This window comes from Campylobacter sp. LH-2024, from assembly GCF_048270605.1.
GTDB lineage: Bacteria > Campylobacterota > Campylobacteria > Campylobacterales > Campylobacteraceae > Campylobacter_D > Campylobacter_D molothri.
The window spans coordinates 1,209,614-1,324,956 of the sequence record NZ_CP168139.1; the positions used below are offsets into that span (position 1 = coordinate 1,209,614).

At 28.1% G+C, this 115,343-nt stretch carries 110 protein-coding genes and 5 tRNA genes (2 of these 115 running past the window's edge); 49 read left to right on the plus strand and 66 right to left on the minus strand.

Annotated features, from left to right (window positions below; translation table 11 throughout):
• Both ACD570_RS06170 and ACD570_RS06175 read left to right on the plus strand, forming a co-directional pair.
• On the plus strand, positions 1-487 hold the final stretch of the coding sequence (locus ACD570_RS06170) for a DUF459 domain-containing protein (protein WP_417904233.1). 518 nt of this gene lie to the left of the window's left edge; 487 of the gene's 1,005 nt are visible here — the last part of the coding sequence; its start codon lies off the left edge, out of view; the stop codon is at positions 485-487.
• Entirely contained in the window at positions 474-1,640 is a 1,167-nt protein-coding gene (locus ACD570_RS06175) for a GDSL-type esterase/lipase family protein (protein WP_417904234.1), read from the plus strand. Before ACD570_RS06170 ends, ACD570_RS06175 begins: the two co-directional genes overlap by 14 nt.
• Before the next feature lie 183 nt (positions 1,641-1,823).
• Here the strand turns inward: ACD570_RS06175 and ACD570_RS06180 are convergent, their stop codons facing one another.
• Genes ACD570_RS06180 through ACD570_RS06190 form a run of 3 tightly spaced genes read right to left on the minus strand, consistent with a single transcriptional unit; the run spans position 1,824 to position 6,266 of the window.
• Complete coding sequence (locus ACD570_RS06180; protein ID WP_374262211.1) at positions 1,824-3,173, minus strand: TolC family protein; 1,350 nt, start codon at positions 3,171-3,173, stop codon at positions 1,824-1,826.
• A 1-nt stretch (position 3,174) separates the two neighbouring features.
• Positions 3,175-5,106 carry an ABC transporter permease gene (locus ACD570_RS06185; RefSeq protein ID WP_374262208.1) on the minus strand — a complete coding sequence of 644 codons (1,932 nt, stop codon included), beginning with the start codon at positions 5,104-5,106 and terminating at the stop codon, positions 3,175-3,177.
• On the minus strand, positions 5,106-6,266 hold the full coding sequence (locus ACD570_RS06190) for an efflux RND transporter periplasmic adaptor subunit (protein ID WP_239820498.1): 1,161 nt from the start codon (positions 6,264-6,266) through the stop codon (positions 5,106-5,108). Before ACD570_RS06190 ends, ACD570_RS06185 begins: the two co-directional genes overlap by 1 nt.
• A gap of 198 nt (positions 6,267-6,464) precedes the next feature.
• Between ACD570_RS06190 and ACD570_RS06195 the strand changes: the two genes are divergently transcribed.
• On the plus strand, positions 6,465-8,165 hold the full coding sequence (locus ACD570_RS06195; RefSeq protein WP_417904235.1) for a protein-disulfide reductase DsbD family protein: 1,701 nt from the start codon (positions 6,465-6,467) through the stop codon (positions 8,163-8,165).
• 259 nt (positions 8,166-8,424) lie between these two features.
• Positions 8,425-9,672, plus strand: coding sequence for a major outer membrane protein (locus ACD570_RS06200; RefSeq protein ID WP_417904236.1), 1,248 nt, complete (start codon positions 8,425-8,427; stop codon positions 9,670-9,672).
• 130 nt (positions 9,673-9,802) lie between these two features.
• On the opposite strand, the gene dnaJ is transcribed toward ACD570_RS06200, so the two are convergent.
• Positions 9,803-10,915, minus strand: a complete 1,113-nt coding sequence (gene dnaJ / locus ACD570_RS06205) for a molecular chaperone DnaJ (RefSeq protein WP_337214062.1) — start codon at positions 10,913-10,915, stop codon at positions 9,803-9,805.
• Between the two features lie 143 nt (positions 10,916-11,058).
• Here dnaJ and ACD570_RS06210 point away from each other — a divergent pair, with 143 nt between their 5' ends.
• Genes ACD570_RS06210 through recR form a run of 3 tightly spaced genes read left to right on the plus strand, consistent with a single transcriptional unit; the run spans position 11,059 to position 13,545 of the window.
• The gene (locus ACD570_RS06210; RefSeq protein WP_374262196.1) at positions 11,059-11,730 is read left to right on the plus strand and encodes a response regulator transcription factor; all 672 of its coding nucleotides are present in this window, start codon (positions 11,059-11,061) and stop codon (positions 11,728-11,730) included.
• Positions 11,730-12,971 carry an ArsS family sensor histidine kinase gene (locus ACD570_RS06215; RefSeq protein ID WP_374262249.1) on the plus strand — a complete coding sequence of 414 codons (1,242 nt, stop codon included), beginning with the start codon at positions 11,730-11,732 and terminating at the stop codon, positions 12,969-12,971. The genes ACD570_RS06210 and ACD570_RS06215 overlap by 1 nt, the downstream gene beginning before the upstream one ends.
• Complete coding sequence (gene recR, locus ACD570_RS06220; RefSeq protein ID WP_337197111.1) at positions 12,961-13,545, plus strand: recombination mediator RecR; 585 nt, start codon at positions 12,961-12,963, stop codon at positions 13,543-13,545. Before ACD570_RS06215 ends, recR begins: the two co-directional genes overlap by 11 nt.
• On the opposite strand, the gene ACD570_RS06225 is transcribed toward recR, so the two are convergent.
• The 17 genes from ACD570_RS06225 to ACD570_RS06305 form a co-directional block, all read right to left on the minus strand.
• Complete coding sequence (locus ACD570_RS06225; protein ID WP_374262193.1) at positions 13,542-14,075, minus strand: HyaD/HybD family hydrogenase maturation endopeptidase; 534 nt, start codon at positions 14,073-14,075, stop codon at positions 13,542-13,544. The genes recR and ACD570_RS06225 overlap by 4 nt on opposite strands.
• Positions 14,072-14,764 (minus strand): Ni/Fe-hydrogenase, b-type cytochrome subunit, encoded by a 693-nt coding sequence (gene cybH / locus ACD570_RS06230; protein WP_374262190.1) that lies wholly within the window; start codon positions 14,762-14,764, stop codon positions 14,072-14,074. Before cybH ends, ACD570_RS06225 begins: the two co-directional genes overlap by 4 nt.
• Positions 14,765-14,774: 10 nt before the next feature.
• Complete coding sequence (locus ACD570_RS06235; RefSeq protein WP_374262187.1) at positions 14,775-16,502, minus strand: nickel-dependent hydrogenase large subunit; 1,728 nt, start codon at positions 16,500-16,502, stop codon at positions 14,775-14,777.
• 2 nt (positions 16,503-16,504) lie between these two features.
• On the minus strand, positions 16,505-17,644 hold the full coding sequence (locus ACD570_RS06240; protein WP_200282721.1) for a hydrogenase small subunit: 1,140 nt from the start codon (positions 17,642-17,644) through the stop codon (positions 16,505-16,507).
• Positions 17,645-17,747: 103 nt separating this feature from the next.
• The gene (mnmC, locus tag ACD570_RS06245) at positions 17,748-19,586 is read right to left on the minus strand and encodes a bifunctional tRNA (5-methylaminomethyl-2-thiouridine)(34)-methyltransferase MnmD/FAD-dependent 5-carboxymethylaminomethyl-2-thiouridine(34) oxidoreductase MnmC (RefSeq protein ID WP_417904237.1); all 1,839 of its coding nucleotides are present in this window, start codon (positions 19,584-19,586) and stop codon (positions 17,748-17,750) included.
• Positions 19,587-21,560 (minus strand): N-acetylmuramoyl-L-alanine amidase family protein, encoded by a 1,974-nt coding sequence (locus ACD570_RS06250; protein ID WP_417904238.1) that lies wholly within the window; start codon positions 21,558-21,560, stop codon positions 19,587-19,589. It abuts the gene before it with no gap.
• Positions 21,557-22,651: a nitronate monooxygenase gene (locus ACD570_RS06255; protein ID WP_200282730.1), complete on the minus strand. Its 1,095-nt coding sequence runs from the start codon at positions 22,649-22,651 to the stop codon at positions 21,557-21,559. Before ACD570_RS06255 ends, ACD570_RS06250 begins: the two co-directional genes overlap by 4 nt.
• Entirely contained in the window at positions 22,648-23,856 is a 1,209-nt protein-coding gene (tyrS, locus tag ACD570_RS06260; RefSeq protein ID WP_337198788.1) for a tyrosine--tRNA ligase, read from the minus strand. Before tyrS ends, ACD570_RS06255 begins: the two co-directional genes overlap by 4 nt.
• A gap of 11 nt (positions 23,857-23,867) precedes the next feature.
• Positions 23,868-26,063: a RelA/SpoT family protein gene (locus tag ACD570_RS06265; protein WP_337207483.1), complete on the minus strand. Its 2,196-nt coding sequence runs from the start codon at positions 26,061-26,063 to the stop codon at positions 23,868-23,870.
• Positions 26,047-26,271: a DNA-directed RNA polymerase subunit omega gene (locus ACD570_RS06270; RefSeq protein ID WP_200282738.1), complete on the minus strand. Its 225-nt coding sequence runs from the start codon at positions 26,269-26,271 to the stop codon at positions 26,047-26,049. The genes ACD570_RS06265 and ACD570_RS06270 overlap by 17 nt, the downstream gene beginning before the upstream one ends.
• A 13-nt stretch (positions 26,272-26,284) precedes the next feature.
• Positions 26,285-27,004: a UMP kinase gene (pyrH, locus tag ACD570_RS06275; protein WP_200282740.1), complete on the minus strand. Its 720-nt coding sequence runs from the start codon at positions 27,002-27,004 to the stop codon at positions 26,285-26,287.
• A 49-nt stretch (positions 27,005-27,053) separates the two neighbouring features.
• A complete protein-coding gene (locus ACD570_RS06280; RefSeq protein ID WP_200282742.1) occupies positions 27,054-28,262 on the minus strand; it encodes a murein hydrolase activator EnvC family protein in 1,209 nt (402 codons plus the stop codon).
• Complete coding sequence (locus ACD570_RS06285) at positions 28,259-29,065, minus strand: FtsX-like permease family protein (RefSeq protein WP_337202122.1); 807 nt, start codon at positions 29,063-29,065, stop codon at positions 28,259-28,261. Before ACD570_RS06285 ends, ACD570_RS06280 begins: the two co-directional genes overlap by 4 nt.
• Positions 29,052-29,717: a cell division ATP-binding protein FtsE gene (locus ACD570_RS06290; protein WP_137624383.1), complete on the minus strand. Its 666-nt coding sequence runs from the start codon at positions 29,715-29,717 to the stop codon at positions 29,052-29,054. The genes ACD570_RS06285 and ACD570_RS06290 overlap by 14 nt, the downstream gene beginning before the upstream one ends.
• 65 nt (positions 29,718-29,782) lie before the next feature.
• Positions 29,783-30,970 (minus strand): tRNA (guanosine(46)-N7)-methyltransferase TrmB, encoded by a 1,188-nt coding sequence (gene trmB / locus ACD570_RS06295; RefSeq protein ID WP_337207487.1) that lies wholly within the window; start codon positions 30,968-30,970, stop codon positions 29,783-29,785.
• Positions 30,970-32,205, minus strand: coding sequence for a ferrous iron transporter A (locus ACD570_RS06300; protein ID WP_417904239.1), 1,236 nt, complete (start codon positions 32,203-32,205; stop codon positions 30,970-30,972). Before ACD570_RS06300 ends, trmB begins: the two co-directional genes overlap by 1 nt.
• A complete protein-coding gene (locus ACD570_RS06305) occupies positions 32,150-33,118 on the minus strand; it encodes an RluA family pseudouridine synthase (RefSeq protein WP_417904240.1) in 969 nt (322 codons plus the stop codon). Before ACD570_RS06305 ends, ACD570_RS06300 begins: the two co-directional genes overlap by 56 nt.
• Before the next feature lie 80 nt (positions 33,119-33,198).
• On the opposite strand from ACD570_RS06305, the gene ACD570_RS06310 reads away from it, so the two are divergent.
• Together ACD570_RS06310 and ACD570_RS06315 are read left to right on the plus strand one after the other, a co-directional pair.
• On the plus strand, positions 33,199-34,290 hold the full coding sequence (locus ACD570_RS06310; protein ID WP_337199430.1) for an FtsW/RodA/SpoVE family cell cycle protein: 1,092 nt from the start codon (positions 33,199-33,201) through the stop codon (positions 34,288-34,290).
• Between the two features lie 44 nt (positions 34,291-34,334).
• Positions 34,335-34,411: transfer RNA gene (locus tag ACD570_RS06315), tRNA-Ile, on the plus strand.
• 615 nt (positions 34,412-35,026) lie between these two features.
• Here ACD570_RS06315 and radA read toward each other — a convergent pair.
• From radA to ACD570_RS06330, 3 genes are read right to left on the minus strand one after another with little or no spacing between them, the layout of a single operon-like run.
• On the minus strand, positions 35,027-36,367 hold the full coding sequence (gene radA / locus ACD570_RS06320; protein WP_417904241.1) for a DNA repair protein RadA: 1,341 nt from the start codon (positions 36,365-36,367) through the stop codon (positions 35,027-35,029).
• Complete coding sequence (gene ftsY / locus ACD570_RS06325; protein ID WP_200282760.1) at positions 36,368-37,234, minus strand: signal recognition particle-docking protein FtsY; 867 nt, start codon at positions 37,232-37,234, stop codon at positions 36,368-36,370.
• Entirely contained in the window at positions 37,234-37,785 is a 552-nt protein-coding gene (locus ACD570_RS06330) for a TlpA family protein disulfide reductase (protein ID WP_200282763.1), read from the minus strand. Before ACD570_RS06330 ends, ftsY begins: the two co-directional genes overlap by 1 nt.
• A gap of 82 nt (positions 37,786-37,867) precedes the next feature.
• Here ACD570_RS06330 and ACD570_RS06335 point away from each other — a divergent pair, with 82 nt between their 5' ends.
• Genes ACD570_RS06335 through ACD570_RS06350 form a run of 4 tightly spaced genes read left to right on the plus strand, consistent with a single transcriptional unit; the run spans position 37,868 to position 41,794 of the window.
• The gene (locus tag ACD570_RS06335; protein WP_200282766.1) at positions 37,868-38,482 is read left to right on the plus strand and encodes a 5-formyltetrahydrofolate cyclo-ligase; all 615 of its coding nucleotides are present in this window, start codon (positions 37,868-37,870) and stop codon (positions 38,480-38,482) included.
• A complete protein-coding gene (gene rny, locus ACD570_RS06340; RefSeq protein WP_239820481.1) occupies positions 38,415-39,968 on the plus strand; it encodes a ribonuclease Y in 1,554 nt (517 codons plus the stop codon). The genes ACD570_RS06335 and rny overlap by 68 nt, the downstream gene beginning before the upstream one ends.
• A 9-nt stretch (positions 39,969-39,977) precedes the next feature.
• Positions 39,978-40,535 carry a DedA family protein gene (locus ACD570_RS06345; protein ID WP_200282772.1) on the plus strand — a complete coding sequence of 186 codons (558 nt, stop codon included), beginning with the start codon at positions 39,978-39,980 and terminating at the stop codon, positions 40,533-40,535.
• Entirely contained in the window at positions 40,535-41,794 is a 1,260-nt protein-coding gene (locus tag ACD570_RS06350; RefSeq protein ID WP_337207492.1) for a ComEC/Rec2 family competence protein, read from the plus strand. Before ACD570_RS06345 ends, ACD570_RS06350 begins: the two co-directional genes overlap by 1 nt.
• Here ACD570_RS06350 and ACD570_RS06355 read toward each other — a convergent pair.
• From ACD570_RS06355 to ACD570_RS06365, 3 genes are read right to left on the minus strand one after another with little or no spacing between them, the layout of a single operon-like run.
• A complete protein-coding gene (locus ACD570_RS06355) occupies positions 41,738-42,544 on the minus strand; it encodes a YihY/virulence factor BrkB family protein (protein WP_200280289.1) in 807 nt (268 codons plus the stop codon). The genes ACD570_RS06350 and ACD570_RS06355 overlap by 57 nt on opposite strands.
• 12 nt (positions 42,545-42,556) lie before the next feature.
• Positions 42,557-43,939 carry an FAD-linked oxidase C-terminal domain-containing protein gene (locus ACD570_RS06360; protein WP_337207494.1) on the minus strand — a complete coding sequence of 461 codons (1,383 nt, stop codon included), beginning with the start codon at positions 43,937-43,939 and terminating at the stop codon, positions 42,557-42,559.
• Entirely contained in the window at positions 43,939-44,670 is a 732-nt protein-coding gene (locus ACD570_RS06365) for a plasminogen-binding N-terminal domain-containing protein (RefSeq protein ID WP_337207496.1), read from the minus strand. The genes ACD570_RS06360 and ACD570_RS06365 overlap by 1 nt, the downstream gene beginning before the upstream one ends.
• Positions 44,671-44,793: 123 nt before the next feature.
• On the opposite strand from ACD570_RS06365, the gene ACD570_RS06370 reads away from it, so the two are divergent.
• Positions 44,794-45,954, plus strand: coding sequence for a M23 family metallopeptidase (locus ACD570_RS06370; protein ID WP_200280280.1), 1,161 nt, complete (start codon positions 44,794-44,796; stop codon positions 45,952-45,954).
• Here the strand turns inward: ACD570_RS06370 and ACD570_RS06375 are convergent.
• From ACD570_RS06375 to ACD570_RS06390, 4 genes are read right to left on the minus strand one after another with little or no spacing between them, the layout of a single operon-like run.
• Positions 45,951-46,154, minus strand: coding sequence for a hypothetical protein (locus ACD570_RS06375; protein ID WP_337209442.1), 204 nt, complete (start codon positions 46,152-46,154; stop codon positions 45,951-45,953). The two genes, ACD570_RS06370 and ACD570_RS06375, sit on opposite strands and share 4 nt — an antisense overlap.
• A gap of 2 nt (positions 46,155-46,156) precedes the next feature.
• A complete protein-coding gene (locus ACD570_RS06380) occupies positions 46,157-46,837 on the minus strand; it encodes a polyphenol oxidase family protein (protein WP_200280274.1) in 681 nt (226 codons plus the stop codon).
• Positions 46,801-47,409 (minus strand): riboflavin synthase, encoded by a 609-nt coding sequence (gene ribE / locus ACD570_RS06385; RefSeq protein WP_200280271.1) that lies wholly within the window; start codon positions 47,407-47,409, stop codon positions 46,801-46,803. Before ribE ends, ACD570_RS06380 begins: the two co-directional genes overlap by 37 nt.
• A gap of 9 nt (positions 47,410-47,418) precedes the next feature.
• Positions 47,419-49,962, minus strand: a complete 2,544-nt coding sequence (locus ACD570_RS06390; protein ID WP_337207499.1) for a hypothetical protein — start codon at positions 49,960-49,962, stop codon at positions 47,419-47,421.
• A gap of 166 nt (positions 49,963-50,128) precedes the next feature.
• Here ACD570_RS06390 and groES point away from each other — a divergent pair, with 166 nt between their 5' ends.
• Together groES and groL are read left to right on the plus strand one after the other, a co-directional pair.
• Complete coding sequence (groES, locus tag ACD570_RS06395; RefSeq protein ID WP_200280266.1) at positions 50,129-50,389, plus strand: co-chaperone GroES; 261 nt, start codon at positions 50,129-50,131, stop codon at positions 50,387-50,389.
• Positions 50,390-50,410: 21 nt separating this feature from the next.
• The gene (groL, locus tag ACD570_RS06400) at positions 50,411-52,048 is read left to right on the plus strand and encodes a chaperonin GroEL (RefSeq protein ID WP_239820472.1); all 1,638 of its coding nucleotides are present in this window, start codon (positions 50,411-50,413) and stop codon (positions 52,046-52,048) included.
• A 47-nt stretch (positions 52,049-52,095) separates the two neighbouring features.
• On the opposite strand, the gene ACD570_RS06405 is transcribed toward groL, so the two are convergent.
• Both ACD570_RS06405 and ACD570_RS06410 read right to left on the minus strand, forming a co-directional pair.
• Entirely contained in the window at positions 52,096-53,286 is a 1,191-nt protein-coding gene (locus ACD570_RS06405) for a HAMP domain-containing sensor histidine kinase (protein ID WP_337209440.1), read from the minus strand.
• On the minus strand, positions 53,279-53,944 hold the full coding sequence (locus ACD570_RS06410) for a response regulator transcription factor (RefSeq protein WP_337198554.1): 666 nt from the start codon (positions 53,942-53,944) through the stop codon (positions 53,279-53,281). The genes ACD570_RS06405 and ACD570_RS06410 overlap by 8 nt, the downstream gene beginning before the upstream one ends.
• A 143-nt stretch (positions 53,945-54,087) precedes the next feature.
• Here ACD570_RS06410 and ACD570_RS06415 point away from each other — a divergent pair, with 143 nt between their 5' ends.
• A complete protein-coding gene (locus ACD570_RS06415; RefSeq protein WP_337209439.1) occupies positions 54,088-54,684 on the plus strand; it encodes a bacteriohemerythrin in 597 nt (198 codons plus the stop codon).
• A 162-nt stretch (positions 54,685-54,846) separates the two neighbouring features.
• On the opposite strand, the gene ACD570_RS06420 is transcribed toward ACD570_RS06415, so the two are convergent.
• The 4 genes from ACD570_RS06420 to ACD570_RS06435 form a co-directional block, all read right to left on the minus strand.
• Positions 54,847-54,921 (minus strand) — tRNA-Asn (locus tag ACD570_RS06420).
• Positions 54,922-55,004: 83 nt separating this feature from the next.
• Positions 55,005-56,252, minus strand: coding sequence for an ArsS family sensor histidine kinase (locus ACD570_RS06425; RefSeq protein ID WP_200280252.1), 1,248 nt, complete (start codon positions 56,250-56,252; stop codon positions 55,005-55,007).
• Positions 56,249-56,923 (minus strand): response regulator transcription factor, encoded by a 675-nt coding sequence (locus ACD570_RS06430; RefSeq protein WP_200280249.1) that lies wholly within the window; start codon positions 56,921-56,923, stop codon positions 56,249-56,251. Before ACD570_RS06430 ends, ACD570_RS06425 begins: the two co-directional genes overlap by 4 nt.
• Before the next feature lie 79 nt (positions 56,924-57,002).
• A complete protein-coding gene (locus ACD570_RS06435) occupies positions 57,003-58,412 on the minus strand; it encodes a DegQ family serine endoprotease (protein WP_337199463.1) in 1,410 nt (469 codons plus the stop codon).
• Between the two features lie 238 nt (positions 58,413-58,650).
• Between ACD570_RS06435 and ACD570_RS06440 the strand changes: the two genes are divergently transcribed.
• The 8 genes from ACD570_RS06440 to ACD570_RS06475 all read left to right on the plus strand — a co-directional run bounded on the left by ACD570_RS06440 (position 58,651) and on the right by ACD570_RS06475 (position 66,329).
• Positions 58,651-59,538, plus strand: a complete 888-nt coding sequence (locus tag ACD570_RS06440) for a DnaJ C-terminal domain-containing protein (protein WP_200280243.1) — start codon at positions 58,651-58,653, stop codon at positions 59,536-59,538.
• 9 nt (positions 59,539-59,547) lie between these two features.
• Positions 59,548-59,922 (plus strand): heat shock protein transcriptional repressor HspR, encoded by a 375-nt coding sequence (locus tag ACD570_RS06445; protein WP_137623978.1) that lies wholly within the window; start codon positions 59,548-59,550, stop codon positions 59,920-59,922.
• A 6-nt stretch (positions 59,923-59,928) separates the two neighbouring features.
• On the plus strand, positions 59,929-61,551 hold the full coding sequence (locus tag ACD570_RS06450) for a cation:proton antiporter (RefSeq protein ID WP_337209438.1): 1,623 nt from the start codon (positions 59,929-59,931) through the stop codon (positions 61,549-61,551).
• 8 nt (positions 61,552-61,559) lie between these two features.
• Complete coding sequence (locus ACD570_RS06455; RefSeq protein WP_417904242.1) at positions 61,560-61,886, plus strand: hypothetical protein; 327 nt, start codon at positions 61,560-61,562, stop codon at positions 61,884-61,886.
• Positions 61,886-62,506 carry an HAD family hydrolase gene (locus ACD570_RS06460; RefSeq protein WP_417904243.1) on the plus strand — a complete coding sequence of 207 codons (621 nt, stop codon included), beginning with the start codon at positions 61,886-61,888 and terminating at the stop codon, positions 62,504-62,506. Before ACD570_RS06455 ends, ACD570_RS06460 begins: the two co-directional genes overlap by 1 nt.
• A 61-nt stretch (positions 62,507-62,567) precedes the next feature.
• Entirely contained in the window at positions 62,568-64,562 is a 1,995-nt protein-coding gene (gene glyS / locus ACD570_RS06465; RefSeq protein ID WP_417904244.1) for a glycine--tRNA ligase subunit beta, read from the plus strand.
• Entirely contained in the window at positions 64,559-65,389 is an 831-nt protein-coding gene (locus ACD570_RS06470) for a M23 family metallopeptidase (RefSeq protein ID WP_417904245.1), read from the plus strand. Before glyS ends, ACD570_RS06470 begins: the two co-directional genes overlap by 4 nt.
• Positions 65,379-66,329: an SAM-dependent methyltransferase gene (locus ACD570_RS06475; protein ID WP_417904246.1), complete on the plus strand. Its 951-nt coding sequence runs from the start codon at positions 65,379-65,381 to the stop codon at positions 66,327-66,329. Before ACD570_RS06470 ends, ACD570_RS06475 begins: the two co-directional genes overlap by 11 nt.
• Here the strand turns inward: ACD570_RS06475 and ACD570_RS06480 are convergent.
• Positions 66,324-67,283, minus strand: a complete 960-nt coding sequence (locus ACD570_RS06480) for a Ppx/GppA family phosphatase (protein ID WP_417904247.1) — start codon at positions 67,281-67,283, stop codon at positions 66,324-66,326. The two genes, ACD570_RS06475 and ACD570_RS06480, sit on opposite strands and share 6 nt — an antisense overlap.
• Before the next feature lie 56 nt (positions 67,284-67,339).
• Here ACD570_RS06480 and ACD570_RS06485 point away from each other — a divergent pair, with 56 nt between their 5' ends.
• The 6 genes from ACD570_RS06485 (at position 67,340) to ACD570_RS06510 (ending at position 72,885) form a co-directional block, all read left to right on the plus strand.
• On the plus strand, positions 67,340-68,128 hold the full coding sequence (locus ACD570_RS06485; protein ID WP_417904248.1) for a pyridoxine 5'-phosphate synthase: 789 nt from the start codon (positions 67,340-67,342) through the stop codon (positions 68,126-68,128).
• The gene (gene pdxA, locus ACD570_RS06490) at positions 68,106-69,233 is read left to right on the plus strand and encodes a 4-hydroxythreonine-4-phosphate dehydrogenase (protein WP_337205356.1); all 1,128 of its coding nucleotides are present in this window, start codon (positions 68,106-68,108) and stop codon (positions 69,231-69,233) included. The genes ACD570_RS06485 and pdxA overlap by 23 nt, the downstream gene beginning before the upstream one ends.
• Entirely contained in the window at positions 69,220-70,410 is a 1,191-nt protein-coding gene (locus tag ACD570_RS06495; protein WP_417904249.1) for an MFS transporter, read from the plus strand. The genes pdxA and ACD570_RS06495 overlap by 14 nt, the downstream gene beginning before the upstream one ends.
• A 36-nt stretch (positions 70,411-70,446) precedes the next feature.
• The gene (locus ACD570_RS06500) at positions 70,447-70,755 is read left to right on the plus strand and encodes a hypothetical protein (protein ID WP_374259536.1); all 309 of its coding nucleotides are present in this window, start codon (positions 70,447-70,449) and stop codon (positions 70,753-70,755) included.
• A gap of 208 nt (positions 70,756-70,963) precedes the next feature.
• Positions 70,964-71,986: a uroporphyrinogen decarboxylase gene (gene hemE / locus ACD570_RS06505; protein ID WP_417904250.1), complete on the plus strand. Its 1,023-nt coding sequence runs from the start codon at positions 70,964-70,966 to the stop codon at positions 71,984-71,986.
• Positions 71,983-72,885, plus strand: a complete 903-nt coding sequence (locus ACD570_RS06510) for a radical SAM protein (RefSeq protein ID WP_337202109.1) — start codon at positions 71,983-71,985, stop codon at positions 72,883-72,885. The genes hemE and ACD570_RS06510 overlap by 4 nt, the downstream gene beginning before the upstream one ends.
• 5 nt (positions 72,886-72,890) lie before the next feature.
• On the opposite strand, the gene uvrC is transcribed toward ACD570_RS06510, so the two are convergent.
• Positions 72,891-74,708 (minus strand): excinuclease ABC subunit UvrC, encoded by a 1,818-nt coding sequence (gene uvrC / locus ACD570_RS06515; RefSeq protein WP_417904251.1) that lies wholly within the window; start codon positions 74,706-74,708, stop codon positions 72,891-72,893.
• Entirely contained in the window at positions 74,701-75,174 is a 474-nt protein-coding gene (locus ACD570_RS06520; protein ID WP_239820454.1) for a hypothetical protein, read from the minus strand. The genes uvrC and ACD570_RS06520 overlap by 8 nt, the downstream gene beginning before the upstream one ends.
• Positions 75,175-75,313: 139 nt before the next feature.
• On the opposite strand from ACD570_RS06520, the gene guaA reads away from it, so the two are divergent.
• Entirely contained in the window at positions 75,314-76,849 is a 1,536-nt protein-coding gene (guaA, locus tag ACD570_RS06525; RefSeq protein WP_337196586.1) for a glutamine-hydrolyzing GMP synthase, read from the plus strand.
• Here the strand turns inward: guaA and ACD570_RS06530 are convergent, their stop codons facing one another.
• Entirely contained in the window at positions 76,850-77,407 is a 558-nt protein-coding gene (locus tag ACD570_RS06530; RefSeq protein ID WP_337196587.1) for a class I SAM-dependent methyltransferase, read from the minus strand.
• A 160-nt stretch (positions 77,408-77,567) separates the two neighbouring features.
• Between ACD570_RS06530 and ACD570_RS06535 the strand changes: the two genes are divergently transcribed.
• The 6 genes from ACD570_RS06535 (at position 77,568) to ACD570_RS06560 (ending at position 85,675) form a co-directional block, all read left to right on the plus strand.
• A complete protein-coding gene (locus ACD570_RS06535; RefSeq protein ID WP_417904252.1) occupies positions 77,568-79,028 on the plus strand; it encodes a coiled-coil domain-containing protein in 1,461 nt (486 codons plus the stop codon).
• A gap of 237 nt (positions 79,029-79,265) precedes the next feature.
• Positions 79,266-80,516 (plus strand): phosphoribosylamine--glycine ligase, encoded by a 1,251-nt coding sequence (purD, locus tag ACD570_RS06540; protein ID WP_337196588.1) that lies wholly within the window; start codon positions 79,266-79,268, stop codon positions 80,514-80,516.
• Positions 80,513-80,965 (plus strand): RDD family protein, encoded by a 453-nt coding sequence (locus ACD570_RS06545; RefSeq protein WP_200280164.1) that lies wholly within the window; start codon positions 80,513-80,515, stop codon positions 80,963-80,965. The genes purD and ACD570_RS06545 overlap by 4 nt, the downstream gene beginning before the upstream one ends.
• Positions 80,955-83,006, plus strand: coding sequence for an LPS-assembly protein LptD (locus tag ACD570_RS06550; protein ID WP_337196589.1), 2,052 nt, complete (start codon positions 80,955-80,957; stop codon positions 83,004-83,006). The genes ACD570_RS06545 and ACD570_RS06550 overlap by 11 nt, the downstream gene beginning before the upstream one ends.
• A gap of 69 nt (positions 83,007-83,075) precedes the next feature.
• The gene (locus ACD570_RS06555) at positions 83,076-85,193 is read left to right on the plus strand and encodes a polyribonucleotide nucleotidyltransferase (protein WP_239820450.1); all 2,118 of its coding nucleotides are present in this window, start codon (positions 83,076-83,078) and stop codon (positions 85,191-85,193) included.
• A complete protein-coding gene (locus ACD570_RS06560) occupies positions 85,190-85,675 on the plus strand; it encodes a DNA-deoxyinosine glycosylase (protein ID WP_200280154.1) in 486 nt (161 codons plus the stop codon). Before ACD570_RS06555 ends, ACD570_RS06560 begins: the two co-directional genes overlap by 4 nt.
• On the opposite strand, the gene ACD570_RS06565 is transcribed toward ACD570_RS06560, so the two are convergent.
• Entirely contained in the window at positions 85,672-86,835 is a 1,164-nt protein-coding gene (locus ACD570_RS06565) for an MFS transporter (RefSeq protein ID WP_337196590.1), read from the minus strand. The two genes, ACD570_RS06560 and ACD570_RS06565, sit on opposite strands and share 4 nt — an antisense overlap.
• A gap of 54 nt (positions 86,836-86,889) precedes the next feature.
• Between ACD570_RS06565 and ACD570_RS06570 the strand changes: the two genes are divergently transcribed.
• Positions 86,890-87,345 (plus strand): low molecular weight protein-tyrosine-phosphatase, encoded by a 456-nt coding sequence (locus ACD570_RS06570; RefSeq protein WP_337207412.1) that lies wholly within the window; start codon positions 86,890-86,892, stop codon positions 87,343-87,345.
• A gap of 1 nt (position 87,346) precedes the next feature.
• Here the strand turns inward: ACD570_RS06570 and ACD570_RS06575 are convergent, their stop codons facing one another.
• From ACD570_RS06575 to ACD570_RS06595, 5 genes are all read right to left on the minus strand, one after another.
• Positions 87,347-88,204: a 1-aminocyclopropane-1-carboxylate deaminase/D-cysteine desulfhydrase gene (locus ACD570_RS06575; RefSeq protein WP_337207414.1), complete on the minus strand. Its 858-nt coding sequence runs from the start codon at positions 88,202-88,204 to the stop codon at positions 87,347-87,349.
• Between the two features lie 11 nt (positions 88,205-88,215).
• On the minus strand, positions 88,216-89,169 hold the full coding sequence (locus ACD570_RS06580; RefSeq protein ID WP_337196592.1) for an OmpA family protein: 954 nt from the start codon (positions 89,167-89,169) through the stop codon (positions 88,216-88,218).
• The gene (locus ACD570_RS06585) at positions 89,166-90,581 is read right to left on the minus strand and encodes a MotA/TolQ/ExbB proton channel family protein (protein ID WP_337199881.1); all 1,416 of its coding nucleotides are present in this window, start codon (positions 90,579-90,581) and stop codon (positions 89,166-89,168) included. The genes ACD570_RS06580 and ACD570_RS06585 overlap by 4 nt, the downstream gene beginning before the upstream one ends.
• Positions 90,582-90,670: 89 nt before the next feature.
• The gene (gene fbaA, locus ACD570_RS06590) at positions 90,671-91,735 is read right to left on the minus strand and encodes a class II fructose-bisphosphate aldolase (RefSeq protein ID WP_200280301.1); all 1,065 of its coding nucleotides are present in this window, start codon (positions 91,733-91,735) and stop codon (positions 90,671-90,673) included.
• A gap of 1 nt (position 91,736) precedes the next feature.
• Positions 91,737-92,558: a peptidylprolyl isomerase gene (locus tag ACD570_RS06595; RefSeq protein WP_200280136.1), complete on the minus strand. Its 822-nt coding sequence runs from the start codon at positions 92,556-92,558 to the stop codon at positions 91,737-91,739.
• 81 nt (positions 92,559-92,639) lie between these two features.
• On the opposite strand from ACD570_RS06595, the gene nth reads away from it, so the two are divergent.
• The 4 genes from nth to ACD570_RS06615 all read left to right on the plus strand — a co-directional run bounded on the left by nth (position 92,640) and on the right by ACD570_RS06615 (position 94,837).
• Positions 92,640-93,263: an endonuclease III gene (gene nth / locus ACD570_RS06600; RefSeq protein ID WP_200280133.1), complete on the plus strand. Its 624-nt coding sequence runs from the start codon at positions 92,640-92,642 to the stop codon at positions 93,261-93,263.
• Positions 93,263-93,913, plus strand: coding sequence for a DNA/RNA non-specific endonuclease (locus tag ACD570_RS06605; RefSeq protein WP_417904253.1), 651 nt, complete (start codon positions 93,263-93,265; stop codon positions 93,911-93,913). The genes nth and ACD570_RS06605 overlap by 1 nt, the downstream gene beginning before the upstream one ends.
• Before the next feature lie 9 nt (positions 93,914-93,922).
• Positions 93,923-94,564: a trimeric intracellular cation channel family protein gene (locus ACD570_RS06610; RefSeq protein WP_200280127.1), complete on the plus strand. Its 642-nt coding sequence runs from the start codon at positions 93,923-93,925 to the stop codon at positions 94,562-94,564.
• A 66-nt stretch (positions 94,565-94,630) separates the two neighbouring features.
• Positions 94,631-94,837, plus strand: coding sequence for an EexN family lipoprotein (locus ACD570_RS06615; RefSeq protein WP_337198564.1), 207 nt, complete (start codon positions 94,631-94,633; stop codon positions 94,835-94,837).
• A gap of 2 nt (positions 94,838-94,839) precedes the next feature.
• Here the strand turns inward: ACD570_RS06615 and cmoA are convergent, their stop codons facing one another.
• The 10 genes from cmoA to ACD570_RS06665 are packed head-to-tail and all read right to left on the minus strand — an operon-like array spanning position 94,840 to position 103,969.
• Positions 94,840-95,544: a carboxy-S-adenosyl-L-methionine synthase CmoA gene (cmoA, locus tag ACD570_RS06620; RefSeq protein ID WP_200280124.1), complete on the minus strand. Its 705-nt coding sequence runs from the start codon at positions 95,542-95,544 to the stop codon at positions 94,840-94,842.
• Complete coding sequence (locus tag ACD570_RS06625) at positions 95,541-96,386, minus strand: bifunctional riboflavin kinase/FAD synthetase (protein WP_337207418.1); 846 nt, start codon at positions 96,384-96,386, stop codon at positions 95,541-95,543. The genes cmoA and ACD570_RS06625 overlap by 4 nt, the downstream gene beginning before the upstream one ends.
• The gene (locus ACD570_RS06630) at positions 96,355-97,101 is read right to left on the minus strand and encodes a TlyA family RNA methyltransferase (RefSeq protein ID WP_200280118.1); all 747 of its coding nucleotides are present in this window, start codon (positions 97,099-97,101) and stop codon (positions 96,355-96,357) included. The genes ACD570_RS06625 and ACD570_RS06630 overlap by 32 nt, the downstream gene beginning before the upstream one ends.
• Positions 97,098-98,072: a hypothetical protein gene (locus tag ACD570_RS06635; protein WP_337207420.1), complete on the minus strand. Its 975-nt coding sequence runs from the start codon at positions 98,070-98,072 to the stop codon at positions 97,098-97,100. The genes ACD570_RS06630 and ACD570_RS06635 overlap by 4 nt, the downstream gene beginning before the upstream one ends.
• A complete protein-coding gene (gene ligA / locus ACD570_RS06640) occupies positions 98,069-100,009 on the minus strand; it encodes an NAD-dependent DNA ligase LigA (RefSeq protein WP_337207421.1) in 1,941 nt (646 codons plus the stop codon). Before ligA ends, ACD570_RS06635 begins: the two co-directional genes overlap by 4 nt.
• Position 100,010: 1 nt before the next feature.
• Positions 100,011-101,153: a dihydropteroate synthase gene (folP, locus tag ACD570_RS06645; RefSeq protein ID WP_337207423.1), complete on the minus strand. Its 1,143-nt coding sequence runs from the start codon at positions 101,151-101,153 to the stop codon at positions 100,011-100,013.
• A 1-nt stretch (position 101,154) separates the two neighbouring features.
• The gene (locus tag ACD570_RS06650; RefSeq protein WP_337198532.1) at positions 101,155-101,760 is read right to left on the minus strand and encodes a DNA polymerase III subunit delta'; all 606 of its coding nucleotides are present in this window, start codon (positions 101,758-101,760) and stop codon (positions 101,155-101,157) included.
• Positions 101,761-101,763: 3 nt separating this feature from the next.
• Positions 101,764-102,300, minus strand: a complete 537-nt coding sequence (locus tag ACD570_RS06655; RefSeq protein WP_200280102.1) for a HobA family DNA replication regulator — start codon at positions 102,298-102,300, stop codon at positions 101,764-101,766.
• Positions 102,297-103,499 carry an aspartate kinase gene (locus tag ACD570_RS06660; protein WP_200280099.1) on the minus strand — a complete coding sequence of 401 codons (1,203 nt, stop codon included), beginning with the start codon at positions 103,497-103,499 and terminating at the stop codon, positions 102,297-102,299. Before ACD570_RS06660 ends, ACD570_RS06655 begins: the two co-directional genes overlap by 4 nt.
• Positions 103,499-103,969, minus strand: a complete 471-nt coding sequence (locus ACD570_RS06665; RefSeq protein ID WP_200280096.1) for an RNA pyrophosphohydrolase — start codon at positions 103,967-103,969, stop codon at positions 103,499-103,501. Before ACD570_RS06665 ends, ACD570_RS06660 begins: the two co-directional genes overlap by 1 nt.
• Positions 103,970-104,072: 103 nt before the next feature.
• Between ACD570_RS06665 and hemW the strand changes: the two genes are divergently transcribed.
• The 4 genes from hemW (at position 104,073) to queA (ending at position 107,508) form a co-directional block, all read left to right on the plus strand.
• Positions 104,073-105,134, plus strand: coding sequence for a radical SAM family heme chaperone HemW (hemW, locus tag ACD570_RS06670; RefSeq protein ID WP_337202747.1), 1,062 nt, complete (start codon positions 104,073-104,075; stop codon positions 105,132-105,134).
• A gap of 211 nt (positions 105,135-105,345) precedes the next feature.
• Positions 105,346-105,747: a Sec-independent protein translocase protein TatB gene (gene tatB / locus ACD570_RS06675; protein WP_200280091.1), complete on the plus strand. Its 402-nt coding sequence runs from the start codon at positions 105,346-105,348 to the stop codon at positions 105,745-105,747.
• 1 nt (position 105,748) lies between these two features.
• Positions 105,749-106,480: a twin-arginine translocase subunit TatC gene (gene tatC / locus ACD570_RS06680; protein ID WP_417904254.1), complete on the plus strand. Its 732-nt coding sequence runs from the start codon at positions 105,749-105,751 to the stop codon at positions 106,478-106,480.
• Positions 106,480-107,508 (plus strand): tRNA preQ1(34) S-adenosylmethionine ribosyltransferase-isomerase QueA, encoded by a 1,029-nt coding sequence (gene queA / locus ACD570_RS06685; protein WP_200280295.1) that lies wholly within the window; start codon positions 106,480-106,482, stop codon positions 107,506-107,508. Before tatC ends, queA begins: the two co-directional genes overlap by 1 nt.
• On the opposite strand, the gene lpxD is transcribed toward queA, so the two are convergent.
• The 3 genes from lpxD to ACD570_RS06700 all read right to left on the minus strand — a co-directional run bounded on the left by lpxD (position 107,509) and on the right by ACD570_RS06700 (position 110,149).
• Positions 107,509-108,462 (minus strand): UDP-3-O-(3-hydroxymyristoyl)glucosamine N-acyltransferase, encoded by a 954-nt coding sequence (lpxD, locus tag ACD570_RS06690; RefSeq protein WP_200280085.1) that lies wholly within the window; start codon positions 108,460-108,462, stop codon positions 107,509-107,511. It lies immediately after the preceding gene.
• A 213-nt stretch (positions 108,463-108,675) separates the two neighbouring features.
• The gene (locus ACD570_RS06695) at positions 108,676-109,119 is read right to left on the minus strand and encodes a GatB/YqeY domain-containing protein (protein ID WP_200280082.1); all 444 of its coding nucleotides are present in this window, start codon (positions 109,117-109,119) and stop codon (positions 108,676-108,678) included.
• A 10-nt stretch (positions 109,120-109,129) separates the two neighbouring features.
• On the minus strand, positions 109,130-110,149 hold the full coding sequence (locus ACD570_RS06700; protein WP_200280079.1) for a bifunctional 3,4-dihydroxy-2-butanone 4-phosphate synthase/GTP cyclohydrolase II: 1,020 nt from the start codon (positions 110,147-110,149) through the stop codon (positions 109,130-109,132).
• Between the two features lie 121 nt (positions 110,150-110,270).
• Here ACD570_RS06700 and ACD570_RS06705 point away from each other — a divergent pair.
• Together ACD570_RS06705 and ACD570_RS06710 are read left to right on the plus strand one after the other, a co-directional pair.
• Positions 110,271-110,345, plus strand: a tRNA-Gln gene (locus tag ACD570_RS06705).
• A gap of 12 nt (positions 110,346-110,357) precedes the next feature.
• Positions 110,358-110,433 (plus strand) — tRNA-Met (locus ACD570_RS06710).
• Positions 110,434-110,503: 70 nt separating this feature from the next.
• Here the strand turns inward: ACD570_RS06710 and ACD570_RS06715 are convergent.
• From ACD570_RS06715 to ACD570_RS06740, 6 genes are all read right to left on the minus strand, one after another.
• A tRNA-Arg gene (locus tag ACD570_RS06715) sits at positions 110,504-110,580 on the minus strand.
• Positions 110,581-110,611: 31 nt separating this feature from the next.
• Positions 110,612-112,687 carry an elongation factor G gene (gene fusA / locus ACD570_RS06720; protein WP_417904255.1) on the minus strand — a complete coding sequence of 692 codons (2,076 nt, stop codon included), beginning with the start codon at positions 112,685-112,687 and terminating at the stop codon, positions 110,612-110,614.
• A 15-nt stretch (positions 112,688-112,702) separates the two neighbouring features.
• Positions 112,703-113,173 (minus strand): 30S ribosomal protein S7, encoded by a 471-nt coding sequence (rpsG, locus tag ACD570_RS06725; protein WP_137623925.1) that lies wholly within the window; start codon positions 113,171-113,173, stop codon positions 112,703-112,705.
• A gap of 69 nt (positions 113,174-113,242) precedes the next feature.
• On the minus strand, positions 113,243-113,629 hold the full coding sequence (rpsL, locus tag ACD570_RS06730; RefSeq protein WP_002782934.1) for a 30S ribosomal protein S12: 387 nt from the start codon (positions 113,627-113,629) through the stop codon (positions 113,243-113,245).
• A gap of 208 nt (positions 113,630-113,837) precedes the next feature.
• On the minus strand, positions 113,838-115,277 hold the full coding sequence (gene aldA, locus ACD570_RS06735; protein ID WP_337207428.1) for an aldehyde dehydrogenase: 1,440 nt from the start codon (positions 115,275-115,277) through the stop codon (positions 113,838-113,840).
• A gap of 12 nt (positions 115,278-115,289) precedes the next feature.
• Positions 115,290-115,343 carry the 3' portion of an L-rhamnose mutarotase gene (locus ACD570_RS06740; protein WP_337196604.1) on the minus strand. It continues 264 nt past the right edge of the window, so the window shows 54 of its 318 coding nt (coding positions 265-318); its start codon lies beyond the right edge, outside the window; the stop codon is at positions 115,290-115,292.

The window sequence follows — 115,343 nt, forward strand, 5'->3', positions numbered from 1 at the left end:
TTGGGCAAAAACCATAGAAGATGCATTTTTATCAAATTCAAATATCAAATATCTTGTCATTTTATTAGGCCCAAATGATCCTTGGGACATTAAAAAAGGTAAAAATTATCTTCGTTTTGGCTCTTCGGCTTGGAAAGAATTTTATAAGACTAGAGTAGATGAGATTATACAAATAGCTCAAAAATATCAAGTTAAAATTTTATGGTTTGAAGTTCCACCGATGAAAAAAGATAGTCTTAATGATAAAATTCAAATTTTAAATGAAATTTATCGTCAAGAAGTTCTTAAAAATAAAGAAATTTTTATTGATACAAAATCATCTTTTACTCTCAATAATCAATATTCTACTTATATTAAAAATGAAAACAATAAAACCATAAAAGTAAGAACTGATGATGGTATTCATTTTACAATGAATGGTGCCAAGATCATGTCTAAACTTTTGCTAAATCATTTAATTATTAAGGATCAAAATGTTAGCGAATAAAATAAAATTATTTTTATTTTTATTTTTATTCACTAATTTATTTGCTTCTACCAATGATCCTATAGATAAAATTCTTATACAAAGTAAAAATCACTCTGCTCTAACAAGTTATGTTCTAAAAAAAGATTTAAAAAGATTTGAAAAAAAACTAAAAAGTCAAAACAATCTAGGCATTAGAATTTTTGGAGATTCTCATATCGCAGCCGATTTTTTTCCAAGAGTGCTTAGGGGATATCTTATAAAATCAAACTCTATAGGATTTGCCCATGCTCTTCAGCCCAAATATCAACAAAATTTAAATCTTAAATATTCTTATAAAAATTTTGAAATTTTAAATTCTAAAAATCCAAAAAATACAAAACTAAATTTCCCATTAGGCGGTATCATAGCAAAAGCTAAAGACAAAAATGCAAAAATTAATATCGATACGACTTTAAACAAAAAAAAATTTAAAATAGGTTTTTTATTTAAAGCCAAAGATGATAATAATGCCTTTAATATCAAAGACGCACAAGGTAAAAATTTCAAATTACGTTCTTTTCAAAGCAATAAATGGTCATATAAAAAACTTGAAGCAACTTTCCCTTTAGAAATAACAGCTTTACAAAAAAATGCTGAACTTGGAGGATATTTTATAACTAATAAAAATGATAACAATTTCTTAGATACTGTCGCTATAAATGGTGCAAAAAGTGATATTTGGCTTTCTTGGAATCCTTTAGTAGTTAAAAATGAATTAAAACTTTTACATAATGATCTAATCATACTTTCCTACGGATCAAATGATGCACTTTTTCAAGGTTTTGAAAAACAAAAATTTAAAAACAATCTCAAACATTGGATAGAAATACTTAAAAACTATAATAAAAATACTATTATTATGCTAATATCTCCCCCTATTGTAACCTATAAAAAAAATCGAACTTATGAATTAGCACCTAATTTTTTTGCCGTAAGAGAAGCACTCTATGAGGTTGCAAAAGAAGAAAAAACCCTCATTTTCGACATGTATAAATTTATGCAAGATACAGGAGGTAAAGATAAATGGATTAAGCAAAAACTCTCTTTAAAAGATGTTCATTTAACTATAAAAGGTTATGACTTAATGGCTAAAAAAATGCTGGAAGATCTAAAACAATATATCCGTTATTAAATTGTTTCTTTAAAAAAATAATAAAAAATTTATTTATTGAAGAATGCATCTAAACAATCCCAACCTATATTTTTCTAAAATTCTCATCTTCTTTAACAATAGTTTTGTTAGTTTTATTTTCATCTTGCTTAATTCCATTTCTTTATTAATTATTTAGCTATAGATTTTTATTATCAAGATAAATTAAAAAGGAATTTCCTCTATAGCAGTAATTTGATAATATAAATTAATGATTTTATAAAGATTAAATTTTGCTCTTAAAAGTTCTTCTTCACTGGAATTTAAAGCATTAGAGGCATCTAAATAATCTTTTAATTCACTTTTTCCTAAATTATACTTTTCATAATAAGCATTTTTGATTAATTTTTGCTTTGCATTAATAATTTCTAAATTTTTTAAAAGTGAAATATTGCTTTGGTAATCCTTATAATTGAGTTCATATTCATTGATTGCACTTTGCAAAATTTGCTCGTATTCTACTAAAAGCTTATCGTATTCAAATTCTGAAATTTTAATATTTTGACGCACTCTACCATAATCAAGAAAAGGAAGAGAAATTTTAATATTTCCGCTTAATATTTCAAATTTAAAACTATCGTTAAAATTTTCATCACTACCATTTAAAATTCCACCCAAGGAAATATTTGGCAATATAGATTTTTGCATAGAAGCATAATCTTTAAAAGCAGATTTTAAATTATTGATTTTAGCTTGTATATCTGGACGATAATAAAGTACTTTTAAAGGAATGTTAAATTTGGGTTTTAATTCTTTAAAATCAGATAAAGACAAGGTTTTAAAATATTCTATATAAGAAAATCCCTCTTTTTTGCCCAATAAATCTTGCAAATTTTTAATTAATAAATTTCTATTTTGTTCATTACTTAAAAGATTTTGCCTAGCCTTTAAAGTATTTTGCTCCAAATTAAGTAAATCAAGTTCTTCTATCTTTCCAAGCTTATATTTATAAGTATAAAGTTCTTTCATTTGAGTTAGATTTTGAAAATATTGCTCAAGTAAATTTTGCATATCATTAAAATAAGCAAGTTCAAAAACATCATTTAAAGCTGTATTAACCATACTGATTTTTAAATTTTGCAAATCATATTCACTTGCTTTTGCACTAAATTCACTTGCTTTTGCACTATCTCTTATCTTTCCATAAATATCTAGTTCATAACTTAAATTTAAGGCATTATTAAAATTTTTATTCTCTAATCCTGAATTTAAATTTTTGTTCTTTGTAAAACCTAAATTACCGCTTAAACTTGGATATAAATCATAATCAATCAAATCAGCCCTAGCTAAAGCACTTAATAAATTTAAGCTCGCTACCTTAACATCGCTATTGTTTTTCAAAACATAATTTATAAATTCATTTAAATGCTTATTGTCGTAAGCTTTATACCATTCATAGCTTATATTTAAATCTTTTAAATCGTTCTGTTTTATTAAAGGTTCTTTAGGTAAAACCAATTTTGTTCCACAAGCTGTTATGAAAAAACCAATTAAAAAACTGATGAAGATTTTCATTTTATTCCTTTGATAAAGCATGAATAGGATTTAAATTTGCTGCATTTTTTGCAGGAAAAAATCCAAAAATCACTCCGATTAAAATTGAACTTAAAAGTCCTAAAAATATAGAATATGCATTTAAAATCATTGGAAAATCGGTACTTAAATGATTAAAAGCAAAGATGATAAATACAGATAAAACAACCCCTAAAATCGCTCCTATAGTGCATATCATAATTGCTTCAATTAAAAATTGCATCATAATATCTTCTCTTCTAGCGCCTATTGCCATACGAATTCCAATTTCTCTTGTTCTTTCACTTACTGAAACAAGCATGATATTCATCACGCCAATTCCTCCAACTACAAGAGCAATAACTGCTACACAAATTGTAAGTATGGTCGTTGTTCTTTTATTGGCTGTAAAGGTTTTTCTAAAAGTATCAGAATTAAAAGTAAAAAAATCTTTTTGTCCTCTTTTAAGGGTTAAAACACGTATAATCGCATTTTCAGCTAAAGTAGAGTCCATATCATCTTTAACCTTTACTATGATTTCACGTAATTTTTTATCGCCAGTGATTTTATTCATAAGCGTTGTATAAGGAATATAAAGACGCACAACATTATCATCAAATATTTTATTTTGATCTTTTTTTAAAATTCCTATAATCTTAAAAGGTTGAGAATCAAAGATTACCACGCGCCCTAAAACATCTTCATTATTTAATTCTGGAAATAAATTCTTTTTAGCATTAAAATCAAGAACAACGACATTTGAACTATGTTGCACCTCATCTTCGCTTAAAATTCTTCCTGTATCAATCTTTAAGCCATCAATAGCAAAATTATTAACTCCAACTCCTTCAGCCTTAGCATTTAAAGAAATATTACTATAAGTTGCCACGCCTGAAGAGCTAGTATAAGCATCTACTGCTTCTAAAAAATTTAAGCTTTTTAAAGTTTTTAAATCGCTAAAATTAAGTCTTGTTTTACCCGAACGCAAATCTCCAAATCCTTTACCAGGAAAGATTTCTATACTACTAGTACCAAGATCAGAAATGGATTGCAAAACCTTAGCTTGAGAACCAAGCCCTAAAGCCACTACACAAACTACAGAAGCAATTCCTATAATAATACCAAGCATAGTTAAAATTGAACGTAGCTTATGTGCGATTATAGAAGAATAAGCAATTTTAAAACATTCAAAAGCTTGATTTTTAAGTAAAGATAAGGTTTTTTTTTCTTTTGTCATCATCTTGGAAATAATTTCTTGACTATTGACAATATTTTTTTCTTTAGTATCACTTAAAATTTCACCATCTTTTATTTCAATCACTCTTTTAGCTTGTTGTGCGATTTTTGGATCATGGGTAACTAAAACAATGGTATGGCCCTGCTTGTTTAATTTTTGTAAAATTTCAAGCACCATAATTCCACTTTTACTATCCAAAGCCCCAGTTGGCTCATCAGCCAAAATCAATTCTCCACCATTCATCAAAGCCCTTGCTATGGAAACACGTTGTTGCTGGCCACCACTTAATTCATTAGGCTTAGAATAAAGCTTATGTTCAAGACCAAGATCGCTTAACAATTCCTTAGATCTTTGCCTTCTCTCTTGTACATTTTTGCCCGCATAAATAGCAGGTAAAGAAACATTTTCACTAGAATTGAATAAATTCAAAAGATTATAACGTTGAAAAATGAAACCTATTTTTTCACGTCTTAATCTTGCTTTTTCATCATTATTAAGCTTTGTAACCTCATATCCATCCAATAAATAATTTCCACTGCTTGGACTATCTAAAGTACCTATAATATTAAGCAAAGAAGTTTTACCACTCCCGCTTTGACCGATAATAGCTACAAATTCACCTTTTTCTATATCAAGGTTGATATTTTTTAAAATAGTGTTTTCACCTATATTTTTACAGATATTTCTCAAATAAATCATTAAAATCTCAACTTAATTTTTGATGCAAGTCCATCAGCACTAGAACTAAGTATTAAATTCTCACCTTCATTTACACCTTTTAAAATTTCAGTATTAATAGCATCTTTAATCCCAAGTTTTACGTATTTTTTAATGACTTCATCATTTTCTAAAACCTCAACATAATAACCCTTATCATCGTTTTTAATCGCATAATTTGGAACAACAATCGCATTTTTAGCACTTGCAACGATAATTTCATTTTCAACACTCATACCTATACGCAAAAAATTATCTTTATTAGGAACGTAAAATTTAGCATAATAATATATGGCATTAGAACTTGAGCTAGAAGAACTTGAATTTGAATTTGAACTAGAATCACTTACCTCAGTATCAGCTGGATCAATGCTTTCTATTTTAGCATGGTAAGTCTTTTGAGGATCGCTCAATAAAGAAAAATTAAGCTCTGTACCTATTTTTATTTTACTCACATCCGCTTCTGCAATTTCCATTCTTACTTCCATCTCATCTAAATTAGCTATACGAACTATAGTTGGTGTATTTTGATTTGCATTAACAGTTTGCCCTTCATCTACTGCCACATTGATAATCACTCCATTAATGGGAGCTGTTATTGTAGTATAGTCTAAATCTTTTTGAGCATTTTTAAGTGTGATTTCAAGTTGAACAACCTGTGCATTAAGATCAGCAACATTAGCCCTAAGCGTATAATAATTATTTTTTTGACTCTCTAAATTCTCTAAAGAAGTTGCCTTCACAGCATAAAGCTTCTTTTCTCTTTCATACTGCCTTAAAGCAATGTCTAGAGCAATTTTTTTACTTTCTAAATTTGCTTTAGCACTTTGAAGTTGTGCTTTTGTAATATCCAAATCATTTTGCTGCTTATCTTTATCAATTTGAGCAATCAAATCTCCTTGTTTTACTCGTGATCCCACATCTACATAGCGCTTCACAATTTGCCCACTAACCTGAGCTCCAACATCAACTTGATCTTTAGCGTAAACTTTTCCAATAGCTTCTATGGATTGGGATATATTTTCTCTTTGTATTTTTTGAGTAAGATAGGTCACTTTTTCTGTATTATAAAAAAACCAATAATAAACTCCACTAATAATAACAATTAAAAATATTATGATAAAAATAATCTTTTTTTTCATTAAAAACCTTAAATTAATCATTTTAAATCAATTTTATAGCTTGAAAGTGAATTTTTTGTGAATTATTGTAAATTTTTAATATTTAAACATAAGTTAAAATACTATAATTTTTTATTTTTTAATAAAAAAGCTTTTTTAATTTACTACAAAAAAATATAATTTTTAATCAAAAAAATACTTTCTAAAAAGGAAAAATAATTGCGTTTTATCACAATACTTTTATTTAATTTTTGCATTTCATTTGCTTCTATTTTATCTTTAAATGATGCTTTTCACGTTGATTCAAAAAAATATGATAGCTCTATTATTATCAATGTTAAATTAGGACAAGATATTTATCTATATGCAAATAAAATCAAACTTTACATTAATGACAAAGATATAACATCTTTTTTAAATTTACCTTCAAGTGTTGAAGAAAATAATGAAAAAGTGTATTTTAAAGAATTAAATTTAGCCTTACCAAATTTGCTTTTAGAACATTATGCTAAAAAAAATCTCAATCAAATAAAATTTGAATTTCAAGGTTGCTCTAAACAAGGTTTATGCTACAATCCTCAAATTTGGTATCTAGATCTTACACATAAAAACAATCAATTTTCAATTTCAAAACCTTATAAACAAAATAAAAAATCTAAAGAAAATTTCAATTCTCAATCCGAAGAAGGAATAATTGCTAATTTTCTAGCTACAAATAATCTTTTTTGGATTTTACTTAGTTTTTTTGGCTATGGAATTTTACTTTCTCTCACTCCTTGTATTTTACCTATGATTCCTATTTTATCTTCTTTATTAATTGCAAAAAGTGGAAATAAAAATTCTAAAAAACATAGCTTTTTTCTTTCATTTGTTTATGTGTTTTTTATGTCTTTAGCATACGCTATTGCTGGAATTATTGCTAGTTTTTTGGGCGCAAGTGTTCAAGGAATTTTGCAAAAACCTAGTGTTTTAATTATTTTTGCACTGATTTTTATTCTTTTTGCACTTGCAATGTTTGATATTTTACGTTTTGAAGTACCTTTGAAATTTCAAAATTTCATTCACAAAAAAAGTGGTAACAAAAAAGGTATTATAGGGATAGCCATTATGGGCTTTTTATCTGCTTTAATTGTAGGACCTTGCGTTGCAGCTCCTTTAGCTGGAGCCTTGATATATATAGCAAATACAAAAGATGCCTTGCTTGGCGGAAGTGCGCTTTTTATAATGAGTTTTGGCATGGGAATTCCTTTGCTTTTTATTGGCTTAGGATTAGGATTCTTAAAACCAGGTGTTTGGATGGAAAAAGTAAAAGTATTTTTTGGCTTTATTATGTTTGCAATGGCCATTTGGATACTCTCTCGCATTATAGCAACACATTATGTTTTAATGGCTTTTGGAATTTTAGGTATATTTTTTAGTGTTTTTATGGGAATTTTTGAAAAAGCTTTCAATGCTTTTGCCAAGATAAAAAAAAGCATTTTAATTTTAGTTTTAAGCTATTCTATTTGCTTATTTTTAGGTGGACTTTTTGGATCAAAAGATTTTTTAAATCCTTTAAATTTTAGCGCAAAAGAAAAAAATCAAGCTTTAAATTATCATTTTATAAACAATCTAGATCAAATCAATCAAGAAATAAAAAACAATCAAGCTTTAATGCTTGATTTTACAGCATCTTGGTGTGAAAATTGTAAGCTCTTAGATGAACTTACTTTCAATGATAAAAGAGTTATTGATCAAGTTAAAAAATACAAATTAATTAAGGTTGATGTCAGTCAGAATAGCAATGAAGATATAAAAATCATGAAACAATTTAATGTTTTTGGACCACCGATTTTGATTTTTTTTCAAAACGGTAAAGAACAATTAAAAATTACAGGCTTTATAAACGCTGATGATTTATTGAAAAAGTTAAAATCATAAAAAATAAATTTTTGTAAAAATTTTTACAATTACTTATCATTTACTTTTAATTTTTATACTTACAAATGAATACAAATATTCATAAGAAAACTCCTTAAAATTATACTCTAGCTAGGCTTTAGGCTTAGCTAGAATTTGCTTTATTTTAAAACTTCAAAATTAAACCTAAAATAAACTTTAAGTATTTTTTAAGATAAACTCTTATTTTTTATGCTACAATTACATCGTTTTAATTTTAATTTTAAGAAGGAGAATTCTCATGAAACTAGTTAAACTTAGTTTAGTTGCAGCTCTTACTGCAAGTGCTTTTTCTGTAGCTAGTGCTACTCCAGTAGAAGAAGCTATCAAAAATATCGATGTATCTGGAGTATTAAGATATAGATATGAAGGTGGCAATTTTGGCAGTAATTTCCCTGGACACAAAAGCAATTTAATTACTAGTAAACAAAATCACTTATACAGAGCTCAAATTAACTTTAAAGCTGCTATAGCTGATAACTTTAAAGCTTTTGTTCAATTTGATTATAATTCAAAAGATGGTGGATACGGAAAAGATAATATTAGCAATACAAGTGATGGATTACAAGTTCGCCAATTATACTTAACTTATACAAATGAAGATGTAGCTACAAGCGTAATTGCTGGTAAACAACAACTTAACACTATCTGGACTGACAATGAAATCGATGGTTTAGTTGGAACAGGTGTTAAAGTAGTAAATAATAGCATCGATGGTTTAACTCTAGCTGCTTTTGCTGTAGATAGTTTTAATGAAAAAGTTGTTAGCAGTGATCAAAAATATGGTGATAGTGATGCTAGCCCTGTTTTAAACTGGGATAAAAATCTTTATGGTGCTGCAGCTATAGGATCTTATGAAACCTTCGGTGGTCAATTAAATTCACAATTATGGTTAGCTTATATGGATGAAAATGCTTTCATGTATGCTTTAGATGCAGCTTATAGCACAACTATTTTTGATGGTATCAACTGGACACTTGAAGGTGCTTATTTAGGAAACTCTGTTGATAGCAAGCTTAAAGACAGTATAGGTGCTGGCAATGGTAACTTCTTTGCTTTAAAAGGTACTGTTGAATTTGGTGGCTGGGATGCTAGTCTTGGTGGTTTATACTATGGTGATAAAAATAAACCAACTCTAACTGTAATTGAAGATCAAGGAAACCTTGGATCTGTATTAGCTGGTCAAGAAATTTTCTATACTGATGGTTCTCAGTTAAATGGTAGCTATGGTAGAAATATGTTTGGTTACGTAACTGCTGGTTATACTTTCAATGAAACAGTTCGCGTAGGTGGTGATTTCGTATACGGTGGAACTAAAACAGATATTCATGCAGGTGGTAAAAAATTAGAAGCAGTTGCAAGAGTAGATTATAAATATTCTCCAAAACTTGACTTCTCAGCATTCTATTCTTATGTAAATGTAGATAGAGATCATGGTGCTAAAGGCGATCATAACGCTGTAAGACTTCAAGCTCTTTACAAATTCTAAGAATCGCTTAGAATTAAATTCTTTAAAGCTAGGTTTTAAAAACCTAGCTTTTTTTATACCCAAAAAAATTTTTGAATTTTTATAAAAAACACTTTTAATTTTATTTATAAAATGTTTTTTGTGATTGGCTTTAAGATTTAAACCAATCAGCTATTTTTTCAAAAAATCCTTTTTGCTCTTGATGCATACCATCTTTAATTCCAAAACTTTCACTAAGTTTTTCTAAAAGTTCTTTTTGCTCATCATTTAAAGAGTGAGGAAATTTAATAGAAATTTGGACAATTTGATTACCTATGTAAGAGCTATGCACATCTTTTACTCCTTCTTTCTCAAGAACAAATCTTTGACCATCTTTAGCGCCTTTAGGTAAATTTAAAACCGCTTCTCCTCGTATAGTAGGAACTTTGACACTCTGGCCTAAAATGGCTTGAGTAAAAAATACTGGATATTCTATATATATATCATTCTCATCCCTTATAAAGGTTCTATCCTCATCAACAATAATTTTAACATATAAATCTCCTCTGGATCCATTCTTGATCATATTTCCTTTAGAATTAACTCTTAAATTCATTCCACTATCTATGCCTTCTGGAATATTAATTTCAACCTGATCTTTAATTTCTTCATAACCTTTACCCTTGCAATCATTACATTTTTCACGGATGCTTTCTCCACTACCTTGACACTCTGGACAAGTTTGCGCAAAAGTTATAAATCCTTGAGAAATTCCTACCTGTCCACTTCCCTTACATTTAGGACAAGTTTGAAGTTTTCCGTCTTTAGATCCTGTTCCTTGACAAGTTTTGCAAGAATTTTTATAAGCAAAATCTATATTTTTTTTACATCCAAATACAGCTTCTTTAAAATTTAATCTTAAATTAACAATTAAATCGCTTGCAAATTTTTCATCACTTGTTTTTTTTCGACGTTTTGAAAAACCATCTCCAAAAAAGCTAGAAAAAATATCTCCTAAGTCATCAAAACCCCCAAAACCAGAAGTGCTTCCAAAGCTTCCCCCTTTTAACCCATCCTTACCATACCTATCATAGATAGCACGTTTTTCATCATCACTTAAAACTTCATAAGCTTCATTAACTAATTTAAATTTATTTTCAGCTTCTTTATCTCCTTGATTTCTATCTGGATGATATTTCAAAGCCATTTTTCTATAAGCCTTTTTTATTCCGTCTTTGTCAGCATTTCGTGTAATTTCTAAAATCTCATAATAATCTAATTCCATAACCAAATCCTTAATTTTTGTAATAAAAAATATCAAAAAAAGCTAATTTTAGCAAAAATAAGCTCAATAATTTATCAAAATTTAAATAAAATTATGTAAATATTATTAAAACAGTAAAATAATAATGTAAGGAAAATATTATAATGATTAATGTATTAATGATAGAAGATGATCCTGATTTTGCACAACTTTTATCCGAATATCTAGCTCAATTTAACATAAAAATTACAAATTTTCAAACACCTAAAGAAGCTTTAAATATGGGGATGCAAGGCTATGATTGTTTGATTTTAGACTTAACTTTACCTGGAATAGATGGACTTGAAATCTGTAGAGAAATCAGACAAAAAAACAATATCCCTATTATCATTTCTTCAGCAAGAGGAGATCTTAGCGATAAGGTTGTGGGGCTTCAAATCGGTGCAGATGATTATCTTCCTAAGCCTTATGATCCTAAAGAAATGTATGCAAGAATCACAAGTCTTATTCGTCGCACAAAGAGAGTTGAAACTTCTAGTAATGAAAACATCAATTCTGCCTTTAAAATAGATGAAAGAAGACATGAAATCAGCTATAATGATAAAGTTTTAACTCTAACTCCAGCTGAATATGAAATTTTAGAATATCTTATTCAACAACACAGCTATAGTGTATCTAGAGAGCAACTTGTTAATCGTTGTAAAAATCTTAAAGATAAAGATTCTAAAAGTTTAGATGTAATTATTGGTCGATTAAGAACTAAAATAAATGATAGTTCTAAATCTCCAAAGCATATTTTTTCTGTTAGGGGAATAGGATATAAACTTATAGGATGATTCAAAAAAAATATTCTATTTATACTAAATTAGTTGTTTTATTTGTTGTAACCTTTCTTTTGGTTTGTATTCTTTTTATTGTTTTATTAAAAATTGAAGAAAATGCTTACGCCGAAGAAGGGGTTTTAAGACAAAAAAATCTTGTTAAGAATATGATAAATTCTTACAATTCAAATTTTAATATAGATGCTTACTTTAATAATAATAATTTTTCTATTGTAAAAAATTCAGATTTAATAAATGCCATTAAAGAAAATGGTGAAATTCTTTTTTATGATAACAATAATGAAATATGTCATTTTTTATCTTTAAAATATCATAATAATCTTTATGTTGATATTCAATGTGGCAATTTTAAAAAACTTTATAAAGAAAATATTAATGACAGAATTTATAATCTTTTATTGATAGGATTTTTCTTTTTTTCTTTTTTAGTTGTTTTTATGTATTTTTCGGTTTTAAAATCCTTAGAACCTCTTAAAAAACTTAGAAAACAAGTTGCAGAAGCAGCAAATGGAAAAAAACCTGATTTTATTGATTATCAAGAAGATGAAATAGGAAAAATTGCCTTTGAATTTAAAAAGGCTTTTATAAGAAATCAAGAATTAATACAATCAAGACAACTTTTTTTACGCACGATTATGCATGAATTAAAAACTCCTATAGGTAAAGGGAGGATCATTGCAGAAATGGTTAGAGAAGTCAAGCAAAAAGAAAGACTTATTGATATATTCTCACGCATGGATTCTTTAATTAATGAATTTGCAAAGATAGAAAATCTTTTTTCAAAAAACTATAATTTGCATTTCAAACCTGTCTATTTTAGCACTATACTAGAAGAAGCTAAAAATTATTTAATGAGAGATGATTTTAATAAAATTGTCAAAATTTATTTAAAAAGCGATGCTTTGATTAATGTTGATATGGAAATTTTTCCTTTAATATTAAAAAATTTAATCGACAATGCTTTAAAATATTCAAGTAATGGAACTTGTGAAATATACTCTCATCATCAATATTTTATTATACAAAATCCAGGACGAAAATTAAGCGAACCTATAGAATACTATTTTGAAGCTTTCACTCGAGAAAAAGATGAAAAAGTAAAGGGAATGGGATTGGGTCTTTATATCGTCTTTGAAGTATGCAAATTACATAATTTTGATATTATTTATTATTATGAAAATAACAAGCATTGTTTTAAAGTTTTTTTTGGAGAAAAAAAACATAATGAAACATAAAAATGATTTAGAAAAATTTAATAATTTAATTGAAAGTTTTTCAAATTTGCCTACTATAGGCAAAAAAACTGCTATTCGCCTTGCTTATTATATATGCATAAATAATCAACTTGAAGGTATGAAACTTGCACACAATATTGAAAATGCTTTACGCTTTATCAAACCCTGCCAGCAATGCGGATCTTTAAGTGAAAACGAACTATGCGGAATTTGTACTGATGAAGAAAGAAATAAAGACACTTTATGTATCGTTGAAACCCCTAAAGATATTCTTATTATAGAAGAAAGCAAAAGCTATCAAGGTTTATATTTTGTACTAGATGGGCTAGATAATGAAAAAATATCAAAGCTAGAAGAAATGATACTAAAGCAAAATAGCAAAGAATTAATTTTTGCTCTACCTCATAGTATTAACTCAGATGCAACTATTTTTTTTATTGAAGATAAATTTAAAAATTTAAATCTAAAATTTAGCAAAATTGCCCAAGGTATTCCAAGCGGAGTTAACCTTGAAAATGTCGATACTATTTCTTTAAATAAAGCTATTCAATACCGTACTAAAATTGAAATTTAACCTTTATAAGCATTATCTGCTAATTCTTGTAAAGAATAATTCCCAATTTTTTTATATTCAAAGCCTTCTTTTTTCAAATAATCAAGTAAAGTTTTTTTCATAATTTTACTTGATTTTACAATTTCACTAGAAAGTTGAAAGCTCATTGGCTTGATACGTTTAGGGATACAAGCTAAAATTTGAATTTGGGGCAAATCACCTGCCAATTCCATATATTGAAGAGTTTGAAGCATTTCAACTTCATGGGCGCTTCCGCTCCAATTAAGATTTTTTGGCATTGCTTCATAGGGAAAGAAAAATACATCTCCTATGTTTGCATTATCAGCATCAATACAGTCTATTAAAATTACTCTATCATAACTTGCAATGATATAACTTAACTGCAAAGCTAAAGTTCCACCATCTATAAATTTTATAGAATGAATAGGATGAGTGAATTTGTAATTTTTTTTCATAAAATTACAAACATGAACCCCTATGCCCTCATCTGCAAACATAATATTCCCTATGCCAAGCACAAGGAAATTCAATTTCTCTCCTCTTTAATATATTTATAACCACTAAAAATCGCATCCATGGCACCATTTTTACCTTTAACAGCGTTAAAAATTGCCATATAAACATGAATAGGAATAAAAATCATCACTACCCACATTAAAATTCTATGATAAATTCTAACTTCTGCCAATCCCCCTAATTTCGCTTCAATTGGCTTTAAAAGATCATATAATATCCCACCTAAACCTTCATGATAAGTATGAGTATAAAGAATAAGTCCTGTTAAAATAATACCCAACATTACAAGATAAAATAAAAAATAAGTCACAAATTGTAAAGGATTATAAATACCTCTTAAATGCGGGTGCTTACCTAAAAAAATATAAAATTTAATTTGACGAATCCAAAGTTTAACACTAAAAAGATCTAAAATAGAAACACGTTCTTTATGGCTGATTTTATCACAGAAAAAAAGATAAAATTTAAAAATAATACAAGCAATTAAAACAAATCCTATAGCTTGATGAACTAAACGATATTTAGCCTGTATAAAATTTACAGGCTCAAAACTGCTCATAGGACTTTGAAATACATAAGAAATATAGTATCCAGTTCCTATTAAAATTACTATAGCAATTGCTCGAATCCAATGTGTTAAACGTAAACCGATGCTAAATTCATATTCAGCTTTTCTTTGTAATTTTTCCTCTTTATTGCTCATAAAAAACCTCCTATAAATTTATATTGACTTTATATTCGCTTAAATTATTTCCTTTAGTATCCATAACATGCACAGCACAAGCTATGCAAGGATCGTAAGAATGAATTTTGCGTATAATCTCAAGTGGTTGTTTAACATCAGCTATTTTAAGACCTATTAAACATTGTTCATAACTTCCACCTATCCCATTAGCATCCTTTGGACTCGCATTCCAAGTTGAAGGGACTACAGCTTGCCAATTTTCAATTACTCCATTTTTTATTCTACACCAATGACTTAAAGTTCCCCTTGGCACATGACCCATATATCGCCCTCTATATTCACCATTAACCATTTTGCTTGTATCTGGGGTATAAGGCGCACAAGTAGTTTGATCTACTTTTAAATTCTCAACTAAATTATCAAAAGCTCTTAAAGCATTATTGGCTACAATTTTAGCTTCTAAACAACGCATAGCAGTCCTTCCAAGAGTGCTAAAAACAGCGTCTAAAGGAAGTCCCGTTTCTTTTAAAAACTCATCAACAACCCCAACAACATTTTTATTTCCTTTAGCATAATTAACCACTATATTTGCAAGAGGTCCAACTTGCATTGGATTTCCTTCATACCGTGGAGCTTTAATCCAACTATATTTTCCCTTAGTATCAAAAACTTTAGAATTAACTTTATTTCCATGATGATCTATGCTATCACCATCAATAAGTCCCGTATAATTTGGATTTGTTTTACCATCATAAGGATGTAAAGGTTCATTATCCACATACCAAGAATGAGTTGCCTCTTCAGTAATTTTATTTTCATCTACTTCATAAACTTTACTTAAATCTCCATTTTTAATTATGCCGCTTTCAAATAACCATTCATTTTTTCCAAGTTGAAATTCTTGAAAAGTAAATAGATTATTTACTCCAATATCATTTAATACACTGGCTTCATTTGCATAAGCTTTTCCTGCCATTACAAGATCTGGATAATAAGCGCGATTTACAAAATCTTGCACCTCTTGGAATTTACTCATATATTCTCCCATTCTTGAAGGATTTAAAAGATCCATAACACAAGTTACACCCCCAACAGTTAAACTTTGCGGATGTGGATTTTTTGCTCCAAAAATAGCCATACATTGAGCAATAATTCTTTGAATTCTTAAGCATTCTAAATAATGAGAAAGAACAATTAAATTTTCCTCTGGAGTCAAACGATAAGTTGGATGTCCATAATAAGCATTTGCAAAAGGTCCCAAATTGCCTTTATCTACAAAAATTTTAAGTCTTTGTTGCACTTCAAGAAGCTTATCAGCTCCTGTTGCATAAGGAATTGAAGTATATTTAAAAGCCTCATCACTCGCTTTTTTAGGATCAGCACTTAAAGCACTTACTACATCAGCCCAATCAAGTCCATGAAGTTGATAAAAATGCACTATATGGTCATGTAAAAAAAGAGCTGCATTCATCAAAGTCCTTGTAAGTAATGCATTTAAAGGAGGGATAATTCCTAAGGCATTTTCAACAGCTACAATACCTGCTTTATAATGAGAAAATGTACATACTCCGCAAATTCTTTGAGTCATAAAACCCGCATCTCTTGGATCTCTTCCTTTAACAATAGTTTCAATACCTCGCCATAAGGTAGAACCTGCATAAGCTTCTTTCACAATATTATCATCATCAACAACAACTTCAACTCTTAAATGCCCTTCAATTCTTGTAATTGGATCAACTATTATTTTTTGACTCATTCTTACTCCTCATTTTTTTTCATAGAAGCGATCACTGCATGAGCAGCAATTGCAACTCCTGTGAGTGTTAACACACCTATGCCTATTTTATCTGAAACACTATCAGCGCCCAAACCAAAAACTGTATCAAATTTATGACTTGCTAAAGGTTCTTCAAAAGGCCCCATATTATCCCAGAAATTTGGTTCAGAACATCCTATGCAACCATGTCCTGCTTGAATAGGCCAAGAAGTATGTTGATTAAATCTTTCTCTTGAGCAATTATTAAAAGTATAAGGTCCTTTACAACCTACCTTATAAAGACAATAACCATTTTTTGCACCCTCATCGCCAAAACTTTGCACAAATTCTCCCGCATCAAAATGTCCGCGTCTTTCACAAAGATCATGAATTCTTAAACCATAAGCCCATTTTGGTCTATTATAAACATCAAGTGCTGGAAGTTCTTTAAAAAGCAAAAGCTGCAAAACATTACCTACTATATTTTTTTCACTTGGAGGACAACCTGGAACATTAATCACTGTTTTATCAGTAACTTTACTTAAAGGTTGCGCGTTACTTGGATTCGGTCTTGCTGCTTGTATTCCCCCAAAAGAAGAACAGGTTCCAATAGCTAAAATCGCATAAGCATTTTCACTAGCTTTTTTACTAAGCTCATATCCAGTTTTTGCATGAGGTCCTATTGTAAGATAGTGCTCTTTATCTCCACATGGAATACCACCCTCTACCATTAAAACATATTGACCTTTATATTTTTCAATTGCATTTTCTAAATTTTCTTCTGCTTGCCAACCTGCAGCAGCCATTACAGTTTCATGATACTCTAAAGATATATAATCAAATATTAAACTATCTATTGTTGGTGTATCACTTCTTAATAAACTTTCACTACAACCTGTACATTCTGCCATATGTAGCCAAATAACGGGTAATCTATCGGCCAATTCAGCAGCTTTTGCTACCATAGGTGTAAAACTTGCCGGAAGTGCTAAAAAAGCTGTCATAGCTCCTGCCCATTTCATAAAATCCCTTCTGCTAAATCCAGCTTTTTCCAAAGCTTTAGGAATAGAAGAATTAGAATTTAAAGAAGGAAGCTTCTCAAGCGCCGCCAAACGAGACTCTATTTGATTATAATCGACCATGAAATTTTCCTTAAAAATAAAATTGTTATACTAATAATAAAACAATACGATTTAAAATTAAATAAAATTAAAATAATAAAAAAATATTTTTATATTTATTATTTTAAACCTTTTTTAATTTTCTAATTAAAAATCTAGCTGGATGAATACAAGAAATAAAATCTTTATCTATACACAAAGGCTCATCTCCAATTAGAGCACAAAGATAGCGTGCGGCTAATATAGATGTAGAAAAAGCTCGAGATCCATGAGCAAAATTTAAATAAAGATTGGGAATATTTTGAGGCAATTTCTGCTTTTTATTTTTTGTCCATAATAAATCTTTATAGCACTCTTTATAAAAATTTTCATCATAAGCAGCACCAATAATAGCAAATCGATCACTAGAATAAGATCTAAATCCTACTTTAGATCCCTTAAAAATTAATTTTTCATCACCTTTTAAAAATTCTTTAATATTTCTAATATTTTCTCTATCGTCTTCACTGTTAGGACTAAAACTGGAATTTAAACGATCATAACTCGCACCTATAACTTGTATTCCTTGATTTTTTGGACAAATATAAGCTTTAGATGAAAGTGGATATTGAATATCGCAAAAAGGCTCTAAATGAGTAACTTGACCACGAACTTTGCTCAAATTCATAAAATCATAAGATATAAAATCTTTAGTATCTGCACCCATAGCATAAATTAAAATTTCTGACTGATAATAATCCTTCATTCCATTAAAAAAAAGCTTAAAGGTGCCATTTTTATATTGATAATTCTCAAATTGATGATTAAAATAAATCTTAGCTTTACTTTTTTCAAATAAAGCTTGAACAAGTTTTTTTGGTTGGATGTGTCCACCATCTTGTAAAAATGCTTGATTTTTTTTAATATTAAATAAAATATTATTTTTTTGAGATAAAAAACGCTCCTGCATTAAATCATTATGTGCAATTTCTATAACTCCTTCTAATTTTAAATCCAAAATTTGGCGATAAAAACGATTGGCTTCAACTAAAGCAAGTTGAGAAAATTCACCTAAAGCAACACCTGGTTTTAAAATCAAAGAACTTAAAATTCCGCTTTCATTACCACTAGCACCCTCACCTAAACAAGCATTTTTTTCAAAAATACTAATTTTAAAACCTCTTAAAAAAAGCTCGTACGCTAAAACTGCTGCACAAATACCTGCACCTATAATCGCTACTTCTTTATTTTTTATTTTTTGAGAAACTCTTTTAAAATATGCTTCTTGAAACATTTCTTGTTCAGTTTTATTATTTTCAAAAAAAGCCTGAATCATTTCTCTTTTTCTAAATCCTTTGATTTTCCGAATGCAAAAACCATTTTTTTGAAGATTTTTTTGCAGTAAACTAGCTGCAGAAAATGTACAAAGCTGAGTTCCTTTTTTTGATAATCTTGCCACCTCAAATAATACATTATCATCAAAAATAGCTGAGTTTTTACTAGGAGAAAAACCATCTAAAAACCATACATTGGCTTTAAAATCAAGCTTTTTTAAAATTGAAATATCATCAAATATAAGATCTAAAAAACAATTTTTAAAATAAAATCGATAGTATCCCTCTTTACAAGGGGGATAAAATTTTAAAAAAGGCTCAAGCACTTCTTTAAAATCCTCATAAAACCCAAGTTTTTGATAAATTTCTCTTAATTTTTCTTTATCAATATAAAATTTTTCTATACTGATATAAAACAATCTTTTTTCATCATTTTGTTCCTTAAGAAACCTTTTTAAAGTTAGAAAAAAATTAAGCCCTATTCCAAAACCTGTTTCAGCGATAACAAATTGCTCTTTATTATCCCAATTAAAAGCTTCTGTATAAATATATTTACTCTCTTGTATTCCATCTTGTGAATTAAAATAAAAATCATCAAAATCAAGAGAAAAAGGTGTATTATCTTTAAAAATTATATTTGCTTTTTTCATTTAACGATTGTGATAAAAGTAGTTATCAACTCCATCAGCAATCCCTTTGGCTAAAATATCTTGAAAAGTTTTACTTGCGATTCTTTGACCTTCATTTGGGTGAGTAATATATCCTATTTCAATTAAAATTGCTGGCATTTGAGCTCCCACAAGAACCCAAAAAGGAGCTTCTCTCACTCCGCCATCAACAATTTTATATTTTTTTCTTGTTTGAGTTAATATATTTTTTTGTACATCAATAGCAAGTTTATTTGATGCTACAATTTTTTCACGATTTAAAAAATTCAAAATACTCTGTTTAGAAAAATAATTAATTTCTTCAAAATCCCCTTGATTTTCTTTTTCAGCTGCTTTTTTACTTCTTTCACTTCTAGCAGGGCTTAGAAAGAAAGTTTCTACACCTTCAGCACTTTTAGCTTTTTTTGCATTAGGTGCTGCATTAGCATGAACAGAAATAAACAAATCTGCTCTTTTATCATTAGCAAATTTAGTCCTATCTCTTAAATTGATAAATTGATCAGTACTTCTGGTATAAAGGACTCTATAGCCTCTTTTTTTAAGTTCATTTCCAAGTTTTAAGGCTGTGCTTAAAACAACATTTTTCTCTTTGAGAGTCCCTTGCTTGTTGCCTAAGGCTCCACTATCTTTTCCACCGTGTCCTGCATCAATAACAATAATTTTTTGTGATTTAAAATTATGAGTTAAGATATTTTTATTGTTATTATTTTTATTTTTTTTATCATCGCTATTGGATGTTTTTTTAACATCCTTTTGAAAACCTAAAGTTAAAGTTTTATCCTCTAAATTTTTAAAAATATTAAAATCTTTTGGAGAACTAAGAACAACTCTAACCGTTTTTGGATTATATTGCGTTACTGTAATATTATTTTTACCAAAAGTAAAATTTTTGCGATTTCCCTCTAAAACTCCCTTAAAACTTACAATTTGTCTAAAAAATTTTTGATCCTTAGAACTAAAAATTGAAATTTCATCATCGCTTAAATTATCACTTAAATTAAGTATAACAGAATTTGAAATTTTATCAACATCTAAAACATATAAAGGATCTTTTTTATCTTGTCTTGGCTTTTTTTCTTGAGAAACTTGTGCCTTAATTGGTTTGATTTCCTGCTTTTTTGGTAAATCTTTTTGGGTTACTTGAATTTCTTTTTTTGTATTTTTTATAGCAATATTAGACTGTTTTGAAATTTTTATTTTTTTATCATTAAAATCAAAAACAATAGGAATTCTTTCTTTAGCATAGATAACAATACGAATCGTCTTTGGATTAAATTGCGAGATGACTACTCGGTAATCATCCATCTTATATTCTTTTTTTCCTCCCTCTAAAATACCGCTAAAATCACTGATATAACGGAAATTTCCTTTTTCATCTAAAACAAAACTTTTAACATCTTTTTCACTTAAATTTGCATTAAGTCTTAGTTCAATGCTTTGATTGATTTTATTTGAATTTAAAATATAAATTTTATCATTTTCTTTTTTTACTTCTGAAAGATTATTTTGTATTTGTGGCTTTTTTTCTATCTTTTTATTAGTATCATGTTTTTTTTCATTCTTTGAAGTATTTTCTTGATTTTGAGTTTGTGAAAAAGTAGAAATTTCAGCATTATCTAAAGAATTATTTCTTTTTTTATCTTTAATAACAGCTTTTCTTAAAGCATTAATACTTGATTGACTAACTCCACTTTCTTTTAACTCTTCTGCATAAGATCGATCGTCTAAATTTAAAACATTTGAACTTATAATCAATCTTTTTAAAATTTCTATCTTGGTTTTTTCATCCTCATTAATAACGCTTTGAATATAAAGACTTTTTAATTGCTGATGAAATTTTATTTGTATATCAGTTTTAGATGTAATAAAATTATTATCAAAATTATCAAGTTCTTTTTCATATGCTCCAAAACAAATATTAACAAAAATAAAAAAGAAAAATAAAAATTTAATCATTCTTCACCATTAACAAGCTTATGTATTAATTCTTTAACACTGATTAATTTATCCAAACGATATCCATTTGCCCCTGTAAAAAATAATCCTGTCTCTTTTTTCCCAGACCATGCATCAAAAAGCCTATCAGCTATACAATATCCGACCTTTGTAGCCTCTTTTCCTCGACCACAAGGAGCTACACAATTGCTAATACAATTTATTTTAGGCCCCATTCTTTTATCTACTAAATCAAGCAAATTGGTTCTTACACCTCTAGCAGGATATCCTACTGGGGATTTAATAAGCTCTATATCTTCTTCTTTACAAGAAAGTAAAACATTTTTAAAATCATCACTGGCATCACACTCGAAAGTACCTATAAAACGCGTTCCCATCTGTACTCCACTTGCACCCAATGCGATCGCATTTTCAATATCTTTTTTATCCCAAATTCCTCCCGCTGCAATTACTGGAAATGAACCCCAATTTTTTGCTTCTTCAACTACTGGAGTGATTAATTTTTCTAATTGATAATTTGGATCAAGACACTGTTCATAAGTAAAACCTTGATGCCCACCACTTTTTGGCCCTTCAAGCACTATAGCATCTGGTAAACGATTATAACGATTTTGCCATCTTTTGCAAATAATTTTTAAAGCCTTAGCCGATGAAACAATAGGAACTAAAGCGACGTCTGGAAAATCCATAGTAAATTCTGGTAAATTTGTTGGAAGACCTGCACCCGAAACGATCACATTAAACCCGACTTCACAAGCATCTTTAGCAATTCTTGCATAATCATTGCTTGCACAAAGTATATTGCACCCCAAAGGTGCATCTCCACAAACTTTTCTAGCATTATCAATTAAAGCTTGTAAACCTTTTCTTGAATAAAAATTCTCACTACCATAAGGTTTAGCATTAAGCTCTTTGTTTACATAGGAGCGATTTTCATAATACCCTGTTCCAACAGATGAAATAATACCAAGACCACCATTTAAAGATACAGCTGAAGCTAGCTTATCCCAACTAATGCCTAAACCCATTCCTCCTTGAAAAATTGGATATTTAATTAAATGTTTTCCTATTTGAAGAGATTTAAAACTCATTCTTTAACCTTTAATTTTGCAAATTTTCTTTTACCCATTTGTAAAATATATTCTCCAGTATTTAATTGCATTTGTTCATCATTAATTTTTTGAGAATTCACACTCACTGCATTAGCACTTATACTTCTTCTTGCAGCAGAAGTTGAACTTTCTAATTCACACAATACCAATGCTTTGGCCAGCCAAATACCTTCACCTTTAAATTCAAATTCTTTAATTTCACTTGGCAAAGCATTAGCACTATGGATTCTATCAAATTCTTCTTTTGCAAATATTGCATCTTCTTTTGTATAAAAACGCTCAACAATTTCTAAAGCTAAATTTTCTTTAGCTTTTTTAGGATGCAATTTAGCATTTTTTATATCATTTTTTATAACTTCAAGTTCTTGTAAAGTTTTTTGACTCAAAAGTTCATAATATCTAAACATTAACTCATCACTAATGCTTAGAATTTTAGCATACATATCATTAGGTTTTTCTGTAACACCTATGTAATTATTTAAACTTTTGCTCATTTTATTAACACCATCTAATCCTTCTAAAAGAGGCATCATCATCACTGCTTGTTCTTTACCTACATTATAAATTCTTTGAAGATGTCTACCCATTAAAAGATTAAATTTTTGATCAGTCCCTCCCATTTCTATATCGCTTTTTAAAAAAACACTATCATAACCCTGAAGCAAGGGATATAAAAATTCACAAATACTAATAGAACTTTGTTCTTTAAAACGCTTTGTAAAATCATCTCGTTCAAGCATTCTAGCTACACTAAAAGTTGAAGTAAGTTCCACTAAACCACTAGCTCCAAGTTCATTAAGCCATACAGAATTAAATTTGATCTGAGTTTTTTCCTTATCTAAAATTTTAAAAACCTGTTTTTCATAAGTTTTTGCATTAATTAAAACCTGCTCTTTATCTAGTTTTTTTCTTGTAGCATTCTTACCGCTTGGATCGCCAATTTGACCTGTAAAATCGCCAATTAAAAATTGTACTATCGCTCCATGTTTTTGCAAAAAAGCCATCTTGTTTAAAACCACACTATGCCCTAAATGCAAATCAGGAGCTGTAGGATCAAAACCTGCTTTAACGAAAAAATTTTCACCCTTTTCATAATAATTTTTTATTAATGATTCTATTTTTTCTTCATCAATAATCTCTGCGCATCCTCTTTTAATTTCGGCTAAAATATCTTTTATATTCATTATCTATCCCTTTAACTTTCTTTATAGGCATCATTTAAAGATACAAAATCTAAGATTTTACAATGAATTTTTAATCTCTCGCGAACACTATCAGGATTTATATTTTCTGGTATTTCCATTGTTATTTCAAAATAATCCACAGTTGAATTTATATCTTTTGCTAAATTGATTGTTAATAAATTAATTTGCATTTTAGCTAAAACTGCCAAAAACTCTGCTAAAACCCCTTTTTTATTTTCCAAAGAAAAAATAAGTTTATAAGATTTCGGTATATTAGAATCCCATTTTATAAAAACCATATCTCTTTTTTTTTCTATCATTTTTTCCGCTCTATCACAAAGCTTATGATGCACTATAGCGTTTCCACCCTCTACAAAAGCAACTACTGCATCGCCTCTTTTAGGATGGCAACAATAGTCAAAATCTACATTTGCTATCTTATGATTGGAGTAAATTAAAAAATTTCCTATATTATATTCTTGAATTTCATATTTATCAAACCAATAAGATTTTTTTGCATATTTTTTAAGCCCATTAACAATATCTTTAAAATAGATATTATCATTAGCTACTTCTCGTATGCGTCTTCCTAAATTTTCTTTTTCTATCCAAGCTTCTATTTTATTTTTATCTACACTAAAAACAAAACTAAGCATATTAATAGCGCTTGCAAGATTAATTTCTCTTATTTTTTGCTTACAAAATTCTCTAATACTAGCTTTTGCTTTTCCTGTTTTAACACTATCAATCCAAGAACAACGATAAAATTTATCTTCGCTGGTAACAACGCGAACAATATCTCCGTTTTTTAATTCTGTAAGTAAAGGAACTCTAATGCGATTAACATAAGCACTTTTTGCATGAAGTCCAATTTTAGTATGCACTTCGTAGGCAAAATCAAGAACTGTAGCGCCTCTAGGTAAAGTAAAAATCTCTCCTTTTGGAGAATATACAGCTATATCTTCTACATAAAGGCTATCTTTAGCATATTCATAAAGCTCAATAGCATTATAATCTTCAGCATTTTGAGGATTATTGGCACTTTGTATTGAAATATCGGTCAACCAATCTAAATTTGGTGCAACAACGCTGCCATCTTCTTTATATTTCCAATGAGCAGCGATTCCAAATTCTGCGATTTTATGCATATCAAAAGTTCTAATTTGCGCTTCAATAATATTTTTTGTATCAAAAAGTGTTGTATGTATCGTTTGATATCCATTCTGTTTTGGTAAAGCTATATAATCTTTAAAACGGGAAATTAAAGGATTAAAATTTGTATGCAAAATTCCCAAAGCTAAATAACAATCGCTTACCCTTTCAACTAAAATTCTTACACCTAATAAATCAAGCACTTCTTCTATACCTATGCCTTTTCTTTGCATTTTAAGATAAATAGAATAGCTATGCTTAATACGCTTTTGAATTTTAAAACTTCCTTGCCTAAAACCATTGCTTAAAAATAAAATTTCTATTTTTGAAATGAATTCATTAAGCCCTAATTGCATTTGCTGATCATTAGAATTTATATAATTATCTATTATATTATATTCATCAGGCATTAAATATTTAAAACTTAGATCCTCTAAATAATTTTTAATACTAGAAATACCCAGTCTATGAGCTATAGGAGCATAAACAACCAAAGTTTCTTCACTAATTCTTTTTTGTTTATCTTCTCTTAAGGCATCTAAGGTTAACATATTATGCAATCTATCACAAAGCTTAACAATTAAAACACCCACATCTTGAGTACTGGCCAAAAGCATATTTCTAAATGTTAAAGCAGATTTAGTTAAATTTTTTTTTGACTTAGAAGAAATGAGGTTATCTTCTCTAATTTCTATTATTTTAGTTAATCCTAAAACTAATTTTAAAACATCATGTCCAAAGGCTTTATTTAGTTCTTCTTCTGTGCATTCTGTATCTTCAATAACATCATGCAAAAGAGCAGCCAAAATAGCAGCTTTATTATCACTTAAAAACCCTACTAAGGTAGCTACTAAAATAGGATGTATAGCATAAGGTTCGCCGCTTTTTCTCGTCTGTCCTTCATGATAAAATATACAATATTCTACTGCTTTCTCTAAAGTAGAATCGCTTTCACAAATGCAAAAAAGAAGCTCTTTTGCTCTTGTTAAATCCTTGCAATTTTTAACATCATCAATGAGTTTTTCTAATAATAAATCCTCATCGATCGGTCTCACCTAAACCCTCTAAAGTAATTTTATCTTCTGCTATTTCAAATAAAGCAATATCAGCAAATTTTAATTTATTTTTATCAATATCAACTAAAGGTGTGGCTCCATCAGCTAATTGCTCTGCTCTTTTTGCTACCACTAAAGATAAACGATAACGATCATCTCCCATTTTTCTTAAAGCTTTTGCTGCTATCTCTTCTATTCTACAATCCATTTATTTTCTCCTTTTATTGATTTTTAACTATGGAACAAAGACTTGTATCACCCTGTATAATTTTTAACAAATTGCCTTCTTCAAACATATTGCAAACTACTATTGGTAAAGAATTATCTTTAGCTAGAGCAATAGCTGTATCATCCATAACTTTAATATTATCCTGCATAGCTTCATCATAAGTTAAAGTTTGCAAAAATACTGCATCATTAAATTTATTTGGATCTTTATCATAAACACCATTAACTTTTGTTGCTTTTATAACCATATGTGCATTAATTTCCACAGCTCTTAAAATAGCCGTAGTATCTGTTGTAAAATAAGGATTTCCAGTTCCAGCAGCAAAAATAACTACTCGACCTTTTTCTAAATGTCTATGAGCTCTTCTCATAATATAAGTTTCACAAAATGCTTCCATTTGTATTGCACTTTGAACCCTAACATCAAGTCCAGAACTCTCAAGAGCTTCTTGAATTGCAATAGCATTGATCACAGTAGCAAGCATACCCATATGATCTCCACTAGTACGCTTAATGAGTCCTCCTTTAGCTACAGAAACACCTCTAATAATATTTCCACCACCTATTACTATACCTACTTCTATATCATTTTTTACTAATTCTTTAATCTCATTGGCGATAAATTTTAAGATAGAATTTTCAATTCCAAAGCCATTCTCTCCAGCTAAAGCTTCGCCTGAAAATTTTACTAAAACTCTTTTTTTATCCTGCATAATCTCTCCTTAATCCGTGAAATTATAGTTTAAAGTGAATTAAAATTAGCTAATTTAGGCTGATTAATTCTAAAGGATTGATATGAAAATTTTTTTGAGTAACCTCAAAAGTTAAATCATTTTTAATTCTACCCACTATGGCGCCTTTTTTAATATTTTTTCCTACTTTAATATTTGGAGCTATTTTATCAAGATGTGCATAAATCGTATGAATTCCATCATCATGCTCTACAATAACAACACGTGCCAACATACTTGTATCTTTTGCAAAAACCACTTTACCGTTTAAAACATTTTTAACCACAGCATCAGATTTTTTGCTTTTTAAAACAACGCTTTCGTTAAAAATTTTAATATTATAGATTGGATCGATATAATTTCCAAATTTTTGCTTAACAGTAAAAGAATCCAAAGGCGCTATCGTTTTTTTTCCTGTGTAGCGTTTGATTGCACCACCTTGATAACTTGAACCAAGTTGACGAATTTTTTGATCATTATTTGCAATTTTTGAATTGTCAATCGATGATTTTTCTTGTTCTTTTTCTGCTTGCTTTCTTTGTATTATTCTTAATTGATCGAGAGTTTTTCTTAATTCATCTTGTTGAGCTTGTAAATCTTCAAGTTTTTTAACATAAATCGCACGATCTGTTTTTTGTCTATTAATTTCATCAACTTGCTTTTTTCTTAAATCTTGAAGTTTGACAATTTGTGCATTATAAACTTTTAAATTATCATTAATTTTTTGAATTTGTGCTTGTTTATCATCAATTAATTTGCTAACATCTTCATAATCTTTAGAAAGTTTAAAAATCTCATTACTTAAAACTTTATCTAATTTTCCTAAAATTTCAAAAGCTATAAAACTTTCTTTACCTTCAACATAACCTTGAGGTATGGGTAAATCATAAGCAAAATCTTTTGCCATTAAAGCAATTAATTTTCCCTCCATACTCGCTCTACTTTTTAAAAGATCACCATTTTGAGTTGTCAGCAAATTAAGCTCTTTATATTGGGCTTTTGCGCTTTCTTCGAGTTTTGCAGTTTGAGAATTAAGCGTTTGAATTTGAAAACTTAAATCTTTTAGGGTTTTTTCTCCATTTAATATATCGCTTGCTAAATCTTCAAGTTTTTTATTTAATTGCTGTTGTATGCGTTTATTTTCTTCTAAATTTTTTGCTTTCTCATTTAAAGCATTTGCATAAATTTGCGCATAAGCTAAAAAAAGAAACAAAATGATAAAAAAAATCTTTTTTATCATTTTTTAACCCTAAACATCACAGAATTTACAAATAATAAACATACAAATAAAGTAGCTAAGAAAATCAGACTAAGCTGTAAAACAAAATTAATTGGAGGCAATATAATATCCACAGCTTTTAAATGATTTTGAATAATTTCAAGATCATAAATTTGAGTAAAAAATATTAATAAAATAACAAAAGCGATCAAACAATCCATAAATACAATCTTATAAAGCATAAAAGATCTAAACCAAAATGGTGCTCCAAAAAGACACATAATTTCTACGCGTTCTGTATGTTCAAAAAGCCAAATTCTCATCTGTTTTAAAAATAAAACAAAAGAAAGAACAATAATAATAATTAAAAATAACCAAAATACAAATTTCATTAAAACGAGTAAGGAATAAACCTTATCATGCGTTTTGGCAAAAGTTTCAATCTTAGTAATACCTGAAATACTTAAAAGTTGATTTTTAATCACATCAAGTTCATTTTGAGTAGGTAAATGATTTAGTTTTATGCTATAAAATTTAGGCAAAGAATTTTTTAATGCTTTTAAATTTTTATCTGAAATATCATTTTTTAAACGTTCAATTAAATTTTTTGGATCTAAAATTTCCAAACTAGAAAAAGAGGAAATTTTGGTTTTAATAATATTTTTATCAAGCTCATTAGAGCTTACAACTATAATGTTATAATCTTTATTTGCTAATTCTTCATAGTATTTTAGAGTTGAATTGGTAAGCAAAATAAATTCAAATGCAAACATCATAAAAAGCAAAGGTAAAATTAAAGATAAATGCGTTCTAAAAAATTTCATTCATTGTTCCATTCTCTATGTTAAACCGACGATAATTTAATCTCAAATTAACTGGTATTCTATGAGTAACTACAACTACACAAGTTCCTAAAAGTTCTCTAGCTGATTTTAAAAGTGTCCAAATAATATCCGAAGAATATTCATCCAAATTTCCCGTAGGCTCATCGCACAATAAAAGTTTAGGATTGTGTGCTAAAGCTCTAGCCATAGCTACGCGTTGTTGTTCACCCCCACTTAATTGATTGGGCAATTTGTCAGCTTTAAAAGTTAAATTAACATGTTTTAAAAGTTTATTTGCTTGATCTTGACAAACTTTTTTACTATATCCTTTAATCATTAAAGGAAGCATAACATTTTTTTCAACTGTATATTCTTGTATAAGTCTATAATCTTGAAAAATAATACCTATTCTCTGGCGTAATTTTAAAAGATCCAAATTTCCAATTTTTTTCATCGAAGAACCACAAACTTGAAGTTGTCCTGAAAGAAGTTCTAAATCTCCATAAAAAGATTTTAAAAGTGTACTTTTTCCACTTCCACTTTTTCCTGTAATAAAAACAAAATCATCATCCTTAAAAGTAAAACTCGCTTCTTTAATAACCAATTCATCATAGCCTAAAGAAAGTTTATTTGCTTGAATTAAATTGGGCATTTTTATTCCTCTTCAATTTTCAAATTTTTTAATTATGCTTTGTTTTTGCTTAAATTTCAAGAAAATCAAGCAATATCAAAATGAAATTTAAGCACCTTTTTTAATTTTTCCATTGCCTTTAAATTCTCTTTAATCTTAAAAGGCTTTTTAAATAAAAATTCTATTTTATTATTTACACAAATATAACAATGTTCAGGTTTGTTAAAAGCACCAAAAGCTATTTTAAAAATCAAGCCTCGCTTTGCTTGATACAAATTTTCAAAATGTAAAAAATAATCATCTCCTTTTAGGGTGAAATTTTTAAAATTTTTCTCCAAAAAAATTAAATCGTTTGTATCAAATGTAATATCAGAAAAATTAAAATCATCTAAGTTTGATTCACTACAAACTCTATCTAAATTCCATACCCAAAGATCAAAAATATCTTTATTTTGTCTTTTCCATCTATCCTCATATTTACTAGAAATTTCAAGTTTTTCATTTTTTTTAAGGCTAAATTTTGGAGTGTTGAAATTTAAAAATTGTTTGAGCGTAAAATCAAAATATTCATAGCTATCCGTTCTAAGTTCAAATCTCCCATTTTTTCCTAAAACTCTAGCGCATTCTAAACAAAAATTTTTTGCAATAACTCGTCTATGTGGTTTTTTATCCCAAGGGACTGGAAAATGTAAAAAAATTTTTTCCACAGAATTTGACTCAAGTACGCTAAGCAAAAGCCTAGCATCACTTTGTATTAATATAATATTACTTAAATTTTGACTCTTAGCTAATTTAGCCACTTGAGTAATAGCTGGATTATAAATTTCAACCCCTATTATTAAAACATCTGGATTATTTTGAGCTTGATAAAGTAAATGTCTACCTGATCCAAAACCTATCTCAATATAAATTCTTCCTTTAATCTTTGATAATAGCTGATCAAAGTCAAACGCAATTAAAGAAGTTTTTTCAATTAACGCATTATGTTTAAATGCAAAAGCCTCACTAACAATATCTTCACTATTGCAAAAATAGTCCTTAAAAACTTGTAAAGATTTTTGCAAATAAGCTATTTTAGAAGGTTTAGTATGCTTATCACCCTTAATAATAAAATAATTTTCTTCTTTTTTAATTTGCAAAAAGAAACTTTCTTCATTTACTTTAGTATATATTAAAATAACATTATTATTTTCAGCCATCCACTCTAATTCTACCTCATCTTTTTTAAAAGGTAAAATCAATTCTTTAATTTTTTTAACTTTAAAATTTGGCACTACTGCGCCGCCTTAACTCTTTTTGAAGGTTCTGAGCGCAATCCAGCAGAATCAATTGCAATAACTTCATAGCTATATTCTACCCCTGGCAAGGCCTTGATATCTTTTAATTTTTTCTCTTTAATACCTTTAAAAATAGCATTTTGCTCTCCACCATAACGCCTAACTTCATATTCTACAGCCCTAGAATCCCCATCAACCCATTCAAGATTAATTCCTTCTGGTGTACTTTGAGCTAAAATAATACTTGGCGAAGAAGGAATGCCTAAAGTTTTTCCTTCAACTCCATTTTTTGGCATAGGACCTTCTAATCCATCTACATCAACCATAGTTACTTTATAATATTTAGTCTTATCTGAACCCTCAACCAAATCTTCATAAGAATTTTTATCTGTTTTAGCAATAAGAGTATAAGGAAGAAAACTTGAACTTGTAGAATAAACTTTATAATAAGAAAAATCTTTATAATTAGGCGCATCCCATGTTAAAATTATTTTATTAGAAGCATCTGAACTAGCATTTAAATTCTGCACCTCTGGTGGCAAAGCTTTACTTGTGGAATTCAATACTTGACTTGGTTCGCTTTTAATTCTATCAAAACTTACAGCAATAATTTGATAATTAAAATTTTCATTTGGTTTTAGATCTTTATCTATGTACTCTGCACTTAAACGATTTTGAACCTCGGCTATTTTTTTAAAATTGTCTTCATTGCTTTTTGATCTTTCAATAATATAAGAATTTACCCTCAAATCAGGATGAGGACGCCAAATTAATTTAATACGATTTGGTAAATTAGTTATAGCTTGAACATAAGGAATAGCCTCAAGTCTTGGCATAGTGCTTACTTCAAAAATTTTTCCATCTTCTGAAGGATGTCCTTGATTATCAAAACTTCTCATTTTATAATAATATTTTGTATTAGGCTTAAGATTGGTATCTACATAATGAGTTTGAAATTTGTCTTTGATAGTTGCTATGAGCTTAAATTGAGGATCTTCATCACTACAACGATATAAATAAAAACCTTGTATATTATCATCATACAAAGGTTCCCATTCAAAAGCTATATTACTCATATCGCTAAGAGTTTTAATATTATCCATCTTAGGTAAACTTTCATTAATCAATACTTCTTTACTAGATTCAGTATTTGAAACCTGTGAAACACTACAAGCGTTAAATAAAAGAATTAAAATGCTTAAGCAAAGACTCAAGTGAAATTTTTTCATCAATCTCTCCTAAAATAAATTTATTCTTTAAAATTTCTTTAAAATCTCCCATTAAAGGAGCTTTAATAAAAATAGTTTTCTTTTTTTTAGGATGAGTAAAATATAAAAAATAAGCATGAAGCATCACCCTACCTTCATATTTTCCTCTATAACCATACAGTTTATCACCTAAAATATGACGATTTATGCTTGCTAAATGTGCTCTTATTTGATGTGTTCTACCTGTAAAAAGTTTAGCTGCTATTAAATTAATATCCCCATTGCTCATCAAATTAATAAAAGCACTTTTAGCATATTTACTCCCTTTGGTCTTATCACTTACTGCTATTTTTTTGATAGCATTTGTTTGAGATCTAGCCAAAGATTTTTCGATTATAATTTTATCTTCTTTTAGTGACAAATCAATTAATGCTAAATAAATTCTTCCCATTGTTTTATCGCTTAATTGTTCGCTGAGTTTTTGATGTGTAAAATTGTTTTTAGCTATAAGTATAGCGCCACTTGTATCTTTATCTAGCCTATGAACAAGTCCTGCTCGAATTTCTCCACCCAAATTAGATAAAGTATAATTTTTTGCAAGCAACCAGTCTACTAAAGTCAAACTTTTAACGCTATTTGCTCCATGCACTACTAAATTTGGAGGTTTATTTAAGATAAGTAAATCATCATCTTCATACAAAATTTCTATATCAAAATTAATATCAAAAGACGATTTTTCTTTACATTCTAAAGGAGGAAATTCTACAGAAATTTCATCACCAATTTTTAATTTAAATGAATTTTTATTTTGAATTTTATCATTAACTTTAACGCATTTTTTTTCTATAAGCAATGCCACTTGTTTACGACTTTGTTTTAATATTTTTGCTAAAAAAATATCCAATCTTAAATTTTCATCCACTAAAAAAGTTTGCATTTTTCCTAAAATTATCTCATTAAATTTAAAATCTTATCTTATAATTCTCATTTTAATATTATAATTTAAAAAGGCAAATTTTGTTTATACTGGATAGAAGAATATTAACACATTTTGATTATATGCAGCCTATATTATTCACACCTATTATACTTCTTTCCTTTTTTTTAATTTTTGAGGCCCATGCTTTACTAGCAGAAAAACAATTCGTTTATACTTGTGTTGGCACACTTGCTTTTTTTATTTTTTTCTTTATTCCTATTCGAAAGCTAATTTGGCTTATTCCTATAGCCTATTTTATAAATATTTTTTTACTTTTAAGTGTTGATATTTTTGGAGTTGAAAAATTAGGGGCAAAAAGATGGCTAGAGATTCCTTTTACACAATTTACAATACAACCTTCAGAAATTTTTAAACCAAGTTTTATTCTAATGCTTGCCTATTTAATTTATCAAAATCCACCACCACATAATGGCTACAGACTCAAAGAATTTTTAAAAATTAGTTTTTTTATTATTTTACCTTTTTTATTGATAGCAAAAGAACCAGATTTAGGAAGCGCAACTGTACTATTAATTGTTGGCTTTGGAGTGCTTTTTATTATAGGAGTTCATTACAAAATTTGGTTAAGTATTATTATAATTATAGGTATTAGCTCACCTATAATCTATACACATTTTTTAAAACCTTACCAAAAACAAAGAATTCATGATTTTATAGCAGAAAAACCAAGTTATCAAGTTGCCCAATCAATGATAGCCATAGGTAATGGGGGGCTTACTGGCAAATCAGAAGATGAAGCTACTCAAACACATTTTAATTTTTTACCTATATCTACAAGTGATTTTATTTTTGCCTATTTAGTAGAAAGATTTGGATTTTTAGGTGGATTAGTTTTGATCTTATTATATGTTTTACTTATTTTTCATCTTTTAAGTCTTAACAATAAGCTTAAAAATGATTATTTTACCCGAGTAGTGGTTAATTGCGTCGCCTTGTTTATTTTTATTTATGTTGCAGTAAATATTTCCATGACTATAGGTTTTGCCCCGGTTGTTGGAATTCCCTTACCTTTTTTTAGTTATGGCGGAAGCTCTTTTACTATTTTTATGATTTTTTTTGGAATACTGCAACATCTTATTACATTCAGATATTTTTGGATAGATAAATAAAATATTTTTAAGCAAAAATAAGTTATAATTCTCGCTTTTAAAATGGATTTATAGCTCAGTTGGTTAGAGCAACCGGCTCATAACCGGTTGGTCGCAGGTTCGAGTCCTGCTAAATCCACCACTTCAAATTAAAATTTTAAATTCTTTTTTTAAATATTACGAAAGCTTAAAATAAATGATTCAGATTTTTATTTTTTAAGATTTTTTTAAGATAAAAAAATAAATTAAACCAAATTCTATATCATTTTCCTTTCATCGCTAAGAATTAAAAACTATTAATTTTACTATAAATCATGTGCTTTAGAACTATTATTAGATTATCTAATTCTATATTTCATGTGTCTTAAAATCTCCATTCTTTCTTAATTTCATTTAAAACTTTTAAATATACTGTATAATCTGCTTTATCATTAAGTACAAATCTTATATTATAAATATCATATCTCATAATTAGCTCTATATTTTTATTTAGATCTAAAATATTACTTAATAAATGAGATTATTTTACTTTACTTATATTTTAAAATTTGTTAACCTAAATTTAAAAACTAAACAAAAAGATGCTTTTATAAAATGTCCCGAAGCTCTTTCACTAAAAAATCATTCTACCTCTTCATTTATATTGACTTTTCTTTAATACTATTATGATTTTTATCTACAAAAACTTCTTTATATTAGTAGTAGCTATATTTTTAAGCTTTTGCAAAAATCTATTCTTTTATATCAATGAAATATCTCACATCCATTCTAAAACTTGACTAAGTTCTTTAGCCACAAAACATTTTAAACCCACATCTTCAATAGGCTTTGAAGGAATAATAGCATTTTTAAATTTTTGCATTTTGGCTTCTTTTAAACGAATATCAAGACTAAAAACCTCTCTAATTTCACCATTTAAACTAAGCTCTCCAATAAAAACACTATCTTTACTTAAAGGACGGTTTTTAAAACTTGAAATTATAGCCGCTACTACAGCCAAATCAGCTGCAGTTTCATTCACTTTAACTCCACCGCTAATATTCACAAATACATCATAATGCCCTAATGGAATTTCAAGTTTTCTTTCAAGTAATGCTAAAAGCATATCAAGACGGTTTTTTTCATAACCTGTAGCACTACGTTTTGGATAAGCGCTTTCGCAAACCAAAGCTTGCACCTCTAAAACCAAAGCACGAGAACCCTCCATCACTACACCTAAGGCACTTCCTGAAATAGCCTTTCCTCGAGTAAAAAAACGATTAGCTAAATTTTTAGTACTTATTAAACCTTTAGGAGTCATTTCAAAAATTCCTACTTCGCTTGTCCCACCAAAACGATTTTTAAAACCTCTTAAAAGTCTAATTTCTTTTGTTGCATCTCCTTCAAAATAAAGAACCACATCTACCATATGCTCTAACACCCTAGGACCTGCTATAGCTCCTTCTTTGGTAATATGTCCTATAATAAAAGTGCTTATATTAAAAGCTTTGCTTACCCTCATAAGCTCGAAAGTAATCTCGCGTACTTGAGTAATACTTCCGGCTGCGGAAGAAATTTTATTAGAATATAAAGTTTGTATGGAATCAATAATTAAAATTTCATAATCTTTTTTATGTAATTCCTCTAAAATATTTTCAAGGCATAATTCAGTTAATAAAAATAAATCAGATGTATTTGCTTCAAGTCTATCTGCTCTTAATTTAATTTGCGCCTTACTTTCTTCTCCGCTAACATAAAGAACTTTTTTACCTCTTTTGGCTAAATTTGAAGCAATTTTTAATAAAAGAGTTGATTTACCTACACCAGGACTTCCACCAATAAGAATTAAAGAACCCTCAACCAATCCTCCACCCAAAACCAAATCGAGCTCGTCATCTCCTGTGCTTGATCTTGAAAAATATTCAAGCTCCACATCTTCAATACACACAGCTTCACTAGATTTTGAACTTGTTTTAGCAATTTCTCTTAAAACTTGAATTTGTTCTGATTTTAATTCTACAAAACTATCCCAAGATCCACATTCTGGACATTTCCCTAACCATTTACTTTGTTGATTTCCGCAAGCTTGACATTCAAAAAGCGCTTTATTTTTGGCCATTTACTCAAAAACGCCCTCTAATAAAATATCTAAAAAATTATCCGGATTAAATTCAATCAAATCTTCCATTTTTTCGCCCACTCCTATATATAAAATAGGAAGTTCAAGCTCTCTTGCTATACCTAAAAGTGATCCACCCTTAGCTGTACCATCCAATTTAGTAATAATCACTCCATCAAGTTTAATAATTTCATTAAAAGCCTTAGCTTGTAAAATTCCTGCATTGCCTTGAGTACCATCAAGAACTAAAATTTTTCTATGTGGAGCTCCCTCTAAAGCTTTATTTGAAATTCTCACAATCTTTTCAAGTTCATTAGCTAAATTTTTTTGATTTTGCAAACGACCAGCAGTATCTATAATAACCTGATCAAAATTTTTAGCCTTTGCTTTACTAATTGTATCAAATGCAACTGCTGAAGGATCGTGTCCTTGACTTGTAAGTACAATATCTACCCCAATTTTTTCAGACCAAAGACGCAATTGTTCAATGGCGCCTGCCCTAAAAGTATCACAAGCGCCTAATATTATTTTTTTTTGTCTATTTTTATAAAGATAGGCAAGTTTAGCAATAGTTGTTGTTTTTCCTGCTCCATTAACCCCTAAAATCAATTCTACAAAAGGTTTAGAATCTAAAATTTCAGGCTTATCGTAAAGAAAATAAGAACTCATAACACGTTTTAAATCTTCTTTTTTAACGTCATTACTAGGCGGCAAGTAATAAATAATTTCCTCGACAATTTCATAGCTTACATCAGATTCTAATAAAATTTCCTCAAGTAATTCTTTAGTTATCTTCTTATTATTACCCTTAACACCAATAATCCCTTCAAGAGTTTTTGTAAGTCCTTTCTTTATAAAATCAAACATTAGAATATAGCCTTTTGAATATCAATTTCTAGCATCTCTTGAGGAATAAGACCTAAATACTCATTAACTAATTTAGAATATTTATCATATAAAAACATAGTAGGAATTCCATTAACACCGCCTAATGATTTTGCCAAGAGATAATTATTTTCTCCATTAGCTATTTCATATATAATCTTATGTTTATCTTTAAAGGCTTTAATATCTTCATCACCTTTATCTTCTAATAAAACACCTATAATATTAACTTCATCTTTATATTTATTTTGAAGATTATTTAAAGAAGGAATTTCTGCAAGACAAGGAGTGCACCAAGTGGTAAAAAAAACAAATAAAGTCGCTTTATCAGTATCAAAAGTAATTTTTTTATTATTTTTTTCAACTAAAATCGAAGTCCCATTGATAAGATGAATATCAAAATTTAAATCTTCTCCTTGTTCTAAACTTGCCTCTATATTTGAACTTGTATTTTCATCTTTATTTCCTTGTTTATCATTGCTACAAGCTATAAAAAAACAAATTATCAAAGTTAATAAAAATATTTTTTTCATAGTCTATTATTTCCTTATTCTCATTTAAAAAATGGTAAAATTATAACACAACTAAGATAATAAGTTTTTAAAAAGGCATGTGATGCAAAAAATCCATTTTAGAGCTTTACAAAAAACTAAATTAAAAAAATATCCAAATTTACATTTTAAACAAGATTTTCAAATATTTAAAGAATGCTTTTATATTATTAAAAAATTAAAAGCAAAGAAAATTCTTATTTTTATTCCTTTAGCCTATGAGCCTAATTTGGTTAAATTTCGTCATTTACTCAGTAAAAAATGTATACTTTTTGTTCCGTTTATGCAAGATAAAAGTTTAAAAATTGTAAAATTAAGGCTACCTTTTATTAAAAAAAGGTTTGGAATATTAGAGCCTATGAATTCCTTTTTAGAGACTAAAATTGATCTAGCTATTGTCCCAGTTATTGGAATAGATAAGAATTTAAAAAGAATAGGACATGGGCAAGGTTTTTATGATAGATTTTTTGCAAATTTACATTATAAACCTAATATAATTTTTACTCAAAGTATTCATGCTTTGAGTGAGAAAAAAATCACTCAAAATCATGATATTATGGGTGAATTTTATATCAATCCTTATAGAAAATATTATAGGAAAGAAAACAAAAATGATAGAGTTAATAATCGCATTTGTATCCGCTATAATAGGCATCGCAATAGGATACCTAATTGTTAAAAAAATCAACGATGCTAAATATGAAATTTTTGTTGAGCAAGCTAAAGCAAGGGCAAGAGCTATAGAACACGAAGCTGAGCTTACTCTTAAAGATGCTAAAAATTCTATACTTAATGCAGAACTTGAGGCAAAGAAAAAATATGAAGATAAAATTCACAAAATTCAAAGAGATTATAATCATAAATTTGATGAGTTATCCAAAAAAGAACAAAAACTTCAAATTCAAGAAGAAAAAAACAAAGAAAATGAAGAAAAACTCACTCATACTAAAAGACAAATTCAAGATTTGTATTTAGATGCTGAAAAAGTAAAAGCTCAATATGAATCAAAACTTCATAATCTACTTAATATTTTAGAATGCTCTGCTGGATTAACTCAAGATGAAGCACGTGAAATTATTTTAAAAAAAGTTGAAGAAACCTCAAGGAGTCAAATCGCACATATAGTGAGAAAATACGAAGAAGAAGCTAAAAATGAGGCTAAGCGAAGAGCTAATTATATCCTAGCTCAGGCAACTTCTCGTTTTGCAGGAGAATTCGCCGCTGAAAGACTTATTAATGTGATTAATATTAAAAGTGATGAGTTAAAAGGGCGTATTATAGGCAAAGAAGGACGCAATGTAAAAACTTTAGAAATGGTTTTAGGGGTTGATATTATTATCGATGATACACCAGGAGCCATTATAGTAAGTTGTTTTAATCTTTATCGTCGTGCAATTGCAACAAAGGTAATAGAATTGCTTGTCCAAGATGGAAGAATTCAACCTGCGCGCATAGAAGAGGTTTATGATAAGGTATGTCAAGAATTTGATAACGCTATTTTAGAAGAAGGTCAAACTATAGTTATGGATTTGGGTCTAAGTAAGGTTCATCCAGAAATTGTTAAATTAATTGGCAAACTCAAATATCGTGCAAGTTATGGACAAAATGCCTTGGCACATTCTTTAGAAGTAGCTCATCTAGCAGGAATCATTGCAGCTGAATGCGGGGGTGATGAAAATTTAGCTAGAAGAGCTGGAATTTTACATGATATTGGAAAGGCTTTAACACATGATTATGAAGGCTCACATGTTGATTTAGGTGGTGAACTTTGCAAACGTTATCAAGAACACCCTGCTGTAATTAATGCTATTTATGCTCATCATGGACATGAAGAAGCAACAAGTATTGAAGCTGCTGCTGTATGCGCTGCTGATACTTTAAGCGCAGCAAGACCAGGTGCAAGACGAGAAGTTTTAGAAGCTTTCTTAAAAAGAGTAACAGAATTAGAAGATATTGCTAAAAGCAAAGAAGGAATTAAAAATGCTTATGCTATTAATGCAGGTAGAGAAATTCGCGTCATTGCTAATGCGAGATTAATTAATGATGATGAAAGTGTTCTATTAGCCAAAGAAATTGCTAATGAAATTCAAGAAAAAATGCAATATCCTGGAGAAATTAAAGTTAATGTTATACGGGAATTAAGATCTATAGAATATGCTAGATAAGGACTTATAATGCAAGATATGGTTAATACCTTAATTCAATATGGTTATATAGTCCTATTTTTTTATTCTTTAGGCGGTGGTATGGTTGGAATTTTAGCCGCTGGAATACTTTGTTCTCAAGGAAAAATGGAAATTAGCTTATGTATTTTTTTAGCTTTTTTTGGAAATACCTTAGGATCTACTTTATTATTTATACTTGGAAAATATTATAAAAAAGATATAATGCCCTATTTTAAAAATCATCGACGAAAACTCGCATTAGCAACAATGAAAATTAAACAATATGGTATTATTTTACTTATCGTACAAAAATTTATTTACGGATTAAAAACTTTCATACCTATAGCAGCTGGGATAGCAAAATACAATTTTGTAAAATTTTCACTCATTAACGCTTTTGCGAGTTTAATCTGGTCGATTATCTTAGGTTTAGCAGCTTATATTTTTGGCCATATTATTGAAAAAATCTTTACCCAATTAGGGGAATATCCTTATATTGCTCCTCTTTTTTTACTGATATTAGTTGGAATTATTTGGTTTTATTTGACTAAATTTTCTAAAAAATAATGCTTTGTCGAAATTCTTTTTTTAATAATTTTAAAGAATTTCGCTATATATTTTTATTTGGAATCATCATTTTTATTTTTAATATAATTTTACAATACTATAATTTTTCATTGTTTAAAAAAAATAAACACTATTTTATAGAAAATGCTATTCTCTTGCAAAATTATATAAAATATAATAAAAAGAATAAAAAATATTGGATTTTAAAAATACAAACAAAAGATTTTATTTTTTATACAACAAGCTTTAAAGATTTAAATTTAAGCAATAACCAACTTTTAAATTTAAAAATCATTACCAAAAATATCAATTTTAAAGATTATCTTAGCCAAATTTTTTATGCACCTAGTTACGATCTTGAAAAATTAGGAATAAAAGAGAATAATGCTGTTATTTCTTATTTTTTAAATCAACATAAAAATGAAAAAATTCGTGAATTTTATGGTGCGTTATTTTTTGCATTGCCTATATCTAAAGATCTAAGAAATGATGTCAATCATTATGGAATTGCTCATTTAATAGCCATTAGTGGATATCATATTGGTCTTATTTTTAGTTTAATATTTTTTATTATAGCTCCAATTTATAGCTTTTTTCAAAAAAAATATTTTCCCTATAGAAATTTGCGCTTTGATTTAAGTATTTTAATTTTTATTTTACTTTTTTTATACACTTGTCTTATTGGCCTTGTTCCTTCTTATATACGTTCTCTAGTTATGGCCATTTTTGGATTTTATCTTATTTGTAAAAATATTAAAGTTCTTAATTTTATTACACTTTTTACAAGCGTTTTTATTTGCATTTGTTGCTTTCCTAAACTTTTATTTAGCATAGGATTCTTATTTTCTATTATGGGAGTTTTTTATATTTTTTTATATTTACACCATTTTTCAAAATCTTTTAATACTTTTTTCAATGTGCTTTTCTTAAATATATGGACTTTCCTTGCTATGACTTTACCTGTTATTTATTTTTTTCCATTAATTAGCTTTCAACAATTTCTATCTATATTTTTAAGTGCTATTTTTGTAATATTTTATCCTTTGACTCTAGTTTTACATTTTATTAACTTTGGTAATATATTTGATGCTGTATTAAAAGAATTTTTTGATTTTAAATTGTATGCAAGCAATGTTCAAATTCCACTTTGGATCTTTATAAGCTATATTATAGCTTCGCTTTTATCGATTCGTTTTAAATTATTAGCTCTTTTTTGTATTTTTTCTAATCTTCTTCCCTTCATTATCATTATGATTTAAAAAGAAATAAATCTTAAGTCCAAAAAGATAAATAATCCAAGAAATATAAATCCAAATAAAGAAAAAAAGTATAGTAGAAAATGATCCATAAACACTTGCATAAGTTTTATTATAAACCACATAATAAACAAATAAATTCTTTCCAATATACCAAATAGCACTCGCACTAAAAGATACAATAAATAAACTTTTCAAAGAACTTTTATGAACAGAACTTGAATAAGATATAAAAAATAAACCCCAAACAATTACAAAAGGTAAAATTTCAAAAAAATTAAATCCTATTTTATAATTGTCCAAAGTTTGCTGAATAAAACCAGAAATATAAAAACTAAGTCCAAGCCCTAAAGGAATGAGAGTTAATAAAGTCCAATAAGAACTAATACTTTGCCAAATTCCTTTTGGTTCGCTTTTAGTTATACGATTAATAACAAAATCATAACCGGAAAAGAAGGCTAAAGAAGTAAAAGTCATTGCTATAAGACCTACTATACCTAAATTAACACTATTTTTTAAAAAAGTATCCAAATAAGTAGCTACTATATCTTGCTGAGCAGGGATTAAAAAAGCAAAAATAACACGTTTAGCTTTTTCATAATATATTTTAAAACTTGAAATTTGAGTAAAAACAGAAAAACATATAAATAAAATTGGTATTAAAGAAAGTATGGTATAAAAACTAAGAGCAGCAGCATAATTTAAAATTTCTTTATCACGAATACTAAGTAAAATATTAAAAAATCTTTTCAAAATTTAACTCCTCTAAAGTCCCATTTTAAAAGGATTGAGTATATTATTTGGATCAAAAGCCTTTTTTATATTTCTCATCAAATTCATTTCAGCATTAGAAAATGCCAAATTCATAAATGATGCCTTTGAAATTCCTATACCATGCTCCCCACTTAAAGTCCCACCTAATTTAATCGTAAGTTTAAAAATCTCTTCTACGGCTAAATGTCCTTTTTTAACCTGATCTTGATCATTTTTATCTTTAATCATAACATTAGTATGGACATTACCATCACCTGCATGACCAAAACAAGGGATTTTAAAACCATATTTTTTTGAAATTTCATTAATTCCTTCTAACAAATCAGGAAGTTTTGACCTTGGAACAGTGATATCTTCATTTAATTTTAAATTTCCATACATAGCAATGCTTTGAGAGCAATTTTTCCTAGCAAACCATATATCTTTAGCCTCTTTTTCACTCTTAGCAATCTTAAATTCACTTGCATTTTCTTCTAAAAAATAATGTTTTATAATTTTTAAATCTTCATCAATAGATTCTTGAATATTTCCATCCACCTCAACAATTAAAATCGCTCCAGCATTTATAGGTAAACCTGTATTAAATTTATGTTCTACCGCTAAAATACTAAGATTATCTAAAAATTCCATTGAAGTAGGAGTAACACCACTTGCTAAAGTTTTAAAAACAGCATTCATAGCACTTTTTACACTTGAAAAAATTCCCATAGCTGTCTTTTTAAACTTAGGCAAGGCGATCAATTTTAATGTTAACTCACTAAAAACCGCCAAAGAACCTTCGCTAGCAATTAAAATTCCAGCTAAGTTATAACCTGCAACATCTTTTACAGTCCGTTTACCTGCAGAAATTATTTCTCCATTAGGTAAAACTGCTCTTAGGGCTAAAACATAATCTTTTGTAATTCCATATTTTATTGCACGCATTCCACCAGCATTCTCACTTACATTACCTCCCAAACTTGAATGCTCCATGCTAGCAGGATCTGGTGGATAAAAAAGTCCGTATTTGGCAACTTCTTTTTGTAAGTGCATATTAATAACACCTGGTTGAACAATAGCAACTAAATTATCTAGATCAATTTCTAAAATTTTATTCATATGCTTTTCAAAAGCCAAAATTAAACCGCCATTAACAGCCAAAGAACCTCCACTCATACCTGTTCCAGCACCACGTGGGACAATGATAATACCCTTATCATTACAAAATTTTAGAATATTAGAAATATCTTCTTCATTCCTTGGAAAAAGCACACCATCGGGTAAATAATGGTTTTTAGTTGCATCATAACTATAAGCAATTTTATGCATTTGATCAAAATAAGCATTTTCACTACCTAAAAGTTTGATAAAATATTGCTTAAATTCTTCTCTCATTAATCTGCTAAAACCTTAGAAAAATCAATTAAAGCATTATAATACTGGTAATAATCATTTATTTTTTGTGCATTAAAATCAAAAAAATTAGTTCTATAACCATCTACACGAGAATAAAAAGGAATTTGTACACTAGATCCTTTTTTAATAGGAATTTCATAAAGTTCATTGAAATTTTGACAATCAATAATTTTAGCTTTATCTTCTAAAGCAAAAATTAAAATACCTACTGCATTATCTGCACAAAATTTTCTAAAATCACTACGTTTTGGAGCAACGGTAGAGCTTCTAATTAATTGTGCTCCAAAAATATCTATATGAGTAAAATAAATTTGAGGAAAATCTGATGCTAAATCATTATAAGTTTTTTCATCTGGAGCGATAATCATCCCTCTATCATAAAGAAAATTTAAAATTACCTCATCGCCAATTTGAGGTAAAACATTTGGTAAAGGTAAAGCTTTTTGCTTTAAATCTGAAAAAACACTAAATTCTAATTTTGCAAGGCCATTTTCTTTAGCAATCACATTTACTCTAGCGATAATACTTTTAGAATTTTTAAATTGCTGCAGCACAACCCCACTAGAATTGATTTGAATTTCTGGACTATCTTTGATATAACCATAAATATCATCTACTTTTAAAAGCTCAGTTTTAATAGGCTTTAAATTGAAATTTGCAGCAAATAAAGTAAAATTTAATGTTAAAAAAATTGCTATAAATCTAAGCAAACTTTGCTCCTTTAAAAAATAATTTTATGTAATTATATTCCTTTTTTGTTAAGCAATTGTAAGAAAAATAAAGTAAAATATAGATTTTAAATTTTTAAAATTCTACGAAAATCAAGGTTTTTTATGAGAAAAATTCTACTTTTATTTGTATTTGTTATCCAAAGTTTTGCTGCATTAAGTGTTGAAGAATTAACTTGGGATAATGGAGATACTTTGCTAAAATTTTTACAACGAAATTCCATTCCAATATCACTTTATTATGGACTTGATAAAGAAGATCAAGAGCTTGCTTCTGATATACTTTACAAAACAAGATATCAAATTTTAAAAGATGATAATAACAATATAGAACAAGTTTTAATCCCAATAAGCGATGATTTACAAATTCATATTTACAAAAATGAAAATAATCAATATGTATTAACTTTTACCCCAATTATCTATCAAATTGATAATAGAATATTACATTTAACAATTAAAAATTCAGCCTATCAAGATGTTTATGAAGAAAGCGGAAGTAGTACTTTAGCTCGCGCTATGGTTCGAGCTTTTAAAGGAATTAATTTCAGAAATATCCAAAAAGGGGATGAAATAACGCTTTATTATGAGCAAAAAAGACGTATGGGAAAGCTATGGGGCGATATTACAATTAAAATGGCTACAGTAGAAATTAACAAAAATATTCAAGAAGTTTTCTTTTATAATGATACTTTTTACGATCGTAAAGGCAGAGAATTGGATAATTTCTTGCTTACAAAACCTGTTAATTATATAAGAATTTCCTCTCCTTTTAGTACTGCAAGATATCATCCTATACTTAAACGCTACCGTGCTCATCTTGGTATAGATTATGCTGCACCTACTGGAACACCTGTTAAAAGTGCTGGAAAAGGAACAATCATTTTTGTTGGAACAAAAGGTGGATATGGAAATGTTGTGCAAGTAAAACATGAAGGAGGATACACGACTTTATATGCACATTTAAGTCGTTTTGCCAAAATAAAAACAGGTCAAAGGGTTAATCAAGGTCAAATTATTGCTTATGTAGGATCAACAGGAATGAGCACAGGCCCTCATTTACATTTTGGAGTATATCTTAACAATAAAGCTATCAATCCAGCATCAGTTGTAAAAATCGCAAAGTCTGAGTTAAAAGGAAAGCAAAAAGAAGAATTTGAAAATACAATAGCTCAATATGAAAGAACGGTTAAAGCGGCCTTAAAAAACCATGAACCAAATCCTCCAAAAGAAGAAGATTTTGAAAATTATATAGAATTAAATTAATTACTAAGTAAAGCTTTATCTTTAGCTTCTATTAAAGAATTTAAAAGAGCGATTAGCTCTTCCTTCTCCTTAGGTTCTATTTCGTTAAAAGCTGTATTAACAAGCTGATTAATTAAAATTTCATTACATAAATCCAAATCACCAAATTCTCTAGCCTTTTGTATTATCTTTAAAACTCTTAAATCTTTTTTTTCATACATTATCAATCCTTTAAATAAATCACACTTACAAAACGTTTTTGTGTTTTATTTCTACGATAAGAAAAAAAATCTTTATTTTCAAAACTACAGATTTCAGAGTCTAAAATATGATTTATATTTAACTCTTTAGCTTGAAATTTTATTAAAGATTTTAAATCCAGTCGATTATCTAATAAAAAATCTCTAAAATTTTCTTTTGCAAAATTTAAAATATCTCCATTAATTTCATAATCTTTCCAACAAATACTTGGCATTATAAAAAGATGAAATTTGGTTTTATCTAAATTTGGATTTTCTAAAATAATCTTTTCTATACATTTTTTTAAAATATTGTCAAAGCTTCCTTTTCTACCAGAATGCAAGGCTGCTATAATGCCATCTTCATGGTATAGCAACAAAGGTAAGCAATCAGCACTTAAAACACAAAGTGCTGTATTTTTTTTCTTAGTAATCAAACCATCGCAAGTAAGATTTTTTAAATTTATATCATAATTTTGCACCAAATTAGAATGAATTTGATCCATAAACACACATTCTAAAATACCTTTAAAACCTAAATGAGAAAATAAATTTTCCTTAAAAGAATTGGCTTTAAAAATATTATAATCTTGATCATAAGCACAAAAAACACTTATTTTTTCATTATCTAATAAAGATATGAAATTTTGTCTATCTCTTTCCATGATATTTCCTTAGTATCTTTTAATTGTGCATGTATATATCTAGCAAGCAAATCAGTTTCAATATTGATTTTTCTACCTATTTTATAATTTTTAAAAAGAGTTTCTTTAAAAGTAATAGGGATAATAGTCAATCTGATTTGATTCTCAAAAATTTCATTAATTGTTAAACTAACCCCATCAATACCTATACTACCCTTAGAAGCAACAAATTTCATCGCATCTTTAGGCAAAGAAATAAAAAAATCCACTCCATTTTCATCTTTGTCAATTTTTTCAAGTGTCCCAATAAAGTCAATATGTCCTTGCATTAAATGCCCATCAATTCTATCTCCAAACCTTAAAGCTGGCTCTATATGAACACTTTCTTTTAAATTTTGTACCGCTATGTGTAAACGACTTTCATGAGAAAGTTCAACATCAAAACCATCATGGTAAATTTTTGTTACACTTAAACAAGCCCCATTAACAGCTATACTATCTCCTAAACTGGGCTTATATTGTGCTTTTAATCTTAAAGTATTATTCTGATAAGATACAACTTGTGCGATTTCTCTTATAAGACCATTAAACATTAAATTTCCTTAAAATATCTTATTTAATATCTTATTAATTGCTTTATCAACTTTTTTATTTTTATCTGTATCTTTAGCATCATTATTCTTTACATCAAATATATTTTTTACAGAATCAACAACACTACTTGCATCTAATTTTATTTTAGGATTATCTGTTGTTCCTGCAATATTTCCTTTAAAATCAACCTTATCAATTTTAGCATTAAAAGGAAGATTTAAAACACCACTTTTTGAATTTAATTCTCCTGAATTTATAAGAATACTGGCATTATCAGCTTGCATATTTAAATTTAATTTTATATTTTCCTTGTTAATTGATGCTTTTGCATTTGCTGTATGGAAAATTTCTTGAGTAAAATCTTTAAAAGTTAAAACTTTTAATGCTGTAGTAATAGCATTTGGCTTAAGTTTTCCTTCTTTGATATCTAAATTTACCTCGCCTTGCTCATTTGATATATTATAATTTGCTTTTACATTGGCCTTACCCTGATAAACATCTATAACACCTATTCCTTGAGCCAAAGTATCTAAATCTACATTATTTAAATCAGCATTAATGATATTATTTTTTAAAATTGCATTTAAAGTTCCATTAAATAAATTTTTACTCATAATATCAAAATTTAAAGTTTTATCATAACCAATATTCCCATTAAAACTTGCAGAACCTTTAAGTTTTCTATCTAACAAAAACCCTAATTTAGAAAAATCATTAACATCTAAAATAAAATTAGACTGTAAATTCATTTTATTAATATCAAAGCTACCTTTTAAATGCGTAAGATTAGCTAAAGTAGAATTTAAAATATTTTCAAATTGAGCAACATTATTTTTTAAAACTATATTTGAACTCAAATCATAATTTACATTGTTTGGAAATTTTTTATTTAAAATTTTACTTAAAACAACAGAATTTAAAATACCTTTAGCTTTTAAATTTAGGTTACCATTTAAATCTTTAAAATCGACATTATCCAAATGTGCTTTTGCATTGATATCTCCACTTGCATAATTTGGCATACCTGTAATTACCAAAAGCTTTGAAAGATCAAGTTTGTTAATATCTAAATCTAATTTTTTACCATCAGAATTCGCCCTTATGATCCCATTGGCAATATTTGCATCTGCACTTAAATTTTTTATCTGAGATCCTATAATATGAGCTTTTGCATTTAATTCTGCATTACCTTGCAATTTTTGTCCTGCAATAGCACTAAACTGAGATAAATCATCAATAAAAGAATTTAAATCTGTGTTTAATTCTTTATTTTTTAAATTATAAGTTCCAGATAATTTTTTAATATTCAATAAATTTGAAGCCAAAATAGCATTATAGGTGATATTATTATTCTTAGCAAGAGCTTTTGCATTTAGACTAAAAGTTGTATTAGGAAGTTCTATATGTGCAATTTTTTTAAGTTCTTGAGTATTTATTTTTGCATTATTAATTTTTGCTTCAGCATTAAAATTTGCAAAATCAAGCCCCATGCTATTTAAATTAGCATTTAAACTACCATTAATCAAGCTACCGTATCCAGCAATAGCTAAAATTTTTCCTAAATCTGCATTATCAATTTGAGCAAGCAATTGATTATTTTTTAAACTAGCTTTAATCTCACCACCTAACCCTATAATATTAGCATTTAAAGTTTTTAAAACATTATTAGCCAAACTTAAATCGCCTATAGTTTGCAAATCTCCATTTAGTTTTGTCTTGGTTAGTTTTTCAAGTTTAGCTAGACTAGGAATTTTTAAATCAAAATCTGTAAAAAGAGTATTATTAGTTAAATCATATAAAGTTTTTTGAGTTTGCAAATTTATATAATCATTGTAAATTTTACTTATAGCATAAATTTTATCTTCTTTTATATTTGCTAAAATTTGAGCTTTTAAATTTGAATTATCAGGCAAATCTATTCCGAATTCTTTTTTAATCATTGCATAGTTTATATAATTATTATCAAGTTTTATTATAATATTTCCATCAGGCTTTAAATCTTTAGCGTTAATTTTACTTGCTATATCTAAAGTTCCTTTTGCTAAATTTGCTTGACCAAAAAGCTCTAGCAATTCTGAAATTTGTATACCCTGAGCGCTTAAATTTAAGACTATAGGAGAATAATCATAAATACGAGTATTTAATAAAATGTCAGATCCAAATAAATAACCCTTACCGTTAGCAATAAAATCACTTGCCTTACCTTGAATTTTTCCTCCAAAAGTTAAATTTTCCTTTAAATTTAAACCTGAATTTTGAACATAATTTTTATTCAATTTAATGATATAATCAAGATCAAATCCTAATTTAAAAAGATTTAATTTTCCATACAAATCAAAATCAATCATATTGGCTAATTTAAGCTGGAAATCAACACTAGAAAAACGAAGTTTAAAGCGCGTAATATTTGCATCAAATCCAGTGCTTTCTTTGATTTTATTTTGAGCTATATTAGCAATAATATTATTGCCAAAACCTGTAAATAATATCATATAAAAAGCTATCACAAGCACCGCAATCAAAATAAATATCGTATAGAAAATTTTTTTCATTTTTTATCCTTGCAAGTTAATTTATAAAAAAACTTTAGTCAATTTAACTAAAGATATATAAATATTTTTACTAAAAGTATTGACAAAATTCATTTTTTATAGTATGATTTTATCACTCTAAATTAAAGAGTGCTAGAAATCAATATTATATTTAAGGATGGACAAAATGAATTTTCAACCTTTAGGAAAACGTGTTTTAATCAAACGCGTAGAAGAAACCAAAACAACATCTTCAGGTATAATTATACCAGATAATGCTAAAGAAAAACCACTAATGGGAGAGGTAATTGCAGTAAGCAAAGAAATAAACGATGTATCAAGTGGTGATAAAATTATGTTTTCCAAATATGGTGGAACTGAAATTAAACTTGACAATGATGAATATCTAGTACTAAATATAGATGATATTTTAGGAATTTTAAAATAATTTTATAAAAAAGGATCAATAATGGCAAAAGAAATTATTTTTTCAGACGAAGCAAGAAATAAACTTTATGAGGGTGTTAAAAAATTAAATGACGCCGTAAAAGTAACTATGGGACCAAGAGGTCGTAATGTTTTAATCCAAAAAAGCTTTGGTGCTCCAACAATCACAAAAGATGGTGTTAGTGTTGCTAAAGAAGTTGAATTAAAAGATTCTTTAGAAAATATGGGTGCTTCTTTAGTAAGAGAAGTAGCAAGTAAAACAGCTGATCAAGCAGGAGATGGAACAACCACCGCAACTGTTTTAGCTCATGCTATTTTCAAAGAAGGCTTAAGAAATATTACTGCAGGAGCCAATCCTATCGAAGTTAAACGCGGTATGGATAAAGCTTGTGAAGCTATCATAGCTGAACTTAAAAAACTTTCTCGCGAAGTTAAAGATAAAAAAGAAATAGCTCAAGTTGCTACTATTTCGGCAAATTCTGATGAAAAAATTGGAAATTTAATTGCTGATGCTATGGAAAAAGTAGGCAAAGATGGTGTTATAACTGTTGAAGAAGCTAAGTCAATTAATGATGAGTTAAATGTTGTTGAAGGTATGCAATTTGATAGAGGATATTTAAGCCCTTATTTTATTACAAATGCCGATAAAATGTTAGTTGAGCTTTCAAATCCTTATATTTTACTTTATGATAAAAAAATATCAAGCTTAAAAGATTTGTTACCAATTTTAGAACAAATCCAAAAAACAGGTAAACCGCTTTTAATTGTTGCTGAAGATATTGAAGGTGAAGCACTTGCAACTTTGGTTGTTAATAAATTAAGAGGTGTTTTAAATATTTCAGCAGTAAAAGCACCTGGTTTTGGTGATAGAAGAAAAGCTATGCTTGAAGATATTGCTATTTTAACCGGTGGGGAAGTAATTTCTGAAGAACTTGGAAGAACTTTAGAAAGTGCAACTTTGGAAGATTTAGGACAAGCTTCAAGCATAATTATTGATAAAGATAATACAACTATTGTAAATGGTGTCGGTGAAAAAGCAAGTATTGATGCAAGAATTAATCAAATCAAAGCTCAAATTGCTGAAACAACAAGTGATTATGATAAAGAAAAATTACAAGAAAGACTTGCAAAATTAAGTGGTGGTGTAGCTTTGATCAAAGTTGGAGCAGCAACTGAAACTGAAATGAAAGAGAAAAAAGATCGTGTTGATGATGCTTTAAGTGCAACAAAAGCTGCTGTTGAAGAAGGTATAGTAATAGGTGGCGGTGCTGCACTCATTAAAGCAAAATCAAAAATCAAGTTAGATCTTAAAGGTGATGAAGCTATTGGTGCTGCAATAGTAGAAAGGGCTTTAAGAGCACCTTTAAAACAAATTGCTGAAAATGCTGGTTTTGATGCGGGCGTCGTTGTTAATACTGTAGAAAATACAAAAGATGAAAACACAGGTTTTGATGCTGCTAAAGGCGAATACGTAGATATGTTTGCTTCTGGTATTATTGATCCTGTTAAAGTAGAAAGAGTTGCTTTGCTTAATGCGGTATCTGTAGCAAGCATGCTTTTAACAACTGAAGCTACTATCAGTGAAATTAAAGAAGATAAACCTGCTATGCCTGATATGAGTGGTATGGGTGGAATGGGAGGTATGGGTGGAATGATGTAATTTTTCACCTAAGCTAAAATCAAGTCAGTATTCTGACTTGATTTTTCTTACCAAATTAATTTAAAAGTACTACCCTCATTTTCTGTAGATTCACATATAATTTTTATATTATTATCATAACAAATCTTTTTTACTAAAGATAATCCTATGCCAAACCCTCCTTGATCTTTATTAAATCTTACATAACGATCAAAAATAAATTTTAAATTTTCTTTTGAAATACCACAACCTGTATCAGCAATACTTAAAAAATTTTCTTTCAACTTTATAAAAATAGTTCCATTTTTCTTATTATATTTAATGGCATTACTTAAAAGATTATCTAAAAGTTTTGAAATTTGATTTTTAGCGGCAAAAATTATAATATCATTATCTAATTTAAGATCTAAATTTATTTTCTTTTGTTCAAAAAATAGTTTAAAATATTCTATCCTTTCTTCAAGTAAATTTTTTAAATTAAATTCTTCTTTTTCGCTTTCTAAGGTATTAGGGAAATTATAAAAAACTAAATCAGAATATATCTGAGATAAACTTTTTGCTGCAATTTTTATACGCTTAAATTTATTATTATCCAAATTTTGTCGTTCAAGTTGCTCTATACTCATCAAAATAACACTTAAAGGTGTATTTAATTCATGCGTAGAATCTTTAATAAATCTATTTAAAACAGTAATTTTATCTTCTAATGGCCTTAAAGCAATTTTAACCAATACATAAGCAATAAGCCCTAAAGCAAAAAAAGCTAAAAAAGAAAAACTAAAAACTTTAACTCTGATCCAAAAAAGTTCTTTGCTAACATCTTCTCCTTGGATTAAAATCTTTAAACCATCCTCTTGAGCCAAATCTTCATTTCTTGAATATTTTAAATAATATAAATCTGTACTCATGGGAAAAATAAAAAATACCTTTCCATTGTAAATTCCTCTACCCTTAAATTCAATTTTTACCTTTCTAAAATCAAAATTTAAATTATTAAAAATGGCATGATTACTGTCAAAAATTGCAAAATTTAATCCTGAACTTTCTGCTATATTTTTGGCACTTGTAGCAATTGGGGTAAAACGAGAATTGATAATATTAATCACAATATTTCTATGAATATCTCTTAAAGAACCACTCCTTAAAATTACCAATTCTTCATATAATTTTTGATACCAAATAATAAAAAAGAAAGCTAGAAAAAAACCCGTAGTTGTAAGATAAATGAGTAAAATTTGTCTAATAACTTTCTTACTCATAACGATAGCCTCTACCTCTTTGATTAATAATCTTTTCTTTACCTAATAATTTTCTTAAATTCTTAATATAAGCTCTTAAGCTAAGCTCACTTGGCTCCTCATTATAATCCCAAAGTTCTTCAAAAATCTTTTCTGTACTTAAAAAAATATTTTTATTTTTAAGTAATAAAGATAAAAGCTTAACTTCTTTGCTTGGCAAAGATAAAGGTTTTTCAAAAGAATAAAGAATTTGAGATGCAAAATTAAACTTAAAACCATTGCCTAAATCTTCAAAATCTTCATTTTTATGAGAAAAAGATCTTTTAAGTAAAGCTTTTATACGTATAGAAAGTTCAGCCAATTCAAAAGGCTTTTTTATATAATCATCACAACCTGAGCTAAAACCCTCTTTTAGATCATTGACTGTATTTAATGAAGTCATAAAAATAGCAGGTGTTTCTTTTCCACAATGACGCAAATCTTTAAGCAACGAAAAGCCATCACCCATTGGAACCTTAACATCTAAAATCCATAAATCAAAATACTTTTCATAGGCCAAATTTAAAGCTTCTTGAGCATCAACACAAACACAAACTTCATACCCTTCATCGCTTAAGAATTCTTCTATAATTTCACTTAAGCTTAAATCGTCTTCTAAAAGCAAAATTTTTGTTGCCATAATTTTAAATCTTTCCTAATAATTCTAAGCTCTTTTATATATTAATTATAACAAAATGCTTATTAATCCTTTAAATAAATTTTTATTTAAATTTTTTTATAATGCTTATTACAAAAAAATAATTTTTATTACATAGGATTAAAATGCTTCCAAAATGGATTAAGAAATATAGCGTCAATAATGCTAAAATTGATGATCAGCATAAAAAACTTTTTCAACTTGCGGCAAAAGTTGAGGCTATATCAGAAAAATCTGTAAGCAGAAATGATATAAAAGATCTTTTAAGTGAATTTTTTAATTATATGAAAGATCATTTTAGCGATGAAGAAAAATATATGCAACTAATTGATTATCCAGATTTGGAACAACATCGTAAAATACACAAAATGATTATTCAAGATATGATAAAAGCAATTAAAAATATTAAATCAACTAACGATCTTAAAGAAAAACTTTACACAATCACTAAACAATGGCTTTTAGAGCATATATTATGCGAAGATATGAAAGTTAAACAATGGAGGAATTCTTTATTAGCTACGGATAACAATAAAGATGTTGATTTTAAAGTAGAAGACAAAGAAAACAAGCTTCCGCAATTTTATCTTTATACTTGTGGCTGCTTAGGTAAATTTCATGATGTTCCTTGCAATATTCATCAAGAAATAATATCACAAGGGCATAATTTTACTTGTAAAATTTGCAAACAATCCATAAAATTTTACAAAGAATATTCTTAAATTTATAAATTTAAAAACTAACTTTAAAATAAAAATTTTTTAAAATAATCTAAAATAATTGTTTTATTTCTAATAATCAATAAAAGCTAAAAACACATAAAATAGAATATTAATTAAAAAATTGATTTCAATAAAATGAATATTTATTAAGTTAAATAAGAATGGCTCCGGATGTAGGATTCGAACCTACGACCAATCGGTTAACAGCCGACTACTCTACCGCTGAGCTAATCCGGATCAATTACCAAAGTTTTAAAAAATGTAATTATATTTAAAATTAATATCTTTGTCAAGATTTTTTATAAAAATATTTAAAAAATTTATTCTTTTACCATAATATTATTTAAATCTATAAAATAAAAATGATTTACCCCATCTTTATAATCATAATCAAGTTTCATATCATGAGCTCCTAAAATCGTATTAACAATATAAAGCCCCAATCCAAAACTTGATTTTTGTTTCGTTCCTTGAGTAAAAGCTTGAGTGTAGTATTCTAAAGTATTATTAAGCTCGGGTCCACAATTTTTAAAACATATATAATTATCCTTAATGCAAATTTCCACAAAACCATCCTGAGAATGTTTAATGCCATTATCAATCATATTTTTAATTGCAGTTGTAAAAAGTTTAAAATCTACATTAACAAAAAAACTCTCACCCATAAAAATACGTATATTGCTATCATCACGCATCGCTATTTCTTTAGCTTCATCTAAAACATCTAAAATATTATATTTTTTTCTATTGATAAAAGCAGCTCCAGAAGTTACTTGTTCTATTGCAGCAAATTCATTAATTAAAATTTCAAGTCTATTAAATATATTATCCAATCTTTCTTTATATTTATTATCTTCTAGCATCTCAAGAGTAATAAGTCCTTTTGTAATTGGAGTTTTTAACTCATGCATAATATTTCTTAGAAAAAATTGACGTGATTGATTAAGTTTTCGAATTTGTAAAATAGCTTGATAAAAAGCTTTACTTACTTGAGAAATTTCATCCGCTCCAGTGCTAACATCTTCAATATCGCTAAGCCTTCCTTCTGCAAATTTATCAATTTGTTTTTTTAATGCTTTCAAAGGCTTTAGTTTTTTAAAAATAAAAATATAAAGTAAAATCAATATACAAATAACAGCTACTGCAATTGCTTTTATAATAAAATATCTATAAGTTTGATAGTCTTGATCCTTGTAAAGATTTATTTTTCCATCATAAATAATATTTAAATAAACTTGATTATCATAAGATATTATTTCTATTAGGCCATTATTAACTTCAACTCGAGCAAGAATATCCCCGCTAAAAAGAATTTTACGAATTTCCTTTGGCCATACAACCTGTTGCATTTTATTATAATTTTTTGTCTGCTCCTCAAACTCTTTTTCATTAATAACTCCAGCAAAATACAAAAGTCTAGCATTTGCAATCAAAGAATATTTCGTATTTAACTCTCTTGTATAATTTTGCTGATCATATTCAATGAGCCATAAAAATCCTAAGATAACGCTAACTCCAGCAAAAATAAAAATAAAAGTGATGGTGTAAAAAATTGAAGATTTGTTCATTGAGTCAATTTATAACCTATTCCCCTAATAGAATGTATATATTTTGGTGTTTTAGGATCATCTCCCATTTTTTGACGAATTCGACTAATAATAACATCTATACTTTTATTACTAGAATCTTCACTGATAGAAGAACAATTATACACAAGCTCTTCCCTACTAACAACTCCACCTTCTTTTTTTATCAAATAACTTAAAATATCAAATTCAGCATTAGTTAAAATGAGCTCTTGACCTTTCATTGAAATTGTATGCTTATATTGATCATAAACAAGATCTTTAACACTTTTAGCAAGAGTGTTTTTTGTATTTGAAATTCTTCTTAAATGGCTTTTTATACGTGCTTGAAGCTCTTTAGGATTATAAGGTTTTGGCAAATAATCATCTGCACCAAGCTCCAAAGCATTAACCTTATCTGTTATATCATGTCTAGCACTTGAAATAATAATAGGGGTATCATATTTTTTACGAATTTCCTCACAAACTTCAAGCCCATCAAGTCCTGGCAAAGAAAGATCTAAAATAATTAATTGATATTCTTTTAAAGCAAGTTTTGAAAGTCCTATATAAGGCTCATGAGCTATATCAACTTTCATATCAAATTTTTCCAAGTATTCAGCAGTAATTTCAGCTAGTTCTAAATCATCTTCTATCATAAGAATATTTGTCATTATATTCCTTTTTACATTGATTTTAAAATATAATTTTAAACTAAAATTTATAACGAAAGGAAAATCCTTTCGTAAAAAATTATCTTAGCACTAATAAAGTAGTAAAGCCATTTCTATACACCCAAATTTTGATAAATTCTTTTTTATTAGCTTGTTTTAAAGCCTGATCTAAATCCTTTAAATTTTTAATCTCACCTTGACCTATACCTACAATCACATCCCCTTCTTTAAATCCAGCCTCATCTGCTTTACTTTTACTCTTAACCTTTTCTACTAAAACTCCATTTATATCTCTTGGGAGCTGCAAACGATCCTTTAATCTAGGATCTAAATTTCTTAAACTCAATCCTTCAATTAGGTTATTTTGTACTCCTTTATTTTCTTTTTCTCCTTTAAGAATAAAGCTTACTTGTTTATTATTTCCATCTCTTTCAAAATCAATTGTAACTTTTTCCCCAATATCAAGAGTTCCTATATAATTTTTTAAATCAATTGGATTCTTAATCACTTTGCCATTAACCTTAGTCACTAAATCACCTCGTTTTAATCCAGCCTCATCAGCACTAGATCCTTTTTGGACATCTGTAATTAACGCTCCTTCTTGATTTTTGTAAGCTTTTTTAGTCTCTCCTTGTAAAGCTGAAATAGTTACACCTAAAAAACCTCTTTCAATTTTACCTTTTTCAATGAGCTTTTTAGCTATATCCTTAACCATGTTAGATGGAATAGCAAATCCTATACCATTATTACCACCTCCACGAGAAAGTATAGCTGAATTAATACCGACTAAAAATCCACGACTATCCACTAAAGCACCGCCTGAATTTCCTGGATTAATAGAAGCATCTGTTTGTATAAAATTTTCATATTGATTAAGACCGATATTATCTTTATTTAATGCTGAAATAATTCCACTTGTAACACTAAAACCCACCCCAAAAGGATTCCCTAAGGCAAATACAACATCACCTTCCATTAAATTATCTGAATTAGCAAAAGTAATGGCTGAAAGATTTTTAGCATCTATTTTAATCACAGCTAAATCTGTTTTTGGATCTTTTCCTATTAATTTGGCTTTATATTCCGTATCACTTCCTGGTAAATTTACAGTTATTGTATCAGCATCTTCTACAACATGATTATTGGTTACTATATAACCATCTTTTGAAATAATCACACCAGAACCCAAAGAACTAATTACCTCTTTATCATTTTTATTTTTTCTTTGAGGAATATCAAAAAATTGTTTAAAATAAGGATCATCAAAAAAATCATCCAAAGGGCTAAAATTATTTGCTCGTGTTATAGTTTTTGAGGTTGAAATATTAACAACTGATTTTTTGGCATCCTTAATAGAATCATGATAACTTAAAATAACTCCACCGTCTGCTGGATTAACACGATTAGCAGATGAAGTTGATTCGTTAAAATTAATATTTGCTGCAAATAATACGCTTGCTAAACCTATTGATAAAAAAATCTTTTTCATAGTTTTTTCCTTTCTAAAATTAGAAAAATTTATATATTCTAACTTTATGGTTTTATTTGTAAAAATATTTTTTACATAAGCTATAGTATAAAATCAAAAATTTACAAAATTGTAAATAAAAAACTTGAGTGATAAAAATTGATAAAACTTGATTGACTTAGACTAAAGTTTTTGATATAATTTTATTTATATTAAAATAAATTATTCTATGTAATTAAACAACTGTAAGGAAAATAAAATGAATAGTCTATATGAAACTCTTGGAGTACCTAAAAATGCAAGTTCTGATGAAATTAAAAAAGCTTATCGTCGCTTAGCAAGACAATATCACCCAGATATCAATAAAGAAAAAGGTGCTGAAGAAAAATTTAAAGAAATTAATGCTGCTTATGAAATTTTAAGCGATGAAAAAAAACGTGCTCAATATGATCAGTATGGAGATAATATTTTTGGCGGACAAAGTTTTCATGATTTTTCAAGAAATACTGGAGGCATTAATTTAGATGATATTTTAAAAGATTTATTTGGCGGAGGATTTGGAGGATCTCCTCGTGGAAATCGTTTTAGTGGTTTTTCTTCCAAAGGATTTGGAGGATTTGGTAATTTTGAAGAAGAGGATTTGGATATAACCATAGAGCTAACCATTCCTTTTGAAAAAGCTATTACCGGAGGTGAACATAATTTTACTTTTCAAGGAGAAAATATCAAATTTAAAATTCCTCATGGTATCAAAGAAGGAGAAAAACTTAGAATTCGCGGCAAAGGAAAAAATGCCTATAATAAAACCCGTGGAGATCTTATTATTATAGTTAAGCTTGAAGAAAGTAAGATATATCAAAGAGATGATGATGATTTATATCAAAAGGTAGATATTTCACTTAAAACTGCTTTGTTTGGTGGAAAAATTACAATTAAAACATTTAAAGAGGATAAAAAAGAAGCAAAAATTTCCATAGCCCCAAATTCAAAAAATGGACAAAAAATACGTTTAAAAGGATATGGAGTGCAAAATAGAAAAAATAATATTTATGGTGATTTGTATTTAATTTTAAATGTTATTTTACCCAATACAGAAACATTGGATGAAAAATTAATTGAACTTTTAAAAGAAAAACTTCCAGAATAAGGAGAGAAAATGGATCATCATTATGACGAACCCGTATATTTAATAAGCGTTGTTGCTAAAGTTTTAAGTATACATCCACAAACTTTACGACAATATGAAAGAGAAGGATTAGTAGAGCCGAGTCGAACTGATGGAAAAATAAGACTTTATTCTCAAAGAGATATTGATCGTATTAAATTAATTTTACGTTTAACTCGTGATATGGGAGTTAATTTAGCAGGAGTTGATGTTATATTAAAATTAAAAAATCAAATTCATGAATTTGAAAATTTAATTGATGAATTACGTTTGGAACTTAGCAAACAAAAAAATCCAGGTGCAGCCTCAAAGGCCGTTGTTAAACATAAAAATAGTTTTGATTTAATTTTTTATGAAAAAAAATAAAAAAAGATGGATAATTTTTTAGAAATTTTTCTTATTGCAGCAGCATTAGCGATCATTTTAAATGTCATTTTAAAAAAATTTGAAATTCCTACTATTATTGGTTATATAGCAGCAGGAGAGATTATTTCTGAAATTTATCATTTAAGTGGAAAGGGTGAAATAACCCATATTGCCGAATTTGGTATTGTTTTTTTAATGTTTACTATTGGACTTGAATTTTCTTTTAAATATTTAATGGCCATGAAGCAAGAAGTTTTTTTAAATGGATCTTTACAAATGCTTACTTGCGGATTTATATTTACTTTAATTACTATGGGAATTTTTTCCCTTGAAGATAAAAATGCAACAATAGTAGGTTTTGCTTTAGCGCTTTCTTCTACGGCTGTAGTATTAAAAATCTTAAACGATAATGGAGATATCAATGAACAATATGGTAGAAAAGCTCTAGGAATTTTACTTTTTCAAGATATAGCTGTCATTCCTTTACTCTTACTTGTTGATATACTCTCATCTAATAATCAAAATATAGAACAAATTTTATTCACCTCCCTTATTTCAGCAATCCTTTTAATCGCTTTGCTTTTTTTTATAGGAAAATATTTAGTTGATAGAATTTTTAGACTTATTATACGAACTTCTTCTCAAGAAATTTTTATTGGTACAATTTTATTTATGGTTATTGGGGCGAGTTTTTTAGCAAATTATTTTGGATTTTCTTATTCTTTGGGCGCTTTTATAGCTGGAGCATTGATTGCAGAAACAAAATATAAACATAAAATTGAAGCTGATTTAATTCCTTTTAGGGATTTACTTTTAGGGCTTTTTTTTATGACTGTGGGTATGCAAATTCAACTCAATGTAATAGCTGAAAATTGGTTTTTAATCTGTGTTTTAACCTTGATAATAATGCTATTAAAATTTGGTATAGTATTTGGATTTTTGTTTCTTTATACTAAAAAAAGAGTTGCTTTAAAAACTGCTTTTTCAATTGCACAAGTTGGAGAATTCGCTTTAGCAATTTTTTCTCTTTTGCAAGCTAAAAATATGCTCGATATTAAAATCTCACAAATTTTGATTGTAGTTTCGATTATAACAATGATTATTACACCTTTTATATTAAACAATATAAGAAAAATTACTAATGTAGTTGAAGATATCACACTAAATACAAATACTATTCAAAATACTCCTCAAAGTAATTTAAAAAATCATCTTGTTATTTTCGGATATGGTCGCTTAGGACAAGAAATGGTGCAAAGAATTAAAAATACTGGGGTACCTTATTTGGTCTTAGAAAGTGATTTAAATTTAGTTGAGTTAGGGACTAGTCGCGGAGAAAATGTAATTTTTGCAAATGCGGCTCAAGAAGAAACCCTTAAAATTGCAAATATTGAAGAATGCGCAGTAGTGGTAATTACTATTACCAATGAAGCAAAACTTGAGATGCTCTGCCAGCTTTTATCATCTTATCCAAAACCTATAGACACTATTATCCATGTTAATGGGAATCTTAAAAAAATGCTTTTTTCAAGTATTGATGATAATATTCGTATTGTAAGATCGGAAAAAATTCTAGCTCGAAATTTAGTTCAAGAAGCGTTAGAATGTAGAATTCATAAAAATACCTAAGGATTATTTTGACAAGAATCAATGAAAAATCATTAAGAGTAAAATATCTAAGATCATTAGAAAAATTTGCCAACACAGCAAAATCTTGCTTAAAAAGAGAAGATTTTAACTTAGAAAAATTTCAAGAAAGAATGCAAAAAAATAAAAAAAACCTAGAAAAATGCCAAGCAGTGGTTTTAAATTCAACCTATAGCAAAGCTTTAGAAAATTTTGTTAATGCTTGTCTTGATTTTTCTCTCAAAAAAGAAGAACTCTTATATCTTGCAAATGCCCTAAGTAGACTAAAAAATCAAAATTACAAAGAAAAACATAAAAACTATTTAAAGGATTATTAATGATTAATGTATTTTTTGATATGGATGGAACCTTAATTGATAGTGCAAACGCTATTTCTTGTGCCGTTAATGAAATTCGCGCTGAACTTAATCTAAGCACTTTAACAAAAGAAGAGATAATTAATATTATCAATACTCCAAATGTAGATTGGGGTAAAAAACTTTATAATATAGATAATTTTCATCATTCAAGCTTTAAGGATGGCTTTGAAAAATATTTCATCAAGCATTATGAGCAAAGTGTAATACTTTTTGAAGGAGTTATAGATCTTTTAAAATTTTTAAAAAGTAAAAATTGCTTTTTAGCTATTGCAACAAATGCTCCTCAAAGCTCACTTACAAATATTCTCAAAAAACATGGAATAATCCCATATTTTGATAAAATTTTAGGAGTAAGTATAGGAATAGAACCTAAACCAAATCCTCAAATGCTTCATCTTCTTATGGATGAAGCCCCTTATCAAACAAGTATTTTTATAGGCGATAGTCAAAAAGATAAAGAATGCGCTAAAAATGCAAAAATTCCATACTATCACGCTAAATGGTATCAAAAAAATTTAAAAGAAAATGAATTTGGCGATGCGCAAACTTTAAAAGAATACTTATTAAAATATTTATGAGTTTTTTAAAAAAATATAGTTAAAATAACGCAAATTCAATAATATTCAAAGAAAGTAAAATATGAGCGAATTATTAATCGAAATTGGCACAGAAGAATTACCTGCTATACCTTTATTAAAAGAACTTCCAAATATAGAAAAAAAATGGCAAAATATTTTAAATGAATATCGCTTAATGAGCGAATTTATATTTTATTATACTCCACGTCGTTTAGTATTTTTTCATAAAAATTTTCATGATAAACAAGAAGATACTACAGTTGAATTGATAGGAGCACCTAAAAATATAGCTCTAAAAGAAGGTAAATTAACTTCTGCAGGGCAAGCTTTTTTAGAAAAAGCAGATATTAAAGAGAGTGAACTTGAATTTAAAGAGATTAAAGGAAAAGAAGTTTTATATCATCAAAAAACTTTAGTAGGAAAAAATAGTATTGAAATTTTAGGAGAAATGATTAATAAATTCCTCAAAAGCTTAAATTTTGGAAAAAGTATGCGTTGGGGAGATCATTCTTTTGAATTCATACGCGCTATTAGAAATATTGCATGTGTCTTAGGTGATCAACTGGTTGAATTTGAAATTTTTGGAGTTAAAAGCTCTAAAAAAACTTTTGTTCATAGAAGTATAAGTTATGATTTCTTTCCTTTTCAAAACATTAAAGAGTATTTTCAAATTTTAGAAAATAATTTTATCATCCTTGATCCAAAAAAACGCAAAGAAAAAATTTTAAATGACTTTAAAGAACTTGAAAAAAAATATGATATTATCATTGGTCAAGATGAAGAACTCTTAGCCGAAGTTATAGCTATTACAGAATATCCAAAAGCTCTTTTTGGAAGTTTTGATAGAGCTTTTTTAGAAATTCCTAATGAAGTTATCATCACTTCAATGAGAGAAAATCAACGTTATTTTGCCGTTTTTAATAATGACAAGGAATTAAGTAACCACTTTATTGTTGTTAGCAATGCAGTTTGCGAGGATTATTCGAAAATCATACATGGCAATGAAAGAGTTTTAAGGGCAAGATTAAGTGATGCAATGTTCTTTTATCAAAATGATTTACAAAAAGGTTTAGAACCTCAAAAACTTAAAAAAATCATTTATCTTGAAAATTTAGGAACAATGTATGATAAAAGTTCAAGAGAAATAGAACTAGCAAAAATTTTATGTGAATTTTTAAAAAATAATCATTTCGAAAAAATTTCCAAAGCGATTTATTATGCAAAAGCCGATTTAACAACTCAAATGGTTTATGAATTTACAGATTTACAAGGAATTATAGGAAGTTATTATGCTGCTAAAATGGGATTTGAACAAGAAATTTGCCTTGCTATAAAAGAACAGTATTTACCAAATTCTGAAAAATCAGATCTTCCTAGTACAGAATTTTCAAGCATAGTTGCTCTAGCTAATAAATTTGATACTCTTTTAGGACTTTTTAGTATAGGTAAAATTCCAAGTGGAACAAAAGATCCTTACGCACTAAGGCGTGCCGCCAATGGTATTTTAAAAATACTTTTAAATTTAAACAAAAATTTTGATATCAATGCATTTTTAGAAAAAGCTTCAAAGAATTATCAAAACTTTAATTTAAAAATATTAAAAGATTTTATTTTTGAAAGGATTTATACATTTTATGATTTAAATCCTAGTTTTATCAAAGCTGTTCTTGTTTCAAAAAATTCTGATATTATTGTTATTGATGAAAGCATTAAAGCCTTAGCAAAAATCAGTCAAAAAAGTAATTTCAATGATTATTTTAACACCTTTAAACGCCTTGCTAATATTGCTCAAAAAACTACAAATACTATTAATGAAAACTTATTCATAGAAGTAGAAAAAAAACTTTACATAGCATTTAAAGAAAGTTTAAAAGCTCTTACAATTGAAGAAAAGCTAAATAAATTATTTGCCTTAAAATCTGAAATTGATGCTTTTTTTGAAGCTGTTATGATTAATGATAAAGATGAAAAACTTAAAAATAACCGTCAAGCCTTAGTATTTAATATCTATCAAGAATTTCTCAAAATTGCAGATATTAAGGAACTTAGTTTATGAAAAAAATATTGATTTTACTCTCTTGTTGCTTTATTTATGTTTTTGGAAACCAAGAAATTAAACTTGTCAAAGGACAAGCTATATTTTTAGAATTTGATAAAAAGAATTTTATAGAATTAAAAAATCAAAATCAAATCATTCCAACTTTTATTCATCCAAGAAATAAAAATAAAATCCTTGCAATTTTTGCTTTACCTTATAAAAACCCTCCAAAAAGCACAAAATTAATTGCTATTTATAAAAATAAACAACAAGAAATCATTATTACTGCATTAGAAGGAAATTATAAAAGCGAACAAATCCAAGTAGCTAAAAATAAAATTTTTCCACCAAAAAATGTACAAGATCGTATTAAAAAAGAATTTAAAGAAGCCAATAATATCTACACTTCATACACTTCAAAACCTTTATATGACGGAACTTTTTCAATACCTCTTGCAAGTTTTATTACAAGTGATTTTGGCAAAGCTAGAATTTTTAATCACAAAATCTCAAGCTACCACAGTGGAATAGATTTTAGAGCAATAAGCGGAACTCCAGTTTATGCCACAAATTCAGGTATAGTAAAAATTGCTAAAAATAGATATTATGCTGGCAATTCTGTAGTTATTGATCATGGTTTAGGAATTTATTCTCAATACTATCATCTTTCAAAGATCAATGTAAAAAATGGACAAAAGATTAAAAAAGGAGATCTTATAGGACTAAGTGGGGCTACTGGAAGAGTGAGTGGACCACATTTACACTTTGGCATACTTGTTGCACAAAAACAAGTAGATCCTTTAGATTTTATAAAAAAATTTAATGCGCTATTTGATGAAATTTAGTCAATTTTTTAATACTTGGCTTCATGAAAATTACTATAAAAATGTTAGTAAGATAGGTAAAAATGGAGATTTTTTTACTGCAGTAAGCGTGGGAAATCTTTTTGGTATCTTGCTAGCAAAACACTTTTTAAAACTTATTGATAAAGGCGTATTAAAATTTCCTTTAGAAATAGTTGAAATTGGAGCCAATGAGGGTTATTTAAGTCGTGATTTTCTATCTGCCTTGCTTGAATTTAGACCTGAAATTTTCCCTCAAATTTCTTTTTTTATTATAGAGCCTCATAAAAAATTACAAATTTTACAAAAGAAAACTTTAGAAGGTATAGATTTTATTCATAAAAATAGCTTAGAAGAATGTCATTTTAAAAATGCCTTTTTTTTCTCTAATGAGCTTTTTGACAGCTTTACCTGTGAACTTATAGATAATGATACAATGGCTTACGTAAAAGATTATCAAATTATTTTTAAACCCATAGATAAAAACTTGCAACAAAGATGTCAAGAACTTGGATTAGCAAAAGGGGAATTAAGTTTAGAACTTGAAATTTTTCTTAAAAAACTTGACAAAGCTAGTGAAAAATTTATCTTTGCAGGTTTTGATTATGGAACTTTTAGCAATGATCGTTTTAGTATAAGAATTTATCAAAAACATGAAGTTTTCAATCCTTTTGAAATTTCTTTAAAAGATTTTTTTGGAAAAAGCGATATAACTTATAATGTAAATTTTAATCATCTTAAAATGACCATTGAAAATTTAAATTTCAAACTTTTATATTTAAAAAAACAAAGTCAAGCCTTAATCGATTTTGGTTTTGAAGAATTATTAGAATATACAAAAAATAAAAACATAAAAAGTTATGAAAATTTACTTTCTCAAAGCAAAATTTTATTTTTTAATTTTGATGAAAAATTTCATTTTTTTGAATTTGCAAAATTATAAATTTGTCATACAAAGCCCCTCTCTTAAACCTTCATCAATAACTATACATTCTTCTTTATCAAAAATAGCAAAAAATAAAAAGCAACCCGCGGTTAAATATTTTTTACGTGTTTTTCCAAGATAAAAATTAGCATCTTTTTCACTCATATTCCAAATTTTCAATGCAAATTTAAAAAAATCTTGAGTATATAAAATTTTGCCATTAATTTTTTTAGCGTCATATTTTTCATAATTTAAACCACATTTTAAAGCAGCCAAAGCCGTAGGAACACCTGAATTTAAAATTACCTTTCTTATTTTTGCTTTTTTTAAAACTTTTTTAAGCTCTTTTACCTCATCAAAAGCCTTAAATGCTATATTTTTTAATTTTTTATCTTTGATTAATAAGTGAATTTTTAATTTTTTATCTTTGATTTTATAAACAAAATTAGGATATTTTTTCAATATTTTTTTAAAAGAAATGGTAGAAAAATCATTTTGAAAATTACACTTTTCATAAAAACTTATAATACCAAAATCAAAACTTTGAAAATACTGATCAAAAGATAATTCACAAGAAGCACCTCCTAAATCACAATAAGCAAAATATCCCTTTATATCTAAACTAGCAAGAGCTTTTTTCATACCTAAAACACTAATTTTAGCTTCAGTTTTAGCATCAATAACCCTAAAATTAACTCCAAATTGTTCCTTTAAATCTTTAAAAATTTCATCTGTATTATCCGCCTTTCTAAAAGCTGCAGTTGCAACAGCCTTTGCTTTGTTTAAATTTTGCTCTTTTGATAAAATATTTAAAGCTTCTTTTATTTTTTCTATGGCTTCGGTTGAAATTTGTCTAGTTTTGGATAAATTTTTTGCTGCGCCTATGATAAATTCATATTCTTTTATTTTTTTAAAATTTTCATCCATTTCAACTGCTCTTAAAGTGTTTGATCCTAAATCAATACCCAACATTACTCTTCCTTTTAAATTTTGGAGTATAATAACAAAAACTTAATAAAGGAACTATTATGCTTTTGGGTGTAAATATTGATCATATTGCTGTTTTAAGACAAGCAAGAATGGTTAATGATCCTGATCTTTTAGAGGCAGCGTTTATTGTAGCAAAATTTGGAGATCAAATCACTTTACATATAAGAGAGGATCGTCGCCATACTCAAGATTTTGATTTAAAAAATCTTATTCATTTTTGCAAAAGTCCTATTAATTTAGAATGTGCTATTAATGAAGAAATTTTAAATTTAGCTCTTACTCTAAAACCTTCACGTATTACCCTAGTTCCAGAAAAAAGAGAAGAGCTTACCACAGAAGGAGGTCTAAATTTAAATCATCCTGATTTAAAAAAAACCATCCAAAGACTAAAAAATGAAAACATAGAAGTTTCTCTATTTATTAATCCAAAATTAAATGATGTCGAAAAATCTTATGAATTAAATGCTGATTTTATAGAGCTTCATACTGGACTTTATGCGAATTTACATAATGCTCTTTTTACCAATATTTCACATACTGCTTTTGCACTTAAAGAATTGCAGATAGACAGAAAAAGACTCCAAACTCATTTAGAAGAAGAATTAAAAGCATTAAAACTTTGTGCTAAAAAAGGTATGCAACTTGGTTTAAAAGTTGCTGCTGGACATGGACTCAACTATAAAAATGTAAAAGAAATTGCAAAAATTAATGAAATATGCGAATTAAATATAGGTCAAAGTATCATAGCAAGATCCGTATTTGTAGGACTTAAAAAAGCTATTTTAGAAATGAAAGTTCTTATTGATGAAAACAAAAATTGCAATTAGCGTTGGCGATCTTAATGGCATAGGTCCTGAAATTTTAATACGCTCTCATGAAAGCTTATGTGAAATTTGCGAACCTTATTATTTTATCCATGAAAAATTATTATATCAGTCTTTAAAAATACTCAATTTAAATATTTCAAATGCTAATATTGTTTATTTTAAAGAGAGTCAAAAATTTAGTTTTGAATTAGTTAAAAATCAAAATGGATTAAAAATTTATTGCTTTTCTCTACCCTTAAAATTTCAAGTCAATGAAAATTTTACTATAAATCCAGGAATGATTGATGATAAAAGCGGACTTTATTCTTTTTTAAGTTTTCAAGCTGCGAGCTATTTTACTTTAAAAAAGTATGCACATGCCCTATTAACTTTACCCATACATAAAAAAGCTTGGGAATTAGCAAAAATAAATTATAAAGGTCATACAGACGCTTTAAGACATTTTTTTAAAAAAGATGCCATTATGATGTTAGGTTGCAATAAACTCTTCATAGGTTTGTTTACTGAGCATATTCCATTGGCAAAAGTCAGTAAAAAAATCACTTTTGAAAAATTAAGTATTTTTTTAAAGAATTTTTATGAACAAACTCATTTTAAAAAAATAGGAATTTTGGGTTTTAATCCTCATGCTGGAGACTATGGGGTGATAGGTGGAAAAGAAGAAGATATTATCATTGAAGCAATTAGTTTTGTTAATGCTTATTTACAATCAAAACAAGATGAAAAATTTTTCTATCAAGCTTTAAAAGATAAAAGTTTACAAAAAAAAATAATCAATAATTTTAAAGGAAAAAAAATCTATTTACCTTATCCTTTAGTTGCTGATACAGCTTTTACTCGAGAAAATTTAAAAAAATGCAATCGTTTAATTGCTATGTATCACGATCTTGCTCTAGCTCCTTTAAAAGCTTTATACTTTGAAAAAAGTATTAATGTAAGTTTAAATTTGCCTATCATTAGAGTTAGCGTTGATCACGGAACCGCATTTGATAAAGCTTATAAAAATATGAAAATTAATACTCAAAGTTATCTTGAAGCTGCTAAATTTAGCATACAATACCATCAAACTAAATTTAATAAGAAAACCAAAAATGCAAAATTATAAAAAAGCTTTATTTGCTTTAGCTTTAAGTGCTTTTTGTATGGGAGTGACTGAATTTGTTATGGCTGGAGTTTTAATTGATGTACAGCATTATTTTAAAATCGATGCAAAAACTGCTGGTTATCTTACAACCCTATACGCCATAGGAGTGGTTGTAGGAGCTCCTATTATAAGCATAGCTTTAAGCCATTTTTATAGACATATACAACTTTTAATTAATCTTGGAATTTTTGCTTTAGCTAATTTAACGATCTTTTTTAGCAATAATTTTTATTTAACAGCTTTTGCTCGTTTTATTGCTGGAACTCAGCATGGTGTATTTTTTGTTATTGCTACACTTGCTATTTCAAGCATCGCTCCAAATGAAAAAAAATCTAGTGCTTTAGCTATTATGGTAACAGGACTTACAGTTGCCCTTGTTACAGGTGTTCCTTTAGGAACTTTTATAGGATATCATTTTGGTTTTAAGCTTATTTTTTTATTAATTTTTATTATTACAATTTTTGCCTCTTTAGGTGTTTGGCATATGATGCCCAAAAAATTATATCCCAATCCTACCAATTTAAAAAATCTTGCACCAGCTTTTTCACATCGAAATTTATTAAAAACTTACACTATCACTCTTTGTAGTTGCGGTGCACAATTTATTCTTTATACCTATTTGCAAAAGCTACTTATTGATATCAGCGGATTTAAAGAACAAAATACAACTTATATTTTACTTTTATATGGAATTTGTGCCATTTTTGGAAATTTATGGGGTGGAAAAATGGTAGATAAAAAAGGTGCTATTTTTTCTTTAAGATTGATTTTAAATATACAAATTTTTGTATTTTTAAACTTTTTATGGACAATTTATATTCCAATTTTAATTATTTTCAATATTGCTCTAATGGGATTTTTTTCTTTTTCAACCATACCAGCTTTAAAAATGTTAAGCATTGCAAAAGCTAAACGACATACATATAAGATAATGGATAGCACTATTAGCGTTAATGAAGCGGCTTTTAATGTAGGTATAGCCTTAGCAAGCTTTATAGGAGGTCTTGTTTTAACAAATATAGGCATAGAATTTAATGCACTTTTTGCATCAATTTTTATCTTACCTGCTTTGATTTTTTCATTAATATTTTCAAAAGATAAAATTAATTATAAGCACTTTAAGAGAAAAGTGGAATAGAATTTGCTTTCTGTATAAAAAAATAAAAGGAAAACAATGACCATAGATAATACTAAACTAATTTCTAATACTGTTTTTAGCTCAACGAAAATTAAAGAAAAAGCATCTTCAGCTGATGAATTTCAAGCTAATTTAAATGAAGTAAAGAATAAAGAAAATAAAGAAAAAATAAGCTCTAATCAATTAAACAATAAAGATCTAGATCTTGGAGTCATCAGAGAAGATTTTAGATCTTATGCATGGCAAAAAATGAGAGAGGATCAATATAAAAAAAATGAAGAAACTTTACTCAATAAACTTTTTGCAACAATAGATGCAGGAAATGCTGCAAATAAAAAGATTTAAATATAAAATCAATTTCAAAAATATAAAACGAGAATTTCAATAATTCTCGTTAAAATTTAAAACCAATCTTCTAAAAAAACAAAAAATATAACTTATATATAATTTTTATTTAAAAAAATGATAATTTTTTAAGCCATTTAAGTCATTAAAAGTGATCTAGTTTTTCAATAATTTTTGTTATAATTTTATAAAAAAATAAAGGAAAATTATGATTTTCATTGATGCTTGTTTTAAAAAAACAACACCTTATACTCCTATTTGGATGATGCGTCAAGCCGGACGTTATTTACCTGAGTATATGAGAGTTCGCCAAGAAGCTGGAGATTTTCTTTCCTTATGTAAAGATTATAAAAAAGCATCTGAAGTAAGTTTACAACCTATAGAAATTTTAGGAGTGGATGCAGCAATTATTTTTTCAGATATTTTAGTAGTTCCGCTTGAAATGGGAATGAAATTACGTTTTGAAAAAGGAGAAGGACCTGTATTTGATAATCCAATTTCTAATATAGAAGATCTAAAAAAACTAGATACGCAAAATGCCCATCAAAAATTAAATTATGTATATGATGCTTTAAAACTCACTCGAGAAAAACTCCCAAAAGATAAAGCACTTATAGGATTTTGTGGAAGTCCTTGGACTATAGCCACTTATATGATAGAAGGTGGCGGAAGTAAAAACTATGCAAAATGTAAAAAAATGCTTTATCAAAATCCAGAACTTTTGCATCTGATTTTATCAAACCTTACAGAAGTTTTAAAGCTATATCTAGAAGAACAAATCAAAGCAGGAGCTAATGCTATACAAATTTTTGATAGTTGGGCAAGTGCTTTAGAATATAATGAATTTTTTAATTTCTCCTTTAATTATATGCTTAAAATTTCCAATTTTATTAAAAATAAATATCCTAATATACCTGTAATTTTATTCCCTAAAGGAATCAGTGGCTATTTAGATAAGATTGAAGGTAATTTTGATGTTTTTGGAGTTGATTGGAGCACTCCTTTAGAATTAGCGCGAGATAAATTATCTCACAAATATACCCTTCAAGGTAATATGGAACCTTGCAGATTGTATGATAAAAATTCTATTAAAGAAAGTGTGGATCAAATTTTACAAATTATGAAAAATAAAGCACATATTTTTAATTTAGGACATGGTATTTTACCTGATATTCCTGTTGAAAATGCTAAATATTTTATTAAGCTTGTCCAAGAAAGTTCAATTAGATGAAAATTGTTTTTGGACCTGTAAGCTCTAGACGCTTTGGAAGATCTTTGGGAATAGATTTAAGTCCAAGCAAAAAACAATGTAATTTTGATTGTGTCTATTGTGAACTTGAAGCTAAAAAAGCGCAAGAAAAACAAGATGAAATCGTAGAAGTTGCACAAATCATTTCAGAAATTCAAACAGTTATTGCTAAAGGTATTGAATTTGACTTTCTTACACTAACTGCCAATGGAGAACCGAGCCTTTATCCGCATTTAAATGAATTAATCGATTCTTTACGTCAAATTGTTAAAAACAAAAAACTTCTTATTTTAAGTAATGGCACAGCTGTGCTTGATCAAAATAAATTTCAAAGTTTATTAAAGCTTGATGTAGTCAAATTTAGTTTAGATAGTGCCATTTATAAAACTTTTTATCGCATAGATAGAACTTTAAAAAATATCGATTTAGAATTAATGATACAAAAAATGGCAGAATTTAAAACAAAATTTCAAGGTGATCTTGTGATGGAAATTTTAGTGGTTAAAGATCTAAATGATAATGAGCAAGAATTTATAGCTCTTAATAATGCTTTAGCTAAAATATCACCAACAAGAATTGATCTAAGTAGTATCGATCGACCCCCAGCTTATGCAGTTAAATCCATAAGCGAAAAAAAACTCTATGAACTTTCAAAATTAATCACTTGTGCGCCAGTTTTTTTAGCAAGAAGAAACTACAAAGAACAAAAACTTGAATTAAACAAAGAAGAATTATTAAAATTTCTTCATTTAAGGGCACAAAGTCAAATCGATGTAGAACATACTTTTAGTGAAAAATCCAAAATTCTTTTACAAGAATTAATCCAAACAAATGAAGTAAAAATCATTGATCTTGCAGGTGTTCAATTTTACAAAGCTTAATATTTTCACTTTATATCTTTTAATTTGTTAGCCATTGTTTTGCCCACAAGATTACAAATTTCATCAAAATTTGCTTCATAAATGGATTCAAAATTTCCATAATAAGCCAAAATTTTGTGTATTGCTCCTGCGCTTAAGCCCAATTTGATCAATTTAGAACTTTGCAAATCTTGCTTCTTTTTTGTTTTTTGATGAAAATTTATAGCAAAACGATGCGCCTCATCTCTTAATTTTTGCAAAAATTGTAATTTTTTATCATCCATACTTAAAGAAAACTCACCCTTAAAGGAATGTATTTTATCTTTAGCTCCTCCTTTAGCTCTATGTGCTTTTGCATCGATTTTCTCTTTAGAGATAGCCAAAATATCTATATTAGCACCGCTGCTTAAAACAATATCTTTTGCCAATTCCAATAAAGCTTTTCCACCATCTATAAGCCATAAATCAGGCGGAGTATTATTTTGAAAATCTAAAGCTCTACGCGTTAAAACTTCTCGCATCTGTTCATAGTCATTTTTATACTCAAGATGAAATTTTCTATATGAATTTTTATCCCATATGCCAAATTTATAAACTACCATAACTCCAACATTTGCAACGCCTTGTAAATGAGAATTATCAAAAATTTCAATATGGTTTGGAAAATTTTCAAGTTCAAAATATTCTTGAATTTCTTTTTGTATTTTAAAATTGCTATTTTTTTGTTCTTTCTCTATATTTAAAAGTGCATTCTCAAAAGCAAGATTACAAATTTTTCTTTTTTCTCCTATTTTTGGTATTTTAATACTGATTTTTTTTCCATAACGCTTACTTAAAATTTCTTCTAAAAGTTCCTTATCATCAAATTCTTCATAAATATAAATGGTATTTGCTATTAAAGGTGTATCAGTATTAAAATTTTCTAAAATAAGTTGTTTATAAATTTCATTTTTTTCAAAACTTAAAGCATTTTTTAAAAGAGTTGTTTTAGAATTTACACTAATAATCTTTCCATTTTGCACCACAAAACGGATTGTTGAAAGCATAGAATCTTTAAAAGCAATTGCAAAAATTTCAAAATCTTCCAATTTAGCAATATCAATTTGAATTTTTACCTCTAAATCTTTAATAGTAGAAATTTGATCTCTTATCTTAGCTGCTTCTTCATAATTTTCATTTTTAGCTAAATTAAACATTTGTTTTTCTAAATTTTTAATTAAAATGTTAGGATTTAAAAGTGCAGTAATAGCACTATCTAAGATTTTTTTATATTCTTTCTGACTAATTTCATTATTACAAGGTGCTAAACAACGATGAATTTGATAAAAAATACAAGGGCTTTTGCAATTTGCTTTTTGTTTTAAAGGATAATATAAATAAAGAGCGTTTAAAAGCTCTTTAGCCCCTTTAAAAAAAGGGCCAAAATATCTAATTTTAGTTTTTTTTATAAGTTTTCTTGTACTTTGAAAACGCGGATAATCTTCATTAAAATCAACATAAATATAAGGATAAGTTTTATCATCTCTTAAAAGTATATTGTATTTTGGATGCAATTGTTTAATAAAAGAATTTTCCAAAATTAAAGCATCTGCTTCTGAATTTGTTGTAATAAATTCTAAATGTACAGCCTCCTCTATCATTTTTTGTATTCTTAAAGAATTTTTATTATTTGCACACAATTTAGGGCGAAAAGTAAAATAGCTCCTAACTCTATTTTTTAAATTCTTAGCCTTGCCTACGTATAAAAGTTTTCCATTTTGATCAAAATACTGATATACACCTGGTTTTTGAGGTAAAGATTGCAGTTCTTTTTCTAAAATATTTTTAGATAATTTTTCAAGCATTTTTTATAATTTGCCTTAATTCTTCAAATTTATTTGATAAAATTCCGTTTTCAAAAGTATTTTTAAAGCAACCCAAGCTCAATTCTATATATGGACTTTTCTTAATATTTTCTTTATTTTTAACGTTAAAGGTATATTTTTGCATCATCACTCTAATATCTTTTATATTTGAAAAACCGCTTAAGGGATACACTTGAGCGTATTTTTTTATGAGAATTTTAATATAAATTTTGCTATTATCATGATTTAATTCTTGAAAACCTGCAGGATGCGAAGTAATGATATTTAAAATATCATTTTTTACATAAATCCTAGCTATTAAACGTTGTTTTGCAGGAGGTAAAGAATTTAAAAAATCCTTACAAAAAAACAAAGTTTTTAAAGGTTTATAATGAGATTTACTCATCAAATCATTAATAATAGCACTAGTATTTTTAATCATTTTTTGATTTTGAATTTTTACCATAAAATAATTTTATCATTTTTTTTCTTAATTTTTTTGTGCTCTTGCGGATATAAAGGCGATCCACAATACACAACTTATGAACAAAATGGCTCTATAAAAAGCATTAAAAAATATGAACAACTCAATAGGTGGTAATATAATGAAAAAAGCAGATATTTTAGTTTTGGATTTTGGTTCTCAATATACACAATTAATCGCTAGAAGATTAAGAGAACAGGGTGTGTATGCAGAAATTTTACCCTTTAATGTAAGTTTAACTGATATTAAAGCAAAAGAACCTAAAGGAATTATATTAAGTGGTGGTCCAGCAAGTGTTTATGCAACCGATGCTTACTTCTGTGATAAAGGAGTTTTTGATTTGGGTTTGCCTATTCTTGGAATTTGCTATGGCATGCAACTTATGGCACATCACTTTGGTGCCAACGTTGCTCCAGCTGGACATAAAGAATATGGAAAAGCAACCATTGAAATTCAAAAAGATAGTGCATTATTTAAAAATTTACCTAAAAAACAAACCGTGTGGATGAGCCACTCAGACAGAGTTGAAAATCTACCTAAAGATTTTGAAGTTTTAGCAACAAGCGAAAATAGTCCTTTTTGCGTCTTTGCTAATGAAGAAAAAAAATTCTTTGCTTTGCAATTTCATCCAGAAGTTCAACACAGCGAATTTGGTAAAAGTATTTTAAAAAATTTTGCTAAATATGCTTGTAATTGCGAAAGTGTATGGAATATGGGCTCTTTTGCCAAAACTCAAACAGAAAAAATTCGCGAAGAAGTTGGTAACGATAAAGTTTTATGTGCTGTGAGTGGTGGAGTTGATAGTAGTGTCGTAGCAGCACTTTTATCTAATGCTATTAAAGAACAAGTAATAGTTGTTTTTGTCGATAATGGCTTGTTACGCGCTAATGAACGTGAACAAGTAGAATTTATGTTTAAAAATACACTAAAAACTAACCTTATAAGTATTGATGCAAGCGAAATTTTTCTAAGTCGTTTAGCTGGAGTAATCGATCCTGAACAAAAAAGAAAAATCATAGGGAATACTTTTATAGAAGTTTTTGAACAAGAAGCAAAAAAACATAATGATGTTAAATATCTCGCTCAAGGTACTCTTTATACTGATATTATTGAAAGTTCGGTCATTGGTGCTAGCAAGACTATCAAAAGTCATCATAATGTTGGGGGTCTACCTGAAAAAATGAATTTAAAACTCATCGAACCTTTAAAAGAAATTTTTAAAGATGAAGTGAGAGCTTTAGGTTTGGAATTAGGCTTAAGCAAAGAAATAGTCTATCGCCATCCTTTTCCTGGGCCTGGTCTTGCTATACGCATCATGGGAGAGGTTAATCGCCCCAGCTTAGAATTACTAAGACAAGCAGATGTTATTTTACTTGAGGAATTAAAAAGTACTGGGTGGTATGACAAAACTTGGCAAGCATTTTGCGTACTTTTAAATGTAAAAAGCGTCGGAGTTATGGGTGATAATCGCACTTATGATAATACTATTTGTGTGCGCATCGTAGATGCAACTGATGGGATGACTGCAACCTTTTCGCACTTACCTTATGAAATTTTAGAAAATATTAGTCGTCGCATCATCAATGAAATAAAAGGAATCAATCGCGTAGTATATGATATATCGAGTAAACCACCTGCAACAATCGAATGGGAATAATTATTTTTTACAATAATATACTATAGCTGGTGGAATATTTTGCCACACTATTTTTGAAATTTTAACCTCGCTAAAAAGTTCAAATATTTTTAAGCGAAAGGCTTTACCAGAAAGGCTTGGAATTAAATAAGCAAAAGTAGTAAAATATCCACCTTTTGATAAATTTTTATAAATTGTCTTTAAAAGTTTTTCTTGTTCATGATTTTTTAGTAAAGCCCAAGGAATTCCAGAAACTACAATATCTACATTTGACATAGCTCTTTGATGTAAAAAATACTCTAAATTTTCAGCATTTCCAATTTGCAAGTCTAAATTTTCATATTTTTTGGAAAGTTTTTGTGCCATTTGATCATTAATTTCTATCGCAAAAAATTTAGCATCCTTATGCTTTTTTTGAAGTATAACTTCTGTGAATGCTCCTGTTCCTGGTCCTATTTCAACGATATTTTTAACATTCTCTAAACCTATATTGTCAATAATTGTCTTTCTTAATTTTTTAGAACTAGAACACAAAGCTCCTACTTGTTTAGGATTTTTTAAATAATAATAAAAAAACATCATTTTCCTTTTAAAAAATAAAATATCCTAAAAAAATAATAATTATAAAAAACTATGTGAAATTAATGTGAATTTTAATAATAAAAATCTTAAATCTATTATTAAAATTTTATAAAAATAAAGTTAAAATATCCTTTTTAAAACATTTCAAGGATGAAATATGCACGGAAAGATAGCCATCTATATGGACTCTACAGGACGAGGGACTGTTACAAATTCAGCAAATACTTTTTTTGATTTTAATCGTCAAATCTGGAATGATAAAAAAAGTATGCCTACAGTTGGAATGTTTGTAGAATTTAGGACTCTTTCAACTGAAAATAAAAATGCAGGTGGGACATCTGCTTCTGTTAATAAAACAATCACAAGCATCAGACCTTCTAAATTTCAAGAATTTAAAGAAGGTGATTTTATTACAGAAAATGATTTTTGGAAAACGAATGATGATGATGAATTAGAGGATTTGCAAAATTCAAGAAGAAGTGCCTATATTACAGAACTTTATAGAACTATAGATTTTGATTCTATAGAAAAAATTCCCCTATCTTTTACTATTCCTCAAGCTATACAAAAATATTTTGCTCATGAAATTTTATCCGTAGAAACCCTACAATCAAATTTAGAAGATGAAAAAGATATTCCGTGTATTTTAGATTATGTGATTATTAAAAGATTTTTATTTAAAGCTTATGATACTCTTATTTTTATGGATAATTCTATTGATCAAACTCAACTTAATGCTTTAAAAAGCATTATGATGCATTTGGAAAATTCATACAAACAAATGGCTGCGGATCGCAAACCTAATATAACTAAAATTTTTAATGAAACTTTCCTATCCTTACAGTGTCATTACCAAGCTCTAATGGCAACTATAGACACCAAAAAAAATAGACTCGCCTCCATTGAAGCTCAGATGAAAACTTTACAATCTGAAATTGCCCTTAAATCAAAAGCAGCCAATCCTGATCAAGAAAAAATTAAAGCACGCCAAGAGAGATTAGAAAACCTCCAAAAAGAAGCAGAAAGTTACAAAACCTCTCTTAAAAGATTACAAGCCATCCAAGAAGATTTTTACAAAAAAAATTACAATATTTTTGAAAATGCCTTTAAGCTTTCCCGTGAAAAACTTTTTAAAAAAATTGTTACAGGGCTTAATTTATGTGCTACGATTATGGATATTAAAATTTGGCACTTATCGATAAAATCTTCAGGAGTAAAAAATTCTTATTTTTCAATGACCAATATAGAAAATTCTTTTTGCTCTCTCTCTTTTGCGGAGCATTATTTAAGCAGACTAAATAAATCAGCTCTTAATCCATTTGATCAAAAACTTTTAATTTATATTCAAAAAATTACAAAAGAACAAAGAAGAAAATTTTTAGTTGTTACTTCAGATTTAGATCTATTGTGTAAATTAAAAATCGAAAATTTTGCTCAAAATCCTTATTATATTGTAAAATATGCCCCTAAAAAGGTTAATTATCAATCCCTAATGCGTGATAACACTTTTGATATTGTTTATATTGATGAAAAACATGTTTGGGAAAGCGTAGCAGATATTATATTGCAAGGAAAACATTTTGATAAAACAGGAAAAACCAAATTTAAACTTATATAAAACATAATTTTAAGCTAAATTAAGTTATAATTTCCTGCCTAAACGGTACGCGAATTTTTAGTGATCCAACACATTTTTAATTACTGTGAGTGTGCGGTTTACCGTGTCTGTGGCATCGTTTGAATTTCGAAAGAAGTGAGAAGTTGCAGCCTTTAAAAATCGCCTAACGGTTTTCTTTTGACTTTTTGGGGTCAACTACAATAGCGGCTGTTTGGGTTTTATTAAAGGAGAATATCAATGAAAATAATGATTCTAGGTAGTGGTGCCAGAGAATACTCTATCGCTTTAGCTTTAAAAAATATAGATCAAAATTTGATTCTTTTCTTTTCTCCTGGAAATGGTGCAACTGAAAATCTTGGCACAAATATTAATCTTGAAAAACCTCTAGAATTAGCAAATTACGCAAAAGAAAATGAAATTGATCTTTGTATTGTGGGAAGTGAAAATTTTTTAGCTCAAGGAATTGTAGATATTTTTAAACAACATAATCTTACTATATTTGGACCAAGCAAAGCAGCAGCTATGCTTGAAACATCAAAATCTTTTATGAAAAATTTTCTTCAGAAATATCAAATTAAAACAGCTAAATTTTTAAATACTAATAGTTTAGAAAAAGCTAAAGAATTTATTTTAACTTTAACACCACCTATAGTTATAAAAGCGGATGGCTTATGTGCTGGAAAAGGCGTAATTATCGCACAAACTTATGAAGAAGCTATTGATTCAGCTTCTAAAATGCTCAGCGGAGAAAGCTTTGGAGATGCTGGAAAATGTATAGTAATAGAAGAATTTTTAGATGGATTTGAACTTAGTATTTTTGCAGTTTGCGATGGAGATGATTTCATCTTATTACCTGCAGCTCAAGATCATAAAAAACTTCTTGATCAAGATAAAGGGCCAAATACTGGAGGTATGGGCGCTTATGCTCCTAGCTCTTTAGCTAGTGAAGATTTACTTGAAAAAATTAAAAAAGATATTATTATTCCTACTTTATCTGGAATGAAAAAAGAAAATAGTGAATTTAGCGGAGTTTTATTTATAGGAATTATGGTTGTCGATCAAGAGCCTTATGTTTTAGAATTTAATGTACGTTTTGGTGATCCAGAATGTGAAGTGTTAATGCCTTTAATTGAAAATCCTTTGGAATTGATTTTAGCTACAACCCAAAAACGCTTAAAAAATACAAAAATTAATATAAAAAAAGAATACGCTGTAGGAGTTGTTTGTGCTAGTGAAAATTATCCTTATAAAAGCTCTGAAAAAACAGAAATTTCTATAAAAAGTATTCCAGAAAATACTCATATTTCTTATGCTGGAGTTAGCTTAAGTAATGGTAAATTAATGGCTGATGGAGGTCGTGTTTTAGTCTGTGTTGGCGTAGGCAAAGATATAAAAGAAGCACAAAAAAAAGCTTACGAACTTTGCGAAAATATTGAATTTAAAGGAAAACAATTTAGAAAAGATATCGCTTATCAGGTCACCCAATGAAAGAAGATTTAGCCACTCGATTAGAACGTGAAAATTTAAGTATTGCTAGTTTTAAAAAAAGGGTTTTAGCCTATTTTATAGATAATTTTATCCTTTCTTTTATTATTTATATAATCTTTTATACTCCCTTATCTCAGGCAAAAGATTTGATGGAAATGATTGAAGTATCACGTAATTTTGGCTTAAGTTTTATTTTAATTCGTTTAATTTATCAAATCATTTTTACCTATTTATATGGTGCAAGCTTGGGAAAAATGATATGTAAAATAATTATTTTAGATGAAGATGTTTTAGATAAACCTAATTTGATACAAAGTTGCATAAGATCTAGTGTTAGCGAACTTAGCAATAGTGCGTTTTTTTTAGGATTTGCATGGGCTTTAAGTAATAATTTGCGTAAAACATGGGAAGATTATGCAGCAAAAACAGTAGTGGTCAATGTGGCGTAAATTTTTATTTTTATGTTTTGCAAAAATTGCCTTAAATGCAGCACAAGTTGATATTTATGCGCTTGATGCAAAAAAAGAAGGAGATATACTTACTGCAAAAAATGATGTAGTTATTTTTTCAGATTTTTATTTCATCACCGCAAATAAAGCAATATACAATGAGAAAAGTGGAGATATAGAACTCTTTGGTGATGTTAATATTTTAAGAGGACAAAATGAACGTTCCCATTCAAATTATGCAAAAATAAATTTAAATTCCAATGAAGCATATTTTAATAATTTTTTCTTCTCTAATAATAATCTAGAAGTTTGGTTTCAAAGTAAAAAAAGTTATTTAAATGATAAAATTTTTGAAAGTGATATTTCTGCTGTTTCTAGTTGTAATGTCGAAGATCCAGATTGGGAAATTCGATTTTCTAAAGGCTGGTTAAATAGAAAAAATAATTTTGTTCACTTATATAATGCAAGATTATACGTTAAAGATATACCTGTATTTTATTTACCTTATTTTGGATTTAGCGCTGATACACACCGACAAAGTGGACTTTTGGTTCCTAAAATTATTTTAAAAAGAGGCGAAGGTTTATACTATGAACAGCCTATTTATATAGCAACAGATGAAAATTGGGATTTGCAGTTTGATCCACAAATTAGGACTAATAGAGGCTTTGGACTTTACTCTACTTTAAGATTTGTAGATTCACCTTATTCTATGGGTGAACTTAATTTTGGTGGATTTAGAGAAAAATATTCTTATTATCGCAAAGAAAATTTAAAAAATAAAACTCATGCTGGTATTGAATTAAAATACATTAGAGATGACTTGTTTAAATCCCTATTAGGAGATAATTTCCAAGAGGGATTATGGATTGATGGAATTTATATCAATGATGTTGATTATTTTAATCTTAGCTCAAAAGATACTTATGATCTTAACTCACTAGTCACTTCTAGAGTTAATTATTTCTTAGCCGATGAAAATAATTATTATGGAATTTATGGAAAATACTATATCGATACCTCTAAATTAAATAACAAATCAACCTTGCAAGAATATCCAAGCTTTCAATATCATAGATTTTTAAATAATTTATTTGATGAACGTTTGCGTTATTCTTTTGATGCCACTTTTCATAATTTTTATCGTCAAGTAGGTCCTTATGCAAATCAAATTAATTTAGAATTGCCAATTTCATATCACAATGCTTTTTTTAACGATTTGCTTCATTTTACTTTTACAGAAAATCTTTTCGCCTCTTTTGTTAATTACACTCATGATCCTAGAAAAGATCATGAACATTATTTCCAAAATACCCATAGTTTTAATTTTTATACAGATCTTTCAAAAAATTATGGGTATTTTTTTCATACTTTAAATTTTGGATTAGAATATTCATTACTTGGAGCAAAATCTGGAAATATTAGTGAAAACTATCTTGAAGAATCCACTACACAAAAAGATGATCAAATAAATTTTTACACGATTCAATATTTTTATAATGATTTAGGCCAAAAAAAAATAAAACATAAATTTAATCTTGAATATTTAAATAAAAAACAACATTTTAATCAGTTAAAAAATTTAATAACTTACTACTATAATGACTATATCAATTTAAGCAATGAAACATTTTATTCTTATAGAGAGCAAAGATTTACTAATGTAATTAATCAAATCGAATTAAGTTCTAATTTTGATTTTAACTTAAATTTTTCACACGCCTATCAAAATAATGAATATGGCAAATATAATTTTATAGGAACGCATGCAAATTATATTATAACACCAAATTATAATTTATTTGGGGGCATTTGGCTTGACACCCAAAGATCACATGCAAATATGTGGGAATTTGGCTATACTTTTCAAAGAAAATGCTGGAATTATTCTTTAATGTATAGAGAAAGAATTGATCCACAGCTTACAAGTGCTGGAATTACCGCTAAAAACCAAAGTGGAGTTTATTTTGTATTTAATTTTTATCCAATAGGCGGAATCAAATATGATTTTTCGCTAACTGAAACTGAAAATAAAATTTAAAAGGAAAGATACTTGCTTAATATTTTTAAAAATTTAACCCATTTATTATCTGGAAAAAAAGGAAAGACGATGCAATATGAAATTCAAGTTAATAAAAATATAGAAATCTTTGATATAGACAAAGTAGCAAAACAAGCCTCTGGTGCTGTTTTAATGAGACAAGGCAAAAGTGTTATATTGGCAACAGTTGCAAGAGAAGAAAAGCTTGTTGAAGAAGACTTTTTACCTTTAACTGTCCAATATATAGAAAAAGCTTACGCTGCAGGTAAAATTCCAGGAGGCTATGTTAAAAGAGAAACTAAACCGACTGATGCAGAAACTCTTACAGCTAGAATCATAGATAGATCTTTACGTCCACTTTTTCCAAAAGGATATACTTATCCAACTCAAATTGTAGTTATGGTTCTTTCAGTAGATTCTCAAACAGATTTGCAAGTAATGAGCTTAAATGCTGCTAGCGTAGCACTTTATTTAAGTGATATTCCTATAAAAGCTCCAGTTTGTGGAGTTCGTATAGGGCGTATTGATAATAATTTTATCCTAAATCCTACCAATGAAGAACTTAAAAAAAGTACTTTAGATCTTTATGTTTCTGGAGTAAAAGATGAACTTTTAATGATAGAAATGAGAGCTTTACCAAATGATGAGTTTAGCCAAAATACTCAAGCTATGAATGAATTAAGTGAAGATGAAACCTTAAAGGCTTTAAGTTTAGCTCAAAAAGCAATTCTAGAGGGGTCAAGTATTTATGAAAAAACCTTTATAAATCATAAAAAAGACAATTCTATAGAATTAAAAGAAGAAATTGAATATCCAGAAATTTTTACCTTTTTAGAAAATAATTTTTATAATGATATTAAACAAGCTATTAATCAAATGGCAAAAAGTGAAAGAGCTAGTGAATTAAATAAAATTGCTGAAAAAATTATAAAATTAGATATTGCTAAAGAATGGGATGAAGAAAGCATACTTAATACCTTAAATAAAGTCAAACGCAATATCATACGCTCTCAAATTCTAAATGAAGGAAAAAGAGCAGATGGTAGAGGCTTAAAAGAAGTAAGACCTATTAGCATAGAAACAAACATACTCCCTAATGCTCATGGATCTTGTCTTTTTACACGAGGTCAAACGCAAGCTTTAGTTGTAGCAACTCTAGGTGGAGATAGTGACGCTCAAATGATAGATTTACTCAATGAAAAAAATCCTGTAAGTGAACGCTTTATGGTAAATTATAATTTTCCAGGTTTTTCAGTAGGCGAAGCTAGTCCTATTAAAGCACCAAGTAGGAGAGAATTAGGGCATGGAAATTTAGGAAAAAGAGCTCTATATCCAAGTATACCGCAAGATTATCCTTATGTTATTCGCTTAGTTAGTGAAATTCTAGAAAGTAACGGATCAAGCTCTATGGCTACAGTTTGTGGAGGATCCTTGGCCTTACGTGCTGCAGGAGTTCCTAGTTTAGATCTGATTGCTGGAGTTGCAATGGGATTGATTTTTGAAAATGACCAATTTGCAGTTTTAACCGATATTATGGGACTTGAAGATCATGATGGAGATATGGATTTTAAAGTTGCTGGAAATAAAAATGGTATAACTGCTTTACAAATGGATATCAAACTTGGTGGCATAGATCAAGAAAAATTAAAAATTGCCCTTTATCAAGCTAAAGAAGGAAGATTGCATATTTTAAATATTATGGAAAAAGCAGCAAAAGAAATTATTGTTAATGAGGAAATTTTACCAAAAATAGAATTATTTAATATCGAACCATCTAAAATTGTAGATATTATAGGCCAAGGTGGCAAAACAATTAAAGAAATCATAGAAAAATTTAATGTATCTATTGATCTTGATCGAGATAAGGGAGAAGTAAAAATTTCAGGCTGCAATAATGAACAAATTATAGCTGCTAAAAATTATATTATAAATATCACAACTTCTCATAAAACCCATAAAAAATCCTTGAAAGAAAAGAAAATAGCAGAATTTGAAATTGGCCAAGAATTTGAAGGAGTGGTTAAGAAAATTACTCAATTTGGAGCCTTTGTAGAACTCAAAGATGATATAGATGGCTTGATTCATCATTCTAAAATAAAACATTTAGATATTAAAGAACAAGATATTTTAAGAGTAAAAGTTAGCGAAATTAAAAATGGTAAAATTTCTGTGGATTTATGCGAATGAGTGATTTTCTCACTCATCCTTTAAAACCCTTTTTTAACAGAAATTCTAAAATTTTAATCTTAGGGTCTTTTCCCTCGATCCAATCCAGAAAAGATGGTTTTTATTATCAACACCCAAGAAATAGATTTTGGCCTATTTTTGAAATTTTATTCTCTGTAAAATTAACAAGTATAAAAGAACAAAAAATATTTTTAAAAAATCAAAAAATAGCCCTTTGGGATATACTCAAAAGTTGCAAAATAAAAAATTCTGATGATAAAACTATAAGTTATGCTAAAGCCAATGATTTAAATATCATCTTAAATCATGCCAAAATAGAATACATCTTTACCACAGGAAAAAGTGCTTATCATTTTTTTAAAAAATTCTATCCTAATCTAGAAGCTATTGCCCTACCATCTACATCCCCTGCAAATTTAAATTTTTCCCTTGAACAGCTTACATATGAATATAAAAAAATCAAGCAAATTTTAAAAAATTAAATATATTTTTTAAACAACAAAAAAATTAAAGCATTAAATATAAAAATAAAGCATATAAGAATAAAAACCATTTCTATTTTAAAATAAGCTGTTATAATTCCTCCTCCAAAGGCTCCACAAAAATTGCCTAAAAATTGAAATGTTTGATTAAGACCAAAAATAACACTTAAGTTTTTTGCACTCACACTTTTTTTAAGCAAGGCATTTACACAAGGTAAGAGACCGCCAAGTGCTACTCCTATTAATAATCTAATAAAAATTAACATATAAACATTTGTAGCCAAAGATTGTAAATAAAAACAAATTCCACAAAATATTAAAGAAGAAAAAATAATTTTACTTGGACCTATTTTATCCGCAAAACTGCCAATTCTTGGCGCAAAAAACAAATTACTTACCCCACTTGAAGCCACAACAATTCCAGCCCAAAGAGCCAAATTACCTCCTTGATGAATTTTTTCTACAAAAATACTTAAGATAGGCATAACTCCAAAGGTTCCAAATTGAATTATAAAAGTTGTGATAAAAAGAATAATTATAAGAACTTTATTTTCTTTTTTTCTTTGGGTATATTGACGAATTTCTTTATTTCTCTTATCCTCATGAATAAAAAAATAAATTGTAATAAATGAACAAGCTATTAAAAATGCTATAAGATCAAAGACAGTACTAATGCTTAAAAATTCAGCAACAAACCCACCAAATAAAGGTCCTATTAGACTACCACTAACTGAAGCAGTAGAAAGAGTGCCTAAGGCATAAGCGACTTTTTCTTTAGGAGCAATTACTGCTATAAAAACAACACATGCAGATGTAAAACCCGAAACAATTCCTGTTAAAGCTCGGATTAAAACTACTTCTGTTGCATTGTGAGCAAAGCTAAGCCATAAAGTTAAAATTGACATTCCTAAACTTGCTCGAAGTAACATATTTTTATAACCATATTTTGCACCTAAAAAAGCCCAAAGAGGTGAAAAAATAGCCATTCCAAGTGGAGTTATACCAAAAGCAAGTCCTGAATAAAATGCAATATCATTGGGATTAATATGTCCTAATTCTTTTATATATAAAGGTAAAATAGGAGCAATTTGGCTTAGACCCATGCTTGTAGTAAAAACTCCAAACCAACATATCCACAAAGTTTTATTGAATTTTTCCATAATTTTATTGTATGATAGTTTTTATAATTTTTAATTAAAACATAAGGAAAAAATGTGAAAAAAATAACCTTTATATGCTTAGGCAATATATGTCGTTCTCCTATGGCTGAATTTGTCATGAAGGATTTAATTAAAAAAAATAAATTAGAAGAATTTTTTTTCGTTACCAGTGCGGGTACTTCAGGAGAGCACGATGGTGAAGGAATGCATTTTGGAACAAAAACCAAACTTGAAAGCCTTAATATTAAGCATCAAAATTTTAAGAGTAAAAAACTCACACAAAAACTCTGCAATGAAAGTGATTTTTTAATCACTATGGATAATTCTAACTTTAATAATGTTTTAAAAAAATTTAATAACGTTGAAAATAAACTTTTAAAAATGACTGATTTTGCTCCTGATTTAGGTTATAATGAAATTCCAGATCCTTGGTATAGTAAAAATTTTGATGAAACATATAAAATTATTTCCTTAGCTTGTGAAAATCTTTTAAATTTTTTGAAAAAATAAATTAATTAAAACCCTTAAAAGCATATCTTTGCAACATGGAAGAGTTTCCTAAAATTCCTCCTTGGTGTATATAAAGCAAGGGTTTTTCCCACTTTCTTTGCAATACAACACTTAAACCTATCATATCATAAAGTAAATCAAATTCTATAGAACATTCTTGTTTGATTTCTTGATAGAGTTGGTAAATTTCTTTATAGGGTTTTCCAAAATGATATTTTTTATTTTTCTTTAAAATTTGTAAATTCTTAAAATTATAATCTTGTATTAATTCTAAAATCTGTTTTTTTAAATAATCTTCATCGCCAACACACGCACAAGTAAAAACTTTAAATTGAGAATGTTTAGCTAAAAAAGCAGCAGAAGTTCCTGTTCCAGATGGTAAAAAAATATCAAATTGCAAATTCAATTCCAAGCTTTGTTTTTTAATTTCATTTGCTAATTCCTTATAACCTTGTTCTGCGTTTAAATTGGCTATACCTTGTTCAATAAAAATATCATCTTTATTGCATAAAGATAATGCATATTCTTTTAAGTTATTATTAGTTTCTATAATTTCAACCCTATTTTTTAAAGCTAGAGCATAATTACTACACGGATTTTCTTTTAAATAGGATGGAATTTTTTTACAAATAAAAATAAATTTTATATTTCTTTTAAAACAAAAGAGACTAAGCGCAGCCATTGCATTGCTTTGAATACCGCCATAGCTAATAAAACGCTGATGTTTAGCATAAGTTTGAGCAAAATAAAAGGCAAGCTTTCTAGCTTTATTACCATTAATTTCTCCTAGTAAATCATCACGCTTTATATAAAATTCAAACCCTTTAAAATAAATTTTATCAATAGCAGATTTTAACATTTCATAAGATTTTAATGAAATTCAAAAAAATTTTCTACGTCTTTTAAAGCATTATCATTTTTAATACTAAATTTTATTTCTATGCGACGACTTTTATCTTTGTCTTCTACACCATTACTCATAATAGGATCAGAAAAAGATCGACCGCTTGCCATCAAAAGTTTTTGAAGCCTTGGATCTTTATAGAAACTATAAATAAAATTCATCACTTCATAAGCTCGTTTTTGAGATAAATCTAAATTATAAATATAAGATCCATCACTGTCTGTATGTCCCTCAATAATAATATTTTCAATGTTAGATAAAATCTTTGGATCATTCATAATCGCATCAAAATATTCGCTTAAAATTTTTCTTAATTTTGCTTTTGCTTCATTTTTTAAAACATAAGAATCTTTATCAAATAAAACCTCAGCAGGCAAAGAAATTGCCCCTGTTTTATCATTAATTGTAATATTATTATCAAGTTTTTTTTGTAGTTCCTTGCTTAAATTCTCGCGCATAAGACCTAAATTTTGAATTTTTTCTTTAGCTTGATTAAATTCTTCTTTTAAACTAGCCAATTCTTCATCTTTTTTTTCAAGCTGTCCAAGCAAAATAAGAATTTGCTTATCTTTATTATCAAGGGTTGAATTTAAATCCTGACTTAATTGTTTATAATTAGTTATATTTGCTTCAAGTTCTGCTTTTTGCAATTTTGCAAGATCTAAGGCACTTGAGGCATTGTTTAAATCAGAACTTAGCTTAAAAACTATTGCTTCTTTATTTTTTAATTCTTGTTTACTTTCTTCTAAGCGCGCTTCTTGTTTGGTTAAACTATCTTTAATTTCTTTTAAATCACTCTGGGTTAAAACATATTTAACCACAATGGCACCTATGAGTAAAATAAAAACAAAAAGCAAACCAGCCATTAAATCAGCATAAGCTATCCAAAAATTATTATCTTCTTTAAAATCATTTTTCATGATTGATTTTCTTTGCTTGTTTTTTCCAAATCTACTTCTTTTTCTTGCTCATTTTCTTGAGTAAAATCTAACTCTTCTATATTTTTATTTTCGTTATTGGCTTCTTGTTCTTCTACTTCTTTACCAATTTTTTTGATCATTTCATTAGTTTCTTCATTTAGATCTTGAATTTCTTTTTTAAATTCTCCCATCATTTTAATTTTTTCATCGATATTTTTTTCTTCTTCATATATTTCTTTAAATTTATGCATTCCCTCAAAAAGACTTGTTTTAAAACCTTCAAAAATCTTTTCTTGACTTTGAAGCATTTCTTGTTCATAAAGTTTAAAATTATGACTAAAACGTTCCACTTCGTCTGTAAAAATACCTAAAGTTTTATCAAAATGTTGAATTTTTTCATTACTAATATCCAATAAACGATTGTATTGTTCTGACATACGCATATTAACTTCTTTAAGATTTTGATTAAGCATACCAATACCATTAAGCATTTCACTATACAATTTACCAAGATCTCTTTGATCTCTTTGTGCTCTGCTTAACTCTCCCATAGTTTGTTTAATATGCTCCCCGCTTAATCTTATAGCTTTTTCTTCAACATTAATCATATCTTGGAAAATTTTAAATTTTCTATCGATTGCATGATCAAGTTCTGCAAAAAAATCCTGATTGCTTACTTGTTTAAAAATAGCACCAATTTTTTCAAAATGTTGTAAGCTTTCACTCAAATATCTTTGATCAAGTTCTTCTTTTGTCCAAAAAAATCCACTCGTAGAATTTTTTTGACGATTTAATAAACGTTCAATCTTACTTTTGCCAAATTTCTCAAAAAAAATCCACCAAAGAGCTAAAAAAATACCGTAAATTGAAACATAAAAAGCAGTCCCTACTCCACTTAATAAGTTTGCAATTTCTTGCTCTAAAGCCGCTGTATTACTAGAACTAAAATCTGGCATAGAAATTGCAATGCTAATAAAAGTTCCCAAAATTCCCATCATAGGAAATATAGCCGAACCTATACTTGCAAAATTTTCATTTCTAGTTTCTTTAATATAACTATAAGCAAAATCATCGAAATTTGCATTTGATTTAGTATCTTTGCCTATAGCAAGAAAATGTTTCATAATATATCTTTTTAAAGCTTGCTTAAATTCATCTTTTTGCTGCTCAAAAATGCTATAGGCGTATTCAGAATTATGACGTGCAAAAATAAGGGCTACAAAAAAAATAATTCCTGTCATAATAACCGTATGTAATTCAACTTCAAAATTAATAACATGAAAATAACCTAGCAAAATCAAAAAATAAAGCAAAGCAGGAATAAAAATAATCTTTAAATAAACAAAATATCCTTTTCTTTCTTTACTCTCAGGCAAAATAAGTTCTGCAATTTCATCCGATTTTACTTCCATAATAAACAATCCCTAATAAAAATAAAATTTTACTCTAAAAATTATTTAAAAAATAATCTTTAAACTAAAATAAAAACTAAGTATAAAACTTAGTTTTTATTGATACAATTTAAATTCTCAAAAGCAATTTCTAAACGCTTAATCATACTTTCTTCACCTGATCTTAGCCATATACGTGGATCATAGTATTTTTTATTTGGTTTATCATCGCCTTCTGGATTTCCAATTTGACCTTGCAAATAAGCATGATTTTTAGCTTCATACTCACGAACTCCATCCCAAAAAGCCCATTGAGTATCTGTATCAATATTCATTTTAATCACGCCATAGCTTACTGCATCTTTAATATCTTTTAATTCACTTCCACTTCCACCATGAAAAACAAAATTAATTGGCTTATCATTATTTAGTCCAAATTTATCTTTTATAAATTTTTGAGAATTTTTCAAAATTTCAGGTTGCAAGCTTACATTTCCAGGTTTATAGACCCCATGTACATTACCAAAACTTGCTGCAATTGAAAATTTATCGCTAATTTTTCCAAGTCTTTCATAAGCAAGAGCTACATCTTCAGGCTGAGTATAAAGTTTAGCATTATCAATACCTGTATTATCAACTCCATCTTCTTCGCCACCCGTGCAACCAAGTTCTAACTCAAGACAAATCCCTAAAATGTCAAGTTTTTTTAAATACTCTTCACAAGTTCTTAAATTTTCCTCCAAGCTTTCTTCACTAAGATCAAGCATATGAGAACTAAATAAAGCTTGTCCATGATTTTTCTTAAATTCTTCATTTGCCATAATCAAGCCATCTATCCAAGGTAAAAGCTTTCTGGCAGCATGGTCAGTATGTAAAATAACTGGAACTCCATAAGCTTTAGAAAGCAAATGAACATGTTGAGCACCACTAACAGCACCTAAAACATCTCCGTTAGAACAATTTTTTCCGGCATAAAATTTAGCACCCCCATTAGAAAACTGAATAATTACGGGAGAATTTACTTTTTTAGCAACCTCTAAAACCGCGTTAATAGAATTTGTTCCAACAACATTAACAGCAGGGATTGCAAATCCCTCTGCTTTGGCATACTCATAAACTTTATTAAGCTCACTACCGCTTATAACTCCTGGTTTAACTATATCTAAAACACCCATTTTATTTATACTCAACTTTAGCACTATTTAAAAGTTCTTGACCTTTTTGATTCATTACCTTCTTAAATTCTTCAAATTTAAGTCCATTTTCAATACCTTGTTTTACATCTTCAAATTTAATTTGCTCTCTTGGATGTGAATTTTCTTTTAAGATAATATGATATCCAAAATTTGTTTTTACTGGAGTTGTTGTAATGGTACCATTTTTAAGTGCAAAAGCTGCATCTGTAAAAGGTTTCACCATAGTTGATTGGTCAAACCAACCAAGCTCCCCACCTTGATTTTTTGAACCTGGATCTATAGATTTTTCTTTAGCAATTTGACTGAATTTATCTTCTAAGGCCTTGCCTTTTAATTTTTTAAGCTCATTAATAATTTCTTTAGCTTCTTTTTCACTAGAAACTAAAATATGTCTTGCTTGAACTGAAGCAGGTTTTACATATTTATCTTTATTTTGTTCATAAAAAGCTTTAACTTTAGCTGGATCTATCTTAATAGAATTTAAAATTTTTTCTTGATATACATTAACCAAGATGCTTTCTTTTGCACGATCAAGCTCTTTCATATAGAGTGGATCTTTTTCTAAATTTTGTTTTTTGGCATCTTGTAAAACTAAATCTTGAATGATATATTGTTGTAAAAGAATCTTTTTTTGATTATCAGGTAAAGTTTTAAAATCTTGACCTCTAAGCATAGGAGCAAAAAAATCATTTACCTCAGTATCGCTAATATTTTTACCATTTACGGTAGCTATTGTAGCTGCATTTGCACTTAAAGCTACACCAAAAAACAAAGTTGCCGCGACTAGAGAAATTTTTTTCATCGAGTTTCCTTTTTAATTAAAATATAAGATAATTCTATTATATCTCAACTTGGTTTAAAGCAAATTAACTAAAATAAAAAAATGAAAAGAAATTTACAAATTAAAGAACTTTTTTTAAAAAATTTTGATAAGCCTGTAACAGAATTGAAATTTAAAAATCTTTACGAGCTTATAGTTTGTGTGATGCTTTCAGCTCAATGCACTGACAAAAGAGTGAATTTAATCACTCCAAATCTTTTCAAGGCTTATCCAGATATTAAAAGCTTAGCAAATGCTAATTTATCAAGTTTAAAAAGCTATATTCAAAGTTGTTCTTTTTTTAACAACAAAGCACAAAATCTTATCAAGATGGCAAAAGCTGTTTGTGAAAATTTTAATGGAGAAATTCCCTTAAATGAAAAAGATTTGAAATCTTTAGCAGGAGTAGGACAAAAAACCGCTCATGTTGTTTTAATTGAATGGTGTGGAGCTAATTTTATGGCTGTAGATACTCATGTTTTTAGAGTTTCTCATCGTCTAAATCTCAGTAAAGCAAAAACCCCAGAAGCTACAGAAGAAGATTTAACACGCATTTTCAAAGATAATCTTAATTATCTTCATCAAGCTATGGTACTTTTTGGAAGATATACCTGCAAAGCAAAAAAACCTCTATGTAAAGAATGCTTTTTAAGTCATCTTTGCACTAGTAAAGATAAGGAAATTTAATGAAATCACTCACTTTGATATTTTTGTGCTTTTTTAATGCATTTGCTCTTCAATCTTACATACCTAATAAAGATTTTTCATCCTATTTTAATTCTTTTAACTGTTCTCAAGTTTTAAATAATTTTTTTTATATCAATTGTTATGATTATTCTTTAAAGGGCACAAAGGCAGTTGCTTACAAAGTTGAATCCTCTAATTTAAAAATGAAACAAATTAAAAAACGACCACGTTTTGAAGATGATACCAATATTCCTAAAAAATACCGCACCACTTGGAGCGATTATAAACACAGTGGATATACTCGTGGACATACGGCTTCAAATGCTTCATTTCGTTTTAGTAAAGCTGCTCAAAATTCAGTTTTTTTAATGAGTAATATGACTCCACAAAATGAGCAAATTAATGCTAAAATTTGGAATGAAATTGAACAAAGAGAAAGAGAATTGGCTTTAAAATTTCAAAGTGTAGAAGTTTTAAATCTTGTTCTTTATGATAAAAATCCAAAACGAATAAAAAATAACATTGCAATACCTAGTTTTTATGTTAAAATCATCCAAACTCCAAAATTTAAAGAATGTTATCAGGTTCCAAATCACGAAGTTGTTGATGAAAAAATTAATCATTATAAAATTTCTTGTGAGCAGTTTTAAGGAAAAAGAATGGATTTAAATGAATTAACAATAACTGCACTTTATATTATAGGAATTTCAGCAGAAGGAATGACAGGTGCTTTAGCGGCAGGAAGACATAAAATGGATCTTTTTGGGGTTATGTTTATAGCCTTAGTTACTGCTATAGGTGGTGGGAGTATACGCGATGTTCTTTTAGGACATTATCCGCTTACTTGGGTGAAACATCCAGAATATATACTTTTAGTTTGTTTTTTTGCTCTTGCAGCAACTAGAATTCCTAGTATAGTAACAAAATTAGAATCTTTATTTTTAACACTAGATGCTATAGGACTTGTTGTTTTTAGCATACTTGGTGCACAAATTGCTATGAAATTAAATTATGGTTTTATTATTGCTATTGTAGCAGCTGTGATTACAGGTGTCTTTGGTGGTATTTTAAGAGATATTTTTTGTATGAGAATTCCACTTGTATTTCAAAAAGAAATTTATGCAGGCATTGCTATCATAACAGGCGCACTTTATTATCTTTTAATAATGTGGTTACAAATTCATACCCTTCTTTGCACTTTAGTTACTTTATTTATAGGAGTTATCTTAAGACTTTTGGCTATTAAATATCAATGGGCTTTGCCTGTATTTTCTTACAATGAAAAAGAAATTAATCATTAAATATAATTAAAAAATTTTATTGCTATAATAACTAAAAAGGATAATATAATGATTTTTTTTATTCAAATGTTGTTTTTATTGACTACAAGTATTATGTTTAACGCTTGCGAGCAAACAAAAAGCGTAGAATACTATAAAACTCATCCACAAGAAGCCAAGAAAAAAAGCGACGAATGCAGACTTAAATCTATTATTAGTCAAGATTGTGTCAATGCTTTTAGCGTAGCTATACCTAAAGAAGATTGGGATGATAATGAAAGTTTAAGAAATTAATTCTATTTAAAAGCTATAAAACTTTCAAAATTTGCCCATTTAAAGATACTTTCTATTTTTTTAAATCCTGCGTTTTCAAGCATAGAAATATTTTCCTTCTCGCTATAAGGAATTAAAATATTTTCTAAAGCTTCCCTTTTTGCAGCAATCTCAAATTTGGAATATCCTTGACTCTGTTTATAATCAGCGTAAATTTCAATCATATTTTTAGATAAAAATGCATCTTCAAAAAGTATTTTTTCACTCATTAAAAAAATACCATTTTTATTTAAATTTTTATAAATTTGATTTACGAGCTCTTGTCTTTTTGGGGGCCTTATAAATTGTAAAGTATAATTTGAAATAAAAATATCACTATTAAAAAAGTTAAATTCGCACAAATTACCTTCAATAAATTCTATATTTAAGCCATATGCACTTGCTTTTGATTTTGCTATTTCAAGCATAGGTAGAGAATTATCTATTCCAAAAAAGCGAAAATCTTTCCTTAAACTAGCTAAAAAAATTAAAAAATTAGCACTAGAGCAACCTAGATCGCAAACTTTAACACCATAGTTTGCGATCTTTGCAATTAATTTGGCACAAAGTTCTAAATTTTCTTTATAAAATGGCACAGAACGACTAATCATATCATCAAAAACACTAGCCACATTTTTATCAAATTCAAACTGTTTTTTTTGATTTTTTTTAAAAATTTCATCTTTCATTTAGAATCCTTCAGATAGTTTTTAGCCATTTGTATATCTTTAGAAATTTGTTTTTTTAATTGTATTAAATCTTGAAATTTACAATTTTCCCTTAAAAAAAATATAAATTGAATTTCTATTATTTCCCCCAAAGCAACATTTTGATTAAATTCTTCTAAAATATGACTTTCTATAGCAAATTTTCCATCACTAGAGCGTAATCCTAAAAAACTCACACTTTTATAAATTTTATCTTTTATTTGAGTTAAGGTAGCATAAACACCCTCTTTAGGTAAAACATAATTATCACATTTTAAATTTAAGGTTGCATAAAGTTCTTTTGAACCAAGCCCCTGTCCTTTAACATGTTTGCCTTTTATAGAATAATTTCTTCCTAAAAGAAGATTTGCTTTTTCAATTTTACCTTTAGCTAGAAATTCTTTAATTAAACTTGTATGCACACTTAATCCATCAATACAAAATTCATCCACTATGATTGTTTTTATTCCGCTTAATTTTTCTATATCTTTAGCTTTATAAGCTTTATTTTTACCAAAACAAAAATCATAACCAACAATAATGCATTCTAAAGAAACAAATTCTTTTTTTAAAAAATCTAAAAACTCTTTACCATCTAAATTTTTAATACTTCCAAAGTCAAGATTTACAATTTGTTTTTTTGATAAAATTTGCTTTTCTTTATGGGTGCAAAGCTTTCTACCTCGAAATTTATCTATGATTAACATCGCACCAAATTCATCCAACAAATCTATAAGCTTTTGATGTCCTAAATGCAGACCATCAAAAGAACCAATAGCTAAAGATTTTATCTTATTTTTTGCTGTAGTGGTAAAAATATTCAATATTACCCTCCTTTCCTTTTATCTTAGACTCTTCGCAAGTTTTTAAAACCCATCCTAAACGGATACAGGCTTTTTCAAATTCTTTTTTTGCTTTTTGAATTTCTTTTTCATCTTTAACAACGCCTTTTTTACTTCTTTTTGCATTTTTTCCAACTTCAAATTGAGGCTTAAAAAGTAAAATTATGTCTTTTAAAGCTAACTCATCAATATAAAATATTAGATGATGCAAAGAAATAAAACTCACATCACAAGTAATAATTTCAAATTTTTCCTCACTTTTAAATACCCTTAAATCTGTATTTTCAACGATTTTAATTTTGGTATTATCTCGCAAACTAGGATGAAGTTGATTATCTCCTACATCCAAAGCAACAATTCTTAAAGCTTGTTTTTCAAGTAAAATTTGCACAAACCCACCTGTACTAGAACCCACATCTAAACAAATTTTATTTGATATATTTATATCTTTATCTTCTAAAAAACTTTTTAACTTAAAAGCAGCTCTTGAAACATAAGTTTTACTTAAAAGTTCTAAAACTAATTCTTTGGAAGATAAAATCTCTTCTTGAGATAATTCTTGATTAAGTAAATTTTTAATATCAAAAGAAGGTTTAAATCTTTTTAAATTGAGTAAAATTTCTTCATTTTCTATAAGCTCTAAAGCTTTATTTCTACTGATATTTAATCGCTTTGCTATAAAAATATCATATCTCATTTTAAACTCTCATTGAGAGATTTTTGCAAATCTTCTTTTTCTTTAGAAAACCACCATATACCAATTTCAAAAGTATTTTTATTTAAAATTTCTCTTATTTGTTTTAAATTATTATCCCATTTAATTTTATCTTCTTTTAAAGCACTTAGATTTTGCTCCTTTAATAAAGAAAAATTATCTATCATTGTTAAAATTTCTTTATGATAAGATTTTATGTTTTGATTTTTACTTTCTTTGGAAAAAAATAAGGCTATTAAAATTACAAAAGAACATATAAATATATAAATTTTATTTCTTTTAAAAGCAAAATTATAAAGATAGGAAATAAAAAAACAAAATATAAAAAAATTAAAAAAATCAAAAATAAAATTAAAAATTCTAAACCAAAAAATTCCAAAATAAGATAAAAAATATTCTTTTAAAACATTGACAATAGCTAAAAACTGAGAAATTAAATCAAAGATTAAAAAATTTGAATTTTTGTAATAAATTATATTTTGATAAAAATCATGTAAAGTAAATATTGCCTTAGTAGCAAAAAAAAGACCAAAAATACTATAAAAAAGCGCTGTAAAAAAACTTGATATCAGGATAATAATAAAATCAGTATAAGCATTATTGACGAGTTGAAAATAAAGTTTTTTTTTGAAAAAAACCAATAGTAAAGGTAAAATAATAAATAAAAAAATATAATCTTGTTTTTGAGATGTTAATAAAATTAAAGATAAAGAAAAAATAGCAAATAAAGCTACAAAAAAACTTGCAATATAAATATACAAATTCCCAGAAGTGATTTTATACGCTAAACTATTTTTAACTAACACTGCCTCTTTTATAATACTTTTTCTAAAATTCAAAAAACTAAAAAATTCCTTAAAAAAGGCATAAAAAATAAAAATTAAAAAAACAAAAGCATAATCAAAAAATTGCCATGTTAAAATAAAAGCAAATAAAGCTAATAAACTAATCATTTTATTAATTCTTGAAAATCACTTTCATTGATACACTTGATGCCAAGCTCTTTTGCTTTATGTAATTTAGAACCAGCCTCTTCTCCAAAAAGCACAAAATCTGTTTTTTTAGATACAGAGCTACTAACCTTTCCACCTAATTTTTCTATTAAATTTTTAAAATGATCTCTTGATTTAGAAAGCGTTCCAGTTATTACAAAAGTTTTTCCTAAAATAATACTGTCATCTTTAATCTCCAATTGCTCTACTTTTAATTTTAAAATGTGATAAAACTCGCAAATTCTAGTTTGATTAACACGAGTAAATTCACATAAACTAGTCGCCATTTGCTCTCCAAAACCCTCTAAATTTACATAAGATTCAAAATTTTGCTTATACCAATCTAAACCGAAATTCGAACTTAATTTTTTAGCTGCCACCTCTCCTATATGTTCAATTCCCAAAGCTGTGACGAAACGAAATAATTCACACTCTCTTGCATTGTCTATAGCATTTAAAATATTATTAATTTTTTTCTGTTTAAAACCTTCTAAATCTTCAAAATCTTTATATTTCAAAGAAAAAATACTCTCAATGGTTTTAATTTTTTTATTTTTATACAAAAGTTCGATTATATTTTCACCAAGCCCATCTATATTTAAGCACTTTTTAGAAACAAAATGTATGATTGAATTTAAAAGTCTATCGGTACAATCTATATTTTGACACTTTATAAGTGTTCCTTCATCCAAAAGCTCACTTTGGCAAGTAGGGCAAAACTTAGGACGTGAAACATTAAGCTCCAGACCATCTCGTCTTTCTTTAAAAACCTTAGTAATTTTAGGTATAACATCTCCACTTCTTATAACACTAACAAAATCATTGATTTTTACATCCAATCTTTCAATTTCATCAAAATTATGTAAAGTGGCAGATTTTACCACAACCCCATCTAAATTTACAGGCTCTAAAACAGCAACAGGAGTGATCACGCCGCTTCTTCCTACTTGTAAATTAATCCCGATTAAACGTGTCGTTTTTTCAAGAGCTGGAAATTTAAAAGCTGCCATAAATTTTGGAAATTTAACCGTATAACCAAGCTCTTTACAAAGTATCAAATCATCAACTCTAACTACCATACCATCCATCATCATAGGTTTTTGATCTCTTAAAGATAAAAGTTCTTTATAGGAAAACAAAACCTCATCCAAATCTTTACAAAGCCTAACAAAATCATCTTTTAAAAAACCGAGTTCTCTGATAAAATTCATAATTTCGCTATGTTTTTTAAAATTTAAAGAATTTTCACCAACTCCCCAAGGATAAAATTTTAAATTTCTTTCTTTAGTAATTCTCGTATCAAGTTGTCTTAAACTTCCACTTGCTGCATTTCTTGGATTTGCAAATAAACTTTGGTTTAATTGGGCTCTTTTTTCGTTGATTTTTTCAAAATCATCTTTTAAAATCACAACTTCACCGCGAATCTCGATTTTTTCTTTATAAGAAATTGTTTTAGGAATATTATCAATCTCAAAAACATTTAATGTAATATCTTCCCCTAGCTCTCCATCTCCTCTTGTAGCACCGCTAATTAATTTACCATTTTCATAAAGTAAATTTAAGCTCGCTCCATCAAATTTTGGCTCTATAAAAAAATTATTTTCACATTTTGCACGCTTTGCCCAAGCTCTTAATTCTTCTTCATTAAAAACATCTTCCATGGACCACATACGACTTAGATGAGTGATTTTTTTAAATTCACTCTGTATAGTAGGAGCTATTTTTTGTGTTGGTGAGTTAGGTGAAATATCATTTTCATTTTGACTTTCAAAAGTTTTTAATTCTCTAATTAAAGCATCATATTCCTCATCGCTTGCCAAAGGCTCATCTTTTTCATAATAAGCCTTCATCCATTCATTGGCTAAAGCTACTTTTCTTAAATAATCTTCTTTAGTCATCCTATACTCCTATATTTTTCATAGCACTTGCTAAAGCAAAAAGTTGTTGATGTTCATACAAATCATGTACTCTTATAATACTTGCCCCATTTTCAAAAGCTTTTAAATGCAAATACAAAGTTCCTGCTAAACGATCTTTAATTTCACTCGGAAAATAAGCATTTATTACGCTTTTCCGACTTGCGCCTATAAGTAAGGGCTTTTTAAATTGCAAAAAATGTTCTAAATGTTTAATTAAAATCATATTATGTTCTGCACTTTTTCCAAAACCAATTCCAACATCTAAAATACTTTCTTTTACTCCATATTTATCTAAAATTTCAAGTTTTTCTTTAAAAAATAAACTAATTTCATCAAGCACATCTTCATAATAAGGATTATTTTGCATAATACTTGGTTCCTTTTGTATATGCATTAAACAATACTTCGTTTTATATTCACTTGCAAGCCTAGCTAAATTTTCATTTTTTAAACCAGTAATATCATTAATCAGCTTAAAACCTCTATCTAAAGCATATTTCAAACAAAACTCATCAAAACTATCTAAGCTAAAAATACTTTTTTCATAATATTTTTTTGAATAAATTAAATCAAGGATGTTTTTAAGCCTTTTAAATTCTTCCTCTCTTCCACAATAATGACTCCCAGGTCTTGAGCTTACCGCACCAATGTCTATATAATCAGGATTTAAAGCTAAAATTTCATTTAATTTTTTTTCAAAATTATCTTTACTGGCACGACTATTAACATAAAAACTATCTTCATTAATATTCATAACTACCATAAGCTCAACTTTTTCAGGTTTAAAAAAGTCTTTTTCTAAAAAGAGAGCTAATTTTTTAAGCCCAAAATCTTGAAGTTTTTCCTTTGATATTAATTTTTGAATTTGTTCTTTTGTTGCCATTAAAAGAGCATTAGAATGAGTTATCTTGGCTGTAATAACTTCCTTGTGAGTTACTAATTCAGCTCCAACCCTCAAAGCATCTTGCTTTAAAATATTTGCAGCTGCTATACTTAAATTTTTAATCAAGACAAAATGAATTTGCGTCTTTTGACTCATAATTTTTCGCCCGAATTGATGAGGGTTTATAAAAGAACAAATTATATTAAAATCAGTATCAGGGTTGATTTTATAAAATTTCATTTTATTTCTTTGTATAAAAATTAAGCAAAAGCGTAGCCAAGATTAAAGAACTTTTAGAATTAAGCTTTGCCAACTCATAACTTTCATAAAAAAATTCAAGTTCTTTCTCATTAAAATCTTTTATTTTAACCATTTGCTCAGTTAAAAGAATAATTTTTTCCATGAGTTCATTTTTATCTAGATTTTCATTTTCTTGTAAAAATTCAAACAATATTTTCAAATCCATTTTATTCAAATCTAAATTTAAATGGTTTTTTGTTTTTTTTGTATTACGCTTTTCACATATAAGACGCGATTTAATCGTAGGTAAAAGTAAATTTTTAGAAGGTACAACTATAAGGAATTTAATATTTTTAGGAGGTTCCTCAAGAAGCTTTAATAAAAAATTTTGCGCTTCTATTCTAAAATTGTGTGCCATTAAAATAATAATTTTTTCATCAACTTCTGCTATATAACTTTCTTTTTCAACCAATCTTGCATCATCAAGCAAAAAATCGCTTGCTGGAATTTTGGGAATAAATCTTAAACGATTATATCCGTATTTTTCAATCATTTCCTCTTTAATACGCTCAAAATCTTCACTGATTAAAATCTTACTTATAAACACAAATTATCCCAAACTAACCTTAGAAAATAAAATTGCATCTAAACTTAAATCTAAAAGCTTATAAAGGCTAATAAGTTTAATATCAAGATCTTTGTCTTTAGAATTAAGAAAAAAGCTATTTTGCAATTGCTCATCAAAAAGCCATAGTAAACTATCATTTTTAGATTTAGCTATCAAGGATTTTTCATCCATAGTAGATCCTATATAAAAATATACATAACCATTAGGAAAAGTAATATCAAGTAAATCATTAAGTAAAGCAATTTCTTCAGCTTTTTGTATCTTTTTTTTGCATAAAGAATTTAAAGATACAAAAGGCAACATAGGACGATTTGTTTTTGTATTAATATTTTTTAAAAAATATTCTTCATACCAAGATCTTTGCTCATCACACATTAACACAAACGTACGTCCTTCAAGTAAATATTTAAGCTTGACCTGCATTAAAGGTGCCCACTCTAAACGACGAGATTCCATCCACGCCATAAAAGTTCCGCCATTGCGTATATTTTCAAGTGTAAAACTTAAAAAATCACTCATTTATCAAGCTCATAACATTCATGCAGCGCCCTTACAGCAAGTTCTCCATATTTTTCATGCACTATCATGGAAATTTTAATTTCACTAGTAGAAATCATACCTATATTGATATTTTCATCTGCTAAAGCCTTAAAAGCTTTACTTGCTACCCCAGAGTGAGATTTCATTCCAACACCAACTATAGATACTTTTACTACAGCACTATCGCTTTCTACTATAGTATCTGAGTGTAAAATTTTCTTTATAGCATTTTTAGCTAATTCTAATTCGTTTTGAGGTACAGTAAAACCTAAATTGGTTGCTCCATCCACTCCGACATTTTGAATAATCATATCTACATTAATATTTTCATCCGCTAAAATAGAAAAAATTTCAGCTGCAATTCCTGGTTTATCTTCTACATTTCTTAAAGTTACTCTTGCTTGATTTTTATCTAAAGCAATACCACTAACTAAAGCTTGTTCCATTCCATCCTCTTTTGTTATATTTGTTCCTTGATTATTATTAAAACTACTTCTAGTAACTAAATTTACATTTAACTTTTTAGCAAGCTCAACCGAACGATTTTGCAAAACTTTAGCACCTAAACTTGCAAGCTCGAGCATTTCTTCATAAGAAATTTTATCAAGCTTTTTAGCTTTAGGTTCTATACGCGGATCGGTTGTGTATACTCCATCAACATCAGTATAAATTTCACACAAATCAGCATTTAAAGCTCCAGCTATAGCAACAGCACTCAAATCACTCCCACCGCGCCCTAAAGTAGTTACATTACCCTCTTTATCAACACCTTGAAATCCAGCAATAACAACTATTTTTCCTTCATTTAAAGCTTTTTTTATAGCATCGGAATCAATATAAGAAATTCTAGCTTTAGTAAAAACACTATCTGTAATAATACCTGCTTTTCTTCCAGAAAATGAAATAGCATTAAATCCTTTTTCATTTAAGGCAATAGAAAGCAAAGCGCTTGTAACACGCTCTCCACTACTTAAGAGCATATCCATATCTTTGCCATTAGGATTTGAGCTAAAATATTGTGCTTGTTCTATGAGAGTATTAGTAACTCCGCTCATAGCAGAAACTACAACGACTAATTGATGTCCTTGTTTTACACTCTCTATAACACGATTTGCAACCGCATCAATGCGTTCTAAGCTACCAACACTCGTTCCACCATATTTTTGAACTATAAGCATCAGATATAACCTTTCTCTTCAAAATACTTCAACACCTTAATATAAATATTTTTTTTAAAATGATGGATCATTTCAAAAACTTGTTTCACCTCAACAAATTGATAAGCGCTAAATTCGGGATGTTTTGTTTGTATATTGATTTTAGAATTATCCTTTAGACGTACTAAAAAATATTTTTGAATTTGTCCATCATAAGGATACATTTTTTGAGCAACTCTTTCAGGAAAATCATAGCTTAACCATTCTGGATATTCAGCAATGATTTCAACCTCATCAGTGCCGATTTCCTCTTTAAGTTCTCTTAATAAAGCATTTTTAGTTTTTTCACCTTCATCAATACCACCCTGTGGAAATTGCCAAACATTATCCATATCGCTTCTTTTTGCTATAAAAATTTTACATTCCAAAGGATAGTGACTTGACAAAACAATAGCCGCAACATTTGGTCTATATTTTTTTTCTTTTTCCACTTTTTTCTTCCTTAACCATCTTAAGTAATTATTTTAACTTAAATCAAATCAAAATTTGATTAAAATTAGTAAAATTTAATTAAAATTATTGCTTGGATTATTTATGCATTTTTATATTCATATTCCTTTTTGCGAAAGCAAATGTCATTATTGTGCTTTTACAAGCTTAAAAAAAGAAAATTATGAAAAATCTTATTTTAAGGCCCTAGGTCATGACATAAATTTTCATCTTAAAAAATTTAAAATCCATTACAATCAAATAAAAACACTCTTTATAGGTGGTGGGACACCAAGTTGCATTCAGGCAAGTAGCTACGAACATATCTTTAAAATTTTATATCCTTATCTAGCCAAAAATGCTGAAATTTCATGTGAAGCTAATCCTAACTCAGCATCATTAAATTGGCTTAAAGCTATGAAAAACATAGGAGTTAATCGCATATCTTTTGGAGCACAAAGTTTTCACTCTGAAAAATTAAAATTTCTTGGAAGAATTCATAGTCAAGATATGATTTTTAAAGCTTTAGAAAACTCACATAAGGCAGGATTTTCTAATATTAATTTAGATCTAATCTATGACACTAAAATGGATAATAAAAAAATGCTCGAATTTGAACTTTCAAATTTAGAAAAAATCAAACCCCTAATTACTCATTTAAGTGCATATAATCTAACTATAGAGCCAAAAACTGCTTTTTCTAAAAAAGAAAATTTTAAAAAAAATGCTCCCAATCTAATGAAATTTTTTATTCAGGAGATAATAAAACTTGGCTTTTTTCAATATGAAATCAGCAATTTTTCTAAAAATAAAAATTCAATATGTAAACACAATTTGGGATATTGGAAAGGCAAAGATTATATAGGGTGTGGTTTAAGTGCAGTAGGATTTCATAAGAATCAACGTTTTTATACAGCTAAAAATTTAAAATCTTATATAGAAAATCCTACTTTTAGAAATATAGAAAAACTAAATCCGCAAGATTTAAATTTAGAGCATCTATTTTTAGGACTTAGAAGCATAATAGGCATCCAAGAAAAAAAATTAAATTTTAAACAAAGAGAAAAAGCTAATTTACTCGCAAAAGAAAAAAAATTAAATTTTAAACAAGGAATTTATTACAATCCTAATTTTTTAATTAGTGACGAACTTGCTTTATATTTTTAAATAATGTTTTTTGTAATTTTATCCTTCGCTTGTAAAAATTAAATTGATATATTCTAAAAAATTCTATTTAAATTTTAGAAATTTAAAAATAACCTACAATACTTAAGTCTTATTTTAATTTCTAAGCAATATTTCAATACAATTAATTTTAAAGTAATTAAAATTAATGTAAAATTATCCTTTATTCCTTAAAAAATTAAAGAAGTCATAGATGAGTTTTGGTGAAATTATAATTATTTTAGTGGTAGCAATTTTAGTTTTAGGGCCTGATAAGCTTCCAGAAGCTATTGTGCAAGTAGCTAAAATTTTAAAGGCTTTAAAGAAAAATATTGATGATGCAAAATCAAGCATAGAAAAAGAAATTCGCATTAATGAACTCAAAGAAGAAGCCAAAAAATATAAAGATGAATTTTCTTCAAGCAATCAAAACATAAGAAAAAAACTTAGCTTTGAAGAATTTGATGATCTTAAAAAAGACATTTTAGAAAAAACCAAAGTGGATTTAACTTTTGATAGTAGCAAAAATGATATATCACAAAATCTTAGTGGACAAAATTTAAACTCTGATGAAAAGCCCAAACTTACTTCACTAGAAGAAAAAATGGAAAAATAAGATGTTTGAAGAATTACGACCTCATTTAATTGAACTTAGAAAACGTCTTTTTATCAGTGTTGTTGCTATTATTGTATTGTTTTTAATATGCTTTAGCTTTCGTAATTATATTTTAGAAGTTTTAAAAGCTCCTCTTGTAGAAGTTTTACCTGAATTTTCAAAACACATTAATGTTATTGAAATGCAAGAGGGATTATTTACTACTATTAAAGTAAGTTTTTTTGCAGCTTTTGTTTTTGGCATCCCTATTATTTTTTGGCAGTTTTGGAAATTTGTTTCACCTGGACTTTATGATAATGAAAAGCGTCTTGTAATTCCTTTTGTAAGTTTTGCAAGCATTATGTTTGCTTTAGGAGCTTGTTTTTGTTATTTTGTTGTCGTACCCTTAGCCTTTAAATTTTTAATCAATTTTAGCGTTAATGAAGGTTTTAATCCTGTTATTACTTTAGGAACTTATGTTGATTTTTTTATTAAAGTTATTATAGCCTTTGGCTTAGCTTTTGAAATGCCTATTATTGCATTTTTCTTTGCAAAAATAGGTTTAATTGATGATTCTTTTTTAAAACGTCATTTTCGCATTGCTGTTTTAGTTATTTTTATTTTTTCTGCCTTTATGACACCACCTGATTTTTTATCTCAATTTTTAATGGCCGGACCTCTTTGCGGACTTTATGGACTCTCTATTTTAATTGTTCAAAAAATCAATCCAGCCTCTAAAGAAGAAACAGAGTGATCAAGCAAGATTTGATTCTCTCATCTTATGATTATCATTTACCTCAAGAGCTTATAGCAAATTATCCGATAATCCCTAAAGAAAATGCTAAACTTTTAGTTTACGAAAGAAAAAATCAAAAGATTTTTCATACCAACTTTGCTAATTTAAAAGAAATTTTACCAGATTGTGCTATTTTTTTTAACGACACAAAAGTTATTAAAGCAAGAATTTATGGAAAAAAATTAAGTGGAGGAAAAATAGAACTTTTTTTACACCAACCCTTGCTAAATTCAAAAAAACCAAGTTTTATAGTTCAAATTAAAGGGCGCGTAAAAATTAATGAAATTTTACATTTTGAAAAAAACTTAATAGCAGAAGTTATTCAAATTTTAGAAGATGGAATGCGTCAAGTTTGTTTTTATCAAAATGATAAAATATTAAACACAAATGAACTTTATGAACTTCTTGATAAAATAGGACATATTCCCTTACCTCCTTATATCAAAAGAGCAGATAACACTGATGATATTAAAGATTATCAAAGTATATTTGCTAAAAATTTAGGCGCAGTGGCTGCTCCTACAGCAAGTTTACATTTTAGCGAAGATATGATTTGCGATTTAAAGAAAAAACATGAAATTTATCATCTAACTTTACATGTAGGTGCAGGTACTTTTAAAAATGTGGAATGTGAAAATATACAAGAACATAAAATGCATAGTGAATTTTTCAATATCCCAAAAAAAGCTTGTGAGATTATTAATTCAAAAAAGCCTATTTTAGGTATTGGAACCACTGTAACAAGAAGTATAGAATATTATGCAAGAACACATAAAGAAAATGGATTTTGTGATCTATTTTTACATCCTAATAATCCACCTATAAGACAAAATTATCTTTTAACTAATTTTCATTTACCTAAATCGACTCTTATTATGTTAGTCTCATCTTTTATAGGTAGGGAGCAATGTTTAAAACTTTATGAGTTAGCCATAAAAGAAAAATATAGATTTTACTCTTATGGCGATGCTATGCTTATTTTATAATTATTCTTTAAATTTTATAGCTATCTTAGCTTGGAGCTTAAGCCAATCTTTTTGAAGCATAATAGGAAAACCTCCATAAACCCTACCCCCTTCAAGATTTTTGCTTACTCCACCTCGTGCTGCTATTGTGCTAAAATCTCCTATTTTTAAATGGCCACTTGTAGCACTTTGACCACCCATAACAACATTTCTTCCTAATTGGCTTGAACCCGAAATTCCAGTTTGGGCCACAATAATACAATTTTGTCCTATATCGCAATTATGTCCTATTTGAACAAGATTATCTACTTTAGTTCCTGCTTTAATAATCGTACTATCAAAAACAGCTCTATCAATTGTTGTGCAAGCTCCAATTTCTACAAAATCTTCCAAAATAACATTACCATTGTGATAAATTTTATAATGTTCTCCATTTTTATTATGTGCATAACCAAAACCATCACTTCCTATAACACAATTTGCTAAAAGATGGCATTTTTTTCCAATTTTAGTATCATTATAAATCACTACATTAGGATGAATTATACTTTCATCCCCTATACTGACATTATCGCCGATATAAGCACCAGCCATAATAACTACATTTTCCCCAATATTAACATTGTTGCCTATATAAACATTCGGCATAATTTTAACACTTTTGGCAATATTTTGTTTTTTTTCTTTAACTTGCTCAAACAAAGGTTTTGCAAAAAGTTTACTTAAAAAAGCAAAACTCAAATGTGGATTTTGAGTGATTAATACTTTTGTATCCTTAGGAACCAAATTTTCATGTTCTTTGCTTACTAATATTGCAGCAGCTCCGGTATTAGGAATATCTTTAGCATTTTTCTCCCCATCGCAATACGTTAGTTCTGTAAAATTTGCTCTTAATAAAGAATTTAAAGCAGTAATTTCAATATCTTCATCATAATATTCCAAGCTTAAAAATTCTGCTATTTCTTTTAATCTCATCTTTAACTCCATTAAAATAAATATTTCAATTTGTTTATCGATATATAATTTTAATTTACCCTAGTGCTTATTTTAACAAAATAATACCATTGTAAGCTTTATAAATAGCATCAAATTAAAGAAATAATTATCAACTTTAATTCTCTTAACTCTTTATAATACAAAATTATCTATATTAAAGTAAATTGTATTTTTAAAATTATTTAAAATATTTTAGCTTAAAATTGCCCTTAATGCTTCATTTAATCTTTTTCCATCAACCCTTGCTCCAAATTCCTCCTTGGCTTCTTTCATAACAAGTCCTTGTTCTTTCAAAGAATTTACCCCTAATTTTTCAATTATTTTTTTTAATGATGATTTTAATTCTTCATCGCTTAATTGCTTTGGTAAATAAATTTCAAGAATAGCAATTTCATCATTTTCTTTTTGAGCTAAATCCTCTCTTTTGCCTTTAATATAAATATCTGCTGCATCTTTTCTCTTTTTTATTTCACCAATAATAATCTTAAATATTTTTTCATCATCAAGAATTATTCTTTGATCAATTTCTACTTGTTTTAAAGCTGCATTTAAGGTTCTTAAAACATCTCGCTTAAAATCATTTTTTTGTTTCATTGCCTCTTTAATATCATTTAAAATTTGCTCTTTAAGTGTCATTTTGCCCTTTCTAATTAAAATTACAAACTTTAAGATTTAGTCCAAAACCTTCTAAACCTATATAATCTTTATCGCAACTTTGAGATAAAAGCTTAATCTCCTCTATTTTAAAATATCTTAAAATTTGAGCTCCTATACCATAATTTTTAAATTGAGTTACACTTGATTTTTCCCCTTGCATAAAAACAATCACACCACTGTTTTCATGTAAAAATTTAATTTGTTCTAAAAGTTTTGAAAATTTATCCGACGTTAAAAGCTCAAAATCACTTCCGCTAATATGAAATTTAACATTGGTACATTTTTGAATTTCTCCAAAAGAAAACACAATGTGTTGTATATGATTATGATCAGTAAAAACAAATTTTTTAGCTTTAAAACCTGCTAAAAAAGTATCACTTTGTTCTTTTAAGGTAATAAGGCTTTCATGTTTTAATCTATATTCTATGATATCAGAAACTGCAATCATATTAAGATTATGTTTCTCGCAAAATTTTTCCAAATCCTCTCTGCGTGCCATATCTCCATCATCTTTAACAATTTCACAAATCACACAAGCTTCTTTTAATCCCGCTAAACGACAAAGATCTACAGTCCCTTCTGTATGCCCTGTTCTTTCTAATACTCCTCCGCTTTTAGCAATTAAAGGATTAATATGACCAGGTCGAACAAAATCTTCTACTTTTGCTTCATCATCTGCAAAAATTTTTATAGTCATATCTCGCTCATAAGCACTTACACCAGTTTTAGCTTTTTTGGCATCTACTGTGATTGTAAAAGCGGTTTCATGATTGGAAGTATTTTGCGGCACCATCAAATCAAGATTAAATTTTTTAGCAATTTTATCCGCAAGTGCCACACAAACAACACCTCTGGCCTCTTTTATCATAAAATTAACTTTTTCTTTTGTGCTAAATTGAGCAGGAAAAATTAGATCTCCTTCATTTTCTCTATCTTCTGCATCAACCATTACAAGCATTTTGCCTTGTTTTAAATCTTCAATAGCTTGCTCAATGCTTACAAATTTCATTTGTTATTCCTCAATTTTTATTAATTTTAGTAAAAATTATAGCTTTATTTGCTTGACAAATAAATTAAATTTTAATATAATTTCCTCTCTTAAAAAATATAAAAAACAAACTTATTTAAATTGGGGTATCGCCAAGCGGTAAGGCAACAGGTTTTGGTCCTGTCATTCAGGGGTTCGAATCCCTTTACCCCATCCAAAAATAACTTATCGCGAAGTAGAGCAGTGGTTAGCTCGTCGGGCTCATAACCCGAAGGTCGGGAGTTCAAATCTCCCCTTCGCAACCAATTATATCTATCAGAATTTATACTAATACTTTGATTCAATTAAAGAAAGAAAAAAATATATTTATATAAATGGTGTCCACGGCGAGATTCGAACTCACGACCTCAAAATTAGGAATTTTGCGCTCTATCCAGCTGAGCTACGAGGACAAAAAGTGGAATAAAATTCCACTTTTAATTTTTAACCATTTCTCTTTTTAATAATTTCTTCAGAAACATTTTTTGGAACTTCATCGTAATGATCAAATTCCATAGAATAAGTTGCACGGCCTTGAGTTTGACTTCTAAGATCTGTTGAATAGCCAAACATTTCAGCTAAAGGACAAAATGCTGTAATAATTTTATTTCCGCCTCTTTCATCCATAGAATTCACTTGACCACGACGTTTATTTAAATCGCCTATTACATCTCCCATATATTCTTCTGGAGTTTCAACTTCAACCTTCATCATAGGTTCTAAAATTACAGCTCCTGCTTTTCTAGCTCCTTCTTTAAAACCCATAGAAGCAGCTAATTTAAATGCCATTTCAGATGAATCTACTTCGTGATAGCTTCCATCATAAACAGTTACTTTTACATCCTCTACAGGATATCCTGCTAAAACACCATTTTGCAAAGCTTCTTGGATACCCTTATCTACAGCTGGAATATATTCTTTAGGAATTACCCCACCTTTAATATCATTAACAAACTCATATCCACTTCCTGGCTCAAGTGGCTCAAGACGTAAAAACACGTGTCCATATTGACCGCGCCCACCTGATTGTTTAGCATATTTATATTCTTGTTCTACTGTTTTTCTAATTGTTTCTCGATAGGCAACTTGAGGTTGACCTACTTCAGCTTCAACCTTAAATTCGCGAAGCATACGATCAACAATAATTTCTAAGTGAAGTTCACCCATACCTGAAATAATAGTTTGACCACTTTCTTCATCGGTAGAAACTCTAAAACTTGGATCTTCTTGTGCAAGTTTATTTAAAGCTATAGACATTTTTTCTTGATCTGCTTTAGTTTTTGGTTCAACTGCAACAGAAATAACTGGATCTGGAAAATCCATTCTTTCTAAAATAACTTTATCTTTTTCACTAGCTAAAGTATCACCCGTTAAGGTATCTTTAAGCCCCACAACAGCACCAATTTCTCCTGCGTAAAGAACTTTAATTTCTTCTCTTTTATTTGAATGCATCTTTAATAAACGACCAATTCTTTCTTTCTTATCTTTTGTAGAGTTATAAGCATAAGAACCGCTTTCTAAGCTACCACGATAAACACGAACGAAAGTAAGTTGTCCAACAAATGGATCGGTCATAATTTTAAAGGCAAGTCCAGCAAATTCACCATCATCAGTTGATTTTACAGAAACTTCTGTACCATCTTCATATTCACCTCTAATATTTGCTACCTCATCAGGAGCTGGTAAATAAGCTACAACAGCATCCAATAAAGGTTGAACACCTTTATTTTTAAAAGCTGTTCCACAAAGCATAGGAACAATGGCAAGACTTAGGCATCCAGCTTTAATTCCTGTTTTGATTTCCTCAAGAGTTAATTCTTCTCCGCTAAGGTATTTTTCCATCAATTCATCAGAAGTTTCAGAAACTGCTTCTATCATTTTAGTGCGATATTCTTCAGCTTTTTCTTTTAATTCTGCTGGAATTTCTCTTTCAACATAATCTGTTGGCTTTGTATCATCTTCCCAAACCAAAGCTTTCATTGTTACAAGGTCTATAACACCTTTAAAATTATCTTCAGCACCAATTGGAATTTGAAGTGGCACTGGATTTGCTTTTAAACGATTGCGAATTTGATCTTCTACATTATAGAAATTAGCACCAATTCTATCCATTTTATTAACAAAAACTATTCTTGGAACTCCATACTTATTTGCTTGTCTCCAAACAGTTTCTGATTGAGGTTGAACCCCACCAACTGAACAAAAAACAGCTACAGCACCATCTAAAACACGCATTGATCTTTCAACTTCAATTGTAAAATCCACGTGGCCTGGAGTGTCGATAAGATTGATTTGATGATCTTTCCAAAAACAAGTTGTTGCAGCAGAAGTAATTGTAATACCTCTTTCTTTTTCTTGCTCCATCCAGTCCATAGTTGCAGCACCATCATGCACTTCGCCGATTTTATGACTCATTCCAGTGAAGAAAAGAATTCTTTCACTTGTTGTTGTTTTTCCAGCATCAATATGCGCTGCAATTCCTATATTTCTAACTTTTTTTAAAGGAGTAGTTCTTGACATCTTATCATCCCTCTCTTACCAACGATAATGAGCAAATGCTTTATTTGCTTCAGCCATTTTATAAGTATCTTCTTTTTTCTTAAAGGAGGCACCTTTGCTATTAGCAGCATCTAAAAGTTCTCCTGCAAGTTTTTCTATCATTGTTCTTTCACTTCTTTTTCTTGCAAAAGAAATAATCCAGCGAATAGCCAAAGCTTGTTGTCTGGCAGGTCTTACTTCAACTGGAACCTGATAAGTAGCACCACCTACACGACGAGATTTTACTTCTAAAAGAGGTTTAATATTTTCAATGGCTTCATTGAAAATATCGATCCCTTTCTTTTCACCACCTTTTTTATCAATAGCTTCTAAAGCACCATACATAATAGTTGTTGCAACACTTTTTTTTCCATCATACATTAAAGAATTAATAAATTTTGTGATTACTTTATTACCATAAATCGGATCAGGTAAAACTTCTCTTACCGGAGCTTTTCTTCTTCTCATTATTATTCCTTCAAATTTTTAATTTTACTCAAACAAAATCAAATCAAACGGATTTGTCTGTCTTTAATTTTACTTAGCAGCACCTGCTTTAGGACGCTTAGCACCATATTTAGAACGAGAAACTGTTCTTTTTGCAACACCTGCGGTATCAAGCGCACCACGTACAATATGATATTTCACACCTGGTAAGTCTTTAACTCTACCACCACGTACTAAAACAATGCTATGTTCTTGAAGGTTATGACCTTCACCACCGATATAGCTAATCACTTCAAAACCACTAGTAAGTCTTACTTTGGCAACTTTTCTTAACGCTGAGTTTGGCTTTTTAGGAGTTGTTGTATAAACTCTAGTGCAAACTCCCCTTCTTTGTGGACAATTTTTAAGAGCTGGAGATTTAGATTTTTCTAAAACTTTTTTACGCTCTTTTCTAACCAATTGATTTATGGTTGGCACAATTAATTCCTTTCTTTAAATAATGTAATAAAACCTTGAATGTTATCTAAAATTTGCTTAGTTTTTATTAAAATATTTTTTTTACTATTTTTATTTATTTTAAAAAATCCAAAATAAAAAATTTAAAATTACACTAAAATCAAAAATTTTTAAGTCTAAAAAAACCTTAATCTAAAAAATACATGAATTTTAGATTAAGGCAAATAAATTATTGTTTTTTTGAGTTATATTGTAAATAAACCACATGAGTAGCCAAATATTCTTCAAGCCCATGTTTCCCATCAGCTCCACCTATTCCACTTTTTCTAAATCCTGCATGAAAACCTTGCATTGCTTCAAAATTTTCACGATTAATATAAGTTTCTCCGAATTTAATTTCCCTGCTTGCTCTCATTGCTATATCCAAATTTTGAGTATAAATAGAACTTGTAAGTCCATATTCACAATCATTAGCCATATCAATAGCTTCATCTAGTGAATTAAATTTTGTAATAGGCAAAATAGGAGCAAAAATTTCTTTTTGCATAATCTCATCTTCATGTTTAACATTTGTAAGCACAGTAGCTGGAAAATAATATCCACTAGTATCAACTATTTCTCCTCCACATTCTACAGTAGCACCTTTGGCTTTTGCACGCTCAAGCATTCCTAATGCATGATCAACTCCAGCCTGATTAACAAGTGGCCCCATATCAAAATTCCCCTTTAATATATTTCCTACACTTACTTTACTCATAGCCTTTACAAATTTATCTACAAATTCATCATATATATCTTTATGAACATAAGCTCTTTCAGCACAATTGCAAACTTGACCATTGTTGCAAATTCTACTTGCTTTTATTGCTTCTACAGCTAAATCAATATCCGCATCTTTACAAACTATCGCAGGAGCTTTTCCTCCAAGCTCTAAAGAAACTTTTATAATATTTTTTGCCGCTGCTTCCATGACTTTAACTCCAGCTTCTACGCTTCCTGTTAAACTTACCATGCCAATATCTTTATTGCTTGATAACTCATGTCCTACTATACTACCTTTTCCAGCTACTAAATTAAATACTCCTTTAGGCAAAGAACTTTGTGAAACAAGTTTTGCAAATTCAAAAGCATTGTTTGGAGTTTCACTGCTTGGTTTTATAACAATAGTATTACCAGTTAGTAGAGCTGGAGCCATTTTTCTTGCTATTAGAAAAAATGGAAAATTCCAAGGTAGAATTCCGCCTATAACCCCAATGGCACTTTTATACAAATATATATGCTCATTGGCCCTATCGCTTTGTATAATTTCGCCTTCATATCTTCTAGCCCATTCAGCCGTATAATCAATATAATCTGCCGTAAAATGAATTTCTACACTAGCCAAATCTTTGGTTTTACCCTGTTCTTGCATCAAAACATGAGTTAAAAAATCAGCATTTTTTCGTATCAAATTTGCTATTTCTTTTAAATGATTTGCTCTTTGGATGGCTGGTTTTGCCTCCCAAGATTTTTGAGCTTTTTTAGCTACCTCAATAGCTCTTTGAACATCATCTAAACTTGCACTAGCAACTTTTGAAATTACTTCTTTGTTCGCTGGATTTAAAACTTCAAAAAAATCACCCTTATGAGGAACAAATTCCCCATTAATAAAATTATAATAAGTTGTCATTATTTCTCCTTTTTAATCTAAATGAAACACTTCTTCCATATTAAGCCATTTTTGACCCGCATAACC

What these genes read in the sequence shown, in the direction of transcription:
- ligA (WP_337207421.1), bottom strand. Translation starts at nt 100,009, where the DNA reads ATGACTAAAGAAGATTATTTAAGAAAAGTAGCTTTAGCCAATGAATGG.
- ACD570_RS06485 (WP_417904248.1), top strand. Translation starts at nt 67,340, where the DNA reads ATGCTTTTGGGTGTAAATATTGATCATATTGCTGTTTTAAGACAAGCA.
- ACD570_RS06280 (WP_200282742.1), bottom strand. Translation starts at nt 28,262, where the DNA reads ATGATAAAAAAGATTTTTTTTATCATTTTGTTTCTTTTTTTAGCTTAT.
- recR (WP_337197111.1), top strand. Translation starts at nt 12,961, where the DNA reads ATGAAACATAAAAATGATTTAGAAAAATTTAATAATTTAATTGAAAGT.
- ACD570_RS06180 (WP_374262211.1), bottom strand. Translation starts at nt 3,173, where the DNA reads ATGAAAATCTTCATCAGTTTTTTAATTGGTTTTTTCATAACAGCTTGT.
- pyrH (WP_200282740.1), bottom strand. Translation starts at nt 27,004, where the DNA reads ATGCAGGATAAAAAAAGAGTTTTAGTAAAATTTTCAGGCGAAGCTTTA.
- ACD570_RS06660 (WP_200280099.1), bottom strand. Translation starts at nt 103,499, where the DNA reads ATGCTTATAGTTCAAAAATATGGTGGAACGAGTGTTGGTAGCTTAGAA.
- dnaJ (WP_337214062.1), bottom strand. Translation starts at nt 10,915, where the DNA reads ATGGAATTAGATTATTATGAGATTTTAGAAATTACACGAAATGCTGAC.
- ACD570_RS06450 (WP_337209438.1), top strand. Translation starts at nt 59,929, where the DNA reads ATGGATAATTTTTTAGAAATTTTTCTTATTGCAGCAGCATTAGCGATC.
- ACD570_RS06290 (WP_137624383.1), bottom strand. Translation starts at nt 29,717, where the DNA reads ATGCCCAATTTAATTCAAGCAAATAAACTTTCTTTAGGCTATGATGAA.
- ACD570_RS06375 (WP_337209442.1), bottom strand. Translation starts at nt 46,154, where the DNA reads ATGTATGAAAAAAAAGATTTAAGAGTTTTAAAGATAATACAAAAGGCT.
- lpxD (WP_200280085.1), bottom strand. Translation starts at nt 108,462, where the DNA reads ATGAGATTAAAAGAAATAGCAGAATTTTTAAGCTTGGAATATTATGAT.
- ACD570_RS06350 (WP_337207492.1), top strand. Translation starts at nt 40,535, where the DNA reads ATGCTTTGTCGAAATTCTTTTTTTAATAATTTTAAAGAATTTCGCTAT.
- ACD570_RS06605 (WP_417904253.1), top strand. Translation starts at nt 93,263, where the DNA reads ATGAAATCACTCACTTTGATATTTTTGTGCTTTTTTAATGCATTTGCT.
- ribE (WP_200280271.1), bottom strand. Translation starts at nt 47,409, where the DNA reads ATGTTTAATGGTCTTATAAGAGAAATCGCACAAGTTGTATCTTATCAG.
- ACD570_RS06235 (WP_374262187.1), bottom strand. Translation starts at nt 16,502, where the DNA reads ATGAGTCAAAAAATAATAGTTGATCCAATTACAAGAATTGAAGGGCAT.
- glyS (WP_417904244.1), top strand. Translation starts at nt 62,568, where the DNA reads ATGAGCGAATTATTAATCGAAATTGGCACAGAAGAATTACCTGCTATA.
- radA (WP_417904241.1), bottom strand. Translation starts at nt 36,367, where the DNA reads ATGGCCAAAAATAAAGCGCTTTTTGAATGTCAAGCTTGCGGAAATCAA.
- ACD570_RS06500 (WP_374259536.1), top strand. Translation starts at nt 70,447, where the DNA reads ATGACCATAGATAATACTAAACTAATTTCTAATACTGTTTTTAGCTCA.
- ACD570_RS06495 (WP_417904249.1), top strand. Translation starts at nt 69,220, where the DNA reads ATGCAAAATTATAAAAAAGCTTTATTTGCTTTAGCTTTAAGTGCTTTT.
- groL (WP_239820472.1), top strand. Translation starts at nt 50,411, where the DNA reads ATGGCAAAAGAAATTATTTTTTCAGACGAAGCAAGAAATAAACTTTAT.
- hemE (WP_417904250.1), top strand. Translation starts at nt 70,964, where the DNA reads ATGATTTTCATTGATGCTTGTTTTAAAAAAACAACACCTTATACTCCT.
- ACD570_RS06520 (WP_239820454.1), bottom strand. Translation starts at nt 75,174, where the DNA reads ATGGTAAAAATTCAAAATCAAAAAATGATTAAAAATACTAGTGCTATT.
- ACD570_RS06475 (WP_417904246.1), top strand. Translation starts at nt 65,379, where the DNA reads ATGAAATTTAGTCAATTTTTTAATACTTGGCTTCATGAAAATTACTAT.
- ACD570_RS06370 (WP_200280280.1), top strand. Translation starts at nt 44,794, where the DNA reads ATGAGAAAAATTCTACTTTTATTTGTATTTGTTATCCAAAGTTTTGCT.
- ACD570_RS06410 (WP_337198554.1), bottom strand. Translation starts at nt 53,944, where the DNA reads ATGGCAACAAAAATTTTGCTTTTAGAAGACGATTTAAGCTTAAGTGAA.
- ACD570_RS06240 (WP_200282721.1), bottom strand. Translation starts at nt 17,644, where the DNA reads ATGGTCGATTATAATCAAATAGAGTCTCGTTTGGCGGCGCTTGAGAAG.
- ACD570_RS06580 (WP_337196592.1), bottom strand. Translation starts at nt 89,169, where the DNA reads ATGAAAAATGATTTTAAAGAAGATAATAATTTTTGGATAGCTTATGCT.
- hemW (WP_337202747.1), top strand. Translation starts at nt 104,073, where the DNA reads ATGCATTTTTATATTCATATTCCTTTTTGCGAAAGCAAATGTCATTAT.
- ACD570_RS06635 (WP_337207420.1), bottom strand. Translation starts at nt 98,072, where the DNA reads ATGATTAGTTTATTAGCTTTATTTGCTTTTATTTTAACATGGCAATTT.
- tyrS (WP_337198788.1), bottom strand. Translation starts at nt 23,856, where the DNA reads ATGAATATAAAAGATATTTTAGCCGAAATTAAAAGAGGATGCGCAGAG.
- ACD570_RS06185 (WP_374262208.1), bottom strand. Translation starts at nt 5,106, where the DNA reads ATGATTTATTTGAGAAATATCTGTAAAAATATAGGTGAAAACACTATT.
- ACD570_RS06440 (WP_200280243.1), top strand. Translation starts at nt 58,651, where the DNA reads ATGAATAGTCTATATGAAACTCTTGGAGTACCTAAAAATGCAAGTTCT.
- ACD570_RS06610 (WP_200280127.1), top strand. Translation starts at nt 93,923, where the DNA reads ATGGATTTAAATGAATTAACAATAACTGCACTTTATATTATAGGAATT.
- ACD570_RS06200 (WP_417904236.1), top strand. Translation starts at nt 8,425, where the DNA reads ATGAAACTAGTTAAACTTAGTTTAGTTGCAGCTCTTACTGCAAGTGCT.
- ACD570_RS06695 (WP_200280082.1), bottom strand. Translation starts at nt 109,119, where the DNA reads ATGACACTTAAAGAGCAAATTTTAAATGATATTAAAGAGGCAATGAAA.
- ACD570_RS06305 (WP_417904240.1), bottom strand. Translation starts at nt 33,118, where the DNA reads ATGCAAACTTTTTTAGTGGATGAAAATTTAAGATTGGATATTTTTTTA.
- ACD570_RS06210 (WP_374262196.1), top strand. Translation starts at nt 11,059, where the DNA reads ATGATTAATGTATTAATGATAGAAGATGATCCTGATTTTGCACAACTT.
- cybH (WP_374262190.1), bottom strand. Translation starts at nt 14,764, where the DNA reads ATGAGCAATAAAGAGGAAAAATTACAAAGAAAAGCTGAATATGAATTT.
- cmoA (WP_200280124.1), bottom strand. Translation starts at nt 95,544, where the DNA reads ATGAAAGATGAAATTTTTAAAAAAAATCAAAAAAAACAGTTTGAATTT.
- groES (WP_200280266.1), top strand. Translation starts at nt 50,129, where the DNA reads ATGAATTTTCAACCTTTAGGAAAACGTGTTTTAATCAAACGCGTAGAA.
- rpsG (WP_137623925.1), bottom strand. Translation starts at nt 113,173, where the DNA reads ATGAGAAGAAGAAAAGCTCCGGTAAGAGAAGTTTTACCTGATCCGATT.
- ACD570_RS06415 (WP_337209439.1), top strand. Translation starts at nt 54,088, where the DNA reads ATGCTTCCAAAATGGATTAAGAAATATAGCGTCAATAATGCTAAAATT.
- ACD570_RS06390 (WP_337207499.1), bottom strand. Translation starts at nt 49,962, where the DNA reads ATGAAAAAAATTTTCTATACGATATTTATTTTGATTGCGGTGCTTGTG.
- ACD570_RS06335 (WP_200282766.1), top strand. Translation starts at nt 37,868, where the DNA reads ATGCAAAAAATCCATTTTAGAGCTTTACAAAAAACTAAATTAAAAAAA.
- ACD570_RS06425 (WP_200280252.1), bottom strand. Translation starts at nt 56,252, where the DNA reads ATGAACAAATCTTCAATTTTTTACACCATCACTTTTATTTTTATTTTT.
- tatB (WP_200280091.1), top strand. Translation starts at nt 105,346, where the DNA reads ATGAGTTTTGGTGAAATTATAATTATTTTAGTGGTAGCAATTTTAGTT.
- ACD570_RS06630 (WP_200280118.1), bottom strand. Translation starts at nt 97,101, where the DNA reads ATGAGATATGATATTTTTATAGCAAAGCGATTAAATATCAGTAGAAAT.
- ACD570_RS06460 (WP_417904243.1), top strand. Translation starts at nt 61,886, where the DNA reads ATGATTAATGTATTTTTTGATATGGATGGAACCTTAATTGATAGTGCA.
- pdxA (WP_337205356.1), top strand. Translation starts at nt 68,106, where the DNA reads ATGAAAACAAAAATTGCAATTAGCGTTGGCGATCTTAATGGCATAGGT.
- ACD570_RS06700 (WP_200280079.1), bottom strand. Translation starts at nt 110,149, where the DNA reads ATGAAATTTGTAAGCATTGAGCAAGCTATTGAAGATTTAAAACAAGGC.
- ACD570_RS06330 (WP_200282763.1), bottom strand. Translation starts at nt 37,785, where the DNA reads ATGAAAAAAATATTTTTATTAACTTTGATAATTTGTTTTTTTATAGCT.
- ACD570_RS06435 (WP_337199463.1), bottom strand. Translation starts at nt 58,412, where the DNA reads ATGAAAAAGATTTTTTTATCAATAGGTTTAGCAAGCGTATTATTTGCA.
- ACD570_RS06430 (WP_200280249.1), bottom strand. Translation starts at nt 56,923, where the DNA reads ATGACAAATATTCTTATGATAGAAGATGATTTAGAACTAGCTGAAATT.
- ACD570_RS06190 (WP_239820498.1), bottom strand. Translation starts at nt 6,266, where the DNA reads ATGAAAAAAAAGATTATTTTTATCATAATATTTTTAATTGTTATTATT.
- ACD570_RS06360 (WP_337207494.1), bottom strand. Translation starts at nt 43,939, where the DNA reads ATGAGAGAAGAATTTAAGCAATATTTTATCAAACTTTTAGGTAGTGAA.
- ACD570_RS06615 (WP_337198564.1), top strand. Translation starts at nt 94,631, where the DNA reads ATGTTGTTTTTATTGACTACAAGTATTATGTTTAACGCTTGCGAGCAA.
- ACD570_RS06575 (WP_337207414.1), bottom strand. Translation starts at nt 88,204, where the DNA reads ATGTTAAAATCTGCTATTGATAAAATTTATTTTAAAGGGTTTGAATTT.
- guaA (WP_337196586.1), top strand. Translation starts at nt 75,314, where the DNA reads ATGAAAAAAGCAGATATTTTAGTTTTGGATTTTGGTTCTCAATATACA.
- ACD570_RS06175 (WP_417904234.1), top strand. Translation starts at nt 474, where the DNA reads ATGTTAGCGAATAAAATAAAATTATTTTTATTTTTATTTTTATTCACT.
- ACD570_RS06560 (WP_200280154.1), top strand. Translation starts at nt 85,190, where the DNA reads ATGAGTGATTTTCTCACTCATCCTTTAAAACCCTTTTTTAACAGAAAT.
- ACD570_RS06470 (WP_417904245.1), top strand. Translation starts at nt 64,559, where the DNA reads ATGAAAAAAATATTGATTTTACTCTCTTGTTGCTTTATTTATGTTTTT.
- ACD570_RS06545 (WP_200280164.1), top strand. Translation starts at nt 80,513, where the DNA reads ATGAAAGAAGATTTAGCCACTCGATTAGAACGTGAAAATTTAAGTATT.
- nth (WP_200280133.1), top strand. Translation starts at nt 92,640, where the DNA reads ATGAAAAGAAATTTACAAATTAAAGAACTTTTTTTAAAAAATTTTGAT.
- ACD570_RS06530 (WP_337196587.1), bottom strand. Translation starts at nt 77,407, where the DNA reads ATGTTTTTTTATTATTATTTAAAAAATCCTAAACAAGTAGGAGCTTTG.
- ACD570_RS06405 (WP_337209440.1), bottom strand. Translation starts at nt 53,286, where the DNA reads ATGAGTAAGAAAGTTATTAGACAAATTTTACTCATTTATCTTACAACT.
- purD (WP_337196588.1), top strand. Translation starts at nt 79,266, where the DNA reads ATGAAAATAATGATTCTAGGTAGTGGTGCCAGAGAATACTCTATCGCT.
- ACD570_RS06550 (WP_337196589.1), top strand. Translation starts at nt 80,955, where the DNA reads ATGTGGCGTAAATTTTTATTTTTATGTTTTGCAAAAATTGCCTTAAAT.
- ACD570_RS06585 (WP_337199881.1), bottom strand. Translation starts at nt 90,581, where the DNA reads ATGGAAGTAAAATCGGATGAAATTGCAGAACTTATTTTGCCTGAGAGT.
- ACD570_RS06255 (WP_200282730.1), bottom strand. Translation starts at nt 22,651, where the DNA reads ATGAGTTTTAAATCTCTTCAAATAGGAAAACATTTAATTAAATATCCA.
- ACD570_RS06555 (WP_239820450.1), top strand. Translation starts at nt 83,076, where the DNA reads ATGCAATATGAAATTCAAGTTAATAAAAATATAGAAATCTTTGATATA.
- fusA (WP_417904255.1), bottom strand. Translation starts at nt 112,687, where the DNA reads ATGTCAAGAACTACTCCTTTAAAAAAAGTTAGAAATATAGGAATTGCA.
- ftsY (WP_200282760.1), bottom strand. Translation starts at nt 37,234, where the DNA reads ATGTTTGATTTTATAAAGAAAGGACTTACAAAAACTCTTGAAGGGATT.
- ACD570_RS06510 (WP_337202109.1), top strand. Translation starts at nt 71,983, where the DNA reads ATGAAAATTGTTTTTGGACCTGTAAGCTCTAGACGCTTTGGAAGATCT.
- ACD570_RS06345 (WP_200282772.1), top strand. Translation starts at nt 39,978, where the DNA reads ATGCAAGATATGGTTAATACCTTAATTCAATATGGTTATATAGTCCTA.
- folP (WP_337207423.1), bottom strand. Translation starts at nt 101,153, where the DNA reads ATGAAATTTTATAAAATCAACCCTGATACTGATTTTAATATAATTTGT.
- ACD570_RS06445 (WP_137623978.1), top strand. Translation starts at nt 59,548, where the DNA reads ATGGATCATCATTATGACGAACCCGTATATTTAATAAGCGTTGTTGCT.
- rny (WP_239820481.1), top strand. Translation starts at nt 38,415, where the DNA reads ATGATAGAGTTAATAATCGCATTTGTATCCGCTATAATAGGCATCGCA.
- ACD570_RS06480 (WP_417904247.1), bottom strand. Translation starts at nt 67,283, where the DNA reads ATGTTGGGTATTGATTTAGGATCAAACACTTTAAGAGCAGTTGAAATG.
- ACD570_RS06250 (WP_417904238.1), bottom strand. Translation starts at nt 21,560, where the DNA reads ATGATTAAATTTTTATTTTTCTTTTTTATTTTTGTTAATATTTGTTTT.
- mnmC (WP_417904237.1), bottom strand. Translation starts at nt 19,586, where the DNA reads ATGAAAAAAGCAAATATAATTTTTAAAGATAATACACCTTTTTCTCTT.
- tatC (WP_417904254.1), top strand. Translation starts at nt 105,749, where the DNA reads ATGTTTGAAGAATTACGACCTCATTTAATTGAACTTAGAAAACGTCTT.
- ACD570_RS06655 (WP_200280102.1), bottom strand. Translation starts at nt 102,300, where the DNA reads ATGAGTGATTTTTTAAGTTTTACACTTGAAAATATACGCAATGGCGGA.
- uvrC (WP_417904251.1), bottom strand. Translation starts at nt 74,708, where the DNA reads ATGCTTGAAAAATTATCTAAAAATATTTTAGAAAAAGAACTGCAATCT.
- ACD570_RS06565 (WP_337196590.1), bottom strand. Translation starts at nt 86,835, where the DNA reads ATGGAAAAATTCAATAAAACTTTGTGGATATGTTGGTTTGGAGTTTTT.
- ACD570_RS06535 (WP_417904252.1), top strand. Translation starts at nt 77,568, where the DNA reads ATGCACGGAAAGATAGCCATCTATATGGACTCTACAGGACGAGGGACT.
- ACD570_RS06380 (WP_200280274.1), bottom strand. Translation starts at nt 46,837, where the DNA reads ATGGAAAGAGATAGACAAAATTTCATATCTTTATTAGATAATGAAAAA.
- aldA (WP_337207428.1), bottom strand. Translation starts at nt 115,277, where the DNA reads ATGACAACTTATTATAATTTTATTAATGGGGAATTTGTTCCTCATAAG.
- ACD570_RS06285 (WP_337202122.1), bottom strand. Translation starts at nt 29,065, where the DNA reads ATGAAATTTTTTAGAACGCATTTATCTTTAATTTTACCTTTGCTTTTT.
- ACD570_RS06270 (WP_200282738.1), bottom strand. Translation starts at nt 26,271, where the DNA reads ATGGATTGTAGAATAGAAGAGATAGCAGCAAAAGCTTTAAGAAAAATG.
- fbaA (WP_200280301.1), bottom strand. Translation starts at nt 91,735, where the DNA reads ATGGGTGTTTTAGATATAGTTAAACCAGGAGTTATAAGCGGTAGTGAG.
- ACD570_RS06595 (WP_200280136.1), bottom strand. Translation starts at nt 92,558, where the DNA reads ATGAAAAAAATTTCTCTAGTCGCGGCAACTTTGTTTTTTGGTGTAGCT.